The organism is Mycolicibacter longobardus, assembly GCF_002102265.1.
GTDB classification, from domain to species: domain Bacteria; phylum Actinomycetota; class Actinomycetes; order Mycobacteriales; family Mycobacteriaceae; genus Mycobacterium; species Mycobacterium longobardum.
In genome coordinates, this window is record NZ_LQPG01000050.1 from 1 (window position 1) to 97,379 (window position 97,379).

Annotated in this window: 98 protein-coding genes and 2 pseudogenes; 77 read left to right on the top strand and 23 right to left on the bottom strand. The window is 68.9% G+C overall.

What is annotated here, in order from left to right:
* Positions 1-70: 70 nt before the first annotated feature.
* Positions 71-262: a 50S ribosomal protein L28 gene (gene rpmB / locus AWC16_RS20570; protein ID WP_085266574.1), complete on the bottom strand. Its 192-nt coding sequence runs from the start codon at positions 260-262 to the stop codon at positions 71-73.
* Between the two features lie 197 nt (positions 263-459).
* On the opposite strand from rpmB, the gene AWC16_RS20575 reads away from it, so the two are divergent.
* The 3 genes from AWC16_RS20575 to AWC16_RS20585 are packed head-to-tail and all read left to right on the top strand — an operon-like array spanning position 460 to position 5,044.
* Positions 460-2,097: a DAK2 domain-containing protein gene (locus AWC16_RS20575; protein ID WP_085266659.1), complete on the top strand. Its 1,638-nt coding sequence runs from the start codon at positions 460-462 to the stop codon at positions 2,095-2,097.
* Between the two features lie 2 nt (positions 2,098-2,099).
* On the top strand, positions 2,100-4,331 hold the full coding sequence (recG, locus tag AWC16_RS20580) for an ATP-dependent DNA helicase RecG (RefSeq protein ID WP_085266575.1): 2,232 nt from the start codon (positions 2,100-2,102) through the stop codon (positions 4,329-4,331).
* Positions 4,328-5,044: an HNH endonuclease family protein gene (locus AWC16_RS20585; protein WP_085266576.1), complete on the top strand. Its 717-nt coding sequence runs from the start codon at positions 4,328-4,330 to the stop codon at positions 5,042-5,044. Before recG ends, AWC16_RS20585 begins: the two co-directional genes overlap by 4 nt.
* Before the next feature lie 3 nt (positions 5,045-5,047).
* Here AWC16_RS20585 and AWC16_RS20590 read toward each other — a convergent pair whose 3' ends face one another.
* Both AWC16_RS20590 and AWC16_RS20595 read right to left on the bottom strand, forming a co-directional pair.
* Positions 5,048-5,887: an aldo/keto reductase gene (locus AWC16_RS20590; protein ID WP_085266577.1), complete on the bottom strand. Its 840-nt coding sequence runs from the start codon at positions 5,885-5,887 to the stop codon at positions 5,048-5,050.
* A gap of 1 nt (position 5,888) precedes the next feature.
* A complete protein-coding gene (locus AWC16_RS20595) occupies positions 5,889-6,734 on the bottom strand; it encodes an aldo/keto reductase (protein ID WP_207572372.1) in 846 nt (281 codons plus the stop codon).
* Here AWC16_RS20595 and AWC16_RS20600 point away from each other — a divergent pair.
* From AWC16_RS20600 to coaD, 6 genes are all read left to right on the top strand, one after another.
* Positions 6,733-7,845, top strand: a complete 1,113-nt coding sequence (locus tag AWC16_RS20600; RefSeq protein WP_085266578.1) for an alpha/beta hydrolase — start codon at positions 6,733-6,735, stop codon at positions 7,843-7,845. The two genes, AWC16_RS20595 and AWC16_RS20600, sit on opposite strands and share 2 nt — an antisense overlap.
* 65 nt (positions 7,846-7,910) lie before the next feature.
* Entirely contained in the window at positions 7,911-8,666 is a 756-nt protein-coding gene (locus AWC16_RS20605; protein WP_085266579.1) for a DsbA family protein, read from the top strand.
* A gap of 2 nt (positions 8,667-8,668) precedes the next feature.
* Positions 8,669-9,274, top strand: a complete 606-nt coding sequence (locus AWC16_RS20610; protein ID WP_234812369.1) for a vitamin K epoxide reductase family protein — start codon at positions 8,669-8,671, stop codon at positions 9,272-9,274.
* Between the two features lie 10 nt (positions 9,275-9,284).
* A complete protein-coding gene (locus AWC16_RS20615; RefSeq protein WP_085266581.1) occupies positions 9,285-12,668 on the top strand; it encodes a pyruvate carboxylase in 3,384 nt (1,127 codons plus the stop codon).
* Positions 12,665-13,231, top strand: coding sequence for a 16S rRNA (guanine(966)-N(2))-methyltransferase RsmD (gene rsmD / locus AWC16_RS20620; RefSeq protein WP_085266661.1), 567 nt, complete (start codon positions 12,665-12,667; stop codon positions 13,229-13,231). Before AWC16_RS20615 ends, rsmD begins: the two co-directional genes overlap by 4 nt.
* A gap of 61 nt (positions 13,232-13,292) precedes the next feature.
* Positions 13,293-13,769, top strand: coding sequence for a pantetheine-phosphate adenylyltransferase (coaD, locus tag AWC16_RS20625; RefSeq protein WP_085266582.1), 477 nt, complete (start codon positions 13,293-13,295; stop codon positions 13,767-13,769).
* A gap of 34 nt (positions 13,770-13,803) precedes the next feature.
* On the opposite strand, the gene AWC16_RS20630 is transcribed toward coaD, so the two are convergent.
* Entirely contained in the window at positions 13,804-14,460 is a 657-nt protein-coding gene (locus AWC16_RS20630; protein ID WP_085266583.1) for a TetR/AcrR family transcriptional regulator, read from the bottom strand.
* 76 nt (positions 14,461-14,536) lie between these two features.
* On the opposite strand from AWC16_RS20630, the gene AWC16_RS20635 reads away from it, so the two are divergent.
* From AWC16_RS20635 to AWC16_RS20645, 3 genes are read left to right on the top strand one after another with little or no spacing between them, the layout of a single operon-like run.
* Positions 14,537-15,280, top strand: coding sequence for a DUF1989 domain-containing protein (locus tag AWC16_RS20635; RefSeq protein WP_085266584.1), 744 nt, complete (start codon positions 14,537-14,539; stop codon positions 15,278-15,280).
* Positions 15,274-15,879: an urea amidolyase associated protein UAAP2 gene (locus tag AWC16_RS20640; protein ID WP_085266585.1), complete on the top strand. Its 606-nt coding sequence runs from the start codon at positions 15,274-15,276 to the stop codon at positions 15,877-15,879. The genes AWC16_RS20635 and AWC16_RS20640 overlap by 7 nt, the downstream gene beginning before the upstream one ends.
* On the top strand, positions 15,876-17,870 hold the full coding sequence (locus AWC16_RS20645) for a 5-oxoprolinase/urea amidolyase family protein (protein ID WP_085266586.1): 1,995 nt from the start codon (positions 15,876-15,878) through the stop codon (positions 17,868-17,870). The genes AWC16_RS20640 and AWC16_RS20645 overlap by 4 nt, the downstream gene beginning before the upstream one ends.
* On the opposite strand, the gene purU is transcribed toward AWC16_RS20645, so the two are convergent.
* On the bottom strand, positions 17,867-18,772 hold the full coding sequence (gene purU, locus AWC16_RS20650; RefSeq protein ID WP_085266587.1) for a formyltetrahydrofolate deformylase: 906 nt from the start codon (positions 18,770-18,772) through the stop codon (positions 17,867-17,869). The genes AWC16_RS20645 and purU overlap by 4 nt on opposite strands.
* Positions 18,773-18,914: 142 nt before the next feature.
* Between purU and sepIVA the strand changes: the two genes are divergently transcribed.
* The 4 genes from sepIVA to mutM are packed head-to-tail and all read left to right on the top strand — an operon-like array spanning position 18,915 to position 21,843.
* A complete protein-coding gene (gene sepIVA, locus AWC16_RS20655; RefSeq protein WP_085266588.1) occupies positions 18,915-19,652 on the top strand; it encodes a cell division protein SepIVA in 738 nt (245 codons plus the stop codon).
* Between the two features lie 39 nt (positions 19,653-19,691).
* Positions 19,692-20,294: a YceD family protein gene (locus tag AWC16_RS20660; RefSeq protein WP_085266589.1), complete on the top strand. Its 603-nt coding sequence runs from the start codon at positions 19,692-19,694 to the stop codon at positions 20,292-20,294.
* Complete coding sequence (rnc, locus tag AWC16_RS20665) at positions 20,291-20,992, top strand: ribonuclease III (protein ID WP_085266590.1); 702 nt, start codon at positions 20,291-20,293, stop codon at positions 20,990-20,992. Before AWC16_RS20660 ends, rnc begins: the two co-directional genes overlap by 4 nt.
* Before the next feature lie 2 nt (positions 20,993-20,994).
* Positions 20,995-21,843 carry a DNA-formamidopyrimidine glycosylase gene (mutM, locus tag AWC16_RS20670; protein ID WP_085266591.1) on the top strand — a complete coding sequence of 283 codons (849 nt, stop codon included), beginning with the start codon at positions 20,995-20,997 and terminating at the stop codon, positions 21,841-21,843.
* 115 nt (positions 21,844-21,958) lie between these two features.
* On the opposite strand, the gene AWC16_RS20675 is transcribed toward mutM, so the two are convergent.
* Positions 21,959-22,732, bottom strand: a complete 774-nt coding sequence (locus AWC16_RS20675) for a PIG-L deacetylase family protein (RefSeq protein ID WP_085266592.1) — start codon at positions 22,730-22,732, stop codon at positions 21,959-21,961.
* A 6-nt stretch (positions 22,733-22,738) separates the two neighbouring features.
* Positions 22,739-23,368, bottom strand: a complete 630-nt coding sequence (locus tag AWC16_RS20680; RefSeq protein WP_085266593.1) for a DJ-1/PfpI family protein — start codon at positions 23,366-23,368, stop codon at positions 22,739-22,741.
* A gap of 127 nt (positions 23,369-23,495) precedes the next feature.
* Between AWC16_RS20680 and AWC16_RS20685 the strand changes: the two genes are divergently transcribed.
* The 3 genes from AWC16_RS20685 to smc are packed head-to-tail and all read left to right on the top strand — an operon-like array spanning position 23,496 to position 27,793.
* Positions 23,496-23,912, top strand: coding sequence for an OsmC family protein (locus tag AWC16_RS20685; protein WP_085266594.1), 417 nt, complete (start codon positions 23,496-23,498; stop codon positions 23,910-23,912).
* Entirely contained in the window at positions 23,899-24,180 is a 282-nt protein-coding gene (locus tag AWC16_RS20690; RefSeq protein WP_085266595.1) for an acylphosphatase, read from the top strand. The genes AWC16_RS20685 and AWC16_RS20690 overlap by 14 nt, the downstream gene beginning before the upstream one ends.
* 19 nt (positions 24,181-24,199) lie before the next feature.
* Complete coding sequence (smc, locus tag AWC16_RS20695) at positions 24,200-27,793, top strand: chromosome segregation protein SMC (RefSeq protein WP_085266596.1); 3,594 nt, start codon at positions 24,200-24,202, stop codon at positions 27,791-27,793.
* On the opposite strand, the gene AWC16_RS20700 is transcribed toward smc, so the two are convergent.
* A complete protein-coding gene (locus AWC16_RS20700; RefSeq protein ID WP_085266597.1) occupies positions 27,790-28,362 on the bottom strand; it encodes a Uma2 family endonuclease in 573 nt (190 codons plus the stop codon). The genes smc and AWC16_RS20700 overlap by 4 nt on opposite strands.
* A 120-nt stretch (positions 28,363-28,482) precedes the next feature.
* Here AWC16_RS20700 and ftsY point away from each other — a divergent pair, with 120 nt between their 5' ends.
* Genes ftsY through AWC16_RS20720 form a run of 4 tightly spaced genes read left to right on the top strand, consistent with a single transcriptional unit; the run spans position 28,483 to position 31,939 of the window.
* Complete coding sequence (gene ftsY / locus AWC16_RS20705) at positions 28,483-29,718, top strand: signal recognition particle-docking protein FtsY (RefSeq protein ID WP_085266598.1); 1,236 nt, start codon at positions 28,483-28,485, stop codon at positions 29,716-29,718.
* A gap of 47 nt (positions 29,719-29,765) precedes the next feature.
* Complete coding sequence (locus tag AWC16_RS20710) at positions 29,766-30,743, top strand: glycoside hydrolase family 6 protein (protein ID WP_420094311.1); 978 nt, start codon at positions 29,766-29,768, stop codon at positions 30,741-30,743.
* Between the two features lie 29 nt (positions 30,744-30,772).
* Positions 30,773-31,492, top strand: coding sequence for an NUDIX hydrolase (locus tag AWC16_RS20715; RefSeq protein ID WP_085266600.1), 720 nt, complete (start codon positions 30,773-30,775; stop codon positions 31,490-31,492).
* A gap of 36 nt (positions 31,493-31,528) precedes the next feature.
* Positions 31,529-31,939: a DUF4267 domain-containing protein gene (locus AWC16_RS20720; protein ID WP_085266601.1), complete on the top strand. Its 411-nt coding sequence runs from the start codon at positions 31,529-31,531 to the stop codon at positions 31,937-31,939.
* A gap of 50 nt (positions 31,940-31,989) precedes the next feature.
* On the opposite strand, the gene AWC16_RS20725 is transcribed toward AWC16_RS20720, so the two are convergent.
* Positions 31,990-32,766, bottom strand: coding sequence for an SDR family NAD(P)-dependent oxidoreductase (locus AWC16_RS20725; RefSeq protein WP_085266662.1), 777 nt, complete (start codon positions 32,764-32,766; stop codon positions 31,990-31,992).
* Positions 32,767-32,965: 199 nt separating this feature from the next.
* Between AWC16_RS20725 and AWC16_RS20730 the strand changes: the two genes are divergently transcribed.
* From AWC16_RS20730 to AWC16_RS20765, 8 genes are all read left to right on the top strand, one after another.
* Positions 32,966-34,294 (top strand): PE-PPE domain-containing protein, encoded by a 1,329-nt coding sequence (locus tag AWC16_RS20730; RefSeq protein WP_234812368.1) that lies wholly within the window; start codon positions 32,966-32,968, stop codon positions 34,292-34,294.
* A 136-nt stretch (positions 34,295-34,430) separates the two neighbouring features.
* The gene (locus AWC16_RS25705; protein WP_165759281.1) at positions 34,431-35,930 is read left to right on the top strand and encodes a hypothetical protein; all 1,500 of its coding nucleotides are present in this window, start codon (positions 34,431-34,433) and stop codon (positions 35,928-35,930) included.
* Between the two features lie 26 nt (positions 35,931-35,956).
* Complete coding sequence (locus AWC16_RS20740; protein WP_085266603.1) at positions 35,957-37,372, top strand: phytoene desaturase family protein; 1,416 nt, start codon at positions 35,957-35,959, stop codon at positions 37,370-37,372.
* A gap of 176 nt (positions 37,373-37,548) precedes the next feature.
* Complete coding sequence (locus AWC16_RS20745; RefSeq protein WP_085266604.1) at positions 37,549-39,027, top strand: ammonium transporter; 1,479 nt, start codon at positions 37,549-37,551, stop codon at positions 39,025-39,027.
* Positions 38,933-39,271: a P-II family nitrogen regulator gene (locus AWC16_RS20750; RefSeq protein WP_085266605.1), complete on the top strand. Its 339-nt coding sequence runs from the start codon at positions 38,933-38,935 to the stop codon at positions 39,269-39,271. Before AWC16_RS20745 ends, AWC16_RS20750 begins: the two co-directional genes overlap by 95 nt.
* A gap of 36 nt (positions 39,272-39,307) precedes the next feature.
* Positions 39,308-40,264 (top strand): [protein-PII] uridylyltransferase family protein, encoded by a 957-nt coding sequence (locus AWC16_RS20755; RefSeq protein WP_085266606.1) that lies wholly within the window; start codon positions 39,308-39,310, stop codon positions 40,262-40,264.
* Between the two features lie 69 nt (positions 40,265-40,333).
* A complete protein-coding gene (gene ffh / locus AWC16_RS20760) occupies positions 40,334-41,884 on the top strand; it encodes a signal recognition particle protein (protein WP_085266607.1) in 1,551 nt (516 codons plus the stop codon).
* 2 nt (positions 41,885-41,886) lie between these two features.
* A complete protein-coding gene (locus tag AWC16_RS20765; RefSeq protein ID WP_085266608.1) occupies positions 41,887-42,954 on the top strand; it encodes an amidohydrolase family protein in 1,068 nt (355 codons plus the stop codon).
* A gap of 81 nt (positions 42,955-43,035) precedes the next feature.
* Here the strand turns inward: AWC16_RS20765 and AWC16_RS20770 are convergent, their stop codons facing one another.
* Entirely contained in the window at positions 43,036-43,905 is an 870-nt protein-coding gene (locus AWC16_RS20770; RefSeq protein WP_085266609.1) for a D-alanyl-D-alanine carboxypeptidase family protein, read from the bottom strand.
* 37 nt (positions 43,906-43,942) lie between these two features.
* Here AWC16_RS20770 and AWC16_RS20775 point away from each other — a divergent pair, with 37 nt between their 5' ends.
* From AWC16_RS20775 to trmD, 5 genes are all read left to right on the top strand, one after another.
* Complete coding sequence (locus AWC16_RS20775; RefSeq protein WP_085266610.1) at positions 43,943-44,362, top strand: nuclear transport factor 2 family protein; 420 nt, start codon at positions 43,943-43,945, stop codon at positions 44,360-44,362.
* 164 nt (positions 44,363-44,526) lie between these two features.
* Positions 44,527-45,033, top strand: coding sequence for a 30S ribosomal protein S16 (gene rpsP / locus AWC16_RS20780; RefSeq protein ID WP_085266611.1), 507 nt, complete (start codon positions 44,527-44,529; stop codon positions 45,031-45,033).
* An 8-nt stretch (positions 45,034-45,041) separates the two neighbouring features.
* Positions 45,042-45,284 carry an RNA-binding protein gene (locus tag AWC16_RS20785; RefSeq protein ID WP_085266612.1) on the top strand — a complete coding sequence of 81 codons (243 nt, stop codon included), beginning with the start codon at positions 45,042-45,044 and terminating at the stop codon, positions 45,282-45,284.
* An 11-nt stretch (positions 45,285-45,295) separates the two neighbouring features.
* A complete protein-coding gene (gene rimM, locus AWC16_RS20790) occupies positions 45,296-45,817 on the top strand; it encodes a ribosome maturation factor RimM (RefSeq protein ID WP_085266613.1) in 522 nt (173 codons plus the stop codon).
* 1 nt (position 45,818) lies between these two features.
* Complete coding sequence (trmD, locus tag AWC16_RS20795; RefSeq protein ID WP_085266614.1) at positions 45,819-46,511, top strand: tRNA (guanosine(37)-N1)-methyltransferase TrmD; 693 nt, start codon at positions 45,819-45,821, stop codon at positions 46,509-46,511.
* Here the strand turns inward: trmD and AWC16_RS20800 are convergent.
* Positions 46,508-47,404, bottom strand: coding sequence for a serine hydrolase (locus tag AWC16_RS20800; protein WP_085266615.1), 897 nt, complete (start codon positions 47,402-47,404; stop codon positions 46,508-46,510). The genes trmD and AWC16_RS20800 overlap by 4 nt on opposite strands.
* A 392-nt stretch (positions 47,405-47,796) precedes the next feature.
* Between AWC16_RS20800 and rplS the strand changes: the two genes are divergently transcribed.
* From rplS to AWC16_RS20860, 12 genes are all read left to right on the top strand, one after another.
* The gene (gene rplS, locus AWC16_RS20805) at positions 47,797-48,138 is read left to right on the top strand and encodes a 50S ribosomal protein L19 (RefSeq protein ID WP_024443224.1); all 342 of its coding nucleotides are present in this window, start codon (positions 47,797-47,799) and stop codon (positions 48,136-48,138) included.
* Positions 48,139-48,223: 85 nt separating this feature from the next.
* Positions 48,224-49,081: a signal peptidase I gene (gene lepB / locus AWC16_RS20810; protein WP_085266616.1), complete on the top strand. Its 858-nt coding sequence runs from the start codon at positions 48,224-48,226 to the stop codon at positions 49,079-49,081.
* A 2-nt stretch (positions 49,082-49,083) separates the two neighbouring features.
* A complete protein-coding gene (locus AWC16_RS20815) occupies positions 49,084-49,815 on the top strand; it encodes a ribonuclease HII (protein WP_085266617.1) in 732 nt (243 codons plus the stop codon).
* On the top strand, positions 49,812-50,117 hold the full coding sequence (locus tag AWC16_RS20820) for a DUF2469 domain-containing protein (protein ID WP_012393608.1): 306 nt from the start codon (positions 49,812-49,814) through the stop codon (positions 50,115-50,117). The genes AWC16_RS20815 and AWC16_RS20820 overlap by 4 nt, the downstream gene beginning before the upstream one ends.
* A gap of 56 nt (positions 50,118-50,173) precedes the next feature.
* Positions 50,174-50,839: a GNAT family N-acetyltransferase gene (locus tag AWC16_RS20825; protein ID WP_085266618.1), complete on the top strand. Its 666-nt coding sequence runs from the start codon at positions 50,174-50,176 to the stop codon at positions 50,837-50,839.
* Between the two features lie 621 nt (positions 50,840-51,460).
* On the top strand, positions 51,461-51,829 hold the full coding sequence (locus AWC16_RS20830) for a YraN family protein (protein ID WP_085266619.1): 369 nt from the start codon (positions 51,461-51,463) through the stop codon (positions 51,827-51,829).
* Positions 51,829-53,340, top strand: a complete 1,512-nt coding sequence (locus tag AWC16_RS20835; RefSeq protein ID WP_085266620.1) for a YifB family Mg chelatase-like AAA ATPase — start codon at positions 51,829-51,831, stop codon at positions 53,338-53,340. Before AWC16_RS20830 ends, AWC16_RS20835 begins: the two co-directional genes overlap by 1 nt.
* An 8-nt stretch (positions 53,341-53,348) precedes the next feature.
* Positions 53,349-54,470: a DNA-processing protein DprA gene (gene dprA / locus AWC16_RS20840; protein ID WP_420094312.1), complete on the top strand. Its 1,122-nt coding sequence runs from the start codon at positions 53,349-53,351 to the stop codon at positions 54,468-54,470.
* A 41-nt stretch (positions 54,471-54,511) separates the two neighbouring features.
* A complete protein-coding gene (locus tag AWC16_RS20845) occupies positions 54,512-55,369 on the top strand; it encodes a siderophore-interacting protein (RefSeq protein ID WP_085266622.1) in 858 nt (285 codons plus the stop codon).
* Between the two features lie 5 nt (positions 55,370-55,374).
* Complete coding sequence (locus tag AWC16_RS20850) at positions 55,375-56,535, top strand: alpha-hydroxy-acid oxidizing protein (RefSeq protein ID WP_085266623.1); 1,161 nt, start codon at positions 55,375-55,377, stop codon at positions 56,533-56,535.
* Between the two features lie 31 nt (positions 56,536-56,566).
* Complete coding sequence (locus tag AWC16_RS20855; RefSeq protein WP_085266624.1) at positions 56,567-57,466, top strand: tyrosine recombinase XerC; 900 nt, start codon at positions 56,567-56,569, stop codon at positions 57,464-57,466.
* A complete protein-coding gene (locus tag AWC16_RS20860) occupies positions 57,463-58,335 on the top strand; it encodes an alpha/beta fold hydrolase (protein ID WP_085266625.1) in 873 nt (290 codons plus the stop codon). Before AWC16_RS20855 ends, AWC16_RS20860 begins: the two co-directional genes overlap by 4 nt.
* Before the next feature lie 14 nt (positions 58,336-58,349).
* Here the strand turns inward: AWC16_RS20860 and AWC16_RS20865 are convergent.
* A pseudogene (locus AWC16_RS20865) lies at positions 58,350-58,811 on the bottom strand (M23 family metallopeptidase); the annotation flags it as partial.
* 255 nt (positions 58,812-59,066) lie between these two features.
* Between AWC16_RS20865 and rpsB the strand changes: the two are divergent.
* The 3 genes from rpsB (at position 59,067) to AWC16_RS20880 (ending at position 62,248) form a co-directional block, all read left to right on the top strand.
* Positions 59,067-59,897, top strand: coding sequence for a 30S ribosomal protein S2 (gene rpsB / locus AWC16_RS20870; RefSeq protein ID WP_085266627.1), 831 nt, complete (start codon positions 59,067-59,069; stop codon positions 59,895-59,897).
* A gap of 18 nt (positions 59,898-59,915) precedes the next feature.
* Entirely contained in the window at positions 59,916-60,731 is an 816-nt protein-coding gene (tsf, locus tag AWC16_RS20875; protein ID WP_085266628.1) for a translation elongation factor Ts, read from the top strand.
* Positions 60,732-60,820: 89 nt separating this feature from the next.
* The gene (locus AWC16_RS20880; protein ID WP_085266629.1) at positions 60,821-62,248 is read left to right on the top strand and encodes an amidase; all 1,428 of its coding nucleotides are present in this window, start codon (positions 60,821-60,823) and stop codon (positions 62,246-62,248) included.
* A gap of 4 nt (positions 62,249-62,252) precedes the next feature.
* Here AWC16_RS20880 and AWC16_RS20885 read toward each other — a convergent pair whose 3' ends face one another.
* Positions 62,253-62,672 carry a MarR family winged helix-turn-helix transcriptional regulator gene (locus AWC16_RS20885; RefSeq protein WP_085266630.1) on the bottom strand — a complete coding sequence of 140 codons (420 nt, stop codon included), beginning with the start codon at positions 62,670-62,672 and terminating at the stop codon, positions 62,253-62,255.
* Positions 62,673-62,849: 177 nt separating this feature from the next.
* Here AWC16_RS20885 and pyrH point away from each other — a divergent pair, with 177 nt between their 5' ends.
* The 4 genes from pyrH to rlmN are packed head-to-tail and all read left to right on the top strand — an operon-like array spanning position 62,850 to position 66,181.
* Entirely contained in the window at positions 62,850-63,599 is a 750-nt protein-coding gene (pyrH, locus tag AWC16_RS20890) for a UMP kinase (RefSeq protein ID WP_085266631.1), read from the top strand.
* A gap of 15 nt (positions 63,600-63,614) precedes the next feature.
* Positions 63,615-64,172, top strand: coding sequence for a ribosome recycling factor (frr, locus tag AWC16_RS20895; protein WP_085266632.1), 558 nt, complete (start codon positions 63,615-63,617; stop codon positions 64,170-64,172).
* A gap of 22 nt (positions 64,173-64,194) precedes the next feature.
* Entirely contained in the window at positions 64,195-65,061 is an 867-nt protein-coding gene (locus tag AWC16_RS20900; protein WP_085266633.1) for a phosphatidate cytidylyltransferase, read from the top strand.
* 25 nt (positions 65,062-65,086) lie between these two features.
* Entirely contained in the window at positions 65,087-66,181 is a 1,095-nt protein-coding gene (rlmN, locus tag AWC16_RS20905) for a dual-specificity RNA methyltransferase RlmN (RefSeq protein ID WP_085266634.1), read from the top strand.
* A gap of 84 nt (positions 66,182-66,265) precedes the next feature.
* On the opposite strand, the gene AWC16_RS20910 is transcribed toward rlmN, so the two are convergent.
* From AWC16_RS20910 to AWC16_RS20925, 4 genes are read right to left on the bottom strand one after another with little or no spacing between them, the layout of a single operon-like run.
* The gene (locus tag AWC16_RS20910) at positions 66,266-66,520 is read right to left on the bottom strand and encodes a DUF2631 domain-containing protein (protein WP_085266663.1); all 255 of its coding nucleotides are present in this window, start codon (positions 66,518-66,520) and stop codon (positions 66,266-66,268) included.
* 43 nt (positions 66,521-66,563) lie between these two features.
* Entirely contained in the window at positions 66,564-67,181 is a 618-nt protein-coding gene (locus AWC16_RS20915; protein WP_165759282.1) for a TetR/AcrR family transcriptional regulator, read from the bottom strand.
* 4 nt (positions 67,182-67,185) lie between these two features.
* Positions 67,186-67,422 carry a hypothetical protein gene (locus AWC16_RS20920; RefSeq protein WP_085266635.1) on the bottom strand — a complete coding sequence of 79 codons (237 nt, stop codon included), beginning with the start codon at positions 67,420-67,422 and terminating at the stop codon, positions 67,186-67,188.
* Complete coding sequence (locus AWC16_RS20925) at positions 67,419-68,501, bottom strand: oxygenase MpaB family protein (protein ID WP_165759283.1); 1,083 nt, start codon at positions 68,499-68,501, stop codon at positions 67,419-67,421. Before AWC16_RS20925 ends, AWC16_RS20920 begins: the two co-directional genes overlap by 4 nt.
* Positions 68,502-68,679: 178 nt before the next feature.
* Between AWC16_RS20925 and AWC16_RS20930 the strand changes: the two genes are divergently transcribed.
* The 14 genes from AWC16_RS20930 to AWC16_RS20995 all read left to right on the top strand — a co-directional run bounded on the left by AWC16_RS20930 (position 68,680) and on the right by AWC16_RS20995 (position 82,687).
* The gene (locus AWC16_RS20930; protein ID WP_085266667.1) at positions 68,680-69,519 is read left to right on the top strand and encodes a helix-turn-helix domain-containing protein; all 840 of its coding nucleotides are present in this window, start codon (positions 68,680-68,682) and stop codon (positions 69,517-69,519) included.
* Positions 69,473-69,865, top strand: coding sequence for a VOC family protein (locus AWC16_RS20935; RefSeq protein WP_085266636.1), 393 nt, complete (start codon positions 69,473-69,475; stop codon positions 69,863-69,865). Before AWC16_RS20930 ends, AWC16_RS20935 begins: the two co-directional genes overlap by 47 nt.
* 4 nt (positions 69,866-69,869) lie before the next feature.
* A complete protein-coding gene (dxr, locus tag AWC16_RS20940) occupies positions 69,870-71,042 on the top strand; it encodes a 1-deoxy-D-xylulose-5-phosphate reductoisomerase (protein ID WP_109561523.1) in 1,173 nt (390 codons plus the stop codon).
* Positions 71,039-72,256 carry a M50 family metallopeptidase gene (locus AWC16_RS20945; RefSeq protein ID WP_085266637.1) on the top strand — a complete coding sequence of 406 codons (1,218 nt, stop codon included), beginning with the start codon at positions 71,039-71,041 and terminating at the stop codon, positions 72,254-72,256. Before dxr ends, AWC16_RS20945 begins: the two co-directional genes overlap by 4 nt.
* Before the next feature lie 13 nt (positions 72,257-72,269).
* Positions 72,270-73,421 carry a flavodoxin-dependent (E)-4-hydroxy-3-methylbut-2-enyl-diphosphate synthase gene (gene ispG / locus AWC16_RS20950; protein ID WP_085266638.1) on the top strand — a complete coding sequence of 384 codons (1,152 nt, stop codon included), beginning with the start codon at positions 72,270-72,272 and terminating at the stop codon, positions 73,419-73,421.
* Positions 73,422-73,464: 43 nt separating this feature from the next.
* Positions 73,465-74,316 (top strand): GNAT family N-acetyltransferase, encoded by an 852-nt coding sequence (locus AWC16_RS20955; protein ID WP_085266639.1) that lies wholly within the window; start codon positions 73,465-73,467, stop codon positions 74,314-74,316.
* 118 nt (positions 74,317-74,434) lie between these two features.
* On the top strand, positions 74,435-76,255 hold the full coding sequence (locus AWC16_RS20960) for a penicillin-binding transpeptidase domain-containing protein (RefSeq protein ID WP_085266640.1): 1,821 nt from the start codon (positions 74,435-74,437) through the stop codon (positions 76,253-76,255).
* 21 nt (positions 76,256-76,276) lie between these two features.
* The gene (locus AWC16_RS20965; RefSeq protein ID WP_085266641.1) at positions 76,277-76,858 is read left to right on the top strand and encodes a DUF1707 SHOCT-like domain-containing protein; all 582 of its coding nucleotides are present in this window, start codon (positions 76,277-76,279) and stop codon (positions 76,856-76,858) included.
* A gap of 22 nt (positions 76,859-76,880) precedes the next feature.
* The gene (gene map, locus AWC16_RS20970) at positions 76,881-77,738 is read left to right on the top strand and encodes a type I methionyl aminopeptidase (protein ID WP_085266642.1); all 858 of its coding nucleotides are present in this window, start codon (positions 76,881-76,883) and stop codon (positions 77,736-77,738) included.
* A gap of 86 nt (positions 77,739-77,824) precedes the next feature.
* The gene (locus tag AWC16_RS20975; RefSeq protein WP_085266643.1) at positions 77,825-78,388 is read left to right on the top strand and encodes an alpha/beta fold hydrolase; all 564 of its coding nucleotides are present in this window, start codon (positions 77,825-77,827) and stop codon (positions 78,386-78,388) included.
* A gap of 66 nt (positions 78,389-78,454) precedes the next feature.
* On the top strand, positions 78,455-79,819 hold the full coding sequence (locus tag AWC16_RS20980) for a glutamine synthetase family protein (protein WP_085266644.1): 1,365 nt from the start codon (positions 78,455-78,457) through the stop codon (positions 79,817-79,819).
* Positions 79,806-80,549, top strand: coding sequence for a gamma-glutamyl-gamma-aminobutyrate hydrolase family protein (locus tag AWC16_RS20985; protein WP_085266645.1), 744 nt, complete (start codon positions 79,806-79,808; stop codon positions 80,547-80,549). The genes AWC16_RS20980 and AWC16_RS20985 overlap by 14 nt, the downstream gene beginning before the upstream one ends.
* Positions 80,549-81,910 carry an aldehyde dehydrogenase family protein gene (locus AWC16_RS20990; protein WP_085266646.1) on the top strand — a complete coding sequence of 454 codons (1,362 nt, stop codon included), beginning with the start codon at positions 80,549-80,551 and terminating at the stop codon, positions 81,908-81,910. The genes AWC16_RS20985 and AWC16_RS20990 overlap by 1 nt, the downstream gene beginning before the upstream one ends.
* Positions 81,911-82,687: a 3-oxoacyl-ACP reductase gene (locus AWC16_RS20995; protein WP_085266647.1), complete on the top strand. Its 777-nt coding sequence runs from the start codon at positions 81,911-81,913 to the stop codon at positions 82,685-82,687. It abuts the gene before it with no gap.
* A 25-nt stretch (positions 82,688-82,712) separates the two neighbouring features.
* Here AWC16_RS20995 and AWC16_RS21000 read toward each other — a convergent pair whose 3' ends face one another.
* The 3 genes from AWC16_RS21000 to mtr all read right to left on the bottom strand — a co-directional run bounded on the left by AWC16_RS21000 (position 82,713) and on the right by mtr (position 87,108).
* Positions 82,713-83,807, bottom strand: a complete 1,095-nt coding sequence (locus tag AWC16_RS21000; protein WP_085266648.1) for a hypothetical protein — start codon at positions 83,805-83,807, stop codon at positions 82,713-82,715.
* 114 nt (positions 83,808-83,921) lie between these two features.
* Entirely contained in the window at positions 83,922-85,718 is a 1,797-nt protein-coding gene (locus tag AWC16_RS21005) for an acyl-CoA dehydrogenase (protein WP_085266649.1), read from the bottom strand.
* 10 nt (positions 85,719-85,728) lie between these two features.
* Positions 85,729-87,108, bottom strand: a complete 1,380-nt coding sequence (gene mtr, locus AWC16_RS21010; protein ID WP_085266650.1) for a mycothione reductase — start codon at positions 87,106-87,108, stop codon at positions 85,729-85,731.
* 31 nt (positions 87,109-87,139) lie between these two features.
* Here mtr and mqo point away from each other — a divergent pair, with 31 nt between their 5' ends.
* From mqo to AWC16_RS21030, 4 genes are all read left to right on the top strand, one after another.
* Entirely contained in the window at positions 87,140-88,609 is a 1,470-nt protein-coding gene (gene mqo / locus AWC16_RS21015; protein ID WP_085266668.1) for a malate dehydrogenase (quinone), read from the top strand.
* Positions 88,610-88,629: 20 nt separating this feature from the next.
* Positions 88,630-89,847, top strand: a complete 1,218-nt coding sequence (cobA, locus tag AWC16_RS21020; RefSeq protein WP_085266651.1) for a uroporphyrinogen-III C-methyltransferase — start codon at positions 88,630-88,632, stop codon at positions 89,845-89,847.
* A gap of 126 nt (positions 89,848-89,973) precedes the next feature.
* Positions 89,974-91,461, top strand: a complete 1,488-nt coding sequence (locus tag AWC16_RS21025; protein WP_109561526.1) for an MFS transporter — start codon at positions 89,974-89,976, stop codon at positions 91,459-91,461.
* A gap of 94 nt (positions 91,462-91,555) precedes the next feature.
* A complete protein-coding gene (locus AWC16_RS21030) occupies positions 91,556-93,313 on the top strand; it encodes a proline--tRNA ligase (RefSeq protein WP_085266653.1) in 1,758 nt (585 codons plus the stop codon).
* Here AWC16_RS21030 and AWC16_RS21035 read toward each other — a convergent pair.
* From AWC16_RS21035 to AWC16_RS21045, 3 genes are read right to left on the bottom strand one after another with little or no spacing between them, the layout of a single operon-like run.
* Positions 93,310-93,633, bottom strand: a complete 324-nt coding sequence (locus tag AWC16_RS21035; RefSeq protein WP_165759284.1) for a DUF732 domain-containing protein — start codon at positions 93,631-93,633, stop codon at positions 93,310-93,312. The genes AWC16_RS21030 and AWC16_RS21035 overlap by 4 nt on opposite strands.
* A gap of 17 nt (positions 93,634-93,650) precedes the next feature.
* Positions 93,651-94,109 (bottom strand): ferritin-like domain-containing protein, encoded by a 459-nt coding sequence (locus AWC16_RS21040; protein ID WP_085266654.1) that lies wholly within the window; start codon positions 94,107-94,109, stop codon positions 93,651-93,653.
* Positions 94,106-94,564 (bottom strand): hypothetical protein, encoded by a 459-nt coding sequence (locus AWC16_RS21045; RefSeq protein ID WP_234812370.1) that lies wholly within the window; start codon positions 94,562-94,564, stop codon positions 94,106-94,108. Before AWC16_RS21045 ends, AWC16_RS21040 begins: the two co-directional genes overlap by 4 nt.
* A gap of 249 nt (positions 94,565-94,813) precedes the next feature.
* On the opposite strand from AWC16_RS21045, the pseudogene rimP reads away from it, so the two are divergent.
* The 4 genes and pseudogenes from rimP to AWC16_RS24565 all read left to right on the top strand — a co-directional run.
* Positions 94,814-95,335, top strand: a pseudogene (rimP, locus tag AWC16_RS21050) (ribosome maturation factor RimP); the annotation flags it as partial.
* Between the two features lie 95 nt (positions 95,336-95,430).
* Entirely contained in the window at positions 95,431-96,474 is a 1,044-nt protein-coding gene (nusA, locus tag AWC16_RS21055) for a transcription termination factor NusA (protein ID WP_085266657.1), read from the top strand.
* Positions 96,475-96,551: 77 nt separating this feature from the next.
* On the top strand, positions 96,552-96,950 hold the full coding sequence (locus AWC16_RS21060; protein WP_085266658.1) for a YlxR family protein: 399 nt from the start codon (positions 96,552-96,554) through the stop codon (positions 96,948-96,950).
* Between the two features lie 66 nt (positions 96,951-97,016).
* Positions 97,017-97,379, top strand: a 363-nt coding sequence (locus tag AWC16_RS24565; protein WP_207572374.1) for a translation initiation factor IF-2 N-terminal domain-containing protein, incomplete at its 3' end; no start/stop codon positions are given.

A 97,379-nucleotide genomic window follows, 5' to 3' on the forward strand; every position in this document is an offset into this window, starting at 1 on the left:
CTACGACGAACACAAAGCCTGGGCACACCGCACGCCCGCAGCCGCTTGACAACTTACGGACCTGGGATGTCTAGCCGCGGGTGACCTTGCCGGCCTTGATGCACGAGGTGCAGGCGTTCAGGCGCTGCTTGTTACCGCCGGGACGGGCGGCGTGCACAACCTGGATGTTCGGGTCCCACCGGCGGCTGGTCCGGCGGTGCGAGTGCGACACCGACTTGCCGAAGCCGGGGCCCTTTCCGCAGATATCGCACACGGCAGCCATATGTGACACTCCTCAAAACGTCTGCTTGAGGGCCAACGACCTCAGAGCGGGTGGCCCGACAACCTGATCAGGATACCCGCCGGGCGGGGCAACCACCAAAACGCCCCGTCTCGGCACGAGGCGCACGTGACCTGTGCTGTCGCGGCCAGTGGTTAGGCTTGCGGCCACCGGAGGTGGCGGCAGGAAGGTGGGTGGAGGTGGGCAACCCCGATCGTCGGCTCGATGCGGCGACCTTGCGGGACTGGGCGCACACCGCCGTCGGCGACCTGATCACCCACACCGACGAGATCAACCAGCTCAACGTCTTCCCGGTCGCCGATTCCGACACCGGCACGAACATGCTGTTCACCATGCGCTCGGCCCTGGCCGAGGCCAACACCGAGGCCGCGTCGGGTGAGGTGGGCCGGGTGGCGGCCGCGCTGTCGTCCGGGGCGCTGCACGGGGCGCGCGGCAACTCCGGGGTGATCCTGTCGCAGATCCTGCGCGGCCTGGCCGATGTGCTGGCCGACGGACAGGCCACCGTCATCGACGCCAAGCTGCTCGGTGCCGGCCTGCGGCACGGCGCCGAGCTGGTGGTCACCTCCATGGGCGGTCAGGAGGTGCCCGGCACCATCGTGTCGGTGCTGCAGGCCGCCGCCACCGCCGTGGAGAAGTGCGTGGCCGAAGAAACCGGGCTGGGTGCGGCGATCACCGCCGCCTCGGAGGCGGCCGCAGCGGCTCTGGACAAGACCACCGAGCAGCTCGACGTGCTCGCCGAGGCCGGGGTGGTCGACGCCGGCGGCCGCGGCCTGCTGGTGCTGCTGGACGCGCTGCGGTCGACCATCACCGGACAGGCGCCGGTCCGGCCGGTGTACCAGCCCTCGCCGGGGCCGCGACCGCCGGAAGTGGTCGCCCAACACCCCGCACCGCAGTTCGAGGTCATGTACCTACTCGGTGAATGCGGCCCCGACGACACCGAAGCCCTGCGGGAACGCCTGACTCAACTCGGCGAATCCGTCGCGATCGCCACCTCGGGTGTGGTCGGCGGATATTCGGTGCACGTGCACACCGACGACGCCGGCGCGGCCGTCGAGGCCGGCCTGGCGTTCGGCAGGCCCCGGCGGATCCAGATCTCGGCCCTGGCCGGGCCCACCGGCCTGGCGCCGGGCAGCTGGGCCCGGGAGCGTGCGGTGCTGGCCGTGGTCGACGGGGACGGTGCCGAGGCCCTGTTCGAATCCGAAGGCGCCTGCGTGCTGCGTCCCGACCCGCACAGCGCCGAACCGGTCATGATGGTCACCGCCCAGCAACTGCTCCGGGCGGTGGTGGACACCGGCGCAGCCCAGGTGATGCTGCTGCCCAACGGCTACGTCGCCGCCGAGGAGCTGGTGGCCGGGTGTACCGCGGCCATCGGGTGGGGCATCGACGTGGTGCCGGTGCCGACGGGCTCGATGGTGCAGGGGCTGTCCGCGCTGGCGGTCCACGATCCGGGCCGTCCGGCGGTCGACGACGGCTACACCATGGCCCGGGCGGCGGGCACCACCCGGCACGGTTCGGTGCGGGTGGCCACCGAACAGGCGCTCACCTGGGCCGGCACCTGTCGGCCCGGCGACGGCCTGGGTATCGCCGGGGATGAGGTGCTGATCGTGGCCCGCGATGTCGGCTCGGCGGCGATCGGCCTGATCGATCTGCTGCTGGCGGCCGGCGGCGAACTGGTGACGGTGCTGTTCGGTGCCGGCTTCGACGGTGAGTTGGTCGACGCGCTGGCTCGGCACGTGCACGACCAGCACCCGGGAACCGAGCTGGCGACCTACTGCACCGGGCATCGGGGGGATGCGCTGCTGATCGGGGTCGAGTAGCCATGGCGACGTTGAGCGACCGGCTGGACTACCTGGTGGGGGCCGACGCCGCCGGAAAACTCGAGGAAAACTTCGGCATCCGCACCGTCGATGACCTGCTGCGGCACTACCCGCGCAGCTACGTCGAAGGCGCGACCAAACGCGGTCTCGACGACGCCCGCCCCATCGAGGGCGAACACATCACCCTGGTCGACACCATCGCCACCGCCGTGTCCAGACCGATGAAGAGGCAGCCGGGGCGTCGTCCCAACGATTACCTGGTGATCACTCTCGGCAGCGGCCGGACGAAGGTCAGCGCCACGTTCTTCAATGCGCGCGGTCTGAAGTACAAGCTCACCCCCGGGACCCGGGTGATGTTGTCCGGCGAAGTCGGCTACTTCAACCGCAAACTGCAACTGACCCACCCCGACTTCCTCATCCTGGACGCGCCGGGCACAGACAACTTCGGCAGCGACTCGCTGCGCAACATCGCCGATGCCTCCGAGAAGATCAGCGGCGAAGTGCTGCAGTCGGAGTTCGAACGAGCCTGCTACCCGATCTATCCGGCCTGCACCAAGCTGCAGAGCTGGGACATCTTCGCCTGTGTACGCCAGGTTCTCGAGATGCTCGACCCGGTGCCGGAACCGCTGCCGGCCGGGCTGCTCGCCGAGCGCGGTCTGATCGGCGAGGACGAGGCGCTACGTGCCATCCACCTGGCCGAGACTGCGGCGGAGCGGGCCCGGGCCCGCGAGCGACTGACCTTCGACGAGGCCGTCGGGCTGCAGTGGGCGCTGGTCGGCCGCCGCAACGGCGAACTGTCCGAATCCGGCCCGCCGGCCCCGGTCCGCACCGACGGGCTGGTTGCGGAAATGATGGGGCGGTTGCCCTTCGAGCTGACCGCGGGGCAGCGTGAGGTGCTCGACGTGCTGACATCCGAGCTGTCCGCGACCCGCCCGATGAACCGGATGCTGCAGGGCGAAGTCGGCTCCGGCAAGACGATCGTGGCCCTGCTGGCAATGCTGCAGATGGTCGACGCGGGCTATCAGTGCGCACTGCTTGCCCCGACGGAAGTTCTTGCCGCGCAGCATGTCCGGTCTATCCGGGACATGCTCGGGCCGCTGGCTCTGGGGGGCCAGCTGGGCGGCGCCGACAACGCCACCGCGGTGGGGCTGCTCACCGGTTCGATGTCGGCGTCGGCCAAGAAGCAGGCCCGCGCCGAGATCACCGGCGGGACGGCGGGGATCGTGGTCGGCACTCACGCCCTGCTGCAGGACGCCGTGGCGTTTCACCGCCTGGGCATGGTGGTGATCGACGAGCAGCACCGGTTCGGTGTGGAGCAGCGGGACCAGTTGCGCGCCAAAGCTCCCGAGGGCATCACCCCGCACCTGTTGGTGATGACCGCGACCCCGATCCCGCGGACCGTGGCACTGACCGTCTACGGCGATCTGGAGACCTCCACGCTGCGTGAGCTGCCGCGCGGTCGTCAGCCGATCCGCTCCTCGGTGATCTTCGAGAAGACCAAACCGGCCTGGCTGCAGCGCGCCTGGGAGCGCATCCGCGAAGAGGTCGCCGCCGGCCGGCAGGCCTACGTGGTGGCGCCCCGCATCGATGAGACCGACGAAACCCCACCGGCAGGCGACCAGGAGGAGGGTGCGGTCCGCCCGTCGGCAACCGCCGTCGAGCTCTACGACCGGCTGCGGTCCGGGCCGCTGGCCGGGCTACGGCTCGGTCTGATGCACGGCCGGCTGTCCTCCGACGAGAAGGACGCGGTGATGAGTGCATTCCGGTCCGGGGCAGTGGATGTGCTGGTGTGCACCACCGTGATCGAGGTCGGGGTCGATGTGCCGAACGCCACGGTGATGCTGGTGGCCGACGCCGACCGGTTCGGCATCAGTCAGCTGCACCAGCTGCGCGGGCGGATCGGTCGCGGTGAGCACGCCAGCCTCTGCCTGCTGGTCACGGCTGCCACCGAGGGTTCCCGGGCCGGCAGACGACTGGAGGCCGTGGCCGGCACGCTGGACGGATTCGCGCTCGCCGACCTGGACCTGGCCGAGCGTGGCGAGGGAGACGTGTTGGGCCGCAACCAGTCCGGTTGGCGAAAAGGTCTGAAGCTGTTGTCGCTGGCCGACCACGGCGAGGTCATCGAGGCGGCCAGGGCGTTGTGCGAAAAGACTTGGGACACCGACCCGGACGATCCCGGAATGGCTTTGCTGGCTGCGCAGTTCACCGATATCGAATACCTGGACAAGGCATGAACCCGAATCGCAAGACCCTGCTGTGGCTGGCGGTGGCGGCGGTGCTCGCCGTGGTCGTCGCCTATCAGACGGTGTCGGCGGTGGGCAACCGCAGCCGGGCCTTCGCCGCGCAGGCGGGCATGCCCACCGTGCAGGCCGGTACGGACGTACTGGCCGGGATCACGGTGGTGCCGGCCCGCACCCACCGTCATGACTACCGGCGCTCGCTGTTCGGCGATGCCTGGGATGACGACAACGACGCGCCCGGCGGTCACAACGGCTGCGACACCCGCAACGACATTCTCAACCGGGACCTCGTCGAGGTCACGCACGTATCGACCAAACGGTGCGCGGCCGCGGTGGCCACCGGCACCCTACGCGACCCGTACACCAACGCCACCATCACCTTCACCCGCGGCGCCAAGATCGGCGAGGCCGTGCAGGTCGATCACATCGTGCCGCTGTCCTACGCCTGGGACATGGGCGCCTCGGCGTGGCCGTATCGCCAACGGTTGCGCTTCGCCAACGATCCCGCCAACCTGCTGGCGGTCGCCGGGCAGAGCAACCAGGACAAGGGCGACGCCGGGCCGGGGCAGTGGATGCCGCCGAACAAGTCGTTCGCCTGCCAGTACGCCATCGCCTACATCGCGGTGCTGCGAGGCTACGCGTTGCGTCTCGATCAGCCCTCGGCCGATGTGCTGCGCGCGGCCGCGGCCACCTGTCCGACCGGTTAGGGATCAGACGCCGGTGTAGGTCAGCGGGTCTTCGCGGAAGCGGGTGCCGTCATTGAGCCCGCCCAGGGTCTCCATGTGCTCGTCGGCCAGCTCGAAGCCGAACACATCGAGGTTGGCCGCGATGCGCTCCGGCTGGGCCGAGCGCGGGATGACCACGTTGCCCAGTTGCAGGCTCCATCGGATCAGCACCTGAGCCGGCGTTTTGCCGTACTCGCCGGCGATCGCCGTCACTGCGGGGTGGTCGAGCAGGCTGCCCACCCCCAGCGGGCTGTACGCCTGCGTGACGATGTTGTGCTGGGCGTGGAAGGCCCGCAGTTCGGCCTGGTTGAGCAGCGGGTGCAGCTCGATCTGGTTGACCGCAGGCGTCTCGAACGCCAGGTCCATCACGTCGTCGAGGTGCGCGGGAGTGAAGTTGCACACCCCGATCGAGCGGGTCAGTCCCAGCTCCCTGGTCTGGATCAGCCCGCCGAAGCTGTCGACGTACATGCCCAGCGCCGGGGCCGGCCAGTGGATCAGGTACAGATCCACGTACTCCAGCCCGAGCCGCTCCAGGCTGGCCCGGCAGGCTTCGATGGTGGCGGTCAGACCCTGGTCGGCGTTGGCCAGCTTGGTGGTGACGAACAGCTCGTCGCGCGGGATGCCGGAGGCGGCGATCGCCCGGCCCACCGCGGCCTCGTTGTCGTACACCTTGGCGGTGTCGATCAACCGGCAGCCCAGTTCGAGTGCGGTCGAGACCGCACGCTCGGTCTCGGCGTCGGACAACTCGGCCACCCCGATGCCCAGCGTCGGCATCGTGCGGTCGTCGTTGAGGGCGACCGAGGGAATCGCAGTGCCCGGCGTCATCTCACCTACCTGTGTAGTCGAATGTGCGTGGATCCGGTCCCAGTCGGGTGCCGTCGTCGAGCGAGGATATCTCGGCCATCTCGGTCGTGCCGAGTTCGAAGTCGAAGACTTCGAGGTTGCTGACGATGCGCTCCGGGTGGACCGATTTCGGAATCACGATATTACCGAGTTGGATATGCCACCGAATCAGCACCTGTGCAGGTGTCTTGCCGTAACGCCGGGCGACCTCGGTGACCGTCGGGTGCGCCAGCAACGAGCCCTGCCCCAGCGGCGCCCAGGCCTCGGTGGCGATTCCCAGCCGGGCGTGCGCCTCCCGCAGTTCGGCTTGGCTGAAGCGCGGGTGCAGCTCGACCTGGTTGACGACGGGGACGATCCCGGTCCCGTCGATGAGCATCTTGAGGTGTTCGGGCGCGAAGTTGCTCACCCCGATCGAACGGATCCGGCCCTGATCCCGCAGGTGGGCCAGCGCCCGGAACGTGTCGAGGAACTTGCCGCGCGCCGGGAGCGGCCAATGGATCAGGTACAGATCCAGGATGTCCAAGCCGAGCCGGCCCATGCTCTTGTCGAACGCCGCCAGCGTCGAGTCGTAGCCCTGGTCGGCGTTCCACAGTTTGGTGACCACATACACCTCGTCGCGCGGCAGCCCGGACGCCGCGAGGGCACGGCCCACCTCGCGCTCGTTGCCGTAGAAGGCCGCGGTGTCGATGTGGCGGTACCCGGCCGCAAGCGCGGTGCTCACCACCTGCTCGGTGTCGGCGGGCGAAATCTTGTAAACCCCGAAACCGACGCGGGGGATGGAATTACCGTCGTTGAGCGTGACCGAACGCAAGTTATCGCCAGCAGCCATGACACGAAGTCTGCCAGGCGGGACCGGTCCCGGGCCGGTGCCGCGGTGGGCGGCCAGGCTGCAGGGCACCGCCTTCAACGTCGGCATGAAGGTGACGCCGAAGCTGCCCATCGGGCTGCAGCGGCTGCTGACCGGCGGCCGGTTGGTGAGCATCGACGGCAACACCCTCGATCCGACGCTGCGGTTGACATTGGCCGGGCAGCGCGTCATGGGCATCAAGGGCATCGTGAACGGCGACGACGCGGCCGCCTCCCGGGCCCAACTGCGTGAGCTGACAGCCGGGCTCGGCGGCGCGGACATCCATGTGGACGTGCGCGACATCACCCTGCCCGGCCCGGCCGGCGACATCGGTGCCCGGCACTACCGGCCGGTCGGCGGGCCCGATGCTGCGGCCCGCCCCCTGCTGGTCTTCTACCACGGCGGCGGATTCGTGGTCGGCGACCTGGACACCCACGACGCGGTGTGCCGGCTGACCTGCCGCGACGCCGATGTCGCGGTGCTGTCGATCGACTATCGGCTGGCACCGGAACATCCGGCCCCCGCCGCAGTGGACGACGCGTATGCGGCGTTTCGGTGGGCCTACGAGCATGCCGCGGAGCTGGGCGGAGTTCCCGGCCGGGTGGCAGTCGGCGGGGACAGCGCCGGCGCCAACCTGGCCGCCGCGGTGGCACTGCTGGCACGCGACGACGGGCAACCGCTGCCGGTTCTGCAATGGCTGATCTACCCGGTGACCGACCAGACCGCGCAGACCCGCTCGCGCACGCTGTTCGGCGATGGCTTCCTGCTGACCAAGAACGACATCGACTGGTTCACCGGCCAGTACGTGGGCCGCTCGCAGCTGGACCCAACCGACCCGCGGGTGTCGCCGCTGCTGGCCGGCGACCTGTCCGGCTTGCCGCCGGCGCTGATCGCGGTCGCCGGTTTCGACCCGCTGCGCGACGAGGGTGAACTGTTCGCCTCGGCGTTGCGCGACGCCGGGGTGGTGGTGGACCTGCGCCGGATGGGGTCGCTGACGCACGGATTCATCAACCTGTTCCCGTTGGGCGGCGGCAGCGCCACCGCCACCACCGAGTTGATCTCGGCGCTGCGCGCCCACCTCAGCCGCGGCTGAGGTCACGAGCTCACGCCGGTACGCTGAACCGCAAACCGACCACCGAAGACGAGGGACAACCGACTGTGGCCAGCAAACCCAAACGCCCCGGCGCCTCCGGCTTGAGGGCCGCCGATCACAAACGCAACCTCGCCATGCAGATCGGGCTCGTCGCCATCGTGGTGATCTTCGCGGTGGGCCTCATCGGCTACATCGTGGTGTCCAACGGCCACAAGAAGGGGGCCGGCGCCGGCGAGGGGATCCGGGTGACCTCCAGCAAGCTGGTCACCAAGGACGGCACCGATGAACCCAAGGCCGTGGTCACGTTCTACGAGGACTTCCTCTGCCCGGCCTGCGGCAACCTCGAGCGGGCGCTCGGCCCGACGGTGTCCCGGCTGATCGACAGCGGGGCGATCGCGGCCGACTACCACATGGTCGCGATCCTGGACCGGCCGCAGAACGACAACTACTCCTCGCGGGCGGGCGCGGCCGCCTACTGCGTCGCCGACGAGAGCAACGACGCCTTCCGCCGATTCCACACCGCGCTCTACACCGAGCAGCTGCAGCCCTCGGAGATCGGGACGGATTTCCCGGACAACAAGCGCCTGATCGAGCTGGCACGCCAAGCCGGTGCCTCCGGCACCGTTCCGGGGTGCATCAACAGCGGCAAATACCTCAAGATGGTGGGCGGCATGGCCCAGGCGGCCGGCATCCACGCCACCCCCACGCTGCGCATCAACGGCGAGGACTACCGCCCGTCGACCCCGGAGGCCCTGGTCTCGAAGATCCGCGAGATCGTCGGTGACCTGCCGGGGATGGATGTGCCGGCTCAGGAGTCGTGAGCATCGCGGCTCCGGCGGTCGAGCCGGTTGTACCGCCGGTCACGGTGACGCCATCCCGGGCTTGGGCGGTGCTGATCGGCGGGGTCATCGGGCTGGCCGCCTCGGTCACGCTGACCGTCGAGAAGATCCGGTTGCTGACCGATTCGGGGTATGTGCCGTCGTGCAACCTCAACCCGGTGCTGTCCTGCGGGTCGGTGATGGTCACCCCGCAGGCGTCGGTGCTGGGTTTCCCCAACCCGCTGATGGGGATCGTGTCCTTCACCGTCGTGGTGGTCACCGGTGTGCTGGCGGTGACCAAAGTGCCCCTGCCGCGCTGGTATTGGACCGGCTTGGCGGTCGGAACGCTGGCCGGAGCCGGCTTCGTGCACTGGCTGATCTTCCAGAGTCTGTACCGGATCGGCGCGCTGTGCCCGTACTGCATGGTGGTCTGGGCGGTCACGCTGTGTCTGTCGGTCATCTTCGCAGCCCTAGCATTCGAGCCGGGTGGTATACGCAATAATTTGCAGCATTTGCACCGCTGGCGTTGGACTCTTGCTGCGTTATGGTTTGTCGCGTTATTCCTGTTGATATTCATCAGATTTCAGGATTACTGGTTGACGCTGTTCTAAGGGGTGCCCTGTGATCTCCAAAGTGCTGGTCGCCAACCGCGGAGAGATCGCCATCCGCGCGTTTCGCGCCGCCTACGAGCTCGGGATCGACACGGTCGCGGTCTACGCCTACGAAGACCGCAACTCGGTGCACCGTCTCAAGGCCGACGAGTCCTACCAGATCGGCGAGCCGGGCCACCCGGTGCGCGGTTATCTGTCGGTGGAGGCCATCGTCGCCGCCGCCAAGCGGTGCGGCGCGGATGCGGTCTACCCCGGTTACGGCTTCCTCTCGGAAAACCCGCGACTGGCGCAGGCGTGCGCGGACGAGGGCATCACCTTCGTGGGTCCCAGCGCGGCCGTGCTGGCGCTGGCCGGCAACAAGTCGCATGCGGTCGCCGCCGCACGCGAGGCCGGGCTGCCGGTGCTGGTGGCGTCGGAGCCGTCGCGTTCGGTCGATGAACTGATGTCCGCCGCCGCCGAGATGTCGTTCCCGCTGTTCGTCAAGGCGGTCGCGGGCGGGGGCGGCCGCGGGATGCGCCGGGTCGCCGACATCGGCGGGCTGGCCGAGGCCGTCGAAGCGGCCAGCCGGGAAGCCGAATCGGCTTTCGGTGATGCGACGGTCTACCTCGAGCAGGCGGTGATCAACCCGCGCCACATCGAGGTGCAGATCCTGGCCGACACCCACGGCAACGTGGTGCACCTGTACGAGCGGGACTGCAGCGTGCAGCGCCGGCATCAGAAAGTCGTCGAGTTGGCACCGGCGCCGAACCTGGATCCGGCACTGCGAGACAGGATCTGCGCCGACGCCGTCGCGTTCGCCCGCCATATCGGCTACAGCTGTGCGGGCACGGTGGAGTTCCTGCTCGACGAGCGCGGCAACTACGTGTTCATCGAGATGAATCCGCGGATTCAAGTGGAGCACACCGTCACCGAGGAGATCACCGACGTGGACCTGGTCTCGGCCCAGCTGCGGGTCGCCGCCGGGGAGTCCCTCGATGATCTGGGCCTTCGGCAAGACGACATCGTTCCGCACGGTGCGGCACTGCAGTGCCGGATCACCACCGAGGACCCGGCGAACGGCTTCCGGCCCGACACCGGCCGGATCACCGCCTACCGCAGCCCGGGCGGCGCCGGAATCCGGCTGGACGGCGGCACCAACCTGGGTGCCGAGATCAGCCCGCACTTCGACTCGATGCTGGTCAAACTGACTTGCCGGGGCCGGGATTTCCCCACCGCCGTGAACCGGGCGCGCCGGGCGATCGCCGAATTCCGCATCCGGGGGGTGTCGACCAACATCCCGTTCCTGCAGGCGGTTCTCGACGATCCCGACTTCCGGGCCGGACACATCACCACGTCGTTCATCGATGAACGACCGCAACTGCTCACCTCGCACGCATCAGCCGACCGCGGGACCAAGATCCTGACCTACCTGGCCGACGTCACCGTCAACCAGCCCCACGGCGCACGGCCTTCGGCGGTGTACCCGCGCGACAAGCTGCCCCAGGTCGATCTGTCTGCCCCGCCACCGGCGGGCTCCAAGCAGCGGCTGATGAAGCTGGGGCCGGAAGGGTTTGCCCGTTGGCTGCGGGAATCGCCGGCGGTCGGGGTCACCGAGACGACGTTCCGGGATGCGCACCAGTCGCTGCTGGCCACCCGACTGCGCACCAAGGGCCTGCTCAACGTGGCGCCCTACATCGCCCGAACGACCCCTCAGCTGCTGTCCATGGAGTGCTGGGGTGGAGCGACTTACGATGTGGCGCTGCGGTTTCTGAAGGAGGACCCGTGGGAGCGACTGGCGGTGCTGCGTGAGGCGCTGCCCAACATCTGCCTACAGATGCTGTTGCGGGGGCGCAACACCGTGGGCTACACGCCCTATCCGGAGTCGGTGTGCTCGGCGTTCGTCCACGAGGCCACCGCAACCGGAATCGACATCTTCCGGATCTTCGATGCGCTCAACAACGTCGACTCGATGCGCCCGGCTATCGACGCGGTGCGCGAAACCGGCAGTGCGGTAGCCGAAGTCGCCATGTGCTACACCGGGGACCTGACCAACCCCGCCGAGACGCTCTACACCCTGGACTACTACCTGCGGCTGGCCGAGCAGATCGTGGACGCCGGAGCCCACGTGCTGGCGATCAAGGACATGGCCGGGCTGCTGCGGCCCGCGGCGGCCACCACGCTGGTCAGTGCGCTGCGCAGCCGCTTCGATCTGCCGATTCACGTCCATACCCACGACACCCCGGGTGGCCAGCTGGCCAGCTACGAGGCGGCCTGGCGCGCCGGTGCCGATGCCGTCGACGGAGCGTCGGCACCGCTGGCCGGCACCACCAGCCAGCCCGCCCTCAGTTCGATCGTGGCCGCCGCCGCGAACACCGACTTCGACACCGGCTTGTCGTTGTCGGCGGTGTGCGACCTGGAGCCCTACTGGGAAGGTGTGCGAAAGGTATACGCGCCCTTCGAATCCGGGCTGGCGGGGCCGACCGGTCGGGTGTATCGCCATGAGATCCCCGGAGGCCAGTTGTCCAACCTGCACCAGCAGGCCAAGGCGCTGGGGCTGGCCGACCGGTTCGAGGAGATTGAGGCCAATTACGCCGGAGCCGATGCGGTGCTGGGCCGGCTGATCAAGGTCACCCCGAGTTCGAAGGTGGTCGGTGACCTGGCCCTGGCGCTGGTCGGCGCCGGCGTCACCGCCGAGGAGTTCGCCGCCGACCCGGCGCGGGTGGACATTCCCGATTCGGTGATCGGATTCTTGCGCGGGGAACTGGGGGAGCCGGCCGGTGGATGGCCGGAGCCGTTGCGCACCAAGGCGCTGGCCGGTCGGGGGCCGGCGCGCGAGATACAGCAGCTCTCCGCCGACGACGAGGCGGCTTTGGCGCTGACCGGCCCGAAGCGGCAGGCCGCGTTGAACCGGCTGCTGTTTCCAGGTCCCACAAAGGAGTTCGAGGAGCATCGGGACCTCTACGGCGACACCTCGGGACTGTCGGCCAACCAGTTCTTCTACGGACTGCGACAGGGGGAGGAGCACCGGGTCCGCCTGGAACGCGGCGTGGAGCTGCTGATCGGGCTGGAGGCCATATCCGAACCGGACGAACGTGGCATGCGCACCGTGATGTGCATCATCAACGGCCAGCTGCGGCCCGTCGAGGTGCGCGACCGCAGCGTGGCCAGCGAGGCGCCGGTGGCCGAAAAGGCCGACCGCTCCAAACCGGGCCACGTCGCGGCGCCATTCGCCGGCGTCGTCACCATCGGGGTTTCCGAGGGCGAACAGGTCAGCTCCGGACAGACCATCGCCACCATCGAGGCGATGAAGATGGAGGCCGCGATCACCGCGCCGTCCGACGGAACGGTGCAGCGGGTGGCGGTCGCCGAGACCGCGCAGGTCGAGGGCGGCGATCTGTTGGTGGTGCTGAGCTGACCCGCATCGTCGGCGGTGCGGCGGGCGGGCGGCGTATCGCGGTGCCGCCGCGCGGCACCCGGCCGACCACCGACCGGGTGCGCGAGGCACTGTTCAACGTGCTGGCCGCCCGGCTGGAGCTGGCCGGGATGACGGTGCTGGACCTGTATGCCGGGTCGGGGGCACTGGGCTTGGAGGCGCTGTCGCGGGGCGCGGCGTCGGCGGTGTTCGTCGAGTCGGACCGCCGTGCCGCAGATGTGTTGGCCGCCAACATCGCCACGCTGGGGCTGGCCGGTGCGACACTGCGCCGCGGCACAGTGGCCGCGGTGTTGGCTGGAGGCACTGCGGCACCGGTGGATCTGGTGCTGGCCGACCCGCCCTACGACGTTGCCCCCGACGACATCGACGCCCTTACGGTGTTGTTGGCGGGCGGCGGCTGGGCGGGCCCGGGCACCGTCGTGGTGATCGAGCGCGCCGCGTCCAGCCCGGAGGTGCGCTGGCCGGACGGTTGGGAAGTGTGGCCATCGCGCCGCTACGGCGACACCCGACTGGAGCTGGCCGAGTTGGTGTCACACAGCGTGTAGCGTCAGCGCATATGACCGCCGGCGACGATGCGGAGCGTAGCGACGAGGAGGAGCGGCGCATATGAGCGGTGCGGTATGCCCGGGTTCGTTCGACCCGGTGACGCTGGGCCACGTCGACATCTTGGAGCGCGCGGCTGCCCAGTTCGACGAGGTGGTCGCCGCCGTGCTGGTCAACCCTGCCAAGAAGGGCATGTTCAGCCTGGACGAGCGTCTGGAGATGATCGCCGAGGCCACCGCGCATCTGCCCAATGTGCGGGCCGAATCCGGCCGGGGCCTGGTGGTCGACTTCGTCCGGGAGCGAGGGCTGACCGCGATCGTGAAAGGCCTGCGCACCGGCACCGACTTCGAGTACGAGCTGCAGATGGCGCAGATGAACAAGCACATCGCCGGCGTCGACACCTTTTTCGTGGCGACCACACCGCGGTATTCGTTCGTGTCGTCGTCACTGGCCAAAGAGGTGGCGTCGATGGGCGGGGACGTCTCGGACCTGCTGCCCGAGCCGGTCAATCGGAGGCTGGCGGCGAAGCTGGGCCGCTAGTGATTTGGGCTTTGGCCCGCGCACCCCATGCGGCTCATATCGCCAACCCCAGACGCTCCGCGGTGATCTTGCGCATCGTGGCAAATCCACTCGCGCAGCCCAGCATCCGCAGCGCGGCTTCGGCAGTGGTCCACGGATAGTCGGGCGGGCATGTGCCGTCGTCGGAACGTCTGTTGATGACGGCTTCCACGAGCCGGAACGGCAGGTCGTCGCTGTCGGCTGGGCCGTCGTGGTCGGTGATCACCGCGCGGGACAGCTCTTGGTAGTGGCTGCGTAACGTGCCCCGCTGCGCTCGGAACGCGGCGAAACGTTCGAGGCGAAGCTCTGGAAGCAGATACAACGTGCCCAGATTCCAGTCGCCGCCACACAGCTGGGCGGTGTCGGCGACGACGAGGGCATGCAGCCGCGGGGCGCTCGGGCCGCCCTCGGCCAACAGCTCGGCTGCCAGCCGCACCGAGGTGTCAACGGTGTCGGCCAGCAGCGCGTCGAGGATGTCCTCCTTGGCGGCGAAGTGGTGATACAGCGAGGCCTGCCGGATCCCGACGCTCTCGGCGATGCGCCGGGTCGAGGTGGCGGCGTAGCCGGCGGTGGTGAACAACTCCGCTGCCGCATCGAGGATTTCGTCGCGGGCGCGCTGACCCGGCCGGCGGGAGGCCACCAGCCTGGGACGTCCTCGTCGGTCGGTCTGCACGCTCTACTCCCTATCACGCGTTCGGTCCCGCGTCTAAAAACTATCATTTGATAGAAAATGTGCTAGCGTCGCCGGCATGGACGCAACACCCACCAACTCCACCAGCGGTGCCCGCTCGCACGCCCGCGCGCAGGCCCAGCAGGCATCGATGCGCATCCCGGCGACTCCGGATGACGTCGACCCGGCCAGGCTGATCTGGGCGGAATCGATCCCGGCCAACGGCTATGCCACCAAGGTGCTGGCCCGCGGCAGCCGGATCCGCCTGATCGACGTCGACGGCGCAGCGTGCGCGCACCTGCTGCTGTACCGCGCCGAAGCGCCATGGGAGCGGCTGAATGTCGCCGACACCATGAAGGTGCCGTGGCAGGCCTACCTGGGCACCGGGCATCCACTGCTGTCCGATCAGGGGCGCGTGTTGGCGACCGTGGTCGCCGACTCCTCGGGCCGGCACGACATGCTCTGCGGTCCCGATGCCACCGGCCGGCAACTGCTGCTGCTGGGCGCGATCAAGCACGGCATGGATATTCGAGACGTAGCGCCGTCGGTGTCGCTGTTTCGCGGTGTCCGCGTCGAACCCGTCAGCGGGGCACTGGAATTCACCGGATCCGCGGGCTCCGGGGCGGCCGTCGACCTGCTGGTCCACCTGCCGCTGGTGCTGGTGCTGGCCAACGCCGCACACCCGCTGGATCCCGACCCGCCCGCAGGCGCGCTGGACGTGTTGGGGTGGCACGCCGGTGAGCAGTTGGGCAACCCGGTCAATGACGACCCGGAATACCAGCGCGCGCTGCAGAACACCGAAGCGGTGGTGCGGGCATGGTGATCGTTTCTGACGACGTGGTACCGGCCCGGGCGCCCTGGTCGGCGGTGGTGCGCGCCGGAGATCTCCTGCAGATCATCGACCTGCACGGCAACCAGGCAGTGGACTGCCTGCTCTACGACGCCGCCGATCACACCCGGCGCTACAGCGCGCAGGCCACCGTCACCGCCGCGCGCAACATCTTCTTGAGCACCGGATCGGTGCTGCGCACCGCCGACGGCAGCGCCCTGATGACCGTCGTCGCCGACGACGTCGGCAACCATGACACCATCGCCGGGGCCTGCTCGCAGGAATCCAACACGCTGCGCTACGGCCATCACACCGCCCACCAGCACGCCTGCGTGGAGAACTTCCTCGCCGAGGGCGCCAAACACGGCCTGGGCAAGCGCGACATGGTCTCCAACATCAACTGGTTCATGAATGTCCCGGTCGAAGCCGACGGCACCCTGGGCATCGTCGACGGCATCTCAGCGCCGGGCAAGAGCCTGACCCTGCAAGCGGAGATCGACACCCTGGTGCTGGTGTCGAACTGCCCGCAGATCAACAACCCGTGCAACGGTTTCGACCCGACCCCGGTGCGCATGGTGGTCAGCCGAAGATGATCGGCATCGAGGTGGTCCGGCCGGGAATGTTCACCACGGTGCAGGACTGGCCCGGTCGGGTCGGATACTGGCATGTCGGGGTGCCGCCGTCCGGGCCGATGGACGATCTGTCGTTTCGCATCGGCAACCGCGTGCTCGGCAACCCCGAAGGCGCGGCCGGTCTGGAATGCACCAAAGCGGGACCCGCCCTGCGCTTTTCGATCCCGTCCTGGGTGTGCGTCACCGGCGCGGCGGTGCCGATCACCGTGGATGGTGATCCGGTGCCGCAGTGGCATTCGGTGCGCGTGCCCGCCGGTGGACTACTCGAGATCGGCACCGTGCCCGGCCCGGGGATGCGCTGCTATCTGCTCGTCGAGGGTGGTCTGGACGAGCCGGAATTCCTGGGCAGTGCCGCGACTTTCACCCAGGGTGTGTTCGGCGGCCATCACGGCCGGGCCCTGCGCGAAGGAGATCGGCTCAGCGCCGTCGGCCGCGCCGGTGCGCCGCCGGCGCTCGCTCGCGCACCCGGTGAGAGCCAGCCCAGCATCGGTCACCGCTGGGAGCTGGCGGTGACCGAGGGGCCGCACGCGGCACCGGAGTTTCTGACGCGCGCCGACATGACCGCCGTCACCACCACCGACTACACGGTTCATTTCAACTCCGACCGCACCGGTGTGCGACTGATCGGCCCTAAGCCCCAGTGGGCCCGTCGCGACGGCGGGGAGGCCGGCCTGCACCCGTCCAACATCCACGACACCGCCTACTGCGTCGGGGCGATGGACTTCACCGGTGACACGCCGATCCTGTTGGGACCGGACGGGCCGAGCCTCGGTGGGTTCGTCTGCCCGGTGACGGTGGTGCGCGGCGACCGGTGGAAGCTCGGCCAACTGGCACCCGGCGACACCGTGCGGCTGGTGCCGGTACGCGCCGAGCATGCCCCACCGGTGGGATCGCTCGGGGTGCGCCGGCGCGCGTCGCTGCCGATCGTGGTGTCCCGTTCCGGTGACGGCGACGACGGGGTGTTGCAGCGTTACACCGGCCGCGACGGGACGGCTGTCACCCTGCGGCGCGCCGGTGACGGCGGGGTGCTGCTCGAATACGGCCCGATGACACTCGATCTGGCCCTGCGGGCCCGGGTGCAGGTGCTCTACGACCGACTCCGGGCGCGTGCCCTGCCCGGCGTGACGGAACTGACACCGGGGGTGCGGTCACTGCAGATCCAATTCGACACCGAGCAGCTGTCCTGCGCCGAGGTGGTCGAACAGCTGGCCTTCATCGACGACGCGCTGCCGCCCTGCGACGAGCTCGTGGTGCCGAGCCGCTCGGTGCGCCTGCCGCTGAGTTGGGACGATCCCGCCACTCACGAGGCCATCCGCCGTTACACCTACGGCGTGCGCTCCGACGCGCCGTGGTGCCCGTCGAACATCGAATTCATCAGGCGCATCAATGGACTCGACGACATTTCGCAGGTCTACGACATCGTGTTCGGCGCGCAGTACCTGGTGCTGGGCCTGGGGGACATCTACCTGGGTGCTCCGGTGGCGACTCCGCTGGACCCGAGGCACCGCCTGGTGACCACGAAGTACAACCCGGCCCGCACCTGGACGCCGGAGAACGCCGTCGGGATCGGTGGCGCCTACCTGTGCATCTACGGCGTCGAGGGCCCCGGCGGCTATCAGTTCGTCGGGCGCACCACCCAGATATGGAACCACCGGCACGCCACCGCGGGCCTGTTCGAGCCCGAAAAACCCTGGCTGCTGCGCTACTTCGACCGCATCAGCTTCTATCCGGTGGACGCCGAGGAGCTGGTGGACTTGCGCGCGGACATGGCTGGCGGGCGCGGCCGGGTGGCCATCACCGACGGCGAATTCTCACTGGCCGGCTACCACCGGTTCCTGGACGACAACGCCGAACCGATCGCCGATTTCCACCGGCGACAGACCGCCGCGTTCGCCGCGGAACGCAGCGCCTGGCACCGGGCCGGCGAAATCGCAGCGCACGCCGGTGTTTAGAGCACCACCGTTTCGTTGCCCACCCGGATCACCCGGTCCTGGCAGTGCCACTGCACCGCCCGCGACAACACCGCACGCTCGACGTCGGCGCCCAGCCGGGCCAGATCACCCACACTGTGGGTGTGGTCCACCCGCACCACGTCCTGCTCGATGATCGGTCCCTCGTCAAGCACCTCGGTGACGTAGTGCGCGGTGGCGCCGATCAGCTTCACACCGCGTTCCCGCGCCCGCTGATAGGGCGCCGCACCGATGAACGCCGGCAGGAACGAGTGGTGGATGTTGATCAGCGGGCAACCCACCGCCTCGATGAAATCGCCGGTGATGATCTGCATATAGCGCGCCAGCACCACCAGATCGACGTTGCCGCACAGCAACTGCAGCTGACGCTGCTCGGCCTCGGCGCGGATGTCACGGGTGGCGGGAATGTGGAAGAACGGCACCCCGAACGGGCGCACCTGCTCGGCCAGTTCCGGGTGATTGGAGATCACCATCACCACGGTCATCTCCAGCTCGCCGCGACGGTTGCGCCACAACAGATCCAGCAGGCAGTGATCGGTCTTGGACGCCATGATCGCCACCCGCTTGGGCTTCGCGGCCTCGGCGAACCGGTAGTCCATCTCGAACCGCCCGGCCACCGTGGCGCCGAACCGCGCCTGGAGCTCGTCGATGGCCGCGGGCAGGCCGGGCAGGTGAAAGATCGCCCGCTGCACGAACGTCCCGTCTTCGGGCGCGGTCGAGTGCTGGTCCAAGGAGATGATGTTGGCGCCGGCATCGGCCAGAAAGGCGCTGACCGCGGCGATGATGCCGTGACTGTCCGGGCAGCGCAGCAGCAACCGGCCGATGTCGGCAGTCGGTTGAACTCCCGCGTGCTGCGGATAGCCCCCTGCGGAACCGCTCGTCATGGCCGCCCTTCGCCGATCCGGATTTCAACGGGTCAGGCTACCGGTGAAGTGGACCAAAATCCGACACACCGGGCTGCTAACACAGTCACACACGTAACACGGGGCACACTAGTAACAACAACTATGCCTGGAGGGTGCTGCCGTGTACCGAGTGTTCGAAGCCCTTGACGAACTGGGCTCCATTGTCGAAGAAGCGCGTGGCGTGCCGATGACGGCAGGCTGCGTGGTGCCCCGCGGCGACGTCCTGGAGTTGATCGACGACATCCGGGATGCCATCCCCGGCGAACTGGACGACGCCCAAGACGTGCTGGACGCTCGCGACTCGGTGCTCAACGAGGCCAAAGAGCACGCGGACTCGATGGTCAGCTCCGCCACCGCCGAATCCGACTCGATGGTCAACCACGCCCGGGCCGAGGCCGACCGGCTGCTGGCCGACGCGAAGGGCCAGGCCGACCGGATGGTCGCCGAGGCGCGTGCCCACAGCGAGCGGATGGTCACCGAAGCCCGCGAGGAGGCCGCTCGGTTGGCGGCGACCGCCAAGCGTGAGTTCGAGACCGCCACCAGCCGTGCGCAGGCCGAATGCGACCGGTTGGTCGAGAACGGCAACGCGGCCTACGAGAAGGCCGTGCAAGAGGGCATCAAGGAGCAGCAGCGGCTGGTGTCGCAGAACGAGGTGGTGACCTCGGCGCGGGCGGAAGCCACCCGGCTGATCGACTCGGCGCACGCCGAAGCCGACCGGATGCGCGGCGAATGCGATATCTATGTCGACGCCAAGCTGGCCGAGTTCGAGGATTTCCTCAACGGGACCCTGCGCTCGATCAACCGTGGTCGTCACCAACTGCGTACCGCCGCAGGCACCCACGACTACGCGACTCGCTGACCCTCGGACTCCGTGTCGGTCGCTGCGTAGAATCGCGGCATGGCGAGGCACCCGGGCGCAGGCATGAAAGCGGTGAAGGCTTCGCCTTTCGTGGTCAACGTCGCCCGGCTGGGCCGACGGCCCGGCGCGCTGATGCCGCTGCAGGAGCAGCGGTCCAGTCCGTCGCGCATCGGGCTGGACCTGATGGCGATCCCCCCGCACGCCGCGGTGGATCTGGACCTGCGGGTGGAGTCGGTCTCCGAAGGTGTCTTGGTGACCGGTGTGGTGTCGGCGCCCACCGCGGGCGAATGCGCCCGGTGCCTGCAGCCGCTCACCGGTGACATCGAGGTCGAACTGACCGAGCTGTTCGCCTACCCGGACAGCACCACCGATGCCACCACCGACGACGAGATCGGCCGGGTCGTCGACGACTCCGTGGACCTCGAGCAGGCGATCGTCGACGCGGTCGGCCTGGCCCTGCCGCTGTCCCCGCTGTGCGAGCCGGACTGCCCGGGATTGTGCCCCGACTGCGGGGTGGCACTGGCGTCGGCGGAACCCGGCCACCATCACGACAAGATCGACCCGCGCTGGGCCAAGCTCGCAGAGATGGCCGGCCCCCTGGGGTCGCAGGGCACCGAGTCGAACGACGACGGTGAGCGGTGAGCCGTCCCCGGCAAGCCGTGCTGGATGCGCTCGGCGTAGATCTCTCCGACGAACTGCTCACCCTGGCCGTCACCCATCGCAGCTATGCCTACGAGAACGGGGGCCTGCCCACCAATGAGCGCCTGGAGTTCCTCGGCGACGCGGTGCTCGGGCTGACCATCACCGACGAACTGTTCCACCGTCACCCGGACCGGCCCGAGGGCGACCTGGCCAAACTGCGCTCCAGCGTGGTCAACACCTCCGCGCTGGCCGAGGTGGCGCGCGGGCTGACCGAGGACGGACTGGGCTCTCACCTGCTGCTCGGCCGCGGTGAGATCAACACCGGCGGCTCGGACAAATCCAGCATCCTGGCCGACGGCATGGAGTCTCTGCTGGGAGCGGTGTACCTGCAGCACGGGATCGACACCGCCCGGGAAGTCATCCTGCGGTTGTTCGGTCCGTTGCTCGACACCGCGGCCACGCTGGGGGCCGGGCTGGATTGGAAGACCAGCCTGCAGGAACTGACCGCGGCCCGGGGTCTCGGTGTGCCGTCATACCAGGTCAGCTCCACCGGCCCCGACCATGATCGCGAGTTCACCGCGACCGTCGTGGTGTCGGACACCGAATACGGCTGCGGGGTGGGGCGGACCAAGAAGGAAGCCGAACAGAAGGCCGCGGCGGCCGCCTGGACGGCGTTGGACGCCGCATCCCCGGCCTGAAGATGCCCGAACTTCCCGAGGTCGAGGTGGTACGGCGCGGCCTGAACGACCATCTGGTGGGACGCACGATCGCCGCGGTGCGGGTACACCATCCGCGGGCCGTACGCCGGCACGAGGCAGGCCCCGCCGATCTGACCAGCCGGCTGCTGGGTGCCCGGATCGCCGGCACCGACCGGCGCGGCAAGTACCTATGGCTGCTGCTGACCGGCGCCGCTGCCGCCGACGAGGCGCTGGTGGTGCATCTGGGCATGAGCGGCCAGATGTTGCTGGGGGAGCTGCCCGACGCCAGGCATCTGCGGATCGCCGCCCTGCTCGACGACGGTACGAAGGTCAGCTTCGTCGACCAGCGGACGTTCGGTGGGTGGCAGCTCACCGATCTGGTCGAGGTGGACGGCAGCGTGCTGCCGGTGCCGGTGGCGCATCTGGCCCGCGACCCGCTGGACCCGCGCTTCGACGCCGAATCCGTGGTCGATGTGCTGCGGTGCAAGCACTCCGAGATCAAACGCCAGCTCCTCGACCAGACCGTGGTGTCGGGGATCGGCAACATCTATGCCGACGAAGCACTGTGGCGGGCCGGGATTCGCGGCACCCGGGTGGCCGACCGGCTGTCCCGGCCGCGGCTTCGGGCGCTGCTGGATGCCGCCGCGGAGGTGATGCGCGATGCACTCGCCGTCGGCGGCACCTCGTTCGACTCGCTCTACGTCAACGTCAACGGTGAGTCCGGCTACTTCAGCCGGTCGCTGGATGCCTATGGCCGCGAAGACGAACCGTGCCGGCGCTGCGGCACCACGATCCGCCGGGCGAAGTTCATGAACCGTTCGTCCTACTACTGCCCGAAGTGCCAACGCTGACTCAGGCGTTCGTTCCGCGAGGGTGCGTGTTTGCACACCAACACGCCGCAAACTGTGGCATTCTGCGCACGCTCGCGCCGTCGTGCTCCCGCACCGTCGTGGTTCTAGTCCGCGATCACTCGAAGATGTCGCGGTACACCCGGCCCGGCGCCAGCGCCGGATCCACGAACCACTCCCGCCCGAACATCAGCCCGGCAACCTGCGGGGGAAGCCGCAGCAATACCGCGAACAGGCGTGCCGTTGCGCGGTTGGCGCCGATCTGCGAACGGTGCGCGGCACAGGCGTCGCGCTTCTGCCGGGCGAACCGAAAGACGTTGATCCGGTGCGTGATCGCCGATGTGGGCGCATACGCGGTGCGCACCACCTCGCGCGGGTAGGGCGCGGGCAGGCGTAGCAGCGCAGCGGCGTTGGCGACCCGGGCCAGCATCTCCCGGGGCATGGTCGCCTCCAGCACACGCGGTGTGCCCGCGATCTGGGCGGCCCGCCTGCCGACGTGATGGACCTGCACGTGATCACGATGGCCGTAGCCGCCGTTGGCCTGGTAGCTCAACAGCAGATCCGAGCCTTCGTCGCGCAGGATGGCGGCCAGCCGCTGCGCGGCCTCCTCGACGTCGGCCCGGGCGAACCTGATCCGTCCCGGCGGGTCGGGATACAACTCCGCCCCGAAGCCGCTGTCGGCGTAGTCGAGACATTCGACCCGATGAACACCGAGACGCTTTGCACTCAAACGCAATTCGGAGAGCCGATCACAGTCGTCGTTGTCCACCCGCCCGTCGGTCGCCGTCACCACAACCACGCGATGCCCGTCGGCGGCCGCCCGCGCCAGGGTCCCCCCGGTCAGGATCGCCTCGTCGTCGGGATGCGCGTGGAACGCGACGACGGTGGCCATGGCAGCTCAGCGCCGCAGCTGTGCGGCGCGGTCGCGAACGGCCTCACCGGCCTTGGCCAGTGACCCGCAGTCGAACGGCGGCTGCGGGTCGTACTCGATCAACAGCTGCACGGCCTGGGCCGCTTCGGTGTCCACCAGCAGTTCGACGAGCCGCAGCGCCATGTCGATGCCGCTGGACACCCCCGCGGAGGTCACGATCCGCTGCGGCAGGTGCTCGACCACGCGCTGCTCCACGTAGCGGGCGCCCAGGTGCTCCAGCAGCTCGACGGCGCTCCAATGTGTGGTGGCGGTCAGGCCGTCCAACAGCCCGGCGGCGGCCAGCAGCAGCGAGCCCGTGCACACCGATGTGGTGAACCGGCTGTGGGCGTGGGCTTTTCGCAGCCAGTCGAGCAGGGCCTCGTCGTCGAGCAGCACTCGGGTCCCGATACCGCCGGGGACGACGACGATGTCCGGGCGGGGCAGCTCATCGAACCGCGCGTCGCAGCTCAGTCCGAGCATCCCGTTGTCGCTGCGAACCTCGCCGCGCTGGTGACCGACGAACACCACGTCGATGTCGGGAATCCGCTGCAGCACCTCATACGGCCCCACCGCATCCAATGCGGTGAACCGGCCGAACAGTGGAATCGCGGCCTGCATGATGTCGCCGACCCTACGCCTGCTCGCCACCGTTCACCGAGCGTGTAATGAGCGCGAGAAATCTGCGGTTTTTTCGGGCTGACTGCACGTTCGGCGAAGGTCAGCCCTCAGCTGCCAAACTGTTCCCATGACGAAGTTGTGGGTGGAACGAACCGGAACCCGGCGCTACACCGGACACAGTTCCCGGGGCGCGCAGGTGCTGGTCGGCAGCGAAGACGTCGACGGCGTTTTCACCCCCGGCGAACTGCTGAAGATCGCGCTGGCCGCGTGCAGCGGAATGTCCAGCGACGCCCCGCTGGCCCGCCGACTCGGTGACGACTATGCGGCGACGATCCAGGTCTCCGGGGCCGCCGACCGTGAGCAGGAGCGCTATCCGCTGCTGGCGGAGACCCTGGAGCTGGACCTGTCGAGCCTTGACGAGGTCGACCGGGAGCGGTTGCTGACCGTGGTGCGCCGCGCCGTCGAGCAGGTCTGCACCGTGGGCCGCACGCTGGGATCGGGCACCGAGGTGCGCTTTGAGATCGACGCCGGTGACCGGGCCTGACGTCCGCCTCACCGCCTGGGTGCACGGCCACGTCCAGGGTGTGGGGTTTCGCTGGTGGACCCGGTCACGGGCGCTGGAGCTGGGCTTGACCGGATACGCCGCCAACCGCCCGGACGGCCGGGTGCAGGTGGTCGCCCAGGGGCCCCGCCGGGACTGCCAGCGCCTGCTGGACCTGCTGCAGGGCGGGACGACGCCGGGCCGGGTGGACACCGTCGTCGCGGACTGGGCGGCGGCCGGGGAGCCGATCGACGGATTCGCCGAACGCTAGACCGGTAGTCTCACACCCCGTGTATCTCAAGAGTCTGACGCTGAAGGGCTTCAAGTCCTTCGCCTCGCCGACGACTCTGCGCTTCGAGCCGGGCATCACCGCCGTCGTCGGACCCAACGGGTCGGGCAAATCCAACGTGGTCGACGCGCTGGCCTGGGTGATGGGCGAGCAGGGCGCCAAGACCCTGCGCGGCGGCAAGATGGAAGACGTCATCTTCGCCGGCACCTCCTCGCGCGCCCCGCTCGGCCGTGCCGAGGTCACCGTCACCATCGACAACTCCGACAACGCCCTGCCGATCGAGTACGCGGAGGTGTCGATCACCCGGCGGATGTTCCGCGACGGGGCCAGCGAATACGAGATCAACGGAGCCAGCTGCCGGTTGATGGACGTCCAGGAGCTGCTGAGCGACTCCGGTATCGGCCGCGAGATGCACGTCATCGTCGGCCAGGGCCGGCTGGCGCAGATCCTGGAATCGCGGCCCGAAGACCGCCGGGCGTTCATCGAAGAGGCCGCCGGGGTGCTCAAGCACCGCAAGCGCAAGGAGAAGGCGGTCCGCAAACTGGACGCGATGTCGGCCAACCTGGCCCGGCTGACCGACCTGACCACCGAGCTGCGCCGCCAGCTCAAACCGCTGGGCCGCCAGGCCGAAGTCGCCCGCCGGGCCGCCACCATCCAGGCCGACCTGCGCGACGCCCGGCTGCGGCTGACCGCCGACGACCTGGTCGCGCGGCAGGCCGAGTTCGCCGGGACCACCGACGCCGAGGCGACACTGCGCCGCGAACACGACCAGATCACCGAGCGGCTGACGGTGGCCGCCGACGAGCTGACCGCCCACGAGTCCGCGGTCGCCACCCTGACCCAGCGCGCCGAAGCCGCCCAACAGACCTGGTTCTCGCTGTCGGCGCTGGCCGAACGGGTCAGCGCCACGGTGCGGATCGCCAGCGAACGCGCCCAGCATCTCGACGAGGAGCCGATCACCACCGGCGGCGTCGACCCCGACGCGCTGGAGGCCGAGGCCGAGCAGGTGGCCGCCGCCGAGCAGCAGTTGCTGGCCGAACTGACCGAGGCCGGCATCCGGCTGGAGGCCGCCCGCGCCGAGTTGACCGAACGCGAACGCCGCAGCGCCGAGGCGGAGAAGGCGCACCTGGCGGCGGTCCGCGCCGAGGCGGACCGGCGTGAGGGCCTGGCCCGGCTGACCGGTCAGGTGGAGACCATTCGGGCCCGCGTCGAGTCGATCGACACTCACGTGGCGCAGCTGTCGACGCGCATCGAGGAGGCCGCCGCGCGCGCCCAGGCCGCCCAGGCGGAGTTCGAGACGGTTCAGGGCCGGGTCGGCGAACTCGATCAGGGCGAGCTCGGCCTCGACGAACACCACGAGCGGACCGTGGCCACGTTGCGGCTGGCCGACGAGCGGGTCGCCGAACTGCAGGCCGCCGAACGTGGCGCCGAGCGGCAGGTGGCCTCGCTGCGGGCTCGCATCGAGGCGTTGTCGATGGGGCTGGAACGCCGTGACGGTGCCGCCTGGCTGGCCCAGAACCACGGCGGATCCGGGCTGTTCGGGTCGATCGCCAAGTTGGTCAAGGTGCATTCGGGGTATGAGGCCGCCCTGGCCGCGGTGCTCGGGTCGGCCGCCGACGCCCTGGCCGCCGAGAACGCCGGCGCGGCCCGTGCTGCGCTGCACGCGCTGAAGAACGCCGACGGTGGACGGGCTGCCATCGTGCTCGGGGACTGGCCCCTGCCGCCGGTTCCGGAACAGCGTGCCGCGCTGCCCGACGGGGCCCGGTGGGCACTGGAGTTGATCGACGCCCCCGACCGGCTGCGGGGCGCGATGACGGCCATGTTGTCGTCGGTGGTGGTGGTCGCCGATCTTCCCGCGGCGCTGGACCTGGTGGCGGCCCGCCCCGGGGTGCGGGCGGTGACGGTCGACGGTGATCTGGTCGGCGCGGGGTGGGTCAGCGGCGGCTCGGATCGCAAACCGTCGACCCTCGAGATCAACAGCGAGATCGACAAGGCCCGCGCCGAACTGGCTGCCGCCGAAACGCAGGTCGGAGAACTCAGCGCGGCCCTCGCGGGCGCGCTGGCCGAGCAGGCCGCCCGTCAGGACGCCACCGAGCAGGCGCTGGCGGCGCTCAACGAGTCCGACGCCGCCATCGCCGCGACGCACGAACAGCTGGGCCGGCTCGGGCAGGACGCCCGGGCGGCCGAGACCGAGTGGCGCCGACAGCTGCGCGAGCGCGACGAGCTGGAGGCCGGCCGGGCGCAGACCGTCACCGAGCTGGGCGAACTGGAAGCCCGGCTGCGCAACGCCGAACAGGACCAGCCGACCGCCGCCGCGGAGCCCGTGGACCGCCAGCAGATCGCGGCCGCTGCCGAGGCCGCCCGCAGTGTCGAGGTGGAGGCCCGGCTGGCGGTGCGCACCGCCGAGGAGCGCGCCAATGCGGTGCGGGGCAGGGCGGACTCGCTGCGCCGGGCGGCCGCCGCCGAACGGGAGGCACGGGTGCGCGCCGAGCAGGCCCGCGCCGCGCGTGCGCTCGCGGCCGCCACGGCGGCCGCGGTGGCCGAGGCCGGCGGCGAACTGGCCCGGCGGCTGCAGCACGTGGTGACCGCGGCGTCGCGGATCCGTGACGGGCTGGCCGGTGAGCGTCAGCAGCGGGCCGTCGCGATGGCCGCGGTCCGCGACGAGGTGAACTCGCTGAGCACCCGCCTCACCGCGCTCACCGAGTCACTGCACCGCGACGAAGTCGCCAAGGCGCAGGCCGCCCTGCGTATCGAACAACTCGAGCAGACGGTGCTCGAACAGTTCGGGATGAGTTCGGCGGACCTGATCGCCGAATACGGCCCGGATGTTCCGCTGCCGCCGACGGAGCTCGAGATGGCCGAATTCGAGCAGGCCCGCGAACGCGGGGAGCAGGTGACCGCGCCGGCCCCGATGCCCTTCGACCGCCCCACCCAGGAGCGCCGGGCCAAGCGCGCCGAACGCGAGCTAGCCGAACTGGGCCGGGTCAACCCGCTGGCGCTGGAGGAGTTCGCGGCGCTGGAGGAGCGCTACAACTTCCTGTCCACCCAGCTCGAGGACGTCAAGGCCGCGCGCAAAGACCTGCTCGACGTGGTGTCCGACGTCGACGCGCGCATCCTGCAGGTGTTCACCGACGCCTACGCCGACGTGGAGCGCGAATTCCGGGAGGTGTTCGCGGCGCTGTTCCCGGGCGGGGAGGGCCGGCTGCTGCTGACCGATCCCGGTGACATGCTGACCACCGGCGTCGACGTCGAAGCCCGCCCGCCCGGCAAGAAGGTCAAGCGGTTGTCGCTGCTGTCCGGTGGCGAGAAGTCGCTGACCGCCATCGCGATGCTGGTCGCGATCTTCCGGGCCCGCCCGTCGCCGTTCTACATCATGGACGAGGTCGAGGCCGCGCTCGATGACACCAACCTGCGCCGTCTGCTGGCCCTGTTCGAGATGCTGCGGGCTCGTTCGCAGCTGATCGTCATCACCCACCAGAAGCCGACGATGGAGGTCGCCGACGCGCTGTACGGGGTGACGATGCAGGGCGACGGCATCACCGCGGTGATCTCGCAGCGCATCCGCGGCGAAGAGCTGATCTCCAGTCCGGGTTAGCCGGTCAACTCGTTCAGTGTGAACCGTATTTCGGCAGGCTCGCGGACATGGGCCCGCTCCCCGTCGAGTACCGGAACCGGCCGGTACAACTCGCCGTCGAGATGGTAGGCCAGGAACCACTCACCGGTGGGGGACTCGGCGTCGACGATCCAGTAGTGCTCGATGCCGGCCTTGGCGTACTCGTGCAGCTTCATGACGTGGTCCATGCCGCGTGAGCCGGGCGAGACGATCTCGACGACGAGCGCAACATATTCTGGCGACACCCGGACCGTACGTCCGGGCACGGCGCGACTGCGGATCACCACGATGTCCGGGTCACGGACGCTGGGCGGAAACGAGGCGTTGGTCGTCACCTCGATTTCGGGAACTGCCTCCAGTTCCGCTGGCAGGTGATCCTGCAGCAAGCGCGTGAGCTGTCGTGAAATGCGCTGATGGGTGAGCTGTAGCCGCGGCGACATGATGATGGTTCCCTCGCTGAGCTCCCATCGTCGCGAGTGGGCGACCTCAAGGGCGTCCCACTGCTCCAGGGTCAGCAAGCCGCGAGGCAGGTCATGTCCCAGCCTGGACACGGTGCACCTCTTCCCGATGGCAGCTCAAGTAGTCGCAGATTACGCCCCGAGGCGTCTGTGCGCAGTCTGCCGGGCAGCACCGACAACCCATGTTCACCACGGCCCTGGAACAATGTCGGGGTGTCTGAAGGTCTCTGGATCGCCATCGCGATCGTCGCCGCACTCGCCGTCATCGCCGCACTGATCTTCGGCCTGCTGCGCTACCGCCGCCGGCGGATCAGCCTGTCGGGCACCGAACAGCAGAGCCTGGACCGCTCCGGCGGCTACGCGGCCTCCTCGGGCATCACGTTCAGCCGAACCGAAGCCCCGGTTCCGGTGATCGGCGACGACGCGACCGTGCCCCGCGACGCACCCCGGCGCACCATCACCGAGGTCGAGCTACCCGACGCACCGCCGGAGGTGTTGCCGGAAGCACCGTCGGCGGCCGAAACCATCGAGCCGGTTGACGGCCGGCTGGAGCGTCTGCGCGGCCGACTTGCCAAGTCGCAGAACGCGTTGGGGCGCAGCGTGCTCGGTCTGCTCGGCGGCGGCGACCTCGACGACGACTCGTGGCAGGACGTCGAAGACACCCTGCTGGTGGCCGATCTGGGTCCCGTCGTCACCGAATCGGTGGTGACCCAGCTGCGCGCACGGCTGGCCGGTGGCCAGGTGCGCACCGAAGCCGAGGCCCGCGCCGCGCTGCGCGATGTGCTCATCGGCGAACTGCAGCCGGGCCTGGACCGTTCCGTGCGAGCGCTACCGCACGATGACCATCCGTCGGTGTTGCTGGTGGTCGGGGTCAACGGCACCGGCAAGACCACCACCGTCGGCAAGCTGGCCCGGGTGCTGGTGGCCGACGGCCGGCGGGTGGTGCTGGGCGCGGCCGACACCTTCCGGGCCGCCGCGGCCGACCAGCTGCAGACCTGGGGGGCGCGGGTGGGCGCCGAGGTGGTGCGCGGTGCCGAGGGGGCCGATCCGGCCTCGGTGGCGTTCGACGCCGTCGACAAGGGGGTGTCGGCCGGTGTCGACGTCGTCGTGATCGACACCGCCGGCCGGCTGCACACCAAGACCGGCCTGATGGACGAGCTCGGCAAGGTCAAGCGGGTGGTGGAACGCCGGGCTTCGGTCGACGAGGTGCTGTTGGTGCTGGACGCCACCATCGGGCAGAACGGCCTGGCCCAGGCCCGGGTCTTCGCCGACGTGGTCGACATCACCGGGGTGGTGCTGACCAAACTGGACGGCACCGCCAAGGGCGGGATCGTCTTCCGGGTGCAGCAGGAGCTCGGCGTGCCGGTCAAACTGGTGGGGCTCGGGGAGGGGCCCGACGACCTGGCGCCGTTCGAGCCGGCGGCGTTCGTCGACGCGCTGCTGGGCTGAGCCATCCGTGACCGTCTTGTGACCTTGGGTCGGCCATAAGGTAATTTTTGCCTGTGACCCCCTCAGTTTTTGGTGCAGTCGCGCGCTGCCTCACCCCCCTCCTTGCCGCTGCGGCCCTGGTCGGAGCAGCTCCGGCACTGGCCGATGACGGGAACCCACTGGCCGGGATGCCCTTCTATGTCGATCCCATCTCGAAGGCGATGCACGCCTCCAACGCGCAGCCGGAGAGCGCCGAACTGGCTCGGGTCGCCAACACGCCGCAGGCCTACTGGCTCGACCAGGCGTTCGGCGTGGGATCTGTCGGCTCGACCGTGGCCCGGCACACCGGCGCGGCCGCGGCGGCCGGTGCCATGCCGGTGCTGGTGCTCTACGCCATCCCGCACCGGGACTGCGGCAGCTACGCAGCCGGCGGATTCTCCTCCGGCGCGTCCTACCGTGCCTGGATCGACAGTGTCGCCGACGGGATCGGCGGCTCGCCGGCGGCGATCATCCTGGAACCCGATGCGCTGGCGATGGCCGACTGCCTCTCCGGTGACCAGCGCCAGGAGCGCTTCGACCTGATCAGCTACGCCGTCGACACGCTGGGCCGCAACCCGGCCACCGCCGTCTACGTCGACGCCGGGCACTCACGCTGGGTCAACGCCGGTGAGATGGCCAACCGCCTCAACCAGGCCGGGGTGGCGCGGGCGCGGGGCTTCAGCCTCAACACCACGAACTACTTCACCACCGAGGAAGAGATCGGTTACGGCGAAGAGATTTCGGGGATGACCGGCGGCGCGCACTACGTGATCGACACCTCCCGCAACGGTGCTGGCCCGGCCGAAGGCGATCCCTTCTACTGGTGCAACCCCAGCGGACGGGCGCTGGGCGCGCCGCCGACCACCGACACCGCCGGCGCGCACGCCGATGCCTACCTCTGGGTGAAGCGCGTGGGCGAATCCGACGGCAGCTGCGGCGCCGGTGAACCCGCCGCGGGCCGCTTCGTCAGCGAGTACGCCATCAACCTGGCCCGCAACGCGGGCTAGCCCCCGGCTGCGCTGCCTATGGTCAAGCGGTGACGATCAGCTACGACGAGGCGCTGCGGGAACGGATCCGGGCCCGCCTGGATGCGCACGACCGCCGCGCGGTGACCGACCCGTCGAAGCGGCACGCGGCCGTCGCGGTGGTGATCGTGGACTCCGAGGTCGGCGAAGACCGGGTCGACCCCGCGCCCGTCGACGACTGGATCGGCGGCCGGCCCATGCCGGAGGCGGGCCTGGACGGCCGCATGGTCGACGTATCCGGAGGCGCTGCATTCCTGCTGTGCCGCAGGGCCTCTCGTCTCACCTCGCACGCCGCGCAGTGGGCGCTGCCGGGCGGCCGCCTGGATCCCGGCGAATCCGCGGTCGACGCTGCGCTGCGGGAGTTGGACGAGGAGGTCGGCATCAGGCTGCCCGGCTCAGCCGTGCTGGGTCTGCTCGACGACTACCCGACCCGCTCGGGATACGTCATCAGCCCGGTGGTGATCTGGGGTGGTGGGCGGCTCGACCCGCAGCCCGCGCCCGACGAGGTGGTGGCGGCCTACCGGGTCGGTCTGCACCAATTGCAACGCGACGATTCCCCGCGCTTCATCACCATCCCGGAGAGTTCGCGTCCGGTTGTGCAGATCCCGCTGGGCAACGACCTCATCCACGCGCCGACGGGTGCGGTGCTGCTGCAACTGCGGTGGTTGTGTCTGGAGGGCCGGCATGACCCGGTCGACGAGCTGGAGCAACCGGTGTTCGCCTGGAAATAGCTCCGGGCACAGCTGACCCGCCTTAAGCTGCGGTCCATGGTGAGGGACCGCGCCGCGCTCGTCGCGGGCAGCATTCGGCTGGCCTCGGGGGTCTCGTTTCTGGTCGATCCCCTGCGGGCGAACCGGTTGTGGGGAGAGCCGGATGATCCGGGGCCTTCCGCGCGCCTGCTGCTTCGGTCGATGGGCTACCGCGACGCCTTGATCGGGGGTCTGTTGCTGTACGCGGCGGCGCGTGGCCGAGACACCCGCGGCTGGTTCCTGGCGTCCGGTGGTGCTGACGCCGCCGACCTGGTGGGCGGGATGAGCGTGCACGCCGACCTCAAGCGCGGCCAGCAGATCATAGGACTCGGTGGAGCGATCGTCGGCATCGGCGTCGGGCTCTGGGGCGCCACGCGTCGGCAGGGGAGGATCAGCCCGATACCGCCGCCGATGAGCGTCGCCAACTGAAAACGGCAGGCTCCCCGCGGTGCCGGGAGCCTGCCGTTTCGGGAGGAGAACTATTTCGGTGGCATCCGGATGCCGCCGTCCACCCGGACGACCTCGGCGTTCATGTAAGAGTTGGTGATCAGCTCGACCACCATCGACGCGAGCTCTTCGGGCTTGCCGAGCCGGTGCGGGAACAGCACGGACTCACCGAGCTTGGCCTTGAAGGCCTCCGAGGCCTCGCCCTCGCCGTAGATCGGGGTGTCGATCAGGCCGGGGGCCACGGTGTTCACCCGGATGCCCGACGCGGACAGGTCCCGGGCCACCGGCAGGGTCATACCCACGACGCCGCCCTTGGACGACGAGTAGGCGGCCTGGCCGATCTGGCCGTCGAAGGCCGCAACGCTGGTCATGTTGACAATCGCGCCCCGCTCGCCGGTGGAGCTGAGCTCGTTGCGGCTCATCGCGGTGGCCGCGATCCGGATGCAGTCGAAGGTGCCGACCAGGTTGATCGCCAGCACCTTCTTGTAGGCGTCCAGGCTGTGCGCCGAGTCGAACTCGCCGTCCTTGCCGATGGTGCGCTGCGCCCAGCCGATGCCGGCCGAGTTCACCAGCGCCCGCAGCGGGCCGAGGTCGGCGGCGGTGTTGACCGCGTCGATGATCTGATCGGTGTTGGTCACATCGACGGGCACGAACACCCCGCCGATCTCGTGGGCCAGCGCCTCGCCCTTGTCGGCCTGTAGGTCGGCGACGACGACCCGGGCACCCTTGTCGGCCAACTGGCGGGCAGTGGCCGCTCCGATTCCTGACGCGCCACCGGTGACGATCGCGCTTGCTCCGTTTATATCCACGCCGGACACTTTACGCGGACGTTGGTTCGCCTCCCGATTCGGGCGAAGGCAAAAGGCCGAATTATCATCACGTCCCAATAACGAAGGTTATGTCAATCTGGCTGGCTTTCCGCAGAACGACTGACTAGAACTGTTGCGGGTGATCTAATTTCGATTGCGTAACGATTCAGTCGCAGCGACCAGCGGTTGGGAGTTTTTCATGAGCGGATTGGCCATGGTGCCGGGCGCGGGTCATGCGGGTGCGGCTCGCCGGAGCCGCGTAGTGTTCGGGGTCTGCAGTGCGTTCCTTGCCTTCCTCGCCTTTGCCGGTGTGGTCGGGCTGTCGCCGCTGACGCCGTCGTCGACTGCTGCGGCGACCCCGGAGGTGCAACTGGCCGCGGGAGGTACGGCATTCGTCGTGGGCGGCAGTGGTATCCCGCTGCCCTCGGACGGTTATGTCAACGCCGCCAACGCGTTATACCTGCAGCCGCACGGCTTCACCGGTACCGCGCAGTCCTTGTTCACGCCCCAGTTGTACTACCCGGGCAACCTCTCGATGGTCCAGGGCGCGCAGATCCTGGCCCAGGCGATCAACAACGAGATCGCCACCGGTCAAGTGAACGGCGATAACCCCGTATATGTGTTCGGCTACTCGCAGAGCTCGGCGATGGCTTCGATGACGATGGAACAGCTCCACCATCAGGGCGTGTCGGCCGAGGACGTCCACTTCGTGCTGGTGGGCAATTCCGCCAACCCCAATGGGGGCATTCTCCAGGCGCTCAACTTCTGGGGTGGGAACCTCACTTTTTGGAACGGGATGACCCTTGGTCACCCCACTCCGGACTACTTCACCACCGATGTCTACACGATGGAATACGACGGCTACGCCGACTTTCCGCGGTATCCGCTGAACCTACTGGCATCCCTCAATGCCGTCGCGGGCATGTTCTTGCTGCATAACGGACATTTCGGTCTGAGCGCCGACGACATCGCGAATGCCATCCAGCTGGAGACCACAGACCCCGACAGCCTCACCAACTACTACATGATCCCCACCGACTCCCTGCCGCTGCTGGACCTGTTGCGGCTCAACCCGATCTGGGGCAACCCGCTGGCTGCCCTGTTGGAACCCAGCATGCGGATCCTGGTGAACCTGGGTTACGGCAGCCTCACCGAAGGCTGGAACCAGGGACCGGCCAACGTGCCCACCGCGCTCAGCCTCGAACTCCTGCCGAGCCACATCAGCTGGGACGAGATCAACACCGCGCTGGCCAACGCCTGGAACGAAGGCGTCCAGGACGCGATCAGGGAACTGCAGAACCCGGCGACCTACGTCACCGGGGCGTTCATGGAACAGGAGCCGTTCTCGACGTTGTGGAACGCCGCGCAACGCGTCTTCTTGGACATCCAGGATCCGATCCCGGCGTTCGGCGGGTGGTTCGGCGGTTCGGCGCTGGCCACCGACCCGACGAGCCCCGTGGACGCGGGCGTGGACGGTCAACTCGATCTGTCCTGGCTCACCGATCTTTTCGGCCTCGACACGGCCTGACACGCTCGGCCCAGCCCACCGGAGATTTGACGCAGAAAGGTCTACCGAAATGAATCGTCGTCGCCGCAGGAACGGGCCGCGCAGTCGAGTCGCAAGCGGCCGTTTGGGCCGCGCCGTGGGTGGTGCAGCAGCAGCCTTGGCTCTGGCGTTGACACCACTGGCGGCGGCACCCTCGGCACGGGCCGATTTCGACTTCATCGACCCCAGCACGTGGTTTGACCTGTCGGCGTTCGACCCGGTCGTCATCGACCCGGTCGATGTCGACCCGGTCGCCTTCGAGCCGGTCGCCTTTGACCCGGCCGACATCGGCATCGCCAGCGCCGATCCGATCGATATCGGCTCCGCCGAATTCGACTTCTTCGACCCGGTCGACTGGGCGATGCTCTACCAGGAGAACTTCTATCTCCCGATCCACGGCGCCCTTCAGGCCTGGACGCATGACGCCGGCAATCAGCTCACGATCGGCCTGATCAACACGCCGTGGGTCCTGATGTTCGGCCGGAACCTGATCGGCGACGGTATCGATGGCTTCACCGGCCGCAACACCTCGTTGTTCGGTTGGCTGGGTCTGGGCGACCTCGGTGACGGTGGATTCCTGTTCGGCGACGGCGGCACCGGTGCGGCCGGTGTAGCCGGGATCAACGGCGGTGTGGGCGGTGACGGCGGAGATGCCGGATTGTTCGGCAACGGCGGCGCCGGCGGCCAGGGCGCCGCGGCCTACCTCGGCGCCAACGGCGTCGTGGTCGAGGCCGGGGACGGCGGCCAAGGCGGTTCCGGCGGCTGGTGGGCCGGCGATGGCGGCATCGGTGGTCAGGGCGGTACCGGCTTCCGCGACACCTTCGACGGCTCGTCGCTGGTGTCGCACGACGGTGGCACCGGCGGCGCGGGTGGCGACGCCATCGCCGGCTGGGGCTTCGGCGGAACCGGCGGCCGGGGAGGATCCGGCTGGGCCGGCATCAACGGCCCGGACGTGACCGCCTTGAACGGCGGCGATGCCGGCAACGGCGGTGTCGGCGGCAACGCCGGTTGGTTCCTGGGTCTCAGCGGTAACGGCGGTGCCGGCGGGGTCGGTGGGGTCGGGGCGGCCGGCGCCGCCGGCACGGCTTCCCAGCCCATCGGCGGTCACGGTGGCAACGGCGGCGACGGCGGACAGGGCGGTGCGGCCGGAGCTCGTGGCGGGTGGCTCGGCGGGATCGGTCAGGTCGGCAGCGATGGCGACGGCGGAGCCGGTGGCGCCGGTGGTGCCGGGCTGAACAACCCGATGGGTACCGGGGGCCAGGGTGGCAACGGCGGCAACGGCGGCAACGGCGGCGCCGCAGGCGCCGGCTCGACCGGCGGGAACGGTGGTGTCGGTGGCGCCGGCGGTGCCGGCGGCAGTGGCCGCATTGGTGCCGACGGCGGCGATGGCGGCGACGGCGGCGCAGCGGCCGGCCAGGCAGGCGCTTCCGGCGGCCGCGGTGGTGCCGGTGGCAACGGCGGCAACGGCAGCGTCGGTGCCGGCGGCGACGGCGGCGACGGCGGTGACGGCGGAGCTACCGGCGGTGTGCCCGGTGGCCCCGGCCAGCCCGGCGAGGCGAACGTGGGCGGGACCGGTGGTGCCGGCGGTGCCGGCGGCGAGCCCGGCGCGCCCGCCTAGCGCCGTCGGTATGTAATCGTGTGGGGGTGAGCACGGCGATCGTGGTGGGCGGCGGGCCCAACGGGCTCGCCGCCGCGGTCACCCTGGCGCAGCACGGCGTGCAGGTCACCGTGCTCGAGGCCGCCGACACGGTCGGTGGCGGTGCGCGCAGCAGCGAGGCCATCGTGCCGGGCCTGCTGCACGACGACTGTTCGGCGATTCACCCGATGGCGGTCGGCTCGCCGTTTCTGTCCGGCCTGGATCTGGAGCGCCACGGCCTGCAGTGGCGCCGGCCGCAGGTCGACTGCGCTCATCCACTCGACGACGGCAGCGCCGGGGTGCTGTACCGCTCCGTCGAGCAGACCGCCGCCGGCCTGGGCCGTGACGGCCGCCGATGGCGCCGGCTGTTCGAGCGCCCGGTCGCCCGGTTCGACGCGCTCAACGAGGACATCATGGGTCCGTTGTTGCGCCTGCCCCACCATCCGCTGATGCTGGCCCGGTTCGGTGCGCCCACGACGTTGCCCGCTTCGGCATTGGCCCGCTGGTTCGCCACCGAGCAGGCCCGGGCGCTGTTCACCGGCGTGGCCGCACACGCGTTTCGGCCGCTGCATTACCCGATGACCTCGGCGATCGGGCTGGGCATCCTCACCGCCGGGCACCGGCACGGTTGGGCGGTTGCCGCCGGTGGGTCACAGGCGATCACCAACGCCATGAGCGCGGTGCTGACCGAACTCGGCGGCAGCATCGAAACCGGGGTGCGCGTGCAGTCCGCGTCGCAGCTGCCGCCGGCCGACGCGACGCTGTTCGATCTGGCCCCCGACGCGGTGGCCCGTATCCTCGGAGACCGGCTGCCGGGCAGGGTGGCTCGTGCCTACCGCCGATTCCGGCGCGGGCCGGGTGCGTTCAAAGTCGACTTCGCCGTCGAGGGCGGCGTGCCGTGGACCAACCCCGACGCCCGGCTTGCCGGCACCGTCCACCTGGCGGGCACGCACCGCGAACTGGCCGCCACCGAACGCGACGTTCACGCCGGCCGCATGCCCGAGCGGCCCTTCGTCCTGGTCGGTCAGCAGTATCTGGCCGACCCACAACGATCCGTCGGCAGTATCCACCCGCTGTGGACGTATGCCCATGTGCCCAACGGCTACACCGGCGACGCCACCGCGGCGATCACCGCCCAGATCGAGCGGTTCGCACCCGGATTCCGCGACCGCGTCGTCGGCTACACCGTGCGCAGTACCACCGACATGGCGATCTACAACCCCAACTTTGCCGGCGGTGACATCATGACCGGCGCAAAAGACCTCCGCCAGTTGACCTTTGGCCCGCGCGTGACGCTGTCCCCGTACAGCACCGGAATACCCGGCACCTACATCTGCTCGGCGGCCACCCCTCCGGGGCCGGGAGCGCACGGGATGTGCGGCGTCAACGCCGCGCACCTCGCGCTGGGGCAGCTGCAGGGGTAGGCGCGTCCGGGTCGGGACTTCGATCCTCGACAGGCCTTTCGGGCCTGGCTGTTGTGAGCAGCTGGTCACATATCCGAAACAGTGTGGCGCCCGTGCCGAAACAACTGTTGCCCATGGTTTTACCAGGTTGGTTTCAGGTGGCCGGCCATCGATGGGCGGCGGAGGAGGTTGGGTGCATGGATCGGTTCCCGGCGATGGGAGTACCCGACACCGGCGACACCGCCTGGATGCTGATCAGTTCCGCGCTGGTGCTGTTGATGACGCCGGGACTGGCCTTCTTCTACGGCGGCATGGTCCGCGCCAAGAGCGTCCTGAACATGATCATGATGAGCATCAGCGCCATGGGCGTGGTGACAGTGCTGTGGGTGCTCTACGGCTTCTCGCTGGCTTTCGGCGATGATGTCGGCAACCTGGCCGGCAACCCCACCGACTATTGGGGCCTCAAGGGCCTCATCGGGGTGAACGCGGTCGCCGCTGACCCGGTCAGCGGTGCGCCCGCAGTCGAGATTCCGGTGGTCGGTACGGTGCCGCAGACCGTATTCGTGGGGTTTCAGCTGATGTTCGGCATCATCACGGTCGCGTTGATCTCCGGGGCGGTGGCCGACCGGTTGAAGTTCGGCAGTTGGCTGTTGTTCGCCGCGGTGTGGGTGAGTTTCGTGTACTTCCCGGTTGCGCACTGGGTCTTCGCATTCGACGAGACCACCGCGGCGCACGGCGGCTGGATCGCCAACAAACTTCATGCCATCGACTTTGCGGGCGGCACCGCAGTCCACATCAACGCCGGCGTCGCCGCTCTGGTGCTGGCGACCATCCTCGGCAGACGTCAGGGGTGGCCGACACCACCGGTACGGCCGCACAATCTGCCGTTGGTGATGCTCGGCGCCGGTCTGCTGTGGTTCGGCTGGTACGGATTCAACGCCGGGTCGGCGGTCAGCGCCAACGGCGTCGCCGGTTCGACATTCATCATCACCACCGTCGGTGCCGCCGCCGCGATGCTGGGCTGGCTGCTCGCCGAGCGAATCCGCGACGGCCACGCCACCTCGTTGGGTGCGGCGTCGGGAATCGTGGCAGGGCTGGTGGCGATCACCCCGTCGTGTGCGTCGGTCAATGTCGTGGGCGCGCTGATCGTCGGCGCGGTTGCCGGTGTCGCCTGCGCGCTGGCCGTGGGCTTGAAATACCGCTTCGGATTTGATGATTCACTTGACGTCGTCGGGGTGCACCTGGTCGGAGGCCTCGTCGGAACCCTGCTGGTGGGATTCTTGGCGGCGCCGGGGACCGCGGCCATCGCCGGAGTCTCCGGAGTGTCGCCCGGCCTGTTCTACGGCGGCGGTGGGCATCAGCTGTGGTGCCAGACCGTCGGCGCGCTCAGTGTCGCGACCTATTCGGCCATCGCAACGGCCGTGATCGCGTTGTCGCTCAAATACACCGTCGGACTGCGGCTGGGTCCCGAGGACGAAGCCGCCGGCATCGACGAAGCCCAACACGCCGAAGGCGGTTACGACTTCGCGGTTGCCGGCGTTCCGGTTCCCGCGCTCTTCGCCGAGGAGAGGAGGGAGACAGATGAAGCTGATCACCGCGATCGTCAAGCCGTTCACGCTGGAGGACATCAAGACTGGATTGGAACAGGCCGGAGTGCTGGGGATGACGGTCAGTGAAGTTCAGGGCTACGGCCGCCAGAAAGGTCATACCGAGGTCTATCGGGGGGCGGAGTACTCCGTTGATTTCGTGCCCAAGGTGCGGATCGAGGTGCTGGTCGACGACTTCGCGGCGGACAAGATCGTGGACATCATTGTGCGAGCCGCACATACCGGCAAGATCGGCGACGGCAAAGTATGGGTCAGCCCGGTCGAGACGGTGCTGCGGGTGCGGACGGGCGAGCGCGGACCCGATGCCATATGAGACTCGGCACGAGTTGAGCAACGGTGGGCTTCGACGATGTACTGCGACGCGGATCCGGTCTCACGGTCAAACCCAACTGATTGCACGGCAATCGGTTTAGCCCGAGCGCGGGCAGAGCTGCGCTGCCGCACGCCGGATCAGCTGAGTTCGGCTGCACTGCGTGAAGCGTGGCGACGGCTGCACGAAACGTGGCTGGCCGCCAAGGCTGCGGAGATAGGCATTGCCACCGCCAGCGGATTCGCCATCGTCGCGACCGGCTCACTGGCCCGCTACGAAATGTTGCCCTACTCCGACTTGGACCTGTTGTTGCTGCACGACGATATGCCGGCCGAGACCGTCGAGAAGGTCGCGGAGCTGCTGTGGTACCCGCTGTGGGATGTCAACGCTCGTCTGGACCACAGCGTGCGCACCGTGGCCGAGGCGCTGAAGGTCGCCGACGCAGATATCTTCGTGGATCTGGGGTTGTTGGACGCACGCCATATCGTCGGGGATGAGCGGCTGTCGGTTCGGCTCCTCGACGGGGTGCGGAACCAGTGGCGGCATGGAATCCGTTCGCGCTACGACGAACTCGTCGAATCGACGCAGTCGCGGTGGCGACGCTGCGGCGACATCGCGGATCGAGTCGAGCCCGACGTGAAAAGCGGGCATGGCGGCCTGCGGGATGTTCAGCTGCTTGACGCCCTGTCTGCCGCAGATCTCGCCGACAGCTTCACCGCCCGCGGACCGGGCCACGGCAGGGGCTCGGTTCGGGGAGCCCGCCGAACCCTGCTGGATGTCCGCACCGAGATACATCGCACGTCCGGCCGCGAGAATGACGTGCTGAGGGCCCAGGACGCCGACGAGATCAGCATCGCCCTGCGTTTCGGTGGCAGCTTCGACCTGATACGCCGGGTGTCGGATGCGGCGAACACCATCAGCGACCGGGTCGACGCCGCCTTGCGGGCCGCCGCCGACGCATTGCGGCGTTGTGGGATGTCGGCTATGCGGGTGTGAAGAGGGTGGACGAGGCCGAGGTCGCCTTCGCCTGCCCGCAGGTTATGTGACCAGTTATAGGCTGGCTGCGTGTTTGAATCGCTCTCCGACCGGTTGACCGGCGCCCTGCAGGGGCTGCGCAGCAAGGGGCGTCTCACTGACGCCGATATCGATGCCACCGCCCGGGAGATCCGGCTGGCCCTGCTGGAAGCCGATGTGTCGCTTCCGGTGGTACGGGCCTTCATCGGCCGGATCAAGGACCGGGCCAAGGGCGCCGAGGTCTCCGGTGCGCTGAACCCGGCCCAGCAGGTGGTCAAGATCGTCAACGAGGAGCTCATCGGCATCCTCGGTGGTCAGACGCGGCAGCTGGCGTTCGCCAAGACCCCGCCGACGGTCATCATGCTGGCCGGTCTGCAGGGCGCGGGTAAGACCACCCTGGCCGGCAAACTGGCCACCTGGCTGCGCGGCCAGGGCCACACTCCACTGCTGGTGGCCTGCGACCTGCAACGCCCCGGCGCGGTCAACCAGCTGCAGGTCGTCGGGGAACGCGCCGGGGTCGCGGTGTTCGCCCCGCACCCGGGCACTTCGGCCGCCGGTGCCGCCGACGCCCCGGGTGACCCGGTCGCCGTCGCCGCCGCCGGTCTGGCCGAGGCCAAGGCCAAGCACTTCGACGTCGTGATCGTCGACACCGCCGGGCGCCTGGGCATCGACCAGGAGATGATGGCCCAGGCCGCCGCCATCCGGGACGCGGTCAACCCCGACGAGGTGCTGTTCGTTCTGGACGCCATGATCGGCCAGGACGCCGTCACCACCGCCGATGCGTTCCGCGAAGGCGTGGGCTTCACCGGGGTGGTGCTGACCAAGCTCGACGGCGACGCCCGCGGCGGTGCGGCGCTGTCGGTGCGGGAAGTCACCGGAGTCCCGATCCTGTTCGCCTCCACCGGGGAGAAGCTGGAGGACTTCGACGTCTTCCACCCGGACCGGATGGCCAGCCGCATCCTGGGCATGGGCGACGTGCTGAGCCTGATCGAGCAGGCCGAACAGGTCTTCGACGCCCAGAAGGCCGAGGAGGCCGCGGCCAAGATCGGCTCCGGCGAGCTCACCTTGGAGGACTTCCTCGAGCAGATGCTGGCGATCCGCAAGATGGGCCCGATCGGCAACCTGCTGGGCATGCTGCCCGGCGCGGGCCAGATGAAGGACGCGCTGGCCGCTGTCGACGACAGTCACCTGGACCGCCTGCAGGCCATCATCCGCGGCATGACCCCGGCCGAGCGGGCCGACCCGAAGATCATCAACGCCTCCCGGCGGTTGCGCATCGCCAACGGCTCCGGGGTGAGCGTCTCGGAGGTCAACCAGCTCGTCGACCGGTTCTTCGAGGCCCGCAAGATGATGTCGTCGATGATGGGCGGCATGGGCCTGCCCGGGCTCGGCCGCAAGAGCGCCAGCCGTAAGGCCAAGGGCAAGAACGCCAAGAAGGGCAAGAAGCGTGGGCCCACTCCGCCGAAGGCGCGGGGCCTGTTCGGTCCCGGGATGCCGGCCGGTTTCCCCGACCTGTCCCAGATGCCGGAAGGACTCAACGAACTGCCGCCGGGGCTGGCCGATTTCGACCTGTCCAAGCTGAACTTCCCGGGCCAGAAGTAACTTTGGCGCTCCACGTTGGCGGCCGCGGGCTGCCCGACGACGAACCGGTCGAGTACTGGATCGTCGACGGCACGATCAGCCTCGAGCCCGTTGACGGGGCCGAGACCGTCTTCTCCGACGGCTGGATCATCCCGGGCCTGGTCGACGCGCACTGCCACGTGGGGATCGGGCCCGGCGGTCCGGTCGACGTCGACGAAGCGGTGCGCCAGGCCGAGACGGAGCGGCGCGCCGGTGTGCTGCTGATCCGCGATGCCGGATCACCGATCGACACCCGCGCGTTCGACGACCGCGACGACCTGCCGCGCATCATCCGTGCCGGCCAACACCTGGCCCGCACCAAACGCTACATTCCCGGGCTGCCGATCAACGTCGACGACGAGACGCAGCTGCCGGAAGCCGTTGCGGCCCAAGCCTGTCGCGGTGACGGCTGGGTGAAGCTGGTGGGGGACTGGATCGACCGCGGTGTCGGTGACCTGGCGCCGCTGTGGTCGGACGGCGTGCTGGTCTCCGCGATCGACGCCGCGCACGCCAACGGCGCGCGGGTCACCGCACACGTCTTCGGCGAAGAAGCACTGCCCGGCCTGATCAACGCGGGCATCGACTGCATCGAGCACGGCACCGGTATCACCGACGACATCATCGCGCTGATGCTGGCCCACGGCACCGCCCTGGTGCCCACCCTGATCAACATCGACAACTTTCCCGGCATCGCCGACTCGGCGGCCAAGTACCCGACCTATGCCGCGCACATGCGTGCCTTGTACGCCACCTGTCGGTCACGGATCGGCGCCGCCCGAGAGGCCGGGGTGCCGATCTACGCCGGCACCGACGCCGGTGGCATGGTGGCCCACGGCCGCATCGCCGACGAGGTCAACGCCCTGACCGGGATCGGGCTCAGTGCCACCGAGGCGCTGGGGGCGGCGTGCTGGGAATCCCGGCGTTGGCTGGGTGCGCCGGCGCTGGAGCACGGCGCCCCGGCCGATCTGGTGTGTTTTGCCGCCGACCCGCGCAGCGGCCCCGAGGTGCTGGGCCGTCCCGACCTGGTGATGCTGCGCGGCCGGGTGTTTTAGGGTGCCGAGCAGACGCAGAATCGCACTCCGCAGCACGGATTGATGCGATTCTCTGTCTGGTCGCGGTGGGGTGCGGCGGGCCTACAGGCTGCCGACGCTGGCCATCGGGCCCTGCGCGAAGCCCCAGTCCAACAGGGCGCCGGCCTGATCCCAGTAGTTCGGTCCGCCCTCGCGGATCATTCCGTACATCATCGCCACCACCAGCCGCCGGCCGTCGCGGTTCGCGCCGCCGACGTAGGTCTTGCGGGCGGCATCGGTGAATCCGGTCTTGCCGCCGAACGCGCCCGGATAGCGGTGCAGCAGCTCGTTCTGGTTGACGATCACCTTGTCGCCGTTGTCGCCGGGGAACATCGCCGACGGTTGCGCGGTGATCTCGGCGAACACCGGGTTGGCCATCGCCGCCCGGAAGATGGCCGCCAGATCGTGCGGGGTGGTGGCACCCGGGCCGCCGGGGCCGTCCAGGCCGGACGGGGTGGAGGCGAAAGTGTTGGTCGCGCCCACCTCGGCGGCCTTGGCATTCATCTTGGCCACCGCGGCGTCGTGGCCGCCGAGCAGTTCGGCCAGGGTGTTGGCGGCGTCGTTGCCCGAGACCAGCAGCACCGCATCCAGCAGCTGCCTCGCGGTGTAGCTGCGGCCGGGCCGGACGCCGACACAGTTGCACTCAACCCGGGTATCGGCCGGATTGGCCTCCACGGTCGCGTCCAGCGGCACCTCATCGAGGGCGGTCAGTGCCAGCAGCACCTTGATCGTGCTGGCCGGTGGGGTGGCGGCGTAGCCGTTCTGCTCAGCGAGCACCTGTCCGGAGTCCAGGTCGGCGATGATCCAGTCCGGGGCCGGGCCCGGTGGGATCGGCACTGACCCGAGCGGCTGGGCGACGTCGGCCACCGACGGAGCGGCGGTTGCCCCGCATACGGCCAGGACAGCCGCCAGGGCGGCGAAAGATTTCCGCATGGCGGCTTACCCTACCGCCGTCGTGTTGAATCGGGGAATGCTGAGCCAAGAGGAGATTTCCGACCGGTGGCAGATCCAGCAGCTGCTGGTTGACTACTCCACCGCCATCGACACCCGCAACTTCGACGGTCTCGACGCGGTGTTCACCGACGATGCCTACATCGACTACCGCGCGATGGGTGGTATCGACGGCCGATTCCCGGAGGTGAAGGCCTGGCTGGCGGAGGTGTTGCCGAATTTCGCGGGCTACGCCCACATGTTGGGGCTGCCGGCGATCCGGGTGGACGGCGACACGGCCACCGCGCGCACCTTCTGTTTCAACCCGATGGTGTTCGGCGGAGAGCAGCCCGCCACCATGCTGCTGGGTCTGTGGTACGACGACGAGTTCGTCCGCACCGCCGACGGCTGGCGGATGAGCCGGCGTAGCGAGATCAAGTGTTTCGAGAAGCTGCCCTGAGGCGATTTCTGCTGAACGGGCCGCTTCTGGCACAATGGGCGGCTGTCCGCCACGCGACTGGTCCTCTTGAGGCCGCGCGGACGTGGCACACACGCGAGGCAAAACCGGATACCGGCAAATCCGCCCGTATCGCTGAATTGCAGCGTGCTAACCAGGAGTGATTCATGGCTGTCAAGATCAAGCTCACCCGACTTGGGAAGATCCGCAATCCGCAGTACCGCATCGCGGTCGCCGACGCGCGCACCCGCCGGGACGGTCGTTCGATCGAGGTCATCGGCCGCTACCACCCGAAGGAAGAGCCGAGCCTGATCGAGATCGACTCGGAGCGCGCCCAGTACTGGCTGTCGGTCGGCGCTCAGCCCACCGAGCCCGTGCTCAAGCTGCTGAAGATCACCGGTGACTGGCAGAAGTTCAAGGGCCTGCCGGGCGCCGAGGGCCGACTGAAGGTCAAGCCCGCCAAGCCGAGCAAGCTGGAGCTGTTCAACGCCGCGCTGGCCGAGGCCGAGGGTGGTCCGACCACTGAGGCCACCACCGCCAAGAAGAAGAAGGCACCGGCCAAGAAGACGGCCAAGGACGACGCTGAGAAGGCCGACGAGAAGGCCGCTGAGACGACCGAGGCTCCCGCCGAGGCCCCCGCTGCTGAGGCCGCTGAGCCGGCCACCGAGAGCTGACCGCGGCCATGAGTGCCGTGGTGGCAGACGCGGTCGAGCACTTGGTGCGCGGCATTGTCGACAACCCCGACGAAGTACGGGTCGACATGGTGACCAATCGGCGTGGCCGCACTGTCGAGGTGCACGTGCACCCCGACGACCTGGGCAAGGTGATCGGTCGCGGCGGTCGCACCGCCACTGCGTTGCGCACCCTCGTCGCCGGTATCGGTGGACGCGGCATCCGCGTGGACGTGGTGGACACCGACCGGTAGCCGACCGGCTCATGGAGCTGACGGTCGGGCGGGTGGTCAAGGCCCACGGCATCACCGGCGAGGTCGTCGTCGACGTCCGTACCGACGACCCCGAACTCCGGTTCGCGCCGGGCGCCACGCTGCACGCCCGTAAATCCGGTGTGCCGCAACGCGACTACGTCGTGGAGGCGGCACGCCCGCACGGCGCGCGACTTCTGGTGCGGCTGGCCGGAATCGGTGACCGCGACGGTGCGGATGCGTTGCGGGGCAGCGTGTTCGTCGTCGATTCCGCCGAGCTGCCGCCGATCACCGAGCCGGACACCTACTACGACCATCAGCTGGAAGGTCTGGCGGTCCAGGACACGGCGGGGGAGCCGGTGGGCACCGTCACCGAGGTTCTGCACACCGCCGCCGGCGAGCTGCTCGCGATCAAGCGGACCGATGGCCGGGAACTGTTGGTGCCGTTCGTCGCCGCGTTCGTGCCGTCGGTCTCGCTGGCGCAGCGCTGCCTGGTGATCGATCCGCCCGACGGTCTGCTCGACCTGGAGGACTGACGTGCGCGTCGATGTCCTGACGATCTTTCCCGACTATCTGGATCCGATCCGGCAATCGTTGCCGGGCAAGGCGATCGAGACCGGGCTGGTCGACCTGGGCGTCCACGATCTGAGGCGCTGGACGCATGACGTGCACCGGTCGGTCGACGACACGCCCTACGGCGGCGGGCCGGGGATGGTGATGAAGGCGCCGGTGTGGGGTGAAGCGCTGGACGAGATCTGCTCGGAGCAGACCCTTCTCATCGTGCCCACCCCGGCGGGAACCTTGTTCGACCAGGCCACCGCGCAGCGCTGGAGCGCCGAAGAGCACCTGGTGTTCGCCTGCGGCCGCTACGAGGGCATCGATCAACGGGTGGCCGACGACGCCGCCCGGCGGATGCGGGTCGAAGAGGTGTCGATCGGTGACTACGTGCTGGCCGGCGGCGAGCCCGCGGTGCTGGTCATGCTGGAGGCGGTGCTGCGGCTGATGCCCGGGGTGCTCGGCAATCCGGCGTCGCGCCATGACGATTCGCATTCCCCGGACCGCGATGGACTCTTGGAGGGGCCGAGCTACACCCGCCCGCCGAGCTGGCGCGGCCTGGATGTGCCGGAAGTACTGCTCTCCGGTGACCACGCGAAGATCAATGCCTGGCGCCACGAGGCGGCGCTGAAGCGGACCCGGGAACGCCGTCCGGATCTCCTGGGGGGTAGCTAGACCCGGCCGCCCGGGAAGATGGTCTTGACGGCCTCGGTGATGGTGGTGCGCGCGGTGGCGTCGTCGCTGGGTTGCAGTGATTCGATCACCACGATGTAGCGGCGGTCCGCTCCGACGACACCGGTCGACAGGTGCATCCAGTTGCTGCCGATGCAGCACATCCAGCCCTGCTTGACTGCCACCGGCTCGTCGTACAAGCCCTCCGGGATCCCGAAACGCTGCGGGTAGCCGTCGATGCCGGTCGGGGTGGACTGGGCCAGGTCGCCCATCATGATGCTGGCCCGGTCGGCCGGCAGACCACCGGAGCCGTTGAGCAGCATGTCGTAGTAGCGCGCCAGGTCCGGTGCGGTGCTGATGGTGTTCCACCAGGCGCCGTTGGACGGCGGCGACGTGCCGGCCAGGCCGTAGCGGCTGGCCACCCTGTTGACGATCGCGTTGCGGCCGTTCTGGTTCCAGAACGTCTCGGCGGCCCCGTCGTCGGACGACCGCAGCATCACGTCCAGCGCGGCCCGGTCGTCGGCCGACAGACCGGCCTCCGGTTGGTGCATCAGCAGGTCGTCGGCGATGAACAGCTTGGCCACCGAGGCGGTGGCGATGGGCCGGGTGTTGCCGTTGGTGATCAGCTGATGCGAGATCCGGTCCAGCACGGCCACCGAGATGTTGGCGCCGGCCTTGGCCGCCTGCTCGGTGGCTTCCTGCATGCGTGTCGCGAGCCCGTCGACCACCGCGACCGGCTGAATCGCGGGCGCCAGGGGCGCTTCGATGGCCGTGGCGACCGGGGTGACCTCAGGTGCCCGGTACTGCGGTGGGCGCGTGGCGGCGGCGCCGTAGACCTTCTCGTCGCAGCCGAACACCACGGTCGAGATCACCATGACGATGGTCAGCAGAAGCATCGATGGCCGCACGGCGGGTATGCCTCCTCAACAGGTATAGGCGCGTATTGCACCGACTTACTGCGGGCTCGCCACACTGCTGCCATCGGCCCGCCGGATAGATTACCGCGTGGACACCCGGATCGCGCAGTTCGGTCGTCCATCAGACTTATCACGTCCCCGGGCTTCGGCGTGGAACGACCAGCGGCGATTTGCGCGATTTCACTGGTTGCGCCGCGTCTGGCACAATTGAGCAGTTGTCACCCGGCAGTTGACTCTGCAGCGGGGACCTGGCGTCCCGGTCATCGCACAGCGCGACAACATGCCCGAACCCATCGGCTCGGTTACCGTCTGCACGCTTCCCCGCGTGCGGGCCGGTCAGCAGCCGCGAACCGCGAGGAAGTGTTTCCGCAATGAACACGCTGGACATCGTCGACAAGGCGTCGCTGCGCGACGACATCCCGGCCTTCGCCCCCGGCGACACGGTCAACGTGCACGTGAAGGTGATCGAGGGCTCCAAGGAGCGCATCCAGGTGTTCAAGGGTGTGGTCATCCGCCGGCAGGGTGGCGGTGTCCGCGAGACGTTCACCGTCCGCAAGGAGAGCTACGGCGTCGGCGTGGAGCGGACCTTCCCGGTGCACTCGCCCAACGTGGACCACATCGACGTCGTCGTCCGCGGTGACGTCCGGCGCGCCAAGCTGTACTACCTGCGTGAACTGCGCGGCAAGAAGGCCAAGATCAAGGAGAAGCGCTGAGCTTGCCCGCGCCGGCCCCCCTCCGGTGGGTTTACGGCCGCCGGTCGGTCTCCGGCGCCGCCGACGCGGTCATTACCCTGATCTCGTGACCGACACCACGGGTTCGTCACCCGAGAACTCTTCTTCCGAGGCCGATCAGCCCGAGGCTGTCGTCGGCGCGTCCGGGTCGGCCGCACCTGGCACCGCCGTCGAACCGGAGCGCAAGCACACCACGCTGCGCGAATCGGTGGTGCTGATCTCGATCGCGCTGCTGCTCTACTACCTGATGTTGACCTTCGTGGCGCGTCCCTACCTGATCCCCTCAGAGTCGATGGAACCGACGCTGCACGGCTGCCACGGATGTGTCGGCGACCGGATCATGGTCGACAAGGTCACCTACCGGTTCAGCGCGCCGCAGCCCGGTGACGTCGTCGTATTCCGGGGGCCGCCGTCGTGGAATGTGGGTTACAAGTCGATCCGGTCGACCAACACCGCGGTGCGCTGGGCGCAGAACGCCCTGTCGTTCATCGGATTCGTGCCCCCCGACGAGAACGACTTGGTCAAGCGGGTCATCGCGGTGGGCGGCCAGACGGTGCAGTGCCGCAACGACACCGGCCTGACCGTCGACGGCAAGCCGGTCAACGAGCCCTACCTCAACCCGGCCACCCTGATGGTCGATCCGATGGTGTACCCGTGCCTGGGCAACGAGTTCGGCCCGGTGACGGTGCCCGACGGCCGGCTGTGGGTGATGGGTGACAACCGCACCCACTCTTCGGACTCCCGCGCGCACTGCGACACCGTGGCGGTCCAGCCCGATCTGGCGCATCGGATCCTGTGCACCGGCGACGACCTCGACGCGGGCACCGTTCCGGTCAGCAACGTGATCGGCAAGACCCGGTTCATCGCCTGGCCGCCGTCGCGCTGGGGGCTGGTGAAAGCGACGAACCCGCAGCAGGGCCCGTAACCATGTCCCCGGCCTGGCCGCCGCGCACGGTGATTCGTCGTTCACCGGGGCTGCGCACTCTGGAGTCGGCGCTGTACCGCAGCGGGCTGGGCCCGGTCGCCGGCGTCGACGAGGTGGGCCGGGGAGCCTGTGCCGGACCGCTGGTGGTGGCCGCGTGTGTGCTCGGTCCGGGCAAGCCGGCCGCTCTGGCGGCGCTCGACGACTCCAAGAAGCTCACCGAGAAGACCCGCGAGCAGCTGTTTCCGGTGATCCGCCGGCACGCGCTGGCCTATCACGTGGTGTTCATCGAACCGGCCGACGTTGATGTGCGCGGGGTGCACGCAGCCAACATCGAGGGCATGCGGCGCGCGGTGGCCGGGCTGCCCCTGCGGCCGGGCTACGTGCTCTCCGACGGATTCCGGGTGCCCGGGCTGCCGATGCCGTCGCTTCCGGTCATCGGCGGCGACGGGGCCGCGGCCTGCATCGCCGCGGCCAGCGTGTTGGCCAAGGTCAGCCGGGACCGGTACATGGCGACGCTGGACGACCCCGGCTACGGCTTCGCCGTGCACAAGGGCTACTCCACCGCGGCGCACACCGCGGCGCTGGCGGCGTTGGGGCCGTGCAGCCAGCATCGCTACTCGTTCATCAACGTGCGCACCGTGGCCAACGTGCGCAACACGGCGTTCGCCGCGGCGGGCACAGCGACGGTAGTGGCCAAGGGGACGAACCGAGCAGAAGGACGGCTGAGCAGATGAGTGCCGAAGATCTCGAGAAGTACGAAACCGAGATGGAACTCTCGCTGTACCGCGAATACAAGGACATCGTGGGGCAGTTCAGTTACGTCGTGGAGACCGAGCGGCGGTTCTATCTGGCCAACAGCGTGGAGATGGTGCCGCGTAACGCCGACGGCGAGGTGTATTTCGAGCTGCGGCTGGCCGACGCGTGGGTGTGGGACATGTATCGCCCGGCACGGTTCGTCAAGCAGGTTCGGGTGGTCACCTTCAAAGACGTCAACATCGAAGAGGTCGAGAAGCCCGAACTGCGGCTGCCCGAATAGACACCGCGGCATTAAGACTGCGGCGTCACCGGGGAGTTCGGTCTAGGCTGACTCGCATGACTCCTGTCGACCGTGCCGTCACCCGCCGCGAGATCACCGACGCCCTGCTCAAGGCCATGGAGCGCCGACATGAGGTGCTCGACGTGATCGTCGAATCCGACGACCGGGAGTTGGCCGTGCACGCGATCGCCGACCTGCTCGGCGTCTCGCCCCTGGGATGCGAAGCGGTGATCGGAATGTCGCTCGATCAGCTCACCAAGGATTCCCGCGACCGGATCGCCGCCGAGCTCAACGACTTGAACAACGAGCTGACGTTCACGCTCGGCGATCGGCCGGCCAGTTCCGGCGAGACGTTGGCGCTGCGGGTGTTCTCCGGGGAGCAGGACCGAGACATTTTGGCCGAACGGACAGCGGACGTCGGCGCCAGCGCCGACGGGACCGGCCGGCCGGCCGGCGAGATCGGCGATGAGATCAGCTCGGCGCTGGCGCGCGTCTATGACGAGGACGCGGCGCTGTTCGTCGCCGTCGACGGGGCGCAGAAGGTCGGGATGGTCTTCGGCGACCTCAACCACGGCGAGGTGAACGTGCGGATCTGGATTCATCCCCAGCACCGCAAGAAGGGCTACGGCACCGCCGCGCTGCGCCGGGCCCGCTCGGAGATGGCGGCTTACTTTCCCGGCGTACCGCTGATCGTTCGGGCGCCGAGCGCGCACACCGGTTAGTACCGCGTCGGACTGATCAACTGCTGAGGCGGGCAGGTTCGATCCTTTTGATGGTTTTGACGCGGTCGATGGATCGGTCGAAGGAGACAACCTGGCGGATTGCGCTGCTCTCGGCGCAGGCGACGAGGTATGAGTCCGCGAAGTCGATTCGGTCGAGTTCGTAGACCTGAATCGGCCGCAGCAGCAGGGCCGGATCGACACAGTCGATGGAGTCGAAGGTGATGACTCGAGGACGTACACCGTCTCGGCCACAATGAGATCCGCCAGCAGTAACCGCTCGGCGCTTCGTAGATATTCGGTCGCCCGTGCCGCTGGGCCGGGTGGGTCGCCGGTGCGATGGCGGACCAGGATATTGGTGTCGACGAACGCGCTCAATGACGATCCGCGGTTCGAGATCGCCGGGTGCGACGCAGCACTTCATCCCAGGTGACGTTGCGTTCAGCGGCCGGGATTTGGATGGTTCCGGCGAGGTCGAGGAAGTTCGGTGTTCGGGCCAGGACTGCCCCGTGTACGAACCTCAGCTGTGCACAAGGGTCGATCTGGGGATAACTGGCTGCACCGCGGTCATTCTCGGCCCTCGCCGACTGGACGCTGTCGGGGCGCTGACCGACCCTGACCGGCATGACAACCATGACGCGGGCCGAGCTGGGAGCGCTGGGCGAGCAGCTGGCCGTCGACCACCTGACCGGGCAGGGCTGGACGATCCTGGCCCGCAACTGGCGCTGCCGTCACGGCGAGCTGGACGTGATCGCCGCCGATCCGGCCGCGCGCACGGTGGTGTTCGTCGAGGTCAAGACCCGCACCGGTGACGGTTTCGGCGGGCTGGCGTACGCGGTGCCGCCGGAAAAGGTGCGCAGGTTGCGCCGGCTGGCCGGAGCATGGCTGGCCAGCCAGCCGTCCGGATGGGACGAGGTCCGCCTCGATGTGATCGGGGTGCGGATCGGCCGGTCCCGCACCCCGGAGATCACCCACCTGAAAGGGGTGGGCTGATGGCGCTGGGGCGGGCGTTCTCGGTCGCGGTGCGCGGCCTGGACGGCCTCATCGTGGAGATCGAGGCCGACATCACCTCGGGGCTGCCCGGGGTGCATCTGGTGGGGCTGCCCGACGCGGCCCTGCAGGAGTCGCGGGATCGGGTGCGGGCGGCCATCACCAACAGCGGGCAGCGCTGGCCGGCGTCCCGGCTGACGCTGGCGCTGTCCCCGGCGACGCTGCCGAAGATGGGTTCGGTCTATGACCTGGCCCTGGCCGCCGCCGTGCTGTCAGCGGACCTGGGCAGGCCCTGGTCGCGGCTGGAGAAGGCGGTGCTGCTCGGCGAGCTGGCGTTGGACGGACGGGTGCGGCCGGTGCACGGGGTGCTGCCCGCGGTGCTGGCCGCCAGGAACGACGGCTGGGCGTGCGCGGTTGTGCCGGTGGACAACCTCGCCGAAGCCAGCCTGGTGGAGGGCATCGACGTCTACGGGGTGGCGACGCTGGGGCGGTTGCACGGTTGGCTGGAAGGGGCGGCCCGGCTGCAGGACCGGATCATCACGGTGGCACCGCAGATCAACCCGGCCGAGGACCTGGCCGAGGTGGTCGGTCAGGCCCAGGCCCGGTTCGCGGTGGAGGTGGCCGCCGCCGGATCACACCACCTGATGCTGACCGGCCCGCCCGGGGTCGGCAAGACCATGCTGGCCCAGCGTCTTCCCGGGTTGCTGCCGCCGTTGACCGAAAGCGAATCGCTGGAGGTCACCGCGATCCACTCGGTCGCCGGCCTGTTGTCGGGCAGCGCGCCGTTGATCACCCGGGCGCCTTTCATCGCACCGCACCACAGTTCCAGCGTCGCGGCGCTGGTCGGCGGCGGCTCCGGCATGGCACGTCCGGGCGCGGTGAGCCGCGCGCACCGCGGAGTCCTGTTTCTCGACGAGTGTGCCGAGATCCGGGTCAGTGCGTTGGAAGCATTGCGAACACCGTTGGAAGACGGGGAGATCCGGCTGGCCCGGCGCGACGGGGTGGCGTGCTATCCGGCGCGTTTCCAGCTGGTCATGGCGGCCAATCCCTGTCCGTGCGCGCCGGCCGATCCGCGGGACTGCACGTGTAATCCGATGCAGAAGCGGCGCTACCTCGGCCGACTGTCCGGGCCGTTGTTGGACCGGGTGGATCTACGGGTGGAGATGCATCCGGTGCGGGCCGGGGCGTTCTCCGCCGCCGACGGCGAGTCGACGGCCACGGTGCGGGCCCGGGTCGCGGACGCGCGCGCTGCGGCGGCGCAACGCTGGGAGCCACACGGCTTTGCGACCAATGCCGAAGTCAGCGGGGCGTTGCTGCGCCGCAGGTTTCGGCTCAGCGCTTCGGCGATGGCGCCGCTGCGCACCGCGCTGGACCGCGGCCTGCTGTCGATCCGAGGGGCCAACCGCACCCTGCGGGTGGCTTGGACACTGAGTGACCTGGCCGGGCGCACCTCACCCGGACTCGACGAGGTCGCCGCGGCACTGAGCTTCCGCCAACCCGGAACGTCGCGGTGAGCGCCGAGCTGACCGTGCGGGCCTGGGCCTACCTGTCCCGGGTCGCCGAACCGCCGCGCCAGGATCTGGCGGCGCTGGTGGGGCGGGTCGGCCCGGTCGAGGCGGCGGAGCGGATTCGGTGCGGCGCCGTGGGCCCGGAGCTGGCCAAACACACCGAGGCCAGACGGGACATCGACATGGCCGCCGACGATCTGGAATTGCTGGCCCGCCGGGGTGGCCGGCTGATCACCCCCGACGACGAGGAATGGCCGGTACTGGCCTTCGCCGCGTTCGGTGGCGCCGCCTCGGCGAACAAGCCCGACGCCCGCCCGCCCCTTGTGCTCTGGGCGCTGGGCCCGGCGCGCCTCGACGAGATCGCCGAGCGGTCCACCGCGATCGTCGGCACCCGGGCGGCGACCTCCTACGGCGAACTGGTGGCCGCCGACCTGGCCGCCGGGCTGGCCGAACGCGACGTGGCGGTGGTCTCCGGCGGTGCCTACGGAATCGACGGCGCGGCCCACCGCGCGGCCCTCGCCGCAGTCGGCACCACTGTGGCGGTGCTGGCCGGCGGAATCGACATCCCTTACCCGGCAGGCCATTCCGCGCTGCTGCACCGCATCGGCGGGCACGGCCTACTGGTCACCGAATACCCGCCCGGGGTCCGCCCCGTCCGGTACCGGTTTCTGACCCGCAACCGGCTGGTGGCGGCCCTGTCGGGCGCGACGGTCGTGGTGGAGGCCGGCTTGCGCAGCGGCGCGGCCAATACCGCCGCGTGGGCGCGGCTGCTTGGACGGCAGGTGGCCGCGGTCCCCGGACCGGTCACAAGTGCGGCCTCCGCCGGCTGTCATGTGCTGCTGCGCGCGGGCGCCGAACTGGTGACCAGGGCCGACGAGGTGATCGAGTTGGTGGGCCGGGTCGGGGAACTGGCGATTGATCCGCCCCGGCCGGCCACCCCGCTGGATGGGCTCAGCGTCGCCGAACGCCGGGTCTACGAGGCGTTGCCGGGCCGCGGCGTGGTCACCGTCGATCAGATCGCGGTCGCCTCCGGACTGGCCCCGGCGCAGGTGTTCGGGCCGCTGGCGATGCTGGAGGTAGCCGGCCTGGTCCAGCGGCGCCACGGAAGCTGGGGGATAGTCCGGCCGAACCGGTAACTCGTATAGTCGGCTGGGGCAGGCCGAAGACGGGAGGCAGCGTGGCGGGACGACCGGTTCACACCTTCGAAGTTGTCCGCACCGAGCAATGCTCGGCACATATGATTCGAGTCGTGTTGGGCGGCAACGGTTTCGATACGTTCCGCCCGAGTCAGTTCACCGACTCCTACGTCAAGGTCGTTTTTGTGCGCTACGGCGTCGACGTGGCCGCGCTACCGCAGCCGTTGACGCTGGACAGCTTCGACGGATTGCCGGAGGAAGACCGTCCGGTGATCCGCACCCTGACGGTGCGGCGCGCCGATCCGATCGCCCGCGAGATCGCCATCGATGTCTCCGTGCACGGCGATCACGGCACGGTCGGGCCGTGGGCCCTGCGCGCCCAGCCCGGCGATCCGGTGTACCTGATGGGTCCCGGTGGTGCCTACGCGCCCGACCCCGGCGCCGACTGGCACCTGCTGGCCGGTGACGAGAGCGCCCTGCCGGCGATAGCGGCCGCCCTGGAGGCGCTGCCGTCCGGCGCGGTGGGCAAGGCGTTCATCGAAGTCGCCGGGCCCGAGGATGAGATCGCGTTGACCGCACCCGAAGGGGTCGAGCTGAATTGGCTGCACCGCGGCGGCCGTGCCGACCTGGTCGGGCAGGAGCGGGCCGGCGACAACGCCCCGCTGATCGAGGCGGTCACCAGCGCACCGTGGCTGCCGGGCCAGGTCCAGGTGTTCATCCACGGCGAGGCCCAGGCCGTCATGCACAACCTGCGGCCCTATGTCCGCAAGGACCGCGGCGTCGACGCCAAGTGGGCGTCGATCTCGGGCTATTGGCGGCGAGGGCGCACCGAAGAGACCTTCCGGCAGTGGAAGAAAGAACTCGCCGAAAAAGAATCAGCAGAAGCGCAGACAGGCTAGAGGCGATGGCATTCGGGGACTACCAGTTCGAGATCTACCTGCAGGGCCTGGCCGGAGTGGTGCCTTCGTTTCCGATGACCTACTCGGAGTTGGAGGCCAAAGCCGCTGCGGCGCTTTCCCCGTCGGTGTGGTCATACGTGGCCGGCGGTGCCGGTGACGAGCGTACCCAGCGGGCCAACGTCACCGCCTTCGACAAGTGGGGCCTGATCCCGCGGATGTTCGTCGGCGCCGCCGAGCGCGACCTGTCGGTGGAGATGTTCGGATTGCGCCTGCCCGCACCGGTCTTCATGGCGCCGATCGGTGTCATCGGCATCTGTGCGCAGGACGGGCACGGCGACCTGGCCAGTGCCCGGGCCGCGGCGGCCACCGGCGTGCCGATGATGGTCTCCACCCTCACCGCCGACCCACTGGAAGACGTCGCCGCCGAATTCGGCGACACCCCGGGCTTTTTCCAGCTGTACACGCCCAAAGACCGGGAACTGGCCGCCAGCCTGGTGCACCGCGCCGAGGCGGCCGGGTACAAAGCCATCGTCGTCACCCTGGACACCTGGGTCCCCGGCTGGCGCCCCCGGGACCTGGCGACGTCGAACTTCCCGCAGCTGCGTGGGCACTGCCTTGCCAACTACTTCTCCGACCCGGTGTTCCGCGCCGGGCTGGCCCAGCCGCCCGAGGAGAACCCGCAGGCCGCCGTGCTGTCTTGGGTGCAGACTTTCGGCAACCCGTTGACCTGGGATGACCTGCCGTGGTTGCGGTCGTTGACCGACCTGCCGTTGATCGTCAAAGGCATCTGCCACCCTGACGACGTCCGCCGCGCCAAGGACGGCGGCGTGGACGGCATCTACTGCTCCACCCACGGCGGGCGTCAGGCCAACGGCGGGCTGCCGGCCCTGGACTGCCTGCCGGACGTGGTGACCGCCGCCGACGGCCTGCCGGTGCTGTTCGACTCGGGCATCCGCACCGGCGCCGACATCATCAAAGCTCTCGCCCTGGGCGCGACGGCGGTGGGGGTCGGCCGGCCGTACGCCTACGGGCTGGCCCTGGGTGGGAGCGCCGGGATCGTGCACGTGCTGCGCTCGCTGCTGGCCGAAGCCGACCTGATCATGGCCGTCGACGGCTATCCGTCACGTCTTGATCTCACCCCGGACACGTTGCGGCGCGTCACCTGAGTGCCGCGGCGGCATCTGCGACGGTGAGCCGGTGGACGCGATTCTCGACGAGTTCGACGAGTACCTGGCTTTGGAACGGGGCCGTTCCGAACACACCCGGCGCGCCTACCTCGGGGATCTGCGGTCGCTGTTCGGGTTCCTGGCCGAACAGGGCCACAGTGGCATCGACGGGCTGAGCCTTCCGCTGCTGCGCAGCTGGCTGGCCGTGCAGGCCCGTGCCGGTGCGGCCCGCAGCACGCTGGCGCGCCGCACCTCGACGGTCAAGACCTTCACCGCCTGGGCGGCCCGGCGCGGGCTGCTGTCATCGGACCCGGGGGCGCGTCTGCAACTGCCGAAGGCCCACCGGACGCTGCCCGCGGTGCTGCGACGCGACCAGGCGCGTGATGCGATGGCCGCTGCCAAATCCGGTGCGCAGCAGAATGATCCGCTGGCGCTACGGGATCGGCTGATCGCCGAGCTGCTCTATGCGACCGCGGTCCGGGTCAGCGAACTGTGCGGTCTGGACGTCGACGACGTGGACGCCTCACGCCGGGTGCTGCGGGTGGTGGGCAAGGGCAACAAGCAGCGGACGGTGCCGTTCGGGGAGCCGGCCGCCGAAGCGCTGCAGGAATGGCTGTCCCGCGGACGCCCGCCGTTGGCGACGGGGGACTCCGGGCCGGCGCTGCTGCTGGGCGCCCGAGGCGGGCGCCTCGACCCGCGCCAGGCCCGCACCGTGGTGCACCAGACCGTCGCCGCCGTCGGGGGAGCACCCGATATGGGGCCGCACGGGCTGCGCCACACCGCGGCCACCCATCTGCTGGAGGGTGGCGCGGACCTGCGCATCGTGCAGGAACTGCTCGGCCACTCCAGCCTGGCCACCACCCAGCTCTACACCCATGTCACGGTCGCGCGGCTGCGTGCGGTGCACGACCGTGCCCATCCCCGGGCGTGACGGTGCGATCAATCCTCGAACTGCCGTGGGGGCCGGTGTCCTACTTCGACTTTCGTCCCGACCACCCGGTCGGCACCGTGGTGCTGCTGCACGGCGGCGGAGTGGACAGCGCATCGCTGTCCTGGGGTGACGTCGGCCCCCGGCTGGCGGCCGCCGGCTTCCGGGTCATCGCTCCGGATCATCCCGGCTTCGGCCACAGCCCGCCGGCACCGTGGCGGCTGACCCAGCAACGACTGGTCGACTACGTCGGGGAATTCATCGACGGGCTGGCCCTTGATCGTTATGTCATCGGCGGGCTGTCGCTGGGTGGCGGCATGGCGCTCGGCCACGTCATGGCGCGGCCCGACCAGGCAACCGGGGTGATGCTGCTCGGCAGCTACGGACTGATGTCGCGAGCCTCGGACGGGCTGCTCGGCGGAGTGCAGCAGGCGGTGACGTGGGCGATGCTCCGCAGCGGGGCGCTCGCGCTGATAGGCCGTTGGACCGCCCGGAGTCCCGCCCTGCTGGCGTGGAGTGTCAAGACCGCGCTGATCCGCGACGCCGCTCAACGCACTCCCGAACTGATGGCCGAGATCACCGCGGCGGTGCAGCAGGACTCCGGGGTGTTCGAGCAATGGCAGCGCGACGAGGTGCGGTGGAACAGGCTCAAGACCGACTACACCCCGAGTCTGCCGTCACTGCGATGCCCGGCCCTGATCCTTCACGGCGACAAGGACACCGGTGTCCCGGTGGCGCGCGCCCGAGCGGCCGCCCGGCTGATCCCGGACGCCCGGCTGGTGGTCCTGGCGGGTGCCGGTCACTGGGTGCAGCGCGACCGTCCGGCCGAGGCGCTGGCCGCGATGACGGAGTTCCTGACCCGCACCGGTTGAACTCAGCCCGGCCCCAGCGGCTTGAGCCGGATCGGGGTGGCGGCCAGCAGGCCCAGCGGGTCGACATAGTCCGCCCGCGACGCCGGGCCCCACATCGCACCCCAATGCAGGCAGGCCGCCGCGCCGCATCCCGGATGGCCGGGATCCAAAGCGCCGATCACCGATCCCGCGGTCACCAGCTGCCCGACGCGCACCGTCGCAGTCACCGGCTCGTAGCTGGTGCGCAACCCACCCGGGTGCGCCAGCGACACCACGGGCCGTCCGGCGGAGAGCCCGGCGAACACCACCGTCGCCGTACCGGCGGCATACACCGCCTGGCCCGCCGCGCCGGCCAGATCCACGCCCCGGTGGCCGCGTTGCCAATCCGGCCGGGGTGCGTCGAAGCCCCGCACCACCGCCGGGCGCGGGCGCAGCGGCCAGTCCAGTCGCGCCGTCTCCGCGTCGGTGGGCGCGGCCAGCAGAAGACTTCCGACCAGCAACAATGCCGCGAACCGCATCCGCCCAGTTCACCCCGGCGGCCCCGAATCCGGCCAGTCACCGCTGTGGACAAAGCACCTGTTCGGACCGTGTAAACTCATCTGCGCAGTTCGCGTAAGCGGGCTGACTTCGCGTGTCTGCACCACAACCGGATGTCGACGGTCCCTCACGGGTTCGGCATCTCAGCAGGCACTAGGGCCCGGGCTCAACCTGATATCGGGCGACAACCGACAAGTAAAAGGAAATAGCCGATCATGGCTGTTGTAACCATGAAGCAGCTGCTTGACAGCGGCACCCACTTCGGGCACCAGACCCGTCGCTGGAACCCCAAGATGAAGCGGTTCATCTTCACCGACCGCAACGGCATCTACATCATCGACCTGCAGCAGACGCTGACGTTCATCGACCAGGCGTACGAGTTCGTCAAGGAGACCGTCGCGCACGGCGGCACCGTGCTGTTCGTCGGCACCAAGAAGCAGGCTCAGGAGTCGGTCGCGGCCGAGGCCACCCGGGTCGGGATGCCCTATGTCAACCAGCGCTGGCTGGGTGGCATGCTCACCAACTTCTCCACCGTGCACAAGCGCCTGCAGCGGCTCAAGGAGCTCGAGGCCATGGAGCAGACCGGTGGCTTCGAAGGGCGCACCAAGAAGGAAATCTTGATGCTGACCCGGGAGAAGAACAAGCTGGAGCGCAGCCTCGGCGGTATCCGCGACATGACCAAGGTGCCCTCGGCGGTCTGGGTCGTCGACACCAACAAGGAGCACCTCGCGGTCGCTGAGGCCATCAAGCTGGGTATCCCGGTCATCGCGATTCTGGACACCAACTGCGACCCCGACCAGGTCGACTACCCGATCCCGGGCAACGACGACGCCATCCGCTCGGCGGCCCTTTTGACCAAGGTCATCGCCTCCGCGGTGGCCGAGGGTCTGCAGGCCCGGGCGGGCCAGGGCAACGGCGAGGGCAAGGCCGAGGCCGAAGCGGTTGAGCCGCTGGCCGAGTGGGAGCAGGAGCTGCTCGCGGGCGCCACCACCTCCGCGCCCGACGCGGCTGCCGTCGCCGAATCCCCGACCACCGACGCATCGTAGGAAAGAAGGCACACAACAGTGGCGAACTACACCGCTGCCGACGTAAAGCGGCTTCGGGAGCTCACCGGCGCAGGCATGATGGACTGCAAGAACGCGCTGGCCGAGAGTGACGGCGACTTCGACAAGGCCGTCGAGGTGCTCCGCATCAAGGGCGCCAAGGACGTCGGCAAGCGCGCCGAGCGCGCCACCGCCGAAGGTCTGGTGGCCGCCAAGGACGGCGCGCTGATCGAGCTCAACTCCGAGACCGACTTCGTCGCCAAGAACGACGAGTTCAAGGCGCTGGCCGACGAGGTCGTCACCGCCGCCGCGGCGGCGAAGACCTCCGACGTCGACGAGCTCAAAGCTGCCAAGCTCGGTGACCGCACGGTCGGCGAGGCCATCGAGGCGCTGTCGGCCAAGATCGGCGAGAAGCTGGAACTGCGCCGGGTGGCCTACTTCGACGGCACCGTGGAGACCTACCTGCACAAGCGAGCCTCCGACCTGCCGCCGGCCGTGGGCGTGCTGGTCGAATACAGCGGCTCGGACAAGAACGCGGCTCACGCGGTCGCGCTGCAGATCGCCGCGCTCAAGGCCAAGTACCTGACCCGCGACGACGTGCCCGCCGACCTGGTGGCCAACGAGCGGCGCATCGCCGAGGAGACGGCCAAGGAGGAGGGCAAGCCCGAGGCCGCCCTGCCCAAGATCGTCGAGGGCCGGGTGACCGGCTTCTTCAAGGACGTCGTGCTGCTGGAGCAGTCGTCGGTGTCGGACTCGAAGAAGAGCGTCAAGGCCCTGCTCGACGAGGCCGGCGTGACCGTGACCCGCTTCGTGCGGTTCGAGGTCGGCCAGGCCTAAGCGGCCTAGGTGCCTTGAACCCCCGGCGGCGACCCGCTGCGCCCGGCCCCGGCGGCGATCGCCGCGTGCGCTCTTGCTAGCGTCTGAGCATGCAATACGTGCACGCATTCGGCGACGACGCGCTCGGCGACTCCGACACGGTCGGCCTGGTTGAACGACTCCGATCAGGCGACGTGTCGGCCGCCGAGCTCGTCGAAGCCGCCATCGCACGTACCGAAGCGGTCAATCCCCAGCTGAACGGGCTGGCTTACCGGGCGTTCGACCGCGCTCGGGAGTCGGCCCGTCAGAGCGGGAGCGGCTCTTCGGGGATCTCGGGGTTCTTCCAAGGCGTCCCGACGTTCATCAAGGACAACGTCAGCGTCGCCGGGATGCCGACCATGCAGGGCGCCGACGCCTGGCAACCGCACCCGGCCGCCGCCGACGGCGACTTCGCCAAGCTCTACCTGAACACCGGCCTGATCATGCTGGGCAAGACCCAGTTGAGCGAGTTCGGGTTCAGCGCCTCCGCCGAGCACCCGCGCATCGGCGCGGTGCGCAACCCGTGGAACACCGACTACACCGCGGCCGCGTCGTCGTCGGGATCGGCGGCGTTCGTCGCCGCCGGGGTGGTGCCGATCGCGCACGCCAACGATGGCGGCGGATCGATCCGCATCCCCGCGGCCTGCAACGGACTGGTCGGCCTCAAGCCTTCGCGGGGCCGGCTGCCCCTCGACAAGGACCTGCGTGCCATGCCGATACGCATCGTCTTCAACGGAGTGGTGACCCGCTCGGTGCGTGACACCGCCGCCTTCTACGCCGAAGCGGAACGGATCGCGCGCAACACCAAGCTGCCTCCGGTCGGTGATGTCCGGGCACCGGGCACCCAGCGGCTCAGGGTCGCGGTGATCACCCAGTCCATTGCGCGCGAGACCTCCCCGGAGATGCGCGAGCTGACGTGCAAGACCGCGGCGCTGCTCGAGGAACTCGGCCACCGCGTCGACTACCTCGACGGTCCGCCGGTGCCGGCGTACTTCGCCGACGACTTCCTGCTCTACTGGGCGTTTTTGGCGACCGCATTGGTCAAGGGCGGGAGGCGGATGTTCGGTCCCACCTTCGACCGCAGCCGACTGGACAACCTGACGTTGGGGCTCGACCGCCACGCCACCCGTCATCTGTACCGGCTGCCGCTGGCGGTGGCCCGGCTGGCGACCATACGCCGGCACACGGCGCGGATGTTCCGCAATTACGACGTGGCACTCACCCCGACGCTGGCCCACGAGACACCGCGGGTCGGCCACCTGGACCCCACCGCCGACTATGAGCAGATCATCGACCGGCTGATGGACTGGGTGGCGTTCACCCCGCTGCAGAACGCGACCGGTGAACCGGCGATCTCGCTGCCGCTCGCCGAGTCCGCGGCGGGGTTGCCGGTGGGCATGATGTTCAGCGCCCCGCTCGGGCACGATGCCCGGCTGCTGGAGCTGGCCTACGAACTGGAGGCGGCGAAGCCCTGGCGCACGATGGCGGGCCGAGCCTAGGCCGTCACTGCGTCCCGATGCGCTCCAACATCTGTCGCAGCCGGTGCTGCTCGGCCGGTGTCAACGCGGCCAGCACCCGGCCGTCGGCAACCCGTACGGCGTCCTCCGCCCGTTTCAGAAGATCCTGGCCAGCCTCGGTCAGGTTCGCCGGCAGGGCGCGACCGGACGACACCGAATCCGGGCGGAACACCGCGCCCCGATTCTGCAACCGGTGCAGCACGGTGTTCATCGCCTGCGGGGTGACACCGGCGCTACGGGCCAACTCGGCGCTGGACAGCCCCGGGCGCATGGACAACGCGCGCATGCAGACGAATTCGGGCAGCGTCAGCCCCAGCGGTCCCAGCACCGCGGTCACCTGCGGGCGCAGCGCAGAGCTGACCCGGTACAGCAGGTACCCCAGCGGAGCCCCGTCCACATCACCCATATCAAAGATCCTGACATACAGCGTCCCGATGCTGAGCCACTATTGGATCGTTTTCCCGGCCCGGTGTGCGGCCGGTACCCCGGCCGCTGTTTGACCGGCCCGGTAGGGCAGGATGACAATGCCGTCGCGGACGATTTTCGCGATGGCGCTGTCATGCGCGGAGCCCCAAGGAGCCTGATGACGGAGCCGACGAGTACCGACGCGGTCCGACCGACCGGCCGCCCTCCCTACTCCCGGGTGTTGCTCAAGCTCGGCGGGGAGATGTTCGGCGGCGGGCAGGTCGGGCTGGACCCCGATGTGGTGGCCCAGGTGGCCCGCCAGATCGCCGAAGTGGTCCGCGACGGTGTCCAGGTGGCGGTCGTGATCGGTGGCGGCAACTTCTTCCGCGGCGCCCAGTTGCAGCAGCGCGGCATGGAGCGGATGCGCTCGGACTATATGGGCATGCTCGGCACCGTCATGAACAGCCTTGCGCTGCAGGACTTCCTGGAAAAGGAAGGCATCGACACCCGGGTGCAGACCGCGATCACCATGGGGCAGGTCGCCGAGCCGTACATCCCGCTGCGGGCCCAGCGGCACTTGGAGAAGGGCCGGGTGGTGATCTTCGGTGCCGGTATGGGGTTGCCGTACTTCTCCACCGACACCACCGCCGCCCAGCGAGCGCTGGAGATCGGCGCCCAGGTGGTGCTGATGGCCAAGGCGGTGGACGGAGTGTTCACCGCGGACCCGCGGGTGGACCCCAATGCCGAACTGCTCACCTCGATCACCCATCGCGAGGTGATCGACCGCGGGTTGAAGGTGGCCGATGCCACCGCGTTCAGCCTGTGCATGGACAATGGCATGCCGATCCTGGTGTTCAACCTGCTGACCGACGGAAATATCGCGCGGGCGGTCGCGGGTGAGAAGATCGGGACACTGGTCACCAGCTGAAGAGGAGAGGCGCACATGATCGACGAGGCTCTCTTCGATGCCGAAGAGAAGATGGAGAAGGCTGTATCGGTGGCCCGTGACGACCTCGCGACCATCCGCACCGGCCGGGCCAACCCGGGCATGTTCTCCCGGATCGTCATCGACTACTACGGGTCGACCACTCCGATCACCCAGCTGTGCAGCATCAACGTCCCCGAGGCGCGGCTGGTGGTGATCAAGCCCTACGAGGCGTCCCAGCTGGGCGCGATCGAGACGGCGATCCGCAACTCCGACCTGGGCCTGAACCCCAGCAACGACGGTTCGCTGATCCGGGTGGCGGTGCCCCAACTCACCGAGGAGCGTCGTAAGGAACTGGTCAAGCAGGCCAAGGCCAAAGGCGAGGACGCCAAGGTCTCGGTGCGCAACATCCGTCGTAAAGCGATGGAGGAGCTGCACCGCATCCGCAAAGACGGCGACGCCGGTGAGGACGACGTCGCTCGCGCGGAAAAGGATCTGGACAAGTCCACTCAGCAATATGTGACCCAGATCGATGAGCTGGTCAAGCACAAAGAAGGCGAGCTGCTGGAGGTCTAGCGGCCGTTCAGCAGGCAAAACCGTGGTAGATCATGACACCGGCGTAGACGCCGCGGATTCGCAGCCGAAACAGTCGCGAGCCGGCCGCAACCTTCCCGCGGCGATCGCCGTCGGCGCCGTCCTGGCGGGCATCCTGGTCGCGGTTCTGCTGTTCGCCCCGCGCTTCTGGGTGCTGATCCTGGCGGTGGCCACTCCCATTGCCACTCACGAGATCACCCGGCGGCTGCGTGAAGCCGGCTACGCCGTGCCGTTTATCCCGCTGGCACTCGGCGGCCAGGCGATGTTGTGGCTGTCGCTGCCGTTCGGGGCCAGGGGAGTGCTGGGCGCGTTCGGTGCCACTGTGGTGATCGCCATGATGTGGCGGCTGGTCGACCAGGGCCTGAACCACGCCCCGGTCAACTACCTGCGAGACATGTCCGCGACGGTGCTGATCGCGGTCTGGGTGCCGCTGTGCATGAGCTTCGCGGCCCTGCTGGTCTTCCGCGACGACGGCCCCGGTCGGGTGCTGTGTCTGCTGTTCCCGGTGGTCTTCTCCGACATCGGCGGGTACGCCGTCGGTGTGCTGTTCGGCAAGCACCCGATGGCGCCGGCGATCAGCCCGAAGAAGTCCTGGGAGGGTTTCGCCGGATCGCTGGTGTTCGGTGTTGCGGCGGCGGTGTTCGCGGTGACGATGTTCCTCGACCGGCCGTGGTGGGTGGGGCTGCCGCTGGGGCTGTTGCTGGTGCTCACCGGAGTCTTCGGCGACCTGATCGAATCCCAGGTCAAACGCGATCTGGGGATCAAGGACATGGGCCGGCTGCTGCCCGGCCACGGCGGGATCATGGACCGGCTCGACGCGCTGCTGCCCGCGGCCGTGATGACCTGGATCGTGCTGACCGTTCTGCCGTGAGCACGCAGGCATACTTGAACGGATCATGACGCAACAGCTGGTGTTCACCGCACCGCGACGGGCCCTGCCGCCGCGGCATCTGGCGGATCTGGACCCGGCCGGTCGTGCCGCGGCCGTCGCGGAACTGGGTCTGCCGGCGTTCCGCGCCAACCAGCTGGCCCAGCAGTACTACGGCCGGCTGATCGCCGATCCGCAGCAGATGACCGACCTGCCGGCCGCGGTGCGTGCAACTGTGGCCGAGGCGTTGTTCCCCACGCTGCTGACCGCGTCCAGCGAGATCGAATGCGACGCCGGCGAGACCCGCAAGACCCTCTGGCGGGCGCATGACCACACCAAGTTCGAATCGGTGTTGATGCGCTACCCCCGCCGCAACACGGTGTGCATCTCCTCGCAGGCGGGCTGCGGCATGGCATGCCCGTTCTGCGCGACCGGCCAGGCCGGACTGACCCGCAACCTTTCCACCGCGGAGATCCTCGAACAGGTGCGGGCGGCGGCGGTCGAGTTGCGGGATCGGGACCATGGTCGGCTGTCCAACATCGTGTTCATGGGCATGGGGGAGCCGTTGGCCAATTACTCCCGGGTGGTCGCAGCCGTCCGGCGGATCACCGAGGCGCCCCCGAACGGGTTCGGGATCTCGGCGCGATCGGTGACGGTGTCCACGGTCGGGCTGGCCCCGGCGATTCGCAAGCTCGCCGACGAGCGCCTCGGGGTGACGCTCGCGCTGTCGCTGCACACCCCGGACGATGAGCTGCGCGACACCCTGGTCCCGGTCAACAACCGGTGGAAGGTCTCCGAAGCCCTTGACGCCGCTCGCTATTACGCGGACGTGACGGGTCGGCGGGTGTCGGTGGAATACGCACTCATTCGCGATGTCAACGATCAACCCTGGCGGGCGGACCTGCTGGGCAAGAAACTGCACCAGGCGCTGGGGCCGTTGGTGCACGTCAACCTGATTCCGCTGAATCCGACGCCGGGCAGCGACTGGGATGCCAGCCCCAAGCCGGTGGAGCGGGAGTTCGTCCGGCGGGTTCGGGCCCAGGGGGTGGAGTGCACGGTGCGCGACACCCGCGGCCGGGAGATCGCCGCCGCGTGTGGGCAATTAGCAGCCGAGAACGACTAGCCCAGTTCATCGAAACCGACGTTTTGCAGGCGTCTCCTCGCGCTTGTCTGCAGAACGTCGGTTTCGGCGCGCAGTTCGGCGCGCTCAGCGCAGCCAGCCGCGCTTACGGCCGATGAAATCGCGCACCACGACGAGAAGCGACAGCGCGGCGAACCCCAGCAGGAAGTAGTCCTCGACGTGGCCGATGTGGTTGCCGCGCAACATCAGCAGCAGGAATCCGACGATGCACAGGCCGACGACGTACCAGGTGCGGTAGTTGATCGCACTCCAGCCCCACGCCGCGGACGGCACCTCGACGGGGTCGACCCCGGTGTGGCGCTCTACCTCGGTACTGGCCACTTCGACTCCTCTGTTCTGTTCGCCTGAGCAACTGCGCAACATGCTAGCCGATCTCGAATGTCCGGTAGGCCGCCCGACCGACGATCTCGGCCAGGCTCTCCGGAGTCCACCGCCGCTCATCGCCGAGCAGCATCCGGGCGGCGGCCTCGCAGATGGCCAAGAACACCTCGGTGAGTGCGGCCAGGGTGCGGTCGGATTGAGCCCGTTGCTCCAGCAGCGGTCGCATGACGGTGGCGACCCGCTCGGCGAGTCGGGCCCGGCCGGACACGACGGCCGCGGCCAGCACTGGATCCTGGTCCGCAGTGAAAATGATCCGCCACGATGCCGGGCGCTCGCGCACGGTGGACAAGAACGCGCAGAAACCCGCGACGAACCTCTCCTCGACGCTGCTGACCCCCTGCGGCGGCAACGCGGAAAGCAGGTTGGTCAGCATCAGCTCGGTTTCCCGGTCCAGCAGCGCGGCGAGCAACTCTCCGCGGCCGTCGTAGCAGGCATAGACCACCGGCCGGGTAACTCCGATCCGCTCGGCGATCGCCGCCATCGTCACCCCGGCGACGCCGTGCTCGGCAGCGATCTGCAACGCGGCGTCGAGCACCTGGGGCCGGCGTCGATCGGGGCCGAGGTGTTCGGCGCGGTTCCGGCTCCCGGCTGCGTTGCCCACCGACTCAGCGTAGGTGGATGTCGGCGATGATCAGCACCGGCCAGGCGACGATCTCTCCCAGCACGGAGAACACCTTGTCTGCTCCGCGGACGTCGTGAAGGTGCTGGTAATGGTTGCCAGCCCAGAACAACCCGATCACCAGGTAGGCGTTGAGCGCCACCGCGCCCATGACGGCCAGATAGAACAGCTGGCGAATGCTCAGCTGGTGGTCCAGCAGGCGCTGTAGGCCGTCCAGCTTCATCGGATGCTCCCCAGAATCGGCTGGGATTCCAGGAGCGCCTCGTCGCTGGGTGCCCGACCTTCGCCGAAGACCCGATTTGCCTGCTTGGCCCGGAATTCGAGGTGGGCCTGCGCCGGGATGGCGTAGCCGAACCGCTGCTGGGCCTCCCGCGGCGTCGTGGTGACCGGATTGACCGGCCGGATCGATCGGAGCACCCGGGTGCCGATCGGCAGCGTCATCGGTGAGATCAGTCGCAGCAGGATCAACTGCAGCCGTGGGCTCAGACTGAGCAGGGTGAACGCGGCACTCAGCGGTGGCACCACCAGCGCGTCGAGCAGTCGCGAAGTGCCGACGCCGCCCAGTTCGCGCATCCAACGTGGCATGGTCGCCAGGGTTCCACGGCGCAGGAAGGCGGTGATGACCCGCGCGCCAGGCCACAGCAACCGCGGCAGCGTTGGCGGCAGAATCACCTCGGCGCGCAGCAGGTGCGCCATCGCGCGCCGGGCGATGGCGGAGTTGATCAGCTGTGGGCGCATCTCCTCGAAATAGGCGCGGATGCCCTCCCGGGTGCGCGGCACGTCGGCCGGGTCGAGGGTCTGCAGTTCGGCGGCCTTGGCGCAGTCCGCCCAGTAGGACGCCTCATCCTCGGCCGACAACCGCCCGGGACCGTACTTCTCGTAGGCGTAGAGGATCGAGTGCCAGGCCGTGAGGTGGATCCACATCTGGGAGGCCGGGTCGTTGGCGTCATAGTCGGCACCGGTGACCGGGTCGACGCCGATGGCCTTGGAGTGGATCCGCACCAGCATGTCGGCGGCCTCGGCGGTGGTGCGGCTTTCACCGAAGGCCACCATCGCGAAGTACCGCAGCGTGCGGTCGTAGCGCGTCCGCGGCCGGTCGTAGATCGCCTGGGTGTGGTCGACCGAGGCGACCAGCCCGGGGTCCAGTTCCTCGATGACCACGGCGCGCTGGAAGCCGATCGACAGCGAGGTCGGGTAGCTCCACACCTTCCAGGTCACCGAGTCGGGGCCGAAAAACCCGTAGTCCTCGGCGGGTTCGGCGTCGGGCAGGGACAGCCATTCGCGCAGGGTGCTCAATTTCATCCGCCTTCCGCCATTTCCTGGCTCGCTCTTTTTCCTACACTGTGTAGGATTTTGCCCGCGGCGCGACGGACCGTCAAGGGTTGGATTTCGCTACTACCGTGGGTGGATGGCCTCCGATGCCGAGGCGATCTGGGATTTCGCCGTGGCCCCGCCGCACACTGCGCCGGGTGTGAGCTCCATGGTGGGTTACCGCGCACTCGACGTCCCGAACGCCGTGCACCGGGGGATGCCGTCGTCGACGTTGACCTTCATCGTCAGCCTCGACGACGGCGTGGAAGCCGCCGATACCGCGGCGGCACTGCCGGAGGCCCGGCCTAATCCGGTCATTCTCGGCGGCCTGCACCTGCAGGCCAGCCACGTGCGGCAACGTCGCGGACAGGCGGGTGTGCAGGTGGCCCTGCATCCGCTGGCCGCGCGGGCGGTGTTGGGCGTGCCGGCAGCCGAGTTGAGCGTGACCGACTTCGACGCGGTGCCGGTCCTGGGGCGCGGCTCGGCGCAGCTGCATGAGCGGGTCGCCGAAACCCGGTACTGGCCGGACGCGTTCGCACTGGTCGCGGGGTATCTCGTGGAAGGCCGCCGCCGACACGACACCACCGTGCGACCCGAGGTGGCCTACGCCTGGCATCTGCTGGGGCGCAGCCGGGGGCGGCTGCCGGTCGCTGCCGTGGCGCAGCGGGTTGGCTTGAGCCAGCGGCATCTGACCACGCTGTTCCGCCGCGAGGTGGGCCGCACGCCGAAGACCGTGGCGATGCTGATGCGCTTCGAATACGCGACCGCCCGGATGGCCGACGCGGCACGTGGTCACCGGCGCGTCGACCTGGCCGGTATCGCCGGTGACGCCGGATACGCCGATCAGGCGCACCTGACGCGCGAGTTCGTCCGGTTCGTCGGTGTCCCGCCGGGGGCCTGGCTCAGCGAAGAGTTCCAAAACATTCAAGACGGCGGGCACTCGATCAGATCAGAGTGGTGTCATGACAACTTCGAATCCGACCGTCTGGCTGACCCTGCAAGCGCATGACGCGTCCAAACTGATCGACTACTACGTCGACACCTTCGGTTTCGTTGTCACGGCTCGCTACGGCGACGGGGACACCGTGGACCATGCCCAACTGAACTGGCCCGAAGGCGTCGGCGGCATCATGCTCGGCAGCTACCGACCCGGCAACATCTGGTGCCGAGAACCCGGCACCGCCGGTGGCTACGTCGCCACCAACGACCCCGACGGGCTGTACGAGCGGGTGCTGGAGCACAGCGCCGACGTGGTGCAGCCCCTGGCCGACACCGACTACGGGTCCCGCGAGTTCACCGTCCGTGACCCGGAAGGCAACCTGTGGAGCTTCGGCGATTACCCGGGAGCACAATAGATGGGTGAAGACCGGCCGGATCAAAGTTCTGCTGTTGGGCTCGACCGGCTCGATCGGAACCCAGGCGTTGCAGGTCGTCGCCGCGAATCCGGAGCGTTTCGAGATCGTCGGGCTGGCGGCCGGCGGCGGTAACCCGCAGCTGTTGGCCGCCCAGCGCGCCGAGACCGGCGTCACCAACATCGCCGTCGCCGACGCACAGGTCGGCGAAGCGCTCGATGCCGCCTACTGCGGACCCGAGGCCGTCACCCGGTTGGTGCAGGACACCGAGGCCGACGTGGTGCTCAACGCCCTGGTCGGCGCGCTCGGACTGCGGCCCACGCTGGCGGCGCTGGAAACCGGGGCCCGGCTGGCGCTGGCCAACAAGGAATCGCTGATCGCCGGCGGCCCGCTGGTGCTGCAAGCGGCCCGGCCGGGCCAGATCGTGCCGGTGGATTCCGAGCACTCGGCGATCGCTCAGTGCCTGCGCTCCGGTACCGCCGACGAAGTCGCCAAGATCGTGCTGACGGCTTCCGGCGGGCCGTTCCGCGGCTTCAGCGCAGCCGAGCTGGAGCACGTCACACCCGAGCAGGCCGGGGCGCACCCGACCTGGTCGATGGGCCCGATGAACACACTGAACTCGGCGTCGCTGGTGAACAAGGGCCTCGAGCTCATCGAAACCCACCTGCTCTTCGGCGTCCCCTACGAGCGCATCGACGTCGTGGTTCACCCGCAGTCGATCGTGCATTCCATGGTCACCTTCACCGACGGTTCGACGATCGCCCAGGCCAGCCCGCCGGACATGCGCCTGCCCATCGCGTTGGCCCTGGGCTGGCCGGCGCGGGTGCCCGGGGCGGCCGCGGCTTGTGATTTCTCGACCGCGTCCACCTGGGCGTTCGAGCCGCTGGACGACGCCGTTTTCCCCGCGGTGCAGCTGGCCCGCCACGCCGGTCAGGCCGGTGGCTGCATGACCGCGGTCTACAACGCGGCCAACGAAGAAGCGGCAGAAGCGTTCCTCCAGGGCCGGATCAGCTTCCCCGCGATTGTGGGCACGATCACCGATGTGCTGGGCGCCGCCGACCAATGGGCCGCACAACCCGCTACCGTGGAAGAAGTACTCGACGCGCAGCGCTGGGCCAAGGAACGGGCGGCTCGCGCCGTCGAGGCGGCAGCTACAAGAAAGGTCGGAAGCACCCGATGATGTTCGCGGTCGGCATCGCGCTGTTCGCGCTGGCCATCCTGATTTCGGTGGCACTGCATGAATGCGGTCACATGTGGGTGGCGCGCGCCACCGGCATGAAGGTGCGCCGCTACTTCGTCGGCTTCGGCACCACCTTGTGGTCCACGCGCCGCGGCGAGACCGAGTACGGCCTCAAGGCGATCCCGGCCGGTGGCTTCTGCGACATCGCCGGCATGACCGCGGTCGAGGAACTGGCGCCCGACGAGGTCGACCGCGCCATGTACAAGCAGAAGACCTGGAAGCGGGTGGCCGTGCTGGCCGCCGGCCCCGGCATGAACTTCATCATCGGCCTGGCGCTGGTCTACACGATCGCGGTGATCTGGGGCCTGCCCAACCTGCACGCGCCCACCACCGCCGTCATCGGCGAAACGGCCTGCGTGGCACCCGAAGTCGTCAAGGGCCAGCTGGGCGCCTGCTCGGGTCCCGGTCCGGCGGCGCTGGCCGGCATCCAGTCCGGCGACGTGGTGGTCAAAGTCGGCGACATCCCGGTGTCGACGTTTGAGGAGATGGCCGCCGCGGTGCGCAAGCAGCACGGCTCGACGCCCATCGTGGTCCAACGTGACGGCACCGAGCTGACCAAGTACGTCGACGTGACTCCCACCCAGCGCTGGATCGCCGACGGGCGCGACAGCGAGGCCGTCCCCAGCACCGTCGGCGCCATTGGGGTGGGGGCCGCCCAGTTCGGGCCCACCCAGTACAACCCGATCACGGCCGTTCCGGCCACGTTCGCCTTCAGCGGGGACCTGTCGGTGCTGCTGGGCAAGTCCCTGGCCAACATCCCGTCCAAGGTCGGCGCACTGATGCACGCCATCGGCAATCCGCACGGGGAGCGCGACCCGGAGACCCCGATCAGCGTGGTGGGCGCCTCGATCATCGGAGGCGATACCGTCGACCACGGGCTGTGGGTGGCGTTCTGGTTCTTCCTGGCCCAGCTGAACTTCATCTTGGGAGTGCTCAACCTGGTGCCGCTGCTGCCGTTCGACGGCGGGCACATCGCGATCGCGCTCTACGAGAAGCTGCGCAATCTGGTCCGGTCGGCCCGCGGCAAGGTCGCCGCGGCGCCGGTGAACTATCTCAAGCTGATGCCGGCCACCTACGTAGTCTTGGTCGTGGTGGTCGGCTACATGCTGCTCACCGTGACCGCCGACTTGGTCAATCCGATCAGGCTGTTTTGATAGGAGACCGCTGATGTCCGTCGGCCTAGGAATGCCGGCCGCCCCGGCGCCCACGCTGGCGCCACGCCGAAAGACCCGCCAACTGATGGTCGGCGGGGTCGGGGTGGGCAGCGACTACCCGATTTCGGTGCAGTCGATGTGCACCACCAAGACCCACGACGTCGACGCGACCCTGCAACAGATCGCCACGCTGACCACCGCCGGCTGCGACATCGTGCGGGTGGCCTGCCCGCGCCAGGAAGACGCCGACGCACTGGCCGAGATCGCCCGCAAGAGCAAGCTTCCGGTGATCGCCGACATCCACTTCCAGCCCAAGTACATCTTCGCCGCGATCGACGCCGGATGCGCCGCCGTGCGGGTCAACCCGGGCAACATCAAGGAGTTCGACGGCCGGGTCGGCGAAGTCGCCAAGGCCGCCGGCGCCGCCGGCATCCCGATCCGGATCGGCGTCAACGCCGGCTCACTGGACCAGCGCTTCCTGGCCAAGTACGGCAAGGCCACCCCGGAAGCGCTGGTGGAATCCGCGCTGTGGGAGGCGTCGCTGTTCGAGGAGCACGGCTTCGGCGACATCAAGATCAGCGTCAAGCACAACGACCCGGTCGTGATGGTGGCCGCCTACGAGCAGCTGGCCGAGAAGTGCGACTACCCCCTGCACCTGGGCGTCACCGAGGCCGGCCCGGCCTTCCAGGGCACCATCAAATCCGCGGTGGCCTTCGGTGCGCTGCTGTCCCGCGGTATCGGCGACACCATCCGGGTGTCGCTGTCGGCGCCGCCGATGGAAGAGGTCAAGGTCGGCAACCAGATTCTGGAGTCGCTCAACCTGCGGCCGCGGGGGTTGGAGATCGTCTCGTGTCCGTCCTGCGGACGGGCCCAGGTGGACGTCTACACGCTGGCCAACGCCGTCACCGCCGGCCTGGAGGGGATCGACGTCCCGTTGCGGGTCGCGGTGATGGGCTGCGTGGTCAACGGTCCCGGCGAGGCTCGCGAGGCGGACCTCGGTGTGGCGTCGGGCAACGGCAAGGGACAGATCTTCGTGCGGGGCGAGGTGATCAAGACCGTCCCCGAGGCGCAGATCGTCGAGACCCTGATCGAGGAGGCGCTGCGCCTGGCGGAGCAGATGGGGGACGGATCTCCCGGCGGTTCGCCCACCGTCGCCGTAAGCTGATCGCAGCCGCGCGCGGCAGTTGAGTTCGCAAGAAAGAGTCACCATGTCGGCTCCGCCGGATATCCGTCTCGACCAGCGACGGGTATCTGTCGTGCGCGACGCCGCCGCGGTCTGGCGGGTACTCAACGCCGATCCCATCGGCTCCTGCATGGTTGCCGCCCGGGTCGCCGACCACGGTGTCGATCCCCGGTCGATCGGCGGGGAACTCTGGACGCGCGGCGGCGCGGACGAATCGCTGTGCTACGCCGGTGCGAATCTGATCCCGTTGCGCGGGGCGCCGGCTGATCTGACCGCGTTCGCGGACAAGGCGGTGAGCGCGATCCGGCGGTGCTCGTCGCTGGTCGGGCGCGCCGAGCTGGTGTTGCCGATGTGGCAGCGTCTGGCCGATGTCTGGGGTCCGGCCCGTGACGTGCGGGAGAGCCAGCCGCTGATGGCGCTGCACACCATGCCCACGTGCACGTTCGACACCGAGGTGCGCCAGGTGCGTCCCGACGAGCTCGACGCCTACCTGGTGGCGGCCGTCGACATGTTCATCGGGGAGGTCGGCGTGGACCCGCGCGCCGGCGACGGCGGCCGCGCCTACCGGCGGCGGGTGTCCAACCTGATCGCGGCGGGTCGGGCCTGGGCGCGCTTCGAACGTGGCGAGGTGGTGTTCAAAGCCGAGGTCGGCTCGCAATCGCCGGCGGTGGGACAGATTCAGGGCGTCTGGGTGCACCCGGAATGGCGTGGGCGTGGGCTGGGCTCCGGCGGCACCGCGATGCTGGCGGCGGTGATCGTCGGTACCGGGCGCGTGGCCAGCCTGTACGTCAACGATTTCAACGAGGTGGCCCGGGCCACCTACGAGCGGGTGGGGTTCACCCAGGCCGGCACCTTTGCGACGGTATTGCTCGACTGAGTGCCCGGCGGCTGCCGCCCGACGGCGGTTGCTCGACGCCGTTCGTGAGGTTCCGTCTCGATGCGATCTCGGTGCGCCTCCGCACCGCGACCGTTCCCATTTCGTAACATCTGCCTCAATGACAACTGCAAGCTCATTCGTCACACGCGTCACGGGCCTGTTCGCGGTGGTGCTCGCCGCGGCCGGGGTGGCGGCCTGCACCCCGCGCCCCGATGGCCCCGGGCCCGTCGCCGAGCGGTTCTTCGCGGCCCTGGCCACCGGGGACACCGCCACCGCCGCCGAACTCAGCGACGACCCCTCCACGGCCCGCAGCGCTCTCAACGCGGCCTGGGCGGGCCTGCAGGCCGAGCATCTGGAGGCGCAGGTGCTCGGCTCGCGCTACAACGACGACACCGGCGGCGTGGCCTACCGCTACACCTGGCGACTGCCGAAGAACCGGACCTGGACCTATGACGGTCAGCTCAAGATGGTCCGCAACGAAGGCCACTGGGCGGTTCGCTGGACGGCCACCGGCCTGCACCCCAAGCTGGGGGAGCACCAGACCTTCGCGCTGCGGGCCGACCCCCCGCGGCGAGCCGCGGTCAACGAGGCGGGCGGAACCGACGTGTTGGTGCCCGGCTACGTCTACCACTACCAGCTGGACGCCGGCCGGGCCGGCCAGAACCTGATGCGCACTGCGCGTGCGGTGATCGATGCCCTGCGGCCCTATGACGACGCACTGGGCGACGCCCAGTGGCTCGCCGAAAAGGCCAGTTCCTCGGTGAACCCGCTCGACCTGATCACGCTGCGCAAGAGCGACCACGACCGCGTCGAAGCCGCCATCGGCCGGCTGCCCGGCGTCGTGATCACCCCGCGTCCCGATCTGCTGCCCACCGATGACCGCTTCGCGCCGATGCTCGTCAGCGAGGTCAAGAAGACCGTCGCGGCCCAGCTCGAAGGTGAGGCGGGCTGGCGTGTTGTCAGCGTCAACCAGAACGGCGTCGACGTGGCGGTGCTGCACGAGGTCGAACCGGCGCCGGCGCCCTCGCTGACGATCAGCCTGGACCGGTCGGTGCAGCGCGCCGCCCAGAACGCGGTCAACACCCGGGGCGACAAGGCGATGATCGTGGTCATCAAGCCGTCGACGGGCGAGTTGCTCGCGGTGGCCCAGAACAGTGCCGCCGACGCCGACGGCCTGGTCGCGACCAGTGGCCTGTATCCGCCCGGGTCGACGTTCAAGATGGTCACCGCGGGCGCGGCGATCGAGCGGGACATGGCGACACCGAACTCCATGGTGGGCTGCCCCGGCGAACTCGACATCGGCCAGCGCACCATCCCCAACTACGGCGGGTTCGACCTGGGCCTGGTGTCGATGTCGCGGGCCTTCGCCAATTCGTGCAACACCACGTTCGCCGAGCTGGCCAGCCGGATGCCGCCGCGGGCACTGTCACAGGCGGCCAGTCGCTACGGGATCGGAGTGGACTACCTGGTGGACGGGATCACCACGGTCACCGGCTCGGTTCCGCCGACCGTCGACCTGGCCGAGCGCACCGAGGACGGATTCGGTCAGGGCAAGGTGCTGGCCAGCCCGTTCGGCGTCGCGCTGGCCGCGGCGACGGTCGCGGCGGGCCGCACTCCGGTGCCCCGGCTGATCGAGGGCCGGCCGACCACGGTCAACGGACCGGTTGGCCCGCCGGTCAGCGAGGAGATGCTCGACGGCCTGCGCGAGATGATGCGGCTGGTGGTCACCGACGGCACCGCTCGCGACATCGCCGGCTGCGGGCCGGTCTTCGGCAAGACCGGGGAGGCTGAATTCGCCGGCGGGTCGCATTCCTGGTTCGCCGGTTATCGGGGTGACATGGCCTTCGCCTCGCTGATCGTCGGCGGCGGCAGCTCGCAGTATGCGGTGCGGATGACCAAGGTGATGTTCGACTCGTTGCCGGACAACTTCCTGCTCTGACGCGCGGTAAGTTGGAGAGCCATGACGGGTCTCGACGATGACGTAGCCGCCCTGCTGCGTATCTCGGATGCCGACCGCAACGGCACGCTGCGGCGGCTGCACAATGCCGTCTCCCTCGGGCTGATCGACATCGGCGAGTTCGAGGAACGAGCGGCGCAGGTCTCGCAGGCCCGGATGCGCTCGGAACTCGACACCCTCATCGGTGACCTGCCCGGACCGCGCGCCATCGTCACCTCGGCGGCCGACCGGGTCGAGCTGCGGGGCTGGGCTGGCTCGCTCAAGCGGCACGGGGAATGGATCGTCCCGACCCGGTTGGCGTTGGTGCGGCGCCTGGGCTCGGTGGACCTCGACCTCACCAAAGCCCGCTTCGCGGGGCCGGTCGTCGTCATCGAACTCGACATGCGGTTCGGCTCGGTCGACATCCGGCTGCCCGACGGCGCCAGCGCCTCGATCGACGACGTCGAGGTCTACGGCGGCAGTGCCCGGGACCGTCGTCCTGACCCGCCCGCTGAAGGCGCCCCGCACCTGGTGCTGACCGGGCGGGTGGTGTGCGGCTCGGTCGACATCAAGGGACCCCGGCGCAAGCTGCGCTGGCGACGCTGACCAGCTCCGTTAAGCTGGCGTGATGCCAGTTCGTGCCCCGCTTTCCCCCGGTGCGGTGTCCCCGACGCTGCCGGTGCCCCATTCGATCCCGCGTCCGGAATACGTCGGCCGTGCCACCGCCGCCGAGGGCAGCGAGCCGTGGGTGCAGACCCCCGAGGTGATCGAGAAGATGCGGGTTGCCAGCCGGATCGCGGCGGGTGCACTCGCCGAGGCGGGCAAGGCCGTCGCTCCCGGGGTGACCACCGATGCGCTGGACCGCATCGCCCACGAGTACATGATCGAGCACGGCGCCTACCCGTCCACGCTCGGTTACAAGGGCTATCCGAAGTCGTGCTGCACGTCGCTCAACGAGGTCATCTGCCACGGCATCCCGGACTCGACGGTGATCGCAGACGGGGACATCGTCAACATCGACGTCACCGCCTACATCGACGGCGTGCACGGCGACACCAACGCCACCTTCCTGGCCGGTGACGTCGCCGAGGAGCACCGGCTGCTCGTCGAGCGCACCCGGGAGGCGACGATGCGGGCGATCAAGGCGGTCAAGCCGGGCCGCGCACTGTCGGTGATCGGCAGGGTCATCGAGGCCTATGCGAATCGGTTCGGCTACAACGTGGTTCGCGACTTCACCGGTCACGGGATCGGCACGACCTTCCACAACGGGTTGGTGATCCTGCACTACGACCAACCCGAGGTGGACACCATCATCGAACCGGGGATGACCTTCACCATCGAGCCGATGATCAACCTCGGGAGCCTGGACTATCAGATCTGGGACGACGACTGGACGGTGGTCACCAACGACGGGCAGTGGAGTGCGCAGTTCGAGCACACCCTGGTGGTGACCGACGACGGAGCCGAGATCCTCACCCTCCCGTGATCGGCCTGTTGAGCCGTGTCTGTTGAGCCGCTGAGTCGCCGGTGAAAACCGCCCCTTGAGGCTGGACGGGCTGTAGCGTGGCGCAAATGCCGGGCACGATGATGACCATCGACGGGTTTCCGATCCCAGTCGAGGTGGCAGGCCCGCCGAACGGGCCTGTCGTCGTCGTGCTCGCGGCAGCACAGCACCCGCTCACCGCCTATGACGCGGTCTGCCAGCGACTGCACACCGCCTCGCTGCGAACCATCGTGATCGGCGCCGACGCGCGGCTGACACCCAAGTCGGTGGTGGGCATCCTGGATTCTCTGGGCGTGCAGTGCGGTGTGCTGGTGGGGGATCGGACCGGCGCCGACAACGCCTGGGAGCTGGCGGCGACGCGCCCGGACCGGTTCACCGGTCTGGTGGTGCTCGACCGGGGCCACCCCCGGGCGCCGGATTTGAGCGGGGCCATTCGCGACGAACGCTGTCCTCCGGTGGAGATCAACACCACCGTCCTGGTCAGTTCCAGGGCTACAGCGGCCGTGGCCAACGCCAGCCAGCGGTTTGTCTACGGCGAGCATCGGCTGGTGGCGCTGCCGGGGCGACGCAGCGCCCAGGAGTTCACCGCGCAGCTCGCGATGGAGATCGTCTTGCGGGCCAGCACCTGGTAGGTGGCCGGCGGCGGGCGAGTAGCCTGGCAGCACTTGTCAGGAGATCGTCGTCGGCGAAGGAGCACCATGACCCGGCCCGCGATGCTGTCCATGGTCGAGCTGCAGCAACTGGTCGGGTCGGGCGACATCGACACCGTCGTGGTGGCCTTCACCGACATGCAGGGTCGCCTGGTCGGCAAGCGAGTCGCGGCCGAGCATTTTCTCGCCGAGGTCGCCGACCACGGCGTGGAGTGCTGCAGCTATCTGCTGGCTGTCGACGTCGAGATGAACACCATTCCCGGCTACTCGATCGCCGACTGGGGGACCGGCTACGGCGATCTGGTGCTCAAACCCGACTTCGCGACGCTGCGCCGCATCCCGTGGCTGCCCGGCACCGCGCACGTGATGGCCGACGCGCACTGGCCGGACGGCGGCCCGGTCGCGGTGGCGCCTCGCCAGATCCTGGCCGCCCAGACCGCGCGGCTCGCCGAACGCGGACTGGTCGCCTATGCCGCAACCGAATTGGAGTTCCTGGTCTTCGAGGACAGCTACCGGCAGGCGTGGGCCGGCGGGTATCGCGGGCTGACCCCCGGGACCGACTACAACTCCGACTACGGCCTGGTCGTCGGTACCCGGCTGGAACCGCTGCTGCGTGACATCCGGCTGGGGATGACCGGCGCGGGCCTGCGCTGCGAGGGCGTCAAGGGCGAGTGCCACAACGGTCAGCAGGAGATCACCTTCCGCTACGAAGAGGCGCTGGTCACCTGCGACAACCACAGCGTCTACAAGAGCGGTGCCAAAGAGATCGCCGATCAGCACGGCAAGAGCCTGACGTTCATGGCGAAGTTCGACGAACGCGAGGGCAACAGCTGTCACGTGCATCTGTCACTGCGCAACGCCGACGGAGCCCCAGTGTTCGCCGATCCGGCCGCACCGCACGGCATGTCGGCGTTGTTCCGTGCGTTCCTGGCCGGTGTGCTGGCCACGATTCCCGAGCTGACCCTGTGTTACGCGCCGAACATCAACTCCTACAAGCGATTCGTCGACGGCAGCTTCGCTCCCACGGCCATCGGGTGGGGGCTGGACAATCGGACCTGCTCGTTGCGGGTCCTGGGCCGTGGCGACTCGATGCGGGTGGAGTGCCGGGTGCCCGGTGGCGACGTAAACCCCTACCTGGCGGTGGCGGCGCTGATCGCAGCGGGCCTGCACGGGATCGACAACGACCTTGAGCTGCCCGAGGAGGTCGAGGGCAACGCCTACCGCGCCGGATTGCCGCAGCTGCCCACGACACTGGCCGATGCCGCGGCACTGTTCGCTGAATCCGCCGTGGCGCGCAAGGCATTCGGTGACGACGTCGTCACGCATTACCTGCACGCCGCCAGGGTTGAGGTGGACGCGTTCAACGCCGCGGTGACCGACTGGGAGAGGGTGCGGGGTTTTGAACGGTTCTGAACCCGAACGGCCGGTCGTCGGTTTGACGACCTACCTGGACCGGGCGCAGTTCGGCGTGTGGGATTCACGGGCGGGCCTGCTGCCCGCCGCCTACCTTCAGGGCATCACCGCCGCGGGCGGAATCGCGGTGCTGTTGCCGCCGCAGCCGGTGACGCCGGAGATCGCCGCGCGGGTGCTCGACGGTGTCAGCGGACTGGTGATCACCGGTGGCCGGGACCTCGATCCGGCCGGCTACGGCCAGCCTCCGCACGCCGAGACCGACCGGCCCGACACCACCCGGGACGCCTGGGAGTTCGCGCTGCTGGCCGAGGCGCTGCGACGCGGACTGCCGGTACTGGGGATCTGCCGCGGCGCCCAAGTACTCAATGTCGCGCTCGGAGGAACGTTGCACCAGCATCTGCCCGACGTGCTGGGTAACTGCGGGCACCGGGCCGGCAACGGGGTGTTCACTCCCATGCCGGTGCGCACCGTAGCCGGCACCCGGCTGGCCGAGCTGCTCGGCGAGACCTGCCAGGTGCAGTGCTACCACCACCAGGCGATCGCCGAGCTGGGTGCGAAACTTGTTGTCAGTGCGCGCGATGACGACGATGTCATCGAGGCGATCGAGCTTCCCGGGGAGGACTTCGTGCTCGCGGTTCAGTGGCATCCGGAGGAGTCCCTGGATGATCTGCGGCTGTTCACCGCGATCGTGGCGGCGGCGGGCAAGTACGCGCAGGCGCGGGTGAGCTAGTGACTCACGAACTCATCAACCCCGCCACCGGGGCGGTCTTCGCCACCGTCGAGCACCTTGAGGCCGCCGCGGTCGACGACGCGGTGCGCCGGGCCCGGGACGCCCAGAAGCGGTGGGCCAAAAGGTCCCCGGCTGAGCGGGCCGCCGCGCTGCGAGACTTCGCCGCGGTGGTCGACGCCCACGTCGACGAGCTGGCCGCGCTGGAGGTGACCAACTCCGGGCACCCGGTGTCGGCTGCCGAATGGGAGGCCGGGCACGTCCGCGACGTGCTGCAGTTCTACGCGGCCAGCCCGGAGCGGTTGTCCGGTAAGCAGATTCCGGTGGCCGGTGGGCTGGACGTCACCTTCCACGAACCGCTCGGCGCCGTTGGGATCATCACCCCGTGGAACTTCCCCATGCCGATCGCGGCATGGGGGTTCGCCCCGGCGCTGGCCGCCGGAAACGCGGTGTTGATCAAACCCGCCGAGTGGACTCCGCTGACCACGCTGCGGCTGGCGGAACTGGCCGTCGAATCAGGTTTGGATCCGGACCTTTTGCAGGTACTGCCCGGCCGCGGTGCCGAGGTGGGCGAGCGGCTGGTCTCCCACCCGGATGTGGCCAAGATCGTGTTCACCGGTTCCACCACCACCGGCACCCGGGTGCTGCAGGCCGGGGCGGCCGGAGTGAAGCGGGTGACGCTGGAACTCGGTGGCAAGAGCGCCAACATCGTGTTCGCCGATTGCGACCTGGAGCAGGCGGCGGCGACCGCGCCCTACGGCGTGTTCGACAACGCCGGGCAGGACTGCTGCGCCCGCAGTCGAATCCTGGTGCAGCGCAGTATCTACGACCGTTTCATGGAGCTGCTGGAACCTGCGGTGACCGGTGTCGTCGTCGGAGATCCGACTTCCCGCGACACCGAGATGGGCCCGTTGGTATCGCGCCCGCACTGGGAGAAGGTTGCCTCCTATGTGCCCGACGACGCGCCGGTGGCCTTCCGCGGCCAGGCGCCCACCGGTCCGGGCTTCTGGTTCCCGCCGACGGTGCTGACTCCGGCGGCCACCGATCGTTGTGTCACCGAGGAGATCTTCGGCCCGGTGGTGACCGTGCTGCCGTTCGAGGATGAAGCCGACGCCGTCGCCTTGGCCAACAACACCGTCTACGGGTTGTCGGGATCGATCTGGACCAATGACCTGTCCCGGGCGCTGCGGGTGTCGCGGGCGGTGGAAGCCGGGAACCTGTCGGTGAATTCGCATTCGTCGGTGCGTTTCAACACCCCGTTCGGGGGCTTCAAACAGTCGGGGCTGGGCCGGGAGCTGGGCGCGGATGCCCCGCTGGCGTTCACCGAGACCAAGAATGTGTTCATCGCAGTGAAGGAGATGTGAGTGACCGATCTGACTCAACGCCTGGCCGGGCGGGTTGCCGTGGTGACCGGTGCCGGCGGCGGCATCGGACTTGCGACCGCCCGGCGGATGCGGTCCGAGGGCGCGCGCATCGTGGTCGGTGACCTCGACCCGACGACGGGAGCCGCGGTCGCCGACGAGTTGGACGGTCTGTTCGTGCAGGTCGACGTCTCCGACCAGGAGCAGGTCGACGCGCTGTTCGACACCGCCGCGCAGACATTCGGCGCAGTCGACATCGCCTTCAACAACGCCGGGATTTCACCTCCGGACGACGATCTGATCGAGACCACCGAACTGCCTGCCTGGCAACGGGTTCAGGACGTCAACCTGAAATCGGTGTATCTGTGCTGCCGGGCGGCACTTCGGCACATGGCCCCGGCCGGGCGCGGATCGATCATCAACACCGCATCATTTGTTGCGGTGATGGGGTCGGCCACGTCCCAGATCTCCTACACCGCCTCCAAGGGCGGCGTGCTGGCCATGTCGCGTGAGCTCGGGGTCCAGTACGCCCGGCAGGGCATCCGGGTCAACGCGCTGTGCCCCGGGCCGGTGAATACCCCACTGCTGCAAGAGCTGTTCGCCGCCGACCCGGAACGCGCCGCACGCCGGCTGGTGCACGTGCCGGTGGGCCGGTTCGCCGAGCCGGAGGAGATCGCGGCCGCGGTGGCTTTCCTGGCCAGCGACGACGCGTCGTTCATCACCGGCTCGACCTTCCTGGTGGACGGCGGGATCAGCTCCGCCTACGTCACGCCGCTGTAGGTTGCTGGCGGGGAGTGTGCCACGGTCATTCCCAATTCGGCTCCCACGCTTTGGGTTTCTGAAACCGGCAAGGGGTACGAAAATCAAACTCGTGCTCACCGCTTTTCCGATAGACGATCCGCATAAGCCACGAGTTCGTGTCGGCTATGAACCCGTGTTCCTGGCCTTCTCGGATACACGATGTGACTGACTCCCACATCATCCGTAGGCCGACCATCGAATTGCTGACATACGACAGGCTCTCCTCGTCCTGGCCCTTTCCAGCGCGAACGTAGATGCAGAGGGACGGGTCGTCGCCGCGCAGCGCCAGGTACGCATCGAAGTCGATGCGCGGATTGTGATCCGTCAGCTCGAAGGTGATCGTGTTCGGAATGTCTGCTGAATCGGTCTCAATCATGTGTTCATCGAAAGTGATGCGCCACCATTCATCCTGGCCTCCGGCCTTTCCCCAGCCGCGAGCCGAGGCAAGAAGGCTTGCCAGGTCATTCAGGCCGGGGACTGTGGTGTCCTTTAGTCCAGGGGCGATGTCTTTTGAAGGGAATGCCGCCCGGCGTTCGTCGCCGGCGGCGGTCAAGTACCTGAACTCTTCTGCGACGAAATCGGCTGTCAACACGTCGGTTTTCGTGCGATGGGAGCTTCCGGGCTCTCCCGGATTCAGAGTGCGTTGATCCGGTCTTGGAGGTGGCCGAAGTGGACGGGGGATGTCAAGACGTAGTGGTTGAGGTTGCGGACCCTCAAGAAGGTGCCGCAGAGGGTAGTTGCCGTAGATACCGGCGACGTCACCGGACATGACCTGATTGTGCTGCTTCATGGCGTCCGCGAGCAGCCTGTCTCGCTGCGCTGCGCGCTCGCGGGCCACACGCACACCCAGCTTCACCGCGTACGCCGTCACCACGACGACGACGGAAACGTCCAACCCAAAGATTGCTGCGCACCCGAAAAATATGAGCCAGGGCATGGCTCTGGTGTGCCAGGTTGATCCGACCTGTTGGCCGTCAGGGGCACGGTCGGCTTTGGCGTCAGCCGCCCTGACCGGGTTGGCAGGTGTCTGTTCGTCTGCCCATCGCTTCACCATGAGGTAAGCGATGGCCAAGGCTATGAGCAGCAGGAAGGGGTTCATCGTGTCTGGATCGCAGACTCAGTGGCGTAATGGCAGTGCTGGTGGAAGGACATACCTTGACCGTAACGACGGGTACCGACACTCCACGCGGTCTGCGTGGCGGCGAGCCGTGCGTCAGAACCACTCCGGGCGCATCTCCAAGGTGGTGCGGTCGAGACTTTCCAACAGGTCGAGTTGCGGGCCGGTCTTCGGCAGCTCGTAACGGAAGAAATACCGGGCCGCCTGCCGCTTGCCGTCGTAGAAGTCTCCGGACCTGCCATCGACGGCCAACAGTTGCTCCAGCCAGATCCAGGCGATGACCACGTGGCCGAAGGCCTCCAGGTAGATCGCGCTGTTGGCCAGCGCGGCATCGATGTCGCCCGAGGCGAACATGGCAGCAGTGACAGCGACCAGTCGCCCGATCACCGCGTCGAGTTGGGCGGCCAGGTCGGCCAACTCACCGCCGGCACGCTGCGCGGCCGCGGTGCTGCCCGTCATCGTCTGATGCAGCGCGGCCAGGCCCGCCCCGTCGCGCTGCACCACCTTGCGGCCCAACAGGTCCAAGCTCTGGATACCGTGGGTGCCCTCGTGGATGGGGTTGAGCCGGTTGTCCCGGTAATGCTGCTCGACGTCGTACTCGCGGGTGTAGCCGTAGCCGCCGTGCACCTGGATGGCCAGGTCGTTGGCGGCCAGACACCACTGCGACGGCCAGCTCTTGGCGATCGGGGTGAGCATGTCCAGCAGCGCGGTGGCGTGGTCGTGTTCCTCGTCGGATTCGGCGGTGTGCTGGATGTCGACGAGGCGCGCGCAGTACAGGGCCAGGGCCAGTGCCCCCTCGACATAGGATTTCTGCGCCAGCAGCATCCGTTTGACGTCGGCGTGTTCGATGATCGGGACCTGCGGCGCCGCCGGGTCTTTCGATGTCGCCGGCCGGCCCTGCGGTCGGCTGCGGGCGTAGTCCAGCGACTTGAGATAGCCGGTGTAGCCGAGCGCGATCGCGCCCATGCCCACTCCCAGCCGGGCCTCGTTCATCATGTGGAACATGTAGCTCAGACCGCGGTGCTCGGTGCCGACGAGGTAGCCGACCGCGCCCGGCTCCCCACCCGGCCGATGGCCGCCCTCCCCGAAGTTGAGCACGGTGTTGGTGATGCCGCGGTAGCCCATCTTGTGGTTGAGCCCGGCCAGCACGACGTCGTTGCGCTCACCGAGCGTGCCGTCGGGTTCCACCAGATACTTCGGCACGATGAACAGCGAAATCCCTTTGGTGCCGGCCGGACCGCCGGGGATCTTGGCCAGCACGAGATGCACGATGTTGTCGGTCAGTTCGTGATCGCCGCCCGAGATCCACATCTTCGATCCGAACAACCGGTAGGTTCCGTCGGGGCGTGGTTCGGCGCGGGTGGTGATGTCGGCCAGCGAGGAGCCGGCCTGGGTCTCCGACAGGCACATCGTCCCGAAGAAGCGACCGGCGAGCATGGGTTTGACGAAGGCGTCGATCTGTTCTTCGCTGCCGAATTTGGCGAGCAGGTTGGCGTTGGCCATGGTCAGCATCGGGTAGCCGGCGGTGCTGACGTTGGCGGCGAACAGCCAGGCGAAGCCGGCCTGGGCCACCGTCGCCGGCAGTTGCGCACCGCCCAGCGAGTAGTCCATCGCCATGCCGATCAGCTCGGCGTCGGCGCAGGCCGCCAACGCCACTTTGACCTCACCGATGATGGTGACCGTCGTCCCGTCGAAGGTCGGCTCATGAGCGTCGCTCTTCTTGTTGTGCGGGGCGAAATAGCGGGTCGCCAACTGTTCGCACAGGTCCAAGGTGTCGGAGAACGTCTCCCGGGAGTGTTCGGCGAACCGGGCCCGCCCGGTCAGCTCGTCGACCCGCAGCCAGTCGAACAGCAGAAAATCCAGGTCCTGGCGGGACAGCAGGAGAGATTTCATCGCGAGCCTTTCATTCCAGGCCGAGCAGCGCGTTCTCGACGACCTCCGGCAACGCCGGGTGGATCCAGTACTGACCGCGCGCCATCTCCGGCGCGGTGAGACCGAAGCTCATCGCCTGGATCAGCGGCTGGATGATCGACGACGCCTGGTAGCCCATGATGTGCGCACCCAGCAGTCGTCCGGTGCCACGTTCGGCGATGAGTTTGGCGAACCCGGTGGTGTCCTCCATGGCCCAGCCGTAGGCGACATCGCCGTAGTCCTGAATCTTCACCGAGATGTCGAGACCCTTTGCCATGGCCTCGGTTTCGGTCAATCCGACGGCGGCGATCTGCGGATCGGTGAACACCGCGAACGGCACGTAGCGGTGATCGGTGACCCGCATCGACTCGGTGTCGTCCCAGTCGCAGAGCAGGTTGTGCTGTACCACCCGGGCTTCGTGGTTGGCCACGTGCTTGAGCTCGTAGGGCGACGACACGTCGCCGAGCGCGAAAACGCCGCGCGCCGAGGTGCGTTGGTATTTGTCGACGGTCACTCGGCCGCCGGCGACGTCGATGCCGGCCTGCCCGGCATCCAGCAGATCGCCGTTGGGCACCCGGCCGGTGGCCACCAGCAGAGCATCGGCCCGCAGCATCGAGCCGTCGTCGAGCTCTACGACCACGCCCTTGCCGTCGTTGCGGGCGGCGACCACGTTGCGGTGAGAGCGCACCTCCCACTTCGCCGCGGCGATCCGGGTGAACCGCTCCGCAACGGTCTCGTCGCAGTGACGCAGCAGTGTGGAGCCGCGGATCACCACCGTGACCCGCACGCCCAATGCGGAGAACACGTGGGCGAACTCGGCGGCGACGAAACCCCCGCCGACGATCACCAGGTGCTCGGGAAGTTCGGGGATCCGCATCACGTCGTCGCTGGTGTAGTAGCGCACCCCGCTGTCGGCGATGGCCGGCGGAATCGCCGAGCGCGCGCCCGCCGCGATCACCACCTGCTCGGCGCTGAACTGCTCACCACCGGCGGTGCGCAGCAGGTACCGGCCATCGGAACCGACCGGGCCGAACCGGGTGTGCTCGGCGTAGACGTCGACGCCTCGCAGGCTGCGGCGGTACTGCTCGCCGCCGGCGGCGATCGGGTCGATCCGCCCGAACACCCGCGAGACGATGTCGTTCCAGCGCACTCGGTCGATTCGGGCATCGATCCCGTACCGGGAGGCCTCGGTCACCGCATTGGCGACCTCGGCGGCGTAGACGAACATCTTGGTCGGGATGCAGCCGACATTGAGGCAGGTCCCGCCGAAGGTGCCCTGCTCGCAGATCGCCACTCGCTTGTTCGCGTAGCGGTCGTCGAGAATGCTGTTGCCCGAACCGGTTCCGATGATCGCCAGGTCGTAGCTCTCCATTGCGTCAGCCTAAACGGTGGGCCGGGATAGGCTGAGTTGCGTGGTCAAACCCGCAAAGACCGACATAGCACTGATCGGTGCGGGCATCATGAGCGCCACGCTGGGGGCGATACTGCGCCGGCTGCAACCGGACGCCGCGATCACCATCGTCGAGCGGTTGGACGCCGCCGCCGAGGAGAGCAGCGACCCGTGGAACAACGCCGGCACCGGCCACGCCGGGCTGTGTGAACTGTTCTACACGCCGGAACAGCCTGACGGCTCGATCGAGATCGCCAAGGCGGTGCGCGTCAACGAGCAGTTCCAGGTGACCCGCCAGTTCTGGGCGTACGCGGTGCAGAACGGGATGTTGACGCAGCCGCGCGACTTCGTGAACCCGGTCCCGCACGTCAGCTTCGTCCACGGCGCCGGCGGCGTCGACTACCTGCGGCGCCGCCATCGTGCGCTGGCCGACAACCCGTTGTTCGCCGGAACCGAGTTCATCACCGACTTCGGTGAGTTCGCCACCCGGCTACCGGCGATGGCCGCCGGTCGAGACCCCGGCATCCCGGTGGCACTGAGCTGGGCGCCCGACGGCACCGACGTCGACTTCGGCGCGCTGGCCAATCAGCTGATCGGCTACGGCGTGCGCCACGGCACCGCGGTGCTGTTCGGCCACGAGGTGCGCACCATCCGCCGCGAGCCCGACGGCAGCTGGACGCTGGATCTGTCCAATCGTCGTACGGGCCAAACCCGAAGGCTCAACGCTGGATTCGTGTTCATCGGAGCCGGGGGAGCGACGCTGGGGCTGCTGCAACGCTCGGGTATCCCCGAAGCCCGGGGATTCGGCGGCTTCCCGATCGGCGGCCGGTTCCTGCGCTGCGGGGTCCCCGAGCTCACCGCTGGCCACCGCGCCAAGGTGTACGGCGCCCCGGCCCCCGGCGCCCCGTCGACGACCGCGCCGCACCTGGATGCCCGGCTGGTCAACGGTGTGCCGTGGCTGCTGTTCGGACCGTTTGCCGGCTGGTCGCCGAGGTTCCTCAAGCACGGCCGCGGCACGGATCTGCCGAGATCGGTCCGCCCCGACAACCTGGCATCGCTGCTGGGCGCCGGGATCCGCGAGCGCGAACTGGTCGGCTATCTGCTCGGCCAACTCCGGCGGACGCACTCCGCCCGCGTCGAGGCACTGCGGGAGTTCCTGCCGGATGCGCTGGACCGGGACTGGTCGGCGCTTACGGCCGGACAGCGGGTGCAGGTGATCCGCAGTGGGCGGCTCGAATTCGACACCACCATCGTCAGCGCCGCCGACGGCAGCATCGCGGGTCTGCTCGGCGCATCACCCGGTGCTTCGACCGCGGTGCCGGCCATGCTGGAGGTGCTGGCGCGCTGCTTCGCCGGGCGGTTCGCCGATTGGCTGCCGACGCTCAAAGAGATGGTGCCCTCGTTGGGCACCCGGCTCTCCGACGAGCCCGCCCTGTTCGAGCAGGTGTGGGAGTGGGGCAGCCAACAGCTTCAGCTCGGCTGAGGGGCCACTAGAGTTGCACGGTGACCGAGAACCCATACCTGGCCGGGTTGCGGCTGGCCGGCCGCAAGGTTGTCGTCGTGGGCGCGGGAAGCGTCGCGCAGCGCCGCCTGCCGCTGTTGGTGGACAGCGGCGCGCATGTGGTGGTGATCGCGCCGAGCGCCACCCCGGCGGTCGAAGCGCTGACGGAACGTAAGCCCGGCATCACCCTGGTCTCGCGCGCCTACCGCGACGGTGACCTGGCCGACGCCTGGTACGCGATCGCGGCCACCGATGCCCCCGACGTCAATGCCGCCATCGTCGCCGAGGCCGACCGGCGCCGGATCTTCTGCGTGCGCGCCGATCTGGCCGTGGAGGGATCCGCGGTCACCCCGGCCAGCTTCGGCTACGCCGGCCTGTCGGTGGGCGTTCTCGCCGGCGGCGAACACCACCGTTCGGCGGTGATCCGCTCGGCCATCCGGGAAGCCCTGCAGTCCGGCGCAATCAACCTGGATACCGAGGCGACCTCCGACGTGGTGCGCGGTGGGGTGGCACTGGTGGGCGGCGGGCCCGGAGATCCGGAACTGATCACGGTCCGCGCCCGTCGCATGCTCTTGCACGCCGATGTGGTGGTGGCCGACCGGCTCGCGCCGCCCGAACTGCTGGCCGAACTGCCCCCCAACGTCGAAGTGATCGATGCGGCGAAGATCCCCTACGGGCGAGCGATGGCCCAGGACGCCATCAACTCGCTGATGATCGAGCGAGCCAAGGCGGGCAAGTTCGTGGTGCGGCTCAAAGGCGGCGACCCGTTCGTATTCGCCCGCGGCTATGAAGAGGTCTTGGCCTGCGCCGAGGCGGGGATTCCGGTGACCGTGGTCCCGGGTGTGACCAGTGCCATAGCGGTGCCGGCCCTGGCCGGGGTTCCGGTCACACACCGGGCCGTGAATCACGAGTTCGTGGTGGTCAGCGGGCATGTCGCGCCAGATGACCCCGAATCGTTAGTGAATTGGGATGCCCTGGCCGCAATGCGCGGAACGATCGTGCTGCTGATGGCCATCGAGCGCATCGAACAATTCAGCGCGGTGCTGCAAAAAGGCGGTCGACCTGCGGATACGCCGGTGCTGGTGGTTCAACACGGCACCACGGCCGCTCAGCACACGTTACGAGCGACGTTGGCCGACGCGCCCGAGAAGATCCGGGCGGAGGGCATCCGACCTCCCGCGATCGTGATTATCGGGGCCGTTGCAGGTTTCGGGGTTTAAACAGCTCTTAATATTACTGTAGGGTAGCCGGTTATGACTGCACTCGATGATGCAGGCCGGGCGACCGCACAGTGGTCCGAAGACGCTGCCGGGGCGGTTCCCCGGGGGCGCACCGGCTCGGATCTGATGAGCTGGACCAGCAGGTATGTGTCGTCGTGGCTGCCGTCTCGCCGCTTCATCTACGCCGTGATCGCCATCGGTGGCATGCAGCTGCTCGCCACCATGGACAGCACTGTCGCCATCGTCGCGCTTCCTAAGATCCAGGACGATTTGGGCCTGTCCGACGCCGGCCGCGGCTGGGTGATCAGTGCCTACGTCCTGACCTTCGGCGGCCTGATGCTGCTGGGCGGGCGACTCGGTGACACCATCGGCCGCAAACGCACCTTCATCAGCGGGGTCGCGCTGTTCACCATCGCTTCCGTGCTGTGTGCGGTGGCCTGGGATGCGCCCACGCTGGTCATTGCCCGGCTCCTGCAGGGCGTCGGCTCGGCCATCGCCTCGCCGACCGCGCTGGCCTTGATCGCCACCACCTTCCCGAAGGGACCGGCCCGCAATGCCGCCACCGCGGTGTTCGGTGCGATGACCGCCGTCGGTTCGGTGATGGGCCTGGTGGTCGGCGGTGCGCTGACCGAGGTGTCGTGGCGGCTCGCGTTCGGTGTCAACGTGCCGATCGGCATTCTGATGATCTATCTGGCCCGCACCGCGCTGACCGAGACCCACAAGGAGCGGATGAAGCTCGACGCCGCCGGAGCGCTGCTGGCCACGCTGGGCTGCACCGCGGCGGTGTTCGCGTTCACGATCGGCCCGGAGAAGGGCTGGATCTCGGTCATCACCATCGGCTCGGGCGTCGTGGCCGTCTTGGCGCTGCTGGCTTTCGCCGTGGTGGAACGCACCGCGGAGAACCCGGTGGTGCCGTTCAGCCTGTTCAAGGACCGCAACCGGTTGGCGACCTTCGCGGCGATCTTCCTGGCCGGCGGGGTGCTGTTCACCGTGACCGTGACCATCGGCCTGTACGTGCAGGACCTGATGGGCTACTCGGCGCTGCGCGCCGGGGTCGGCTTCATCCCGTTCGTCATCGGGCTCGGTGTCGGCCTGGCGGCATCCTCCCAGTTGGTGCGCCGGTTCCCGCCCCGGGTGCTGGTGATCGCCGGAGGCATCGTGGTGCTGGGGGCGATGGTCTACGGCTCGACGGTCGACCGGAACCTCCCGTACTTCCCGAACTTCGTGACGTTGATCGTGCTCGGCGGGATCGGGATCGGGATGATCGTGGTGCCGTTGACCCTGTCGGCCATCGCCGGTGTGGGCTTCGACCAGATCGGCCCGACGTCGGCGATCGCGCTGATGCTGCAGAACCTCGGCGGCCCGATCGTGCTGGCGGTCATCCAGGCCGTGATCACCTCGCGCACGCTCTATCTCGGCGGTACCAACATGCCGGTCAAGACCATGGACGCCACGCAGATCGCCGCGTTGGACGCGGGCTACACCTACGGCCTGCTGTGGGTGGCCGCGGTGGCGGTGCTGGTCGGGGCGATCTCCCTGCTGATCGGCTACACCGCCAAGCAGGTCGCGCACGCTCAGGAGGTCCAGGACGCCTTCGGGGCCGGCACTCTGTAAGCACACCCTCGCCGAGCAGTCGCAGAATCGCATCGCGCGGGCTCCACCAGCGCGACTCTGTGTCTGCTCACGGCTGAAGATAGGCTCTCCCGCTGTGATCACCCGGATGTCCCAACTGTTCCTGCGCACCCTGCGCGACGACCCCGCCGACGCCGAAGTGCCCAGCCACAAGCTGCTGATCCGGGCGGGCTACATCCGGCCGATCGCACCCGGTCTCTACAGCTGGCTGCCGCTCGGGCTACGGGTGCTGCGCAACATCGAGCGGGTGGTGCGCGAGGAGATGAACGCCATCGGCGGCCAGGAGATCCTGTTCCCCGCGCTGCTGCCGCGCGCCCCGTATGAGACCACCAACCGCTGGACCGAGTACGGCGACAGCCTGTTCCGGCTGACCGACCGCCGCGACAACGACTACCTGCTCGGCCCCACCCACGAGGAACTGTTCACCCTGACGGTCAAGGGGGAGTACAGCTCCTACAAGGACTTCCCGGTCGTGCTGTACCAGATCCAGACCAAGTACCGCGACGAGGCGCGGCCGCGAGCCGGCATCCTGCGCGGCCGCGAGTTCGTGATGAAGGACTCCTATTCCTTCGACGTCGACGACGCCGGTCTCCAGGCCGCCTATGAAGCCCACCGGGTGGCCTACCAGAAGATCTTCGATCGGCTCGGGGTGCGCTACGTGATCGTCTCCGCGGTCTCCGGCGCCATGGGCGGGTCGGCATCCGAGGAGTTTCTCGCCGAGAGCGCGATCGGCGAGGACACCTTCGTGCGCTGCCAGGAGTCCGGCTACGCCGCCAACGTGGAAGCGGTCACCACCGCGCGCCCGGAGCCGCTGCCCTTCGACGGACTTCCCGAGCCGAAGGTCTATGACACCGGCGACACCCCGACCATCGCCACCCTGGTGGACTGGGCCAACGGCGCCGGCCTGGGCCGGCCCGTCACCGCCGCCGACACCCTCAAGAACGTCCTGCTCAAGGTCCGCCAACCCGACGGCGACTGGGAACTGCTGGGCATCGGGGTGCCGGGTGACCGTGAGGTCGACGAGAAGCGACTGGGTGCGGCGCTCGATCCCGCGGAGTACGCGCTGCTCGGCGACAGTGATTTCGCCGAGCACCCGTTCCTGGTGAAGGGCTATATCGGCCCTAAAGCATTGCAGGACAACGGTGTCCGCTATCTGGTCGACCCGCGCGTGGTGGACGGCACCAGCTGGATCACCGGCGCGGACGCCCCGGGCAAGCACGTCGTCGGGCTGGTCGCCGGCCGTGATTTCACCGCCGACGGCACCATCGAAGCCGCCGAGGTCCGTGACGGTGACCCGTCACCGGACGGGGCGGGCCCGCTGGTCAGCGCCAGGGGCATCGAGATCGCCCACATCTTCCAGCTCGGCCGCAAATACACCGACGCGTTCGCCGCAGACGTGCTCGGCGAGGACGGGCGCCCGGTGCGGCTCACCATGGGCTCCTACGGCGTCGGGGTATCCCGGCTGGTCGCCGTCATCGCAGAGCAGCAGCACGACGAGCTGGGGCTGCGCTGGCCGTCGCAGATCGCCCCGTTCGAGGTGCACCTGGTGATCGCCAACAAGGACGACGCGGCCCGCGCCGGCGCCACCGAACTGGCCGCCGAGCTGGACCGGCTCGGTCTGGAGGTGCTGTTCGACGACCGGCAGGCCTCACCGGGGGTGAAGTTCAAGGACGCCGAGCTGCTCGGGGTGCCGTGGATCGTCGTCCTGGGACGCGGCTGGGCCGACGGGATCGTCGAACTGCGGGATCGCTTCTCCGGGCAGACCCGCGAGCTTTCCGCCGGCACCGAGCTGGCCGGGCAGATCCTGGCCGCGGTCCGCGGCCAGGACTGCTAACCCGGCGCCTGAGTGCACATGGTGCTGCGCGCCGCACGCACCACGACGGCCGCCTGCTCGGGGCTGGCTCCGTACTGGGCGGCGACCTGGTCGGTCACTGCGGCGGCGGGCTGGCCGGTGTAGAGCTGTCGGCACACCTGCTTGCCGGCCATGAGCAGCTGATCGTCGTCGCCGGGGAAGTTGCCGCGGGTGGCGTCGAGGTACCTGATGTCCTCGGCGGTGTAGGGGATCGGCCAGGCTACGGCCGGACCGGCGCTCCCCAGCATGACTCCTGCCCCCACCGCTGCCGCGATCAGGACGCCTCGCTTGCGCACCGTCATCGGCCCGCTCCTTTCGCTCAGTCCTCGCCACCCGGGAACGCCCGGGTGATCGGCCAATTGCCCAGCGCCCGGTTCCAGTGCGCGGCCAGCACCGCGCTCTGGCCGAGCGCGGTCGCCGCGAACTCCCGGTCGGCGGATTCGTGGGCCTGCTCGACGACCGCGCGCCATGCCGTCGCGGTGTCGTACTCGATCCGGACCGCCAGCCGCAGTGCGTCGTTGGACGTGGTCACCGGCATGGGCAGCTGGTATCCGGCAGCTGCCGGCGGGATCGGAACCGAGCGGCTGGTCAGTATCGCGATGGTCCGGTCCCGGCGTTCGCGGTGCTGACGGATGGTGGCGACCACCAGGTCGTTGAACTCCGGCAAGGAGTACGCCGACACCATCCCGTAACCGTAGACGGCTCCGTATTCGGTGGCCAGCGCGTCGCACAGGGCGGCTTCGGGGCCGCCGACCGGGCTCGGGACGGGAGACGTCATGACTGCGCCACCAGGGCGACCGCGTAGGAGGCCGTGCAGGCTGCCGCGATGGACGCCAGCAGTCCGGCCCGGTAACCCGATGAGGTGATGGCCAGTTTCCCGGCACTGTCGGCTGCCGCGCGCAATGCGTTGACCACCTGGGACACCGTCGGAGCGGGCCCATCCGGCACCGGAGTGGTGGTCTCGGTGGCGTCCGCCGGAGGCTTTCCGGCCGCCCGGGCGATCTCGGTGGCCAGCGCGCGAGCGTGTTCGGCTCGCTCCAGCGACACCTGGTCGAGTGCCGCGGCGAGCTCCCTGGCGTCGTCGGCATCCGGTCCGGTCAGGCGGGCCCGGGCCGCGGCGGCCAGCTCACTGTCGCGTTGCGCCAGCTGCCGTTGCGCTTCCAGATCGTCGACGGCGGGCGGTGCCGGAGCCGAGCCGCAGGCCGGCGCCACCACGGCGAGCAGGGCGAGCATCCCGGCGCCGGTCAGCACGCGCCGTCGGTCGATGGCGGACAGGGGGCCGGGCACTCTGACATCCTGCCATTGCGATGCCGCCCGACCGACTCGGCGTGGCCGCGCGCGAAGCGACTTGCGCGGTGGCCCGCGCTTTTGCCGGTTTGCTGTGGCCGTGCAGCCCACGGCGTATCGTTGGTGGCTGGTTCCCGGCCGCGCCTGGCGCGTGGGAACGCGCCGAGAAGGACAACTCAAGATGAGGAGCTCGCCGTGGCCACCGGGCTACCTTCCCAGACACAGGTGATCGAGCTGCTCGACGCTGAGTTCACCCGCGCCGGATACGACATCGAAGACGTCGTCGTCGACGACCAGGAACCGTTGCCGCGCATCACCGTGGTCGCCGACGGCGACACTCCACTGGATCTGGACACCGCCGCCGCGCTGTCGCGCTCGGCATCGGCTTTGCTCGACACCCTGGAATTCGACGGCCAATACGTGCTGGAGGTCAGCTCGCCCGGTGTGCAGCGGCCGCTGACCACCGCAAAGCATTTTCGCCGCGCGCACGGCCGCAAGGTCGAACTGACCCTGTCCGACGGGTCGGTCCTGACCGGCCGGATGGGTGTCGTCGAGGACGGGGTTCTGACGTTGGTGGTGCGTGCCGGGCGGGATTGGAACCGCCGCCGGCTGCCACTGACCGAGATCAGCAAAGCGGTGGTGCAGATCGAGTTTTCGCCGCCGAGCGAACGTGAGTTGGAGTTGGCGGGCCGACAGGTCCGGGATGCGGGAACGGAGGCGGGCAAAATGAACCGCGCCGACGACGATGCGGTGGGGGTACCCCCAGCCGCGCAGCGGCGAGGGGGCCGTAGCGACGAGGAGGAGTGGCGCCAATGAACATCGACATGGCCGCGCTGCACGCGATCGAGGCCGACAAGGGCATCTCGGTCGACGTGGTCGTGGACACGATCAAATCGGCATTGCTCACCGCCTACCGGCACACCGAGGGCCACCACGCTGAAGCGGTCATCGACGTCGACCGCAAGAGCGGCATGGTGCGGGTGCTGGCCCGCGAGACCGACGCCGACGGCAACGTCATCAGCGAATGGGATGACACTCCGGAGGGCTTCGGGCGCATCGCGGCGACCACCGCCCGCCAGGTGATCCTGCAGCGGCTGCGCGACGCCGAGAACGAGAAGGCCTACGGCGAGTTCTCGGCGCGCGAGGGTGACATCGTCGCCGGTGTCGTCCAGCGTGACGCCCGAGAGAACGCCCGCGGTGTGGTCGTGGTGCGGCTGGGCACCGAGGCCAAGGGCTTCGACGGCGTCATCCGGCCCGCCGAGCAGGCGCCCGGCGAGGCCTACGAGCACGGCGACCGGCTGCGTTGCTACGTGATCGGCGTGACCCGGGGCCTGCGCGAGCCGCGTATCGAGCTGTCCCGCACCCACCCGAACCTGGTTCGCAAACTGTTTGCTCTGGAGGTGCCCGAGATCGCCGACGGGTCGGTGGAGATCGTCGCGGTCGCCCGCGAAGCCGGCCACCGGTCCAAGATCGCGGTGGCCTCGCAGGTCCCGGGGCTCAACGCCAAGGGTGCCTGCATCGGCCCGATGGGCCAGCGGGTGCGCAACGTGATGAGCGAGCTGGCCGGCGAGAAGATCGACATCATCGACTACGACGAGGACCCGGCGCGCTTCGTCGGCAACGCGTTGTCGCCGGCCAAGGTGATGTCGGTGACGGTGATCGACCAGGCGGCCCGGGCCGCCCGGGTGGTGGTCCCGGACTTCCAGTTGTCGCTGGCCATCGGCAAGGAGGGCCAGAATGCCCGCCTGGCGGCCCGGCTGACCGGCTGGCGCATCGATATCCGCAGCGACACCCCGGAGCCCGGCGCCAACGGTGCCGAGCACGAGGCCGACCGGGGCGTGGCCCACGAAGCCTGAGCGGGACGCGACCACAAGCACTGAGCGGTCGGATTCGGGTGGTTCGGGCCGTCGCCGTTGTATGGGTAGACTGAGCCGTGATCCAGCGCGAGACTTCGACAACCGCCTCGCGGACGCACCGCTCCCCACAGGGACCGGTGCGCACGTGTGTCGGATGCCGGAATCGCTCGTTGGCCGTCGAATTGCTTCGGGTGGTCGCTGTGTCAACCGGGAACGGCAACGCCGCCGTGACCGTTGACCTCGCGGGTAACCAGCCGGGTCGGGGTGCGTGGCTGCATCCCGCGCCGGACTGCCTGCAAGCGGCGATCCGGCGGCGGGCATTCGGTCGCGCGTTGCGGATCAGCGGTTCCCCGGATGTATCCGGGGTGGAGGAGTACTTCGATCGGCTCGGAGATGGATCCGAGGGATCGGGCTCGCCATCCCGGCCAACCAGAACAGGTAGCGAAGAACATGAGCACACCGTGAAGTCCCGATGACCATGCGTCATAGCTAAACCCGAGGCGCGGCCCACCACCGCTGTCGCCTCATAGACAGGAGATGTAGTGGCAAAGGCCCGCGTACACGAGTTGGCCAAGGAACTCGGTGTCACCAGTAAGGAAGTCCTCGCCCGCCTGAGCGAGCAGGGCGAATTCGTCAAGTCGGCATCCTCGACCGTGGAAGCCCCCGTCGCGCGCCGGCTGCGCGAGTCCTTCGGCGGCGGCAAGCCCGCCCCGAAGAGCGAAGAGCCCGCCAAGGCGGCAGCCCCGGCTCCGGCTGCTGCGCCGGCTGCCACCCCGGCCCCGGCCAAGCCGGCGCCGTCCGGTGACGGCGAGGCCGCCAAGCCGGCCGCACCCGCCGCCGCGAAGCCGTCGGCTCCGGCCGCGCCCGCGGCCGCGACTCCTCCGCCGGCAGCGCCGCCCCCGGGG

Excerpts from the sequence above, each read along its gene's own strand:
- AWC16_RS20800 (WP_085266615.1), bottom strand. The coding sequence starts at position 47,404 with ATGCTTCTGCTGACCATCGTCATGGTGATCTCGACCGTGGTGTTCGGC.
- AWC16_RS20955 (WP_085266639.1), top strand. The coding sequence starts at position 73,465 with ATGTCGGCTCCGCCGGATATCCGTCTCGACCAGCGACGGGTATCTGTC.
- AWC16_RS20825 (WP_085266618.1), top strand. The coding sequence starts at position 50,174 with ATGACTCCTGTCGACCGTGCCGTCACCCGCCGCGAGATCACCGACGCC.
- rpsP (WP_085266611.1), top strand. The coding sequence starts at position 44,527 with ATGGCTGTCAAGATCAAGCTCACCCGACTTGGGAAGATCCGCAATCCG.
- recG (WP_085266575.1), top strand. The coding sequence starts at position 2,100 with ATGGCGACGTTGAGCGACCGGCTGGACTACCTGGTGGGGGCCGACGCC.
- AWC16_RS20925 (WP_165759283.1), bottom strand. The coding sequence starts at position 68,501 with ATGAAATTGAGCACCCTGCGCGAATGGCTGTCCCTGCCCGACGCCGAA.
- mutM (WP_085266591.1), top strand. The coding sequence starts at position 20,995 with ATGCCCGAACTTCCCGAGGTCGAGGTGGTACGGCGCGGCCTGAACGAC.
- AWC16_RS21040 (WP_085266654.1), bottom strand. The coding sequence starts at position 94,109 with ATGACGTCTCCCGTCCCGAGCCCGGTCGGCGGCCCCGAAGCCGCCCTG.
- AWC16_RS20930 (WP_085266667.1), top strand. The coding sequence starts at position 68,680 with ATGGTGGGTTACCGCGCACTCGACGTCCCGAACGCCGTGCACCGGGGG.
- AWC16_RS20980 (WP_085266644.1), top strand. The coding sequence starts at position 78,455 with ATGACCCGGCCCGCGATGCTGTCCATGGTCGAGCTGCAGCAACTGGTC.
- AWC16_RS20675 (WP_085266592.1), bottom strand. The coding sequence starts at position 22,732 with ATGGCCACCGTCGTCGCGTTCCACGCGCATCCCGACGACGAGGCGATC.
- mtr (WP_085266650.1), bottom strand. The coding sequence starts at position 87,108 with ATGGAGAGCTACGACCTGGCGATCATCGGAACCGGTTCGGGCAACAGC.
- AWC16_RS20720 (WP_085266601.1), top strand. The coding sequence starts at position 31,529 with ATGGTGAGGGACCGCGCCGCGCTCGTCGCGGGCAGCATTCGGCTGGCC.
- AWC16_RS20635 (WP_085266584.1), top strand. The coding sequence starts at position 14,537 with ATGGACGCAACACCCACCAACTCCACCAGCGGTGCCCGCTCGCACGCC.
- AWC16_RS20820 (WP_012393608.1), top strand. The coding sequence starts at position 49,812 with ATGAGTGCCGAAGATCTCGAGAAGTACGAAACCGAGATGGAACTCTCG.
- rplS (WP_024443224.1), top strand. The coding sequence starts at position 47,797 with ATGAACACGCTGGACATCGTCGACAAGGCGTCGCTGCGCGACGACATC.
- AWC16_RS20680 (WP_085266593.1), bottom strand. The coding sequence starts at position 23,368 with ATGCAGGCCGCGATTCCACTGTTCGGCCGGTTCACCGCATTGGATGCG.
- map (WP_085266642.1), top strand. The coding sequence starts at position 76,881 with ATGCCAGTTCGTGCCCCGCTTTCCCCCGGTGCGGTGTCCCCGACGCTG.
- AWC16_RS20645 (WP_085266586.1), top strand. The coding sequence starts at position 15,876 with ATGATCGGCATCGAGGTGGTCCGGCCGGGAATGTTCACCACGGTGCAG.
- AWC16_RS20770 (WP_085266609.1), bottom strand. The coding sequence starts at position 43,905 with ATGCGGAAATCTTTCGCCGCCCTGGCGGCTGTCCTGGCCGTATGCGGG.
- rpmB (WP_085266574.1), bottom strand. The coding sequence starts at position 262 with ATGGCTGCCGTGTGCGATATCTGCGGAAAGGGCCCCGGCTTCGGCAAG.
- AWC16_RS20835 (WP_085266620.1), top strand. The coding sequence starts at position 51,829 with ATGGCGCTGGGGCGGGCGTTCTCGGTCGCGGTGCGCGGCCTGGACGGC.
- coaD (WP_085266582.1), top strand. The coding sequence starts at position 13,293 with ATGAGCGGTGCGGTATGCCCGGGTTCGTTCGACCCGGTGACGCTGGGC.
- AWC16_RS20750 (WP_085266605.1), top strand. The coding sequence starts at position 38,933 with ATGAAGCTGATCACCGCGATCGTCAAGCCGTTCACGCTGGAGGACATC.
- AWC16_RS21000 (WP_085266648.1), bottom strand. The coding sequence starts at position 83,807 with ATGAACCCCTTCCTGCTGCTCATAGCCTTGGCCATCGCTTACCTCATG.
- AWC16_RS20885 (WP_085266630.1), bottom strand. The coding sequence starts at position 62,672 with ATGGGTGATGTGGACGGGGCTCCGCTGGGGTACCTGCTGTACCGGGTC.
- AWC16_RS20585 (WP_085266576.1), top strand. The coding sequence starts at position 4,328 with ATGAACCCGAATCGCAAGACCCTGCTGTGGCTGGCGGTGGCGGCGGTG.
- rpsB (WP_085266627.1), top strand. The coding sequence starts at position 59,067 with ATGGCTGTTGTAACCATGAAGCAGCTGCTTGACAGCGGCACCCACTTC.
- AWC16_RS20785 (WP_085266612.1), top strand. The coding sequence starts at position 45,042 with ATGAGTGCCGTGGTGGCAGACGCGGTCGAGCACTTGGTGCGCGGCATT.
- AWC16_RS20745 (WP_085266604.1), top strand. The coding sequence starts at position 37,549 with ATGGATCGGTTCCCGGCGATGGGAGTACCCGACACCGGCGACACCGCC.
- AWC16_RS20755 (WP_085266606.1), top strand. The coding sequence starts at position 39,308 with ATGTACTGCGACGCGGATCCGGTCTCACGGTCAAACCCAACTGATTGC.
- AWC16_RS21035 (WP_165759284.1), bottom strand. The coding sequence starts at position 93,633 with ATGACGGTGCGCAAGCGAGGCGTCCTGATCGCGGCAGCGGTGGGGGCA.
- AWC16_RS20945 (WP_085266637.1), top strand. The coding sequence starts at position 71,039 with ATGATGTTCGCGGTCGGCATCGCGCTGTTCGCGCTGGCCATCCTGATT.
- AWC16_RS20880 (WP_085266629.1), top strand. The coding sequence starts at position 60,821 with ATGCAATACGTGCACGCATTCGGCGACGACGCGCTCGGCGACTCCGAC.
- purU (WP_085266587.1), bottom strand. The coding sequence starts at position 18,772 with ATGACGAGCGGTTCCGCAGGGGGCTATCCGCAGCACGCGGGAGTTCAA.
- AWC16_RS20640 (WP_085266585.1), top strand. The coding sequence starts at position 15,274 with ATGGTGATCGTTTCTGACGACGTGGTACCGGCCCGGGCGCCCTGGTCG.
- AWC16_RS20775 (WP_085266610.1), top strand. The coding sequence starts at position 43,943 with ATGCTGAGCCAAGAGGAGATTTCCGACCGGTGGCAGATCCAGCAGCTG.
- AWC16_RS20595 (WP_207572372.1), bottom strand. The coding sequence starts at position 6,734 with ATGGCTGCTGGCGATAACTTGCGTTCGGTCACGCTCAACGACGGTAAT.
- AWC16_RS20960 (WP_085266640.1), top strand. The coding sequence starts at position 74,435 with ATGACAACTGCAAGCTCATTCGTCACACGCGTCACGGGCCTGTTCGCG.
- AWC16_RS20660 (WP_085266589.1), top strand. The coding sequence starts at position 19,692 with ATGGCGAGGCACCCGGGCGCAGGCATGAAAGCGGTGAAGGCTTCGCCT.
- AWC16_RS20975 (WP_085266643.1), top strand. The coding sequence starts at position 77,825 with ATGCCGGGCACGATGATGACCATCGACGGGTTTCCGATCCCAGTCGAG.
- AWC16_RS21025 (WP_109561526.1), top strand. The coding sequence starts at position 89,974 with ATGAGCTGGACCAGCAGGTATGTGTCGTCGTGGCTGCCGTCTCGCCGC.
- AWC16_RS20830 (WP_085266619.1), top strand. The coding sequence starts at position 51,461 with ATGACAACCATGACGCGGGCCGAGCTGGGAGCGCTGGGCGAGCAGCTG.
- rlmN (WP_085266634.1), top strand. The coding sequence starts at position 65,087 with ATGACGCAACAGCTGGTGTTCACCGCACCGCGACGGGCCCTGCCGCCG.
- pyrH (WP_085266631.1), top strand. The coding sequence starts at position 62,850 with ATGACGGAGCCGACGAGTACCGACGCGGTCCGACCGACCGGCCGCCCT.
- AWC16_RS20935 (WP_085266636.1), top strand. The coding sequence starts at position 69,473 with ATGACAACTTCGAATCCGACCGTCTGGCTGACCCTGCAAGCGCATGAC.
- AWC16_RS20965 (WP_085266641.1), top strand. The coding sequence starts at position 76,277 with ATGACGGGTCTCGACGATGACGTAGCCGCCCTGCTGCGTATCTCGGAT.
- AWC16_RS20685 (WP_085266594.1), top strand. The coding sequence starts at position 23,496 with ATGACGAAGTTGTGGGTGGAACGAACCGGAACCCGGCGCTACACCGGA.
- nusA (WP_085266657.1), top strand. The coding sequence starts at position 95,431 with ATGAACATCGACATGGCCGCGCTGCACGCGATCGAGGCCGACAAGGGC.
- AWC16_RS21045 (WP_234812370.1), bottom strand. The coding sequence starts at position 94,564 with ATGCTCGCCCTGCTCGCCGTGGTGGCGCCGGCCTGCGGCTCGGCTCCG.
- AWC16_RS20815 (WP_085266617.1), top strand. The coding sequence starts at position 49,084 with ATGTCCCCGGCCTGGCCGCCGCGCACGGTGATTCGTCGTTCACCGGGG.
- AWC16_RS21005 (WP_085266649.1), bottom strand. The coding sequence starts at position 85,718 with ATGAAATCTCTCCTGCTGTCCCGCCAGGACCTGGATTTTCTGCTGTTC.
- rimM (WP_085266613.1), top strand. The coding sequence starts at position 45,296 with ATGGAGCTGACGGTCGGGCGGGTGGTCAAGGCCCACGGCATCACCGGC.
- ispG (WP_085266638.1), top strand. The coding sequence starts at position 72,270 with ATGTCCGTCGGCCTAGGAATGCCGGCCGCCCCGGCGCCCACGCTGGCG.
- AWC16_RS20850 (WP_085266623.1), top strand. The coding sequence starts at position 55,375 with ATGGCATTCGGGGACTACCAGTTCGAGATCTACCTGCAGGGCCTGGCC.
- AWC16_RS20920 (WP_085266635.1), bottom strand. The coding sequence starts at position 67,422 with ATGAAGCTGGACGGCCTACAGCGCCTGCTGGACCACCAGCTGAGCATT.
- frr (WP_085266632.1), top strand. The coding sequence starts at position 63,615 with ATGATCGACGAGGCTCTCTTCGATGCCGAAGAGAAGATGGAGAAGGCT.
- AWC16_RS20600 (WP_085266578.1), top strand. The coding sequence starts at position 6,733 with ATGACACGAAGTCTGCCAGGCGGGACCGGTCCCGGGCCGGTGCCGCGG.
- AWC16_RS20730 (WP_234812368.1), top strand. The coding sequence starts at position 32,966 with ATGAGCGGATTGGCCATGGTGCCGGGCGCGGGTCATGCGGGTGCGGCT.
- AWC16_RS20590 (WP_085266577.1), bottom strand. The coding sequence starts at position 5,887 with ATGACGCCGGGCACTGCGATTCCCTCGGTCGCCCTCAACGACGACCGC.